Source organism: Actimicrobium antarcticum, from assembly GCF_039536745.1.
Lineage (GTDB): Bacteria > Pseudomonadota > Gammaproteobacteria > Burkholderiales > Burkholderiaceae_D > Actimicrobium > Actimicrobium antarcticum.
Genome location: NZ_BAAAZE010000008.1, coordinates 342,529 through 457,678, shown reverse-complemented (window position 1 = coordinate 457,678; position 115,150 = coordinate 342,529). Strand labels below are relative to the sequence as shown.

114 protein-coding genes, 2 pseudogenes and 1 riboswitch (1 of these 117 cut by a window edge) are annotated in these 115,150 nt (G+C 60.2%); of the genes and pseudogenes, 55 read left to right on the top strand and 61 right to left on the bottom strand.

Annotation, left to right across the window (positions count from 1 at the left end):
* Positions 1-495 precede the first annotated feature (495 nt).
* On the bottom strand, positions 496-1,404 hold the full coding sequence (locus ABD720_RS09955; RefSeq protein WP_344763129.1) for a LytR/AlgR family response regulator transcription factor: 909 nt from the start codon (positions 1,402-1,404) through the stop codon (positions 496-498).
* 182 nt (positions 1,405-1,586) lie between these two features.
* Between ABD720_RS09955 and ABD720_RS09950 the strand changes: the two genes are divergently transcribed.
* From ABD720_RS09950 to ABD720_RS09880, 16 genes and pseudogenes are all read left to right on the top strand, one after another.
* A complete protein-coding gene (locus tag ABD720_RS09950; protein WP_344763128.1) occupies positions 1,587-2,453 on the top strand; it encodes an FAD binding domain-containing protein in 867 nt (288 codons plus the stop codon).
* A 31-nt stretch (positions 2,454-2,484) separates the two neighbouring features.
* A complete protein-coding gene (locus ABD720_RS09945) occupies positions 2,485-3,006 on the top strand; it encodes a (2Fe-2S)-binding protein (protein WP_344763127.1) in 522 nt (173 codons plus the stop codon).
* A 16-nt stretch (positions 3,007-3,022) separates the two neighbouring features.
* Complete coding sequence (locus ABD720_RS09940; RefSeq protein WP_344763126.1) at positions 3,023-5,434, top strand: aerobic carbon-monoxide dehydrogenase large subunit; 2,412 nt, start codon at positions 3,023-3,025, stop codon at positions 5,432-5,434.
* Positions 5,435-5,516: 82 nt separating this feature from the next.
* Entirely contained in the window at positions 5,517-6,083 is a 567-nt protein-coding gene (locus tag ABD720_RS09935; RefSeq protein WP_344763125.1) for an SRPBCC family protein, read from the top strand.
* 14 nt (positions 6,084-6,097) lie between these two features.
* The gene (locus ABD720_RS09930) at positions 6,098-6,991 is read left to right on the top strand and encodes an AAA family ATPase (RefSeq protein WP_344763124.1); all 894 of its coding nucleotides are present in this window, start codon (positions 6,098-6,100) and stop codon (positions 6,989-6,991) included.
* Positions 6,991-8,184 (top strand): vWA domain-containing protein, encoded by a 1,194-nt coding sequence (locus ABD720_RS09925; protein ID WP_344763123.1) that lies wholly within the window; start codon positions 6,991-6,993, stop codon positions 8,182-8,184. The genes ABD720_RS09930 and ABD720_RS09925 overlap by 1 nt, the downstream gene beginning before the upstream one ends.
* A complete protein-coding gene (locus ABD720_RS09920) occupies positions 8,181-9,134 on the top strand; it encodes an XdhC family protein (protein ID WP_344763122.1) in 954 nt (317 codons plus the stop codon). The genes ABD720_RS09925 and ABD720_RS09920 overlap by 4 nt, the downstream gene beginning before the upstream one ends.
* Positions 9,131-9,832: a putative 2OG-Fe(II) oxygenase gene (locus tag ABD720_RS09915; RefSeq protein ID WP_344763121.1), complete on the top strand. Its 702-nt coding sequence runs from the start codon at positions 9,131-9,133 to the stop codon at positions 9,830-9,832. Before ABD720_RS09920 ends, ABD720_RS09915 begins: the two co-directional genes overlap by 4 nt.
* Positions 9,819-10,448, top strand: a complete 630-nt coding sequence (locus ABD720_RS09910; protein ID WP_344763120.1) for a nucleotidyltransferase family protein — start codon at positions 9,819-9,821, stop codon at positions 10,446-10,448. Before ABD720_RS09915 ends, ABD720_RS09910 begins: the two co-directional genes overlap by 14 nt.
* Entirely contained in the window at positions 10,445-11,074 is a 630-nt protein-coding gene (locus ABD720_RS09905; protein ID WP_344763119.1) for a hypothetical protein, read from the top strand. The genes ABD720_RS09910 and ABD720_RS09905 overlap by 4 nt, the downstream gene beginning before the upstream one ends.
* A 1-nt stretch (position 11,075) precedes the next feature.
* Positions 11,076-12,095 carry an XdhC family protein gene (locus tag ABD720_RS09900; protein WP_344763118.1) on the top strand — a complete coding sequence of 340 codons (1,020 nt, stop codon included), beginning with the start codon at positions 11,076-11,078 and terminating at the stop codon, positions 12,093-12,095.
* A 220-nt stretch (positions 12,096-12,315) separates the two neighbouring features.
* A pseudogene (locus ABD720_RS09895) lies at positions 12,316-13,539 on the top strand (esterase-like activity of phytase family protein); the annotation flags it as partial.
* A 102-nt stretch (positions 13,540-13,641) separates the two neighbouring features.
* Positions 13,642-13,758, top strand: a pseudogene (locus tag ABD720_RS19325) (PEPxxWA-CTERM sorting domain-containing protein); the annotation flags it as partial.
* Between the two features lie 262 nt (positions 13,759-14,020).
* Positions 14,021-15,649 (top strand): YncE family protein, encoded by a 1,629-nt coding sequence (locus ABD720_RS09890; protein ID WP_344763116.1) that lies wholly within the window; start codon positions 14,021-14,023, stop codon positions 15,647-15,649.
* A gap of 288 nt (positions 15,650-15,937) precedes the next feature.
* Positions 15,938-16,669, top strand: coding sequence for a 7-cyano-7-deazaguanine synthase QueC (gene queC / locus ABD720_RS09885; RefSeq protein ID WP_344763115.1), 732 nt, complete (start codon positions 15,938-15,940; stop codon positions 16,667-16,669).
* A complete protein-coding gene (locus ABD720_RS09880) occupies positions 16,662-16,997 on the top strand; it encodes an NIPSNAP family protein (RefSeq protein ID WP_344763114.1) in 336 nt (111 codons plus the stop codon). The genes queC and ABD720_RS09880 overlap by 8 nt, the downstream gene beginning before the upstream one ends.
* A gap of 12 nt (positions 16,998-17,009) precedes the next feature.
* Here ABD720_RS09880 and ABD720_RS09875 read toward each other — a convergent pair whose 3' ends face one another.
* The 3 genes from ABD720_RS09875 to hppD form a co-directional block, all read right to left on the bottom strand.
* Complete coding sequence (locus ABD720_RS09875; RefSeq protein WP_344763113.1) at positions 17,010-20,624, bottom strand: indolepyruvate ferredoxin oxidoreductase family protein; 3,615 nt, start codon at positions 20,622-20,624, stop codon at positions 17,010-17,012.
* 175 nt (positions 20,625-20,799) lie between these two features.
* A complete protein-coding gene (gene phhA / locus ABD720_RS09870; RefSeq protein ID WP_344763112.1) occupies positions 20,800-21,684 on the bottom strand; it encodes a phenylalanine 4-monooxygenase in 885 nt (294 codons plus the stop codon).
* A 1-nt stretch (position 21,685) separates the two neighbouring features.
* On the bottom strand, positions 21,686-22,810 hold the full coding sequence (gene hppD, locus ABD720_RS09865; protein ID WP_344763111.1) for a 4-hydroxyphenylpyruvate dioxygenase: 1,125 nt from the start codon (positions 22,808-22,810) through the stop codon (positions 21,686-21,688).
* Between the two features lie 128 nt (positions 22,811-22,938).
* Between hppD and ABD720_RS09860 the strand changes: the two genes are divergently transcribed.
* A complete protein-coding gene (locus ABD720_RS09860; RefSeq protein WP_344763110.1) occupies positions 22,939-23,433 on the top strand; it encodes an Lrp/AsnC family transcriptional regulator in 495 nt (164 codons plus the stop codon).
* A 27-nt stretch (positions 23,434-23,460) separates the two neighbouring features.
* Here ABD720_RS09860 and ABD720_RS09855 read toward each other — a convergent pair whose 3' ends face one another.
* The 5 genes from ABD720_RS09855 to ABD720_RS09835 form a co-directional block, all read right to left on the bottom strand.
* Entirely contained in the window at positions 23,461-24,114 is a 654-nt protein-coding gene (locus ABD720_RS09855; RefSeq protein ID WP_344763670.1) for a GNAT family N-acetyltransferase, read from the bottom strand.
* Between the two features lie 212 nt (positions 24,115-24,326).
* A complete protein-coding gene (locus ABD720_RS09850; RefSeq protein ID WP_344763109.1) occupies positions 24,327-25,580 on the bottom strand; it encodes a multifunctional CCA addition/repair protein in 1,254 nt (417 codons plus the stop codon).
* 20 nt (positions 25,581-25,600) lie between these two features.
* On the bottom strand, positions 25,601-26,326 hold the full coding sequence (locus tag ABD720_RS09845; protein WP_344763108.1) for a glutathione S-transferase family protein: 726 nt from the start codon (positions 26,324-26,326) through the stop codon (positions 25,601-25,603).
* A 36-nt stretch (positions 26,327-26,362) separates the two neighbouring features.
* Positions 26,363-27,331: a complex I NDUFA9 subunit family protein gene (locus ABD720_RS09840; RefSeq protein ID WP_425547974.1), complete on the bottom strand. Its 969-nt coding sequence runs from the start codon at positions 27,329-27,331 to the stop codon at positions 26,363-26,365.
* A 29-nt stretch (positions 27,332-27,360) separates the two neighbouring features.
* A complete protein-coding gene (locus ABD720_RS09835) occupies positions 27,361-29,313 on the bottom strand; it encodes a lytic transglycosylase domain-containing protein (protein WP_344763106.1) in 1,953 nt (650 codons plus the stop codon).
* Positions 29,314-29,346: 33 nt separating this feature from the next.
* Between ABD720_RS09835 and ABD720_RS09830 the strand changes: the two genes are divergently transcribed.
* On the top strand, positions 29,347-29,967 hold the full coding sequence (locus ABD720_RS09830) for a 5-formyltetrahydrofolate cyclo-ligase (protein WP_344763105.1): 621 nt from the start codon (positions 29,347-29,349) through the stop codon (positions 29,965-29,967).
* 42 nt (positions 29,968-30,009) lie between these two features.
* On the opposite strand, the gene metF is transcribed toward ABD720_RS09830, so the two are convergent.
* From metF to metK, 5 genes are all read right to left on the bottom strand, one after another.
* Complete coding sequence (metF, locus tag ABD720_RS09825; RefSeq protein WP_344763104.1) at positions 30,010-30,861, bottom strand: methylenetetrahydrofolate reductase [NAD(P)H]; 852 nt, start codon at positions 30,859-30,861, stop codon at positions 30,010-30,012.
* Entirely contained in the window at positions 30,858-31,202 is a 345-nt protein-coding gene (locus ABD720_RS09820) for a phage holin family protein (RefSeq protein WP_344763103.1), read from the bottom strand. Before ABD720_RS09820 ends, metF begins: the two co-directional genes overlap by 4 nt.
* A gap of 86 nt (positions 31,203-31,288) precedes the next feature.
* Entirely contained in the window at positions 31,289-32,728 is a 1,440-nt protein-coding gene (gene ahcY / locus ABD720_RS09815) for an adenosylhomocysteinase (RefSeq protein WP_344763102.1), read from the bottom strand.
* 26 nt (positions 32,729-32,754) lie between these two features.
* Positions 32,755-32,840, bottom strand: a riboswitch (S-adenosyl-L-homocysteine riboswitch).
* A gap of 41 nt (positions 32,841-32,881) precedes the next feature.
* Entirely contained in the window at positions 32,882-33,862 is a 981-nt protein-coding gene (locus tag ABD720_RS09810) for a M14 family zinc carboxypeptidase (RefSeq protein WP_344763101.1), read from the bottom strand.
* Between the two features lie 25 nt (positions 33,863-33,887).
* A complete protein-coding gene (gene metK / locus ABD720_RS09805; RefSeq protein WP_344763100.1) occupies positions 33,888-35,051 on the bottom strand; it encodes a methionine adenosyltransferase in 1,164 nt (387 codons plus the stop codon).
* A 178-nt stretch (positions 35,052-35,229) separates the two neighbouring features.
* Here metK and ABD720_RS09800 point away from each other — a divergent pair, with 178 nt between their 5' ends.
* The 3 genes from ABD720_RS09800 to dapF all read left to right on the top strand — a co-directional run bounded on the left by ABD720_RS09800 (position 35,230) and on the right by dapF (position 37,926).
* A complete protein-coding gene (locus ABD720_RS09800) occupies positions 35,230-36,093 on the top strand; it encodes a lysophospholipid acyltransferase family protein (protein WP_344763669.1) in 864 nt (287 codons plus the stop codon).
* Entirely contained in the window at positions 36,090-36,989 is a 900-nt protein-coding gene (locus ABD720_RS09795; RefSeq protein ID WP_344763099.1) for an LpxL/LpxP family acyltransferase, read from the top strand. Before ABD720_RS09800 ends, ABD720_RS09795 begins: the two co-directional genes overlap by 4 nt.
* Before the next feature lie 79 nt (positions 36,990-37,068).
* Positions 37,069-37,926 carry a diaminopimelate epimerase gene (gene dapF / locus ABD720_RS09790; protein ID WP_344763097.1) on the top strand — a complete coding sequence of 286 codons (858 nt, stop codon included), beginning with the start codon at positions 37,069-37,071 and terminating at the stop codon, positions 37,924-37,926.
* Between the two features lie 128 nt (positions 37,927-38,054).
* Here dapF and ABD720_RS09785 read toward each other — a convergent pair whose 3' ends face one another.
* Complete coding sequence (locus ABD720_RS09785; RefSeq protein ID WP_344763096.1) at positions 38,055-39,770, bottom strand: tetratricopeptide repeat protein; 1,716 nt, start codon at positions 39,768-39,770, stop codon at positions 38,055-38,057.
* Positions 39,771-40,170: 400 nt separating this feature from the next.
* Between ABD720_RS09785 and ABD720_RS09780 the strand changes: the two genes are divergently transcribed.
* From ABD720_RS09780 to hslU, 7 genes are all read left to right on the top strand, one after another.
* Positions 40,171-40,839 carry a DUF484 family protein gene (locus tag ABD720_RS09780; RefSeq protein ID WP_344763095.1) on the top strand — a complete coding sequence of 223 codons (669 nt, stop codon included), beginning with the start codon at positions 40,171-40,173 and terminating at the stop codon, positions 40,837-40,839.
* Between the two features lie 15 nt (positions 40,840-40,854).
* Complete coding sequence (locus tag ABD720_RS09775) at positions 40,855-41,811, top strand: tyrosine recombinase XerC (RefSeq protein ID WP_344763094.1); 957 nt, start codon at positions 40,855-40,857, stop codon at positions 41,809-41,811.
* 172 nt (positions 41,812-41,983) lie between these two features.
* A complete protein-coding gene (locus ABD720_RS09770; protein WP_344763093.1) occupies positions 41,984-43,027 on the top strand; it encodes a CobW family GTP-binding protein in 1,044 nt (347 codons plus the stop codon).
* Positions 43,028-43,510: 483 nt separating this feature from the next.
* A complete protein-coding gene (gene dksA, locus ABD720_RS09765) occupies positions 43,511-43,915 on the top strand; it encodes an RNA polymerase-binding protein DksA (protein WP_344763668.1) in 405 nt (134 codons plus the stop codon).
* 397 nt (positions 43,916-44,312) lie between these two features.
* Positions 44,313-45,563 carry an STAS domain-containing protein gene (locus ABD720_RS09760; RefSeq protein ID WP_344763092.1) on the top strand — a complete coding sequence of 417 codons (1,251 nt, stop codon included), beginning with the start codon at positions 44,313-44,315 and terminating at the stop codon, positions 45,561-45,563.
* A gap of 112 nt (positions 45,564-45,675) precedes the next feature.
* Entirely contained in the window at positions 45,676-46,212 is a 537-nt protein-coding gene (gene hslV, locus ABD720_RS09755) for an ATP-dependent protease subunit HslV (RefSeq protein ID WP_344763091.1), read from the top strand.
* A 17-nt stretch (positions 46,213-46,229) separates the two neighbouring features.
* On the top strand, positions 46,230-47,576 hold the full coding sequence (gene hslU / locus ABD720_RS09750) for an ATP-dependent protease ATPase subunit HslU (protein WP_344763667.1): 1,347 nt from the start codon (positions 46,230-46,232) through the stop codon (positions 47,574-47,576).
* Between the two features lie 20 nt (positions 47,577-47,596).
* On the opposite strand, the gene ABD720_RS09745 is transcribed toward hslU, so the two are convergent.
* Entirely contained in the window at positions 47,597-48,511 is a 915-nt protein-coding gene (locus tag ABD720_RS09745; RefSeq protein ID WP_344763090.1) for a LysR family transcriptional regulator, read from the bottom strand.
* Positions 48,512-48,615: 104 nt separating this feature from the next.
* Between ABD720_RS09745 and metE the strand changes: the two genes are divergently transcribed.
* Positions 48,616-50,892: a 5-methyltetrahydropteroyltriglutamate--homocysteine S-methyltransferase gene (metE, locus tag ABD720_RS09740; protein ID WP_344763089.1), complete on the top strand. Its 2,277-nt coding sequence runs from the start codon at positions 48,616-48,618 to the stop codon at positions 50,890-50,892.
* A 40-nt stretch (positions 50,893-50,932) separates the two neighbouring features.
* On the opposite strand, the gene ABD720_RS09735 is transcribed toward metE, so the two are convergent.
* The 18 genes from ABD720_RS09735 to ABD720_RS09650 all read right to left on the bottom strand — a co-directional run bounded on the left by ABD720_RS09735 (position 50,933) and on the right by ABD720_RS09650 (position 66,080).
* The gene (locus ABD720_RS09735; RefSeq protein ID WP_344763088.1) at positions 50,933-51,649 is read right to left on the bottom strand and encodes a type II secretion system protein N; all 717 of its coding nucleotides are present in this window, start codon (positions 51,647-51,649) and stop codon (positions 50,933-50,935) included.
* A gap of 94 nt (positions 51,650-51,743) precedes the next feature.
* Positions 51,744-52,964, bottom strand: coding sequence for a type II secretion system inner membrane protein GspF (gspF, locus tag ABD720_RS09730; protein WP_344763087.1), 1,221 nt, complete (start codon positions 52,962-52,964; stop codon positions 51,744-51,746).
* A 3-nt stretch (positions 52,965-52,967) separates the two neighbouring features.
* Positions 52,968-54,392: a type II secretion system ATPase GspE gene (gene gspE, locus ABD720_RS09725; protein WP_344763086.1), complete on the bottom strand. Its 1,425-nt coding sequence runs from the start codon at positions 54,390-54,392 to the stop codon at positions 52,968-52,970.
* Positions 54,393-54,413: 21 nt separating this feature from the next.
* Positions 54,414-56,570, bottom strand: coding sequence for a type II secretion system secretin GspD (gene gspD / locus ABD720_RS09720; protein WP_344763085.1), 2,157 nt, complete (start codon positions 56,568-56,570; stop codon positions 54,414-54,416).
* A gap of 14 nt (positions 56,571-56,584) precedes the next feature.
* Complete coding sequence (locus ABD720_RS09715; protein WP_344763084.1) at positions 56,585-57,379, bottom strand: type II secretion system protein N; 795 nt, start codon at positions 57,377-57,379, stop codon at positions 56,585-56,587.
* Positions 57,372-57,914, bottom strand: coding sequence for a type II secretion system protein GspM (gene gspM / locus ABD720_RS09710; protein WP_344763083.1), 543 nt, complete (start codon positions 57,912-57,914; stop codon positions 57,372-57,374). The genes ABD720_RS09715 and gspM overlap by 8 nt, the downstream gene beginning before the upstream one ends.
* Positions 57,911-59,167 carry a type II secretion system protein GspL gene (gene gspL, locus ABD720_RS09705; RefSeq protein ID WP_344763082.1) on the bottom strand — a complete coding sequence of 419 codons (1,257 nt, stop codon included), beginning with the start codon at positions 59,165-59,167 and terminating at the stop codon, positions 57,911-57,913. Before gspL ends, gspM begins: the two co-directional genes overlap by 4 nt.
* A gap of 17 nt (positions 59,168-59,184) precedes the next feature.
* The gene (gspK, locus tag ABD720_RS09700; RefSeq protein ID WP_344763081.1) at positions 59,185-60,198 is read right to left on the bottom strand and encodes a type II secretion system minor pseudopilin GspK; all 1,014 of its coding nucleotides are present in this window, start codon (positions 60,196-60,198) and stop codon (positions 59,185-59,187) included.
* Positions 60,199-60,206: 8 nt separating this feature from the next.
* Positions 60,207-60,839, bottom strand: coding sequence for a PulJ/GspJ family protein (locus ABD720_RS09695; protein WP_344763080.1), 633 nt, complete (start codon positions 60,837-60,839; stop codon positions 60,207-60,209).
* A complete protein-coding gene (gspI, locus tag ABD720_RS09690) occupies positions 60,832-61,227 on the bottom strand; it encodes a type II secretion system minor pseudopilin GspI (protein WP_425547952.1) in 396 nt (131 codons plus the stop codon). The genes ABD720_RS09695 and gspI overlap by 8 nt, the downstream gene beginning before the upstream one ends.
* Positions 61,224-61,709: a GspH/FimT family pseudopilin gene (locus ABD720_RS09685; protein ID WP_344763078.1), complete on the bottom strand. Its 486-nt coding sequence runs from the start codon at positions 61,707-61,709 to the stop codon at positions 61,224-61,226. Before ABD720_RS09685 ends, gspI begins: the two co-directional genes overlap by 4 nt.
* 15 nt (positions 61,710-61,724) lie before the next feature.
* A complete protein-coding gene (gspG, locus tag ABD720_RS09680) occupies positions 61,725-62,192 on the bottom strand; it encodes a type II secretion system major pseudopilin GspG (RefSeq protein WP_344763077.1) in 468 nt (155 codons plus the stop codon).
* Between the two features lie 348 nt (positions 62,193-62,540).
* The gene (locus ABD720_RS09675) at positions 62,541-63,107 is read right to left on the bottom strand and encodes a PEPxxWA-CTERM sorting domain-containing protein (protein ID WP_344763076.1); all 567 of its coding nucleotides are present in this window, start codon (positions 63,105-63,107) and stop codon (positions 62,541-62,543) included.
* A 132-nt stretch (positions 63,108-63,239) separates the two neighbouring features.
* Entirely contained in the window at positions 63,240-64,247 is a 1,008-nt protein-coding gene (locus ABD720_RS09670) for an NAD(P)H-dependent glycerol-3-phosphate dehydrogenase (RefSeq protein WP_344763075.1), read from the bottom strand.
* Between the two features lie 36 nt (positions 64,248-64,283).
* Positions 64,284-64,733: an SH3 domain-containing protein gene (locus tag ABD720_RS09665; protein WP_344763074.1), complete on the bottom strand. Its 450-nt coding sequence runs from the start codon at positions 64,731-64,733 to the stop codon at positions 64,284-64,286.
* A gap of 99 nt (positions 64,734-64,832) precedes the next feature.
* Entirely contained in the window at positions 64,833-65,321 is a 489-nt protein-coding gene (secB, locus tag ABD720_RS09660; protein WP_344763073.1) for a protein-export chaperone SecB, read from the bottom strand.
* Positions 65,322-65,401: 80 nt separating this feature from the next.
* Complete coding sequence (gene grxC, locus ABD720_RS09655) at positions 65,402-65,665, bottom strand: glutaredoxin 3 (protein ID WP_344763072.1); 264 nt, start codon at positions 65,663-65,665, stop codon at positions 65,402-65,404.
* Between the two features lie 13 nt (positions 65,666-65,678).
* On the bottom strand, positions 65,679-66,080 hold the full coding sequence (locus tag ABD720_RS09650) for a rhodanese-like domain-containing protein (RefSeq protein ID WP_344763666.1): 402 nt from the start codon (positions 66,078-66,080) through the stop codon (positions 65,679-65,681).
* 157 nt (positions 66,081-66,237) lie between these two features.
* Here ABD720_RS09650 and gpmA point away from each other — a divergent pair, with 157 nt between their 5' ends.
* From gpmA to ABD720_RS09610, 8 genes are all read left to right on the top strand, one after another.
* Complete coding sequence (gene gpmA / locus ABD720_RS09645) at positions 66,238-66,984, top strand: 2,3-diphosphoglycerate-dependent phosphoglycerate mutase (RefSeq protein WP_344763071.1); 747 nt, start codon at positions 66,238-66,240, stop codon at positions 66,982-66,984.
* 86 nt (positions 66,985-67,070) lie between these two features.
* Positions 67,071-68,387, top strand: a complete 1,317-nt coding sequence (locus ABD720_RS09640; RefSeq protein WP_344763070.1) for a murein hydrolase activator EnvC family protein — start codon at positions 67,071-67,073, stop codon at positions 68,385-68,387.
* A 3-nt stretch (positions 68,388-68,390) separates the two neighbouring features.
* The gene (locus tag ABD720_RS09635) at positions 68,391-69,872 is read left to right on the top strand and encodes a S41 family peptidase (RefSeq protein ID WP_344763069.1); all 1,482 of its coding nucleotides are present in this window, start codon (positions 68,391-68,393) and stop codon (positions 69,870-69,872) included.
* 114 nt (positions 69,873-69,986) lie between these two features.
* Entirely contained in the window at positions 69,987-70,736 is a 750-nt protein-coding gene (locus tag ABD720_RS09630) for a HesA/MoeB/ThiF family protein (protein WP_344763068.1), read from the top strand.
* Between the two features lie 92 nt (positions 70,737-70,828).
* Entirely contained in the window at positions 70,829-73,552 is a 2,724-nt protein-coding gene (locus tag ABD720_RS09625; RefSeq protein ID WP_344763067.1) for a M16 family metallopeptidase, read from the top strand.
* A 138-nt stretch (positions 73,553-73,690) separates the two neighbouring features.
* Positions 73,691-74,257, top strand: coding sequence for a Spy/CpxP family protein refolding chaperone (locus ABD720_RS09620; protein ID WP_344763066.1), 567 nt, complete (start codon positions 73,691-73,693; stop codon positions 74,255-74,257).
* 30 nt (positions 74,258-74,287) lie between these two features.
* A complete protein-coding gene (locus ABD720_RS09615) occupies positions 74,288-74,992 on the top strand; it encodes a response regulator (protein ID WP_344763065.1) in 705 nt (234 codons plus the stop codon).
* Positions 74,985-76,259: a HAMP domain-containing sensor histidine kinase gene (locus tag ABD720_RS09610; protein ID WP_344763064.1), complete on the top strand. Its 1,275-nt coding sequence runs from the start codon at positions 74,985-74,987 to the stop codon at positions 76,257-76,259. The genes ABD720_RS09615 and ABD720_RS09610 overlap by 8 nt, the downstream gene beginning before the upstream one ends.
* Before the next feature lie 90 nt (positions 76,260-76,349).
* Here the strand turns inward: ABD720_RS09610 and ABD720_RS09605 are convergent, their stop codons facing one another.
* The 7 genes from ABD720_RS09605 to ABD720_RS09575 all read right to left on the bottom strand — a co-directional run bounded on the left by ABD720_RS09605 (position 76,350) and on the right by ABD720_RS09575 (position 83,440).
* Positions 76,350-77,108 (bottom strand): ABC transporter ATP-binding protein, encoded by a 759-nt coding sequence (locus tag ABD720_RS09605; protein ID WP_344763063.1) that lies wholly within the window; start codon positions 77,106-77,108, stop codon positions 76,350-76,352.
* Entirely contained in the window at positions 77,108-78,859 is a 1,752-nt protein-coding gene (locus tag ABD720_RS09600) for a branched-chain amino acid ABC transporter ATP-binding protein/permease (RefSeq protein ID WP_344763062.1), read from the bottom strand. Before ABD720_RS09600 ends, ABD720_RS09605 begins: the two co-directional genes overlap by 1 nt.
* Complete coding sequence (locus ABD720_RS09595) at positions 78,856-79,899, bottom strand: branched-chain amino acid ABC transporter permease (RefSeq protein ID WP_344763061.1); 1,044 nt, start codon at positions 79,897-79,899, stop codon at positions 78,856-78,858. The genes ABD720_RS09600 and ABD720_RS09595 overlap by 4 nt, the downstream gene beginning before the upstream one ends.
* A 281-nt stretch (positions 79,900-80,180) precedes the next feature.
* Positions 80,181-81,314 carry an ABC transporter substrate-binding protein gene (locus tag ABD720_RS09590; protein WP_425547973.1) on the bottom strand — a complete coding sequence of 378 codons (1,134 nt, stop codon included), beginning with the start codon at positions 81,312-81,314 and terminating at the stop codon, positions 80,181-80,183.
* 149 nt (positions 81,315-81,463) lie between these two features.
* Positions 81,464-82,144 carry an anti-sigma factor gene (locus ABD720_RS09585; protein ID WP_344763059.1) on the bottom strand — a complete coding sequence of 227 codons (681 nt, stop codon included), beginning with the start codon at positions 82,142-82,144 and terminating at the stop codon, positions 81,464-81,466.
* On the bottom strand, positions 82,141-82,701 hold the full coding sequence (locus ABD720_RS09580) for a sigma-70 family RNA polymerase sigma factor (protein WP_344763058.1): 561 nt from the start codon (positions 82,699-82,701) through the stop codon (positions 82,141-82,143). Before ABD720_RS09580 ends, ABD720_RS09585 begins: the two co-directional genes overlap by 4 nt.
* 196 nt (positions 82,702-82,897) lie before the next feature.
* On the bottom strand, positions 82,898-83,440 hold the full coding sequence (locus tag ABD720_RS09575) for a DUF3455 domain-containing protein (protein ID WP_344763057.1): 543 nt from the start codon (positions 83,438-83,440) through the stop codon (positions 82,898-82,900).
* Between the two features lie 203 nt (positions 83,441-83,643).
* Between ABD720_RS09575 and ABD720_RS09570 the strand changes: the two genes are divergently transcribed.
* The 3 genes from ABD720_RS09570 to ABD720_RS09560 all read left to right on the top strand — a co-directional run bounded on the left by ABD720_RS09570 (position 83,644) and on the right by ABD720_RS09560 (position 86,697).
* Entirely contained in the window at positions 83,644-84,828 is a 1,185-nt protein-coding gene (locus tag ABD720_RS09570; protein ID WP_344763056.1) for a YbfB/YjiJ family MFS transporter, read from the top strand.
* A complete protein-coding gene (locus ABD720_RS09565) occupies positions 84,825-85,736 on the top strand; it encodes a DMT family transporter (RefSeq protein WP_344763055.1) in 912 nt (303 codons plus the stop codon). Before ABD720_RS09570 ends, ABD720_RS09565 begins: the two co-directional genes overlap by 4 nt.
* Before the next feature lie 94 nt (positions 85,737-85,830).
* Positions 85,831-86,697, top strand: a complete 867-nt coding sequence (locus tag ABD720_RS09560) for a DMT family transporter (RefSeq protein WP_344763054.1) — start codon at positions 85,831-85,833, stop codon at positions 86,695-86,697.
* A 209-nt stretch (positions 86,698-86,906) separates the two neighbouring features.
* Here the strand turns inward: ABD720_RS09560 and ABD720_RS09555 are convergent, their stop codons facing one another.
* The 13 genes from ABD720_RS09555 to ABD720_RS09495 form a co-directional block, all read right to left on the bottom strand.
* The gene (locus ABD720_RS09555; RefSeq protein WP_344763053.1) at positions 86,907-87,407 is read right to left on the bottom strand and encodes a LapA family protein; all 501 of its coding nucleotides are present in this window, start codon (positions 87,405-87,407) and stop codon (positions 86,907-86,909) included.
* A gap of 69 nt (positions 87,408-87,476) precedes the next feature.
* Positions 87,477-88,253, bottom strand: a complete 777-nt coding sequence (ehuA, locus tag ABD720_RS09550; RefSeq protein ID WP_344763052.1) for an ectoine/hydroxyectoine ABC transporter ATP-binding protein EhuA — start codon at positions 88,251-88,253, stop codon at positions 87,477-87,479.
* Between the two features lie 12 nt (positions 88,254-88,265).
* The gene (gene ehuD, locus ABD720_RS09545; protein WP_344763051.1) at positions 88,266-88,931 is read right to left on the bottom strand and encodes an ectoine/hydroxyectoine ABC transporter permease subunit EhuD; all 666 of its coding nucleotides are present in this window, start codon (positions 88,929-88,931) and stop codon (positions 88,266-88,268) included.
* Entirely contained in the window at positions 88,928-89,584 is a 657-nt protein-coding gene (ehuC, locus tag ABD720_RS09540) for an ectoine/hydroxyectoine ABC transporter permease subunit EhuC (RefSeq protein WP_425547950.1), read from the bottom strand. Before ehuC ends, ehuD begins: the two co-directional genes overlap by 4 nt.
* 12 nt (positions 89,585-89,596) lie before the next feature.
* Positions 89,597-90,442, bottom strand: coding sequence for an ectoine/hydroxyectoine ABC transporter substrate-binding protein EhuB (gene ehuB / locus ABD720_RS09535; RefSeq protein WP_344763049.1), 846 nt, complete (start codon positions 90,440-90,442; stop codon positions 89,597-89,599).
* 62 nt (positions 90,443-90,504) lie between these two features.
* Complete coding sequence (gene thpD, locus ABD720_RS09530; protein ID WP_344763048.1) at positions 90,505-91,425, bottom strand: ectoine hydroxylase; 921 nt, start codon at positions 91,423-91,425, stop codon at positions 90,505-90,507.
* A 15-nt stretch (positions 91,426-91,440) separates the two neighbouring features.
* Entirely contained in the window at positions 91,441-91,845 is a 405-nt protein-coding gene (locus ABD720_RS09525; protein WP_344763047.1) for an ectoine synthase, read from the bottom strand.
* Positions 91,842-93,134 (bottom strand): diaminobutyrate--2-oxoglutarate transaminase, encoded by a 1,293-nt coding sequence (ectB, locus tag ABD720_RS09520; RefSeq protein ID WP_344763046.1) that lies wholly within the window; start codon positions 93,132-93,134, stop codon positions 91,842-91,844. The genes ABD720_RS09525 and ectB overlap by 4 nt, the downstream gene beginning before the upstream one ends.
* Before the next feature lie 47 nt (positions 93,135-93,181).
* Positions 93,182-93,712, bottom strand: coding sequence for a diaminobutyrate acetyltransferase (gene ectA / locus ABD720_RS09515; protein ID WP_344763045.1), 531 nt, complete (start codon positions 93,710-93,712; stop codon positions 93,182-93,184).
* A gap of 121 nt (positions 93,713-93,833) precedes the next feature.
* The gene (locus tag ABD720_RS09510; RefSeq protein ID WP_344763044.1) at positions 93,834-94,283 is read right to left on the bottom strand and encodes a MarR family winged helix-turn-helix transcriptional regulator; all 450 of its coding nucleotides are present in this window, start codon (positions 94,281-94,283) and stop codon (positions 93,834-93,836) included.
* 314 nt (positions 94,284-94,597) lie between these two features.
* The gene (locus tag ABD720_RS09505; RefSeq protein ID WP_344763043.1) at positions 94,598-96,451 is read right to left on the bottom strand and encodes a chorismate-binding protein; all 1,854 of its coding nucleotides are present in this window, start codon (positions 96,449-96,451) and stop codon (positions 94,598-94,600) included.
* Positions 96,452-96,493: 42 nt separating this feature from the next.
* Positions 96,494-97,069: a nucleoid occlusion factor SlmA gene (gene slmA, locus ABD720_RS09500; protein WP_344763042.1), complete on the bottom strand. Its 576-nt coding sequence runs from the start codon at positions 97,067-97,069 to the stop codon at positions 96,494-96,496.
* A gap of 54 nt (positions 97,070-97,123) precedes the next feature.
* Positions 97,124-97,828, bottom strand: a complete 705-nt coding sequence (locus ABD720_RS09495; protein ID WP_344763665.1) for a pyrimidine 5'-nucleotidase — start codon at positions 97,826-97,828, stop codon at positions 97,124-97,126.
* Here ABD720_RS09495 and ABD720_RS09490 point away from each other — a divergent pair.
* Positions 97,784-98,806: a TraB/GumN family protein gene (locus ABD720_RS09490; protein WP_344763041.1), complete on the top strand. Its 1,023-nt coding sequence runs from the start codon at positions 97,784-97,786 to the stop codon at positions 98,804-98,806. The genes ABD720_RS09495 and ABD720_RS09490 overlap by 45 nt on opposite strands.
* A gap of 96 nt (positions 98,807-98,902) precedes the next feature.
* On the opposite strand, the gene ABD720_RS09485 is transcribed toward ABD720_RS09490, so the two are convergent.
* Positions 98,903-100,033: a Fic family protein gene (locus ABD720_RS09485; RefSeq protein WP_344763040.1), complete on the bottom strand. Its 1,131-nt coding sequence runs from the start codon at positions 100,031-100,033 to the stop codon at positions 98,903-98,905.
* Positions 100,034-100,342: 309 nt separating this feature from the next.
* Here ABD720_RS09485 and ABD720_RS09480 point away from each other — a divergent pair, with 309 nt between their 5' ends.
* A complete protein-coding gene (locus tag ABD720_RS09480; RefSeq protein ID WP_344763039.1) occupies positions 100,343-100,783 on the top strand; it encodes a thioesterase family protein in 441 nt (146 codons plus the stop codon).
* 44 nt (positions 100,784-100,827) lie between these two features.
* Here ABD720_RS09480 and ABD720_RS09475 read toward each other — a convergent pair whose 3' ends face one another.
* Positions 100,828-101,082 (bottom strand): hypothetical protein, encoded by a 255-nt coding sequence (locus tag ABD720_RS09475; protein WP_344763038.1) that lies wholly within the window; start codon positions 101,080-101,082, stop codon positions 100,828-100,830.
* Positions 101,083-101,209: 127 nt separating this feature from the next.
* On the opposite strand from ABD720_RS09475, the gene ABD720_RS09470 reads away from it, so the two are divergent.
* Together ABD720_RS09470 and ABD720_RS09465 are read left to right on the top strand one after the other, a co-directional pair.
* A complete protein-coding gene (locus ABD720_RS09470; RefSeq protein WP_344763037.1) occupies positions 101,210-101,440 on the top strand; it encodes a DUF1289 domain-containing protein in 231 nt (76 codons plus the stop codon).
* Positions 101,433-102,356, top strand: a complete 924-nt coding sequence (locus tag ABD720_RS09465) for an MBL fold metallo-hydrolase (RefSeq protein ID WP_344763036.1) — start codon at positions 101,433-101,435, stop codon at positions 102,354-102,356. Before ABD720_RS09470 ends, ABD720_RS09465 begins: the two co-directional genes overlap by 8 nt.
* A gap of 26 nt (positions 102,357-102,382) precedes the next feature.
* Here the strand turns inward: ABD720_RS09465 and ABD720_RS09460 are convergent, their stop codons facing one another.
* The 5 genes from ABD720_RS09460 to ABD720_RS09440 all read right to left on the bottom strand — a co-directional run bounded on the left by ABD720_RS09460 (position 102,383) and on the right by ABD720_RS09440 (position 108,289).
* The gene (locus ABD720_RS09460; protein ID WP_344763035.1) at positions 102,383-103,447 is read right to left on the bottom strand and encodes a branched-chain amino acid ABC transporter permease; all 1,065 of its coding nucleotides are present in this window, start codon (positions 103,445-103,447) and stop codon (positions 102,383-102,385) included.
* On the bottom strand, positions 103,444-104,424 hold the full coding sequence (locus ABD720_RS09455) for a branched-chain amino acid ABC transporter permease (RefSeq protein ID WP_344763034.1): 981 nt from the start codon (positions 104,422-104,424) through the stop codon (positions 103,444-103,446). The genes ABD720_RS09460 and ABD720_RS09455 overlap by 4 nt, the downstream gene beginning before the upstream one ends.
* A 1,128-nt stretch (positions 104,425-105,552) precedes the next feature.
* Positions 105,553-106,296: an ABC transporter ATP-binding protein gene (locus ABD720_RS09450; RefSeq protein ID WP_344763033.1), complete on the bottom strand. Its 744-nt coding sequence runs from the start codon at positions 106,294-106,296 to the stop codon at positions 105,553-105,555.
* Complete coding sequence (locus ABD720_RS09445; protein ID WP_344763032.1) at positions 106,293-107,066, bottom strand: ABC transporter ATP-binding protein; 774 nt, start codon at positions 107,064-107,066, stop codon at positions 106,293-106,295. Before ABD720_RS09445 ends, ABD720_RS09450 begins: the two co-directional genes overlap by 4 nt.
* Before the next feature lie 32 nt (positions 107,067-107,098).
* Positions 107,099-108,289: a substrate-binding domain-containing protein gene (locus ABD720_RS09440; protein ID WP_344763031.1), complete on the bottom strand. Its 1,191-nt coding sequence runs from the start codon at positions 108,287-108,289 to the stop codon at positions 107,099-107,101.
* 200 nt (positions 108,290-108,489) lie between these two features.
* On the opposite strand from ABD720_RS09440, the gene ABD720_RS09435 reads away from it, so the two are divergent.
* From ABD720_RS09435 to lipB, 11 genes are all read left to right on the top strand, one after another.
* Positions 108,490-109,335 (top strand): D-amino acid aminotransferase, encoded by an 846-nt coding sequence (locus ABD720_RS09435; RefSeq protein ID WP_344763664.1) that lies wholly within the window; start codon positions 108,490-108,492, stop codon positions 109,333-109,335.
* A gap of 22 nt (positions 109,336-109,357) precedes the next feature.
* Positions 109,358-109,636 (top strand): DUF493 family protein, encoded by a 279-nt coding sequence (locus ABD720_RS09430; protein ID WP_344763030.1) that lies wholly within the window; start codon positions 109,358-109,360, stop codon positions 109,634-109,636.
* Positions 109,637-110,010: 374 nt separating this feature from the next.
* Positions 110,011-110,457, top strand: a complete 447-nt coding sequence (locus ABD720_RS09425) for a PA2169 family four-helix-bundle protein (protein ID WP_344763029.1) — start codon at positions 110,011-110,013, stop codon at positions 110,455-110,457.
* A 128-nt stretch (positions 110,458-110,585) separates the two neighbouring features.
* Complete coding sequence (locus tag ABD720_RS09420) at positions 110,586-112,136, top strand: hybrid sensor histidine kinase/response regulator (RefSeq protein ID WP_344763028.1); 1,551 nt, start codon at positions 110,586-110,588, stop codon at positions 112,134-112,136.
* A 20-nt stretch (positions 112,137-112,156) separates the two neighbouring features.
* The gene (locus tag ABD720_RS09415) at positions 112,157-112,888 is read left to right on the top strand and encodes a sensor histidine kinase (RefSeq protein WP_344763027.1); all 732 of its coding nucleotides are present in this window, start codon (positions 112,157-112,159) and stop codon (positions 112,886-112,888) included.
* A gap of 121 nt (positions 112,889-113,009) precedes the next feature.
* A complete protein-coding gene (locus tag ABD720_RS09410) occupies positions 113,010-113,222 on the top strand; it encodes a hypothetical protein (RefSeq protein WP_344763025.1) in 213 nt (70 codons plus the stop codon).
* Between the two features lie 20 nt (positions 113,223-113,242).
* A complete protein-coding gene (locus tag ABD720_RS09405) occupies positions 113,243-113,803 on the top strand; it encodes a hypothetical protein (RefSeq protein ID WP_344763024.1) in 561 nt (186 codons plus the stop codon).
* Between the two features lie 221 nt (positions 113,804-114,024).
* Entirely contained in the window at positions 114,025-114,261 is a 237-nt protein-coding gene (locus ABD720_RS09400) for a hypothetical protein (RefSeq protein WP_344763023.1), read from the top strand.
* Between the two features lie 92 nt (positions 114,262-114,353).
* Complete coding sequence (locus ABD720_RS09395) at positions 114,354-114,548, top strand: hypothetical protein (RefSeq protein WP_344763022.1); 195 nt, start codon at positions 114,354-114,356, stop codon at positions 114,546-114,548.
* A 44-nt stretch (positions 114,549-114,592) separates the two neighbouring features.
* Positions 114,593-114,973, top strand: coding sequence for a hypothetical protein (locus ABD720_RS09390; RefSeq protein WP_344763021.1), 381 nt, complete (start codon positions 114,593-114,595; stop codon positions 114,971-114,973).
* A gap of 105 nt (positions 114,974-115,078) precedes the next feature.
* On the top strand, positions 115,079-115,150 hold the 5' end (the start) of the coding sequence (gene lipB, locus ABD720_RS09385; protein WP_344763020.1) for a lipoyl(octanoyl) transferase LipB. It continues 588 nt past the right edge of the window; 72 of the gene's 660 nt are visible here — the first part of the coding sequence; the start codon lies at positions 115,079-115,081; the stop codon falls past the right edge of the window.

The window sequence follows — 115,150 nt, the reverse complement described above, 5'->3', positions numbered from 1 at the left end:
ACCCGTTTTAGCTACCGCAGACCGCAGCCCGCAACCCCCGCGTCGCCGCGACCCGCAAAGCAACCTGACGCATGTTGGGCTTCGCAGCCCAACCTACGACCCAAAGCCGCAACGCCGCCGCGCAAAGAACCGGCTGCCGGACCGCACCCGGCTTGCCTCCACGGAGCGCAACCCGTTTTAGCTACCGCAGCCCGCAGCCCGCAGCCCGCGCATCGCGGCAAATAGCTCTGCACATAGCAGCGGCCCTCCCGGCCGATATACCGACCAAGGACATGGACATCGCGTCGCGCTGTCATTTCTCCTGCTTCCTGTTCCGGGCATGGATGACAAGACAGCAGTGGCATACATACAGCCGACCGCATCGAAGATCAGGCGTTACCTATCTTTTTCCCGTTCGGCGTGCGCGCACACGAGTTGTTCTTTCCGAACGAATGGTGAGATTTCGTACGGCCAACCGTAACAGGTTGTTGAAACCGTGTAGCTGGCGAAGACGACCTAACCCGCCGCCACCGACGCCAGCCCCGGCCCGGTCTTTTTCTCGGCGGCGGTTTTCGGCGTCAGCAACGCCATCCCCAGCAGCTCCTTGAGCTGCGCCGTATTGGGCCGGCTCACCGGCACCACCGTATTGTCACGGTCGGCCATGACGACGCTGACCGTATCGTCCCCCAGTACCAGTTCGACCGCATTCGCCAGGCTGACGATGTGGCTGCGGTGCGTGCGGAAATAGGTGCTGCCATCGAGGCGTGCCTCCAGGTCGGCCAGCGACAGGTTCGACAGGTATTGATCGTCGCGGGTCACGATGGTCGTGTAGTGCCCATCGGCCTGAAAGCGCACGATGTCCTTCAGGTCGATCAGGATGACGCGGTTCTTGCGATACACCGGAATCTTGAACAGGCGACGCGGCGCGACTTCGGTGTGCGCAGGCAGCGCTCCCGGGGCGACCGTGGTGATGTCGGTCAGGTCGTAAAAAATCATGCAGGTGCCACAGATGCCGGTCGCCCCGGTCATCTTCGAGACTTTGACCACCAGCACGCGGTCCGGAATATTGATCATCATTGCTACCGGCGGTGGCGACTTCATCGGACAGCCACCAGCGCTGCCGGCCTGCAGCAACAGGCGCAACTTGTCGCGGCTTTTGTCGGGATGCATCTGTAGCACATCGATGCCGAGCAGCGTGTCCGGATCGACGCCCAGCGAATGCTCGGCCGCCGGCCCGAGGATGGTGAGCGCGGTGTCATTCATGGCGAGCACATGGTTGTCGGCGTCGAGCCAGACCATGCCAGGGTCGAACTGTTCCAGCTTGTGCTGGAAGGTTTCATGGCGATGCGGCTGTGCGGGCGCCATCACTGCACGCTCTTCGGACTGGTCATGCTGGTCTCCTGTCGGCCATTTTTGGCTCGTCACTGATTGTCGTCTATTTCTGGTAGCGATGCCTCCCGGCATTCATGGGCGTATTCCGGCGCTTCGTGCCGTGATCTCCGCAGCTCGTGCATTCACGCTGGAATGGCGTTAGTCGACGTGCAACTATCGACCACGGAACTGCGCCGTCTGGCAGGCATACCGACCATAAAAAAAAGGAGACAAGCGTGATCCCACGCCCGTTCGAATACCACGCCCCGACCACGCTGCCTGACGCCATCGCGCTGCTCAGCCAGTATGGCGACGAAGCCAAATTGCTGGCCGGTGGCCACAGCATGCTGCCGATGATGAAACTGCGTTTTGCCGAACCGGGGCACCTGATCGACTTGCGCAAGATCCCCGCACTCAAGGGTATCCGCGAAGTCGGCAATGAAATCCGCATCGGTGCCATGGCGACCGAAAACGAGCTGATCTGGTCGCCCCTGCTGCAGCAAAAATGTCCGTTGCTGGTCGAAGGCGCAGGCCTGATCTCCGACCCGCAAGTGCGCTACATGGGCACCATCGGCGGCGATATTTCGCATGCCGATCCGGCCAACGACCATCCGGCGCTGATGCTGGCGCTGAATGCCTCGTTCGTGCTCAACGGCCCCGCTGGCGAACGGGTCGTGCCAGCCGACGGCTACTTTCTCGGCATCTACTGGACCCAGCTCGAAGCCGGCGAAATCATGACCGAAATCCGCATCCCGACGCCCGCACCGGGCAGCGGTTCCTGTTACGCCAAGCTCAAGCGCAAGACCGGCGACTACGCCACTGCCGCCACGGCCGTTGTGCTGCGCATGCAGGGTGGCGTGGTGGCCGATGTGACGATCGCCCTGACCAACATGGGCGAAACCGCGCTGCGCGCAACCGCCGCCGAAGACTTTTTACGTGGCAAGGCGCTCGATGATCAGTCGATCAGCAGCGCGGCGGCACTGGCCATGCAAATTTGCAATCCGGTCGAAGACCTGCGCGGCGACGTCGCCTACAAAGTCGCGATGGCCGGCGAAATGACGCAGCGCGCCTTGCGTACTGCGCTGTCGCGCTGCACAGCCTGAATCACGATCACCTGGCCACATGGAGAAGACTATGAGTAAAAAAATGATGGTGACGTTCACACTGAACGGCAAGGAAACCGACGTCGTGGTGGAACCGCGCGAACTGCTGATCCACACCCTGCGTGAAAAATGCCTGCATACCGGGCCGCACATCGGTTGTGATTCGTCCCACTGCGGCGCCTGCACGGTCGATATCGACGGCATGTCGGTGAAGTCCTGCACGATGCTGACGGTGCAAGCCGATGGTGCCGAGATGCTGACCATCGAAGGCTTCGCCAAAGACGGCGAACTGCATGCGCTGCAGGAAGGCTTCATGCAGGAACACGGCCTGCAATGCGGCTTCTGCACGCCCGGCATGATCACCCGTGCCTACCGCCTGCTGAAAGAAAATCCGAATCCCTCCGAAGAAGACATCCGCTACTGGATGGCCGGCAACCTGTGCCGTTGCACCGGCTACCAGAACATCGTCAAGGCGATCCAGTACGCCGCCAAAAAACTGCGCGGCGAACCGGTGCAAACCTCGTATCCGCTGATGGAAACCGCTACGCACTGAGTGCCAGGAGAATCGCATGGAAACAATTCCTACCAATGAAGAACGCCTGGCCAAGCTCGAAGGCATGGGCTGTTCCCGCAAGCGTTACGAAGACCCGCGCTTCATCCAGGGCAAGGGTAATTACGTCGATGACGTGAAGATGCCCGGCATGCTGGTCGGCGTGATGGTGCGTAGCCCGTATGCCCACGCCCGCATCAAGAGCATCGATACCAGCCGCGCGCTGGCCCATCCCGGCGTGTATGCGGTACTGACCGCCGAAGACCTGAAGCCCTTGAAACTGCACTGGATGCCAACGCTGGCCGGTGACGTGCAGGCGGTGCTGGCCGATGGCAAGGTGTCGTTCCAGAATCAGGAAGTCGCGTTCGTGGTGGCCGAAGACCGCTACATCGCCGCCGATGCCGCCGAGCTGGTCGAGGTCGAGTACGACGAACTGCCGGCCGTGGTCGATCCGATGAAAGCGCTGTTCCCGGATGCACCGATCATCCGTGAAGATATCCAGGACAGCAAAGTCGGCGCGCATGGCGTACGCACGCATCCGAACCATATCTTTACCTGGGATATCGGCGACAAGGACAAGACCGACCGCGCCTTCGACAATGCCGAGATCACCGTCAAGCAGGACATGATTTACCAACGCGTGCATCCGTGCCCGCTGGAGACCTGCGGTTGCGTCGCGTCGTACGACAAGATTCGCGGCGACCTGACCGTCTACATCACGTCGCAGGCGCCGCATGTAGTGCGCACCGTGGTCGGCATGCTGTCGTCGATCCCGGAATCGAAAATCCGCATCATTTCACCGGACATCGGTGGCGGCTTCGGCAACAAGGTCGGGATTTATCCGGGCTATGTCTGCGCCATCGTCGCCTCGATCGTGCTGGGCCGTCCGGTCAAATGGATCGAATCGCGCACCGAAAACCTGACCACCACCGCCTTCGCCCGCGACTATCACATGACCGGTGAACTGGCCGCCGACAAGGATGGCAAGATCAAGGCGTTGCGCGTGCATGTCACCGCCGACCATGGCGCGTTCGATGCCTGCGCCGATCCGAGCAAGTGGCCGGCCGGGATGTTCCATGTCGTCACCGGCTCGTATGACATTCCGAATGCGTTCGTCTCGGTCGACGGGATCTATACCAACAAGTGTCCGGGTGGCGTGTCGTATCGCTGTTCGTTCCGCGTCACCGAAGCGGTGTATCTGATCGAACGGATGGTCGACGTGCTGGCGCAAAAGCTGGGCATCGACAAGGCCGAAATCCGCTTCCGTAATTTCCTGCGCAAAGACCAGTTCCCGTACCAGAGCGCGCTCGGGCTGGAGTTCGATTCCGGCGATTACGAACCGGCCCTGCGCAAGGGACTGGCCGCGATCGACTATCCGGCGATGCGCGCCGAACAGGCCGCCATGCGTGCCGATCCGACCTCAGAAACCCTGATGGGCATCGGCATTTGCACCTTCACCGAAATCGTCGGTGCGGGTCCCTCGAAGTCGTGCGACATCCTGGGCATCGGCATGTTCGATTCCTGTGAAATCCGGGTCCATCCGGATGGTTCGGCGATCGCCCGCATGGGCACCATTAGCCAGGGCCAGGGCCACCAGACCACGTATGCGCAGATCATCGCGTCGGAAGCCGGCATCCCGGCCTCGCTGATCAAGGTGGAAGAAGGCGATACCTCGACCGCGCCGTACGGACTCGGCACCTATGGTTCGCGCTCGACACCGGTGGCCGGCGCGGCGATTGCACGGGCCTCGCACAAGATCCGGGAAAAAGCCCGCAAGATCGCGGCGCACTTGCTCGAAGTCAGCCCGGACGACCTGGAATTCGACCTCGACCGTTTCGTCGTCAAGGGCGCACCGGACCAGGCCAAAACCATGAAGGAAGTCGCCTGGGCCGCGTACAACAATGTGCCGGAAGGCATGGAGATGGGACTCGAAGCGGTCGACTATTACGACCCGCCGAACTTCACGTATCCGTTTGGCGCTTACCTGTGCGTCCTCGACGTCAACCGCTTTTCGGGCGAGACGAAAGTCCGGCGCTTCTATGCGCTGGATGACTGCGGCACGCGGATCAACCCGATGATCATCGAAGGCCAGATCCATGGCGGCCTGACCGAAGGGTTTGCCGTGGCAATGGGCCAGCAACTGACCTACGACGAAGCCGGCAACGTGCTGGGTGGCACGCTGATGGATTACTTCCTGCCGACCAGCATGGAAACTCCGCACTGGGAAACCGACTTCACCGTGACGCCATCGCCGCATCATCCGATCGGCGCCAAGGGTGTCGCCGAATCGCCGCACGTGGGATCGATCCCGTGCTTTACGGCAGCGATGGTCGATGCGTTTGCCCACCTGGGCGTAACGCACATGAACATGCCGCACAACAGCTTCCGGGTCTGGCAACAGAGCCACGCGCTGGGCATCGACCAACGCTAACACCGCAGGTTGAAACGCCGACACCTCAGCAGGTGTCGGCACCCTGCCACCCCAGTACAGCACCAACATCAAGGATGGACGCATGAAAGTTGAAATCGAAAAAGTATTCCCGATGCCTTGCAATGCAACTACCGCATGGACGTTTTTACAGAACATAGAAAGTGTCGGCAATTGCATGCCGGGCGCGAAGATCACCGAGCGCATCGACGAGAACAATTATCGCGGCACGGTCAGCATCAAGGTCGGCCCGGCGTCGATGTCATTCAAGGGCACGATCGAGGTCAAGCAGGTCGATGAGGCCAACCGCATGTTGCGCCTGATTGGCAAGGGTTCCGACACCACCGGTACGTCCGGTGCATCGATGGACCTGGAAGCGACCGTAAAAGCCACCGGCGACACCTGCGAACTGGTCGGCAAGAGCGAAGTGGCCATGACCGGCAAGGCCGCCGCATTCGGCGGTCGCATGATGAACACGGTGGCCGAACAAATCCTCAAGCAGTTCGCGGCCAACTTTGCGCTGCAGGTCGCTGCGCTGCAATCGGAACAGGTCGCGCCCGTGCCGGTCGACACCTCGCTCAATGGACTGGCACTCGGCTGGGCCATCGTGCGCGACTGGTTCCGCGGATTGTTTTCCGCCAAGTCGGCCTGAGGCGGAACAAGACCGTGTCGACTGACCGCATGCACGATGTCACCGCACTGCAAAAGCGCCTGCAGCAGCAGGGCTATATTGCCGAGCAAAGCCTGAGTGCGACCTTGCTGCTGATGACCGAAATGGGTCGCCCGCTGTTGCTGGAAGGCGAAGCCGGTGTCGGCAAAACCGAGATCGCCAAAGTGCTCGCGCGGGTCCACGACACCCGCCTGATCCGCCTGCAATGCTACGAAGGACTGGACGCGCATTCGGCGCTGTACGAATGGAATTACCAGCGCCAGTTACTCGCCATCAAACTGCTGGAGAACGACACGCGGCCGATGGCCGACAAGGAACAGGACATTTTTTCGGAGCGCTATTTGCTCAAGCGGCCACTGCTCGATGCGATCACCAGCAGCACCGCGCCGGTCCTGCTGATCGATGAAATCGACCGTGCCGACGAAGCGTTCGAAGCCTATCTGATGGAGTTGTTGTCGGATTTCCAGATCTCGATTCCGGAGCTCGGCACCATCACTGCGCTGGCCCGGCCGATCGTAATCCTGACCTCGAATGGCACCCGCGAATTGTCGGACGCGTTGCGCCGGCGCTGCCTGTATCAGTACGTCGATTACCCGAACTTCGACAAGGAATTGCTGATCGTCGAAACGCGGATGCCGGACGCACCGGCGCGCTTGGCGCGGCAGGTAGTCGAATTCGTGCAGTCGCTGCGACAGATGGATTTGCAGAAAAAACCCGGCATCGCCGAAACGCTGGACTGGGCCGCTGCGCTGTTGCGCCTGGGCGTGAGCAGTTTCGATGACGATGGCATTGCGCGGATCATGGATTCGCTGTCGGCGCTGGTCAAAACCCGCGAAGACCGCGCCAGCCTGACGCGCTCCGTGGTCGAAAAAATCGCGGCGGCTTGCTGATGTCGGTCGCCACCGAAGCGCGTGTCGACTACATCGATCTGGAGGCCGCGCTGGCCGCACGCTATGTCGGCTTCGTCGGTTTCCTGCGTGAAAATGGCCTGCGCGTGGCCAGTGTCGACGGGGCCGATGCGATGAATATTGCCGACCGCATGGGTCAGTTCAGCGGCCCGCTGTTGCGCTGGTCTCTGCGCGCGCTGCTGTGTTCGCGGGCGGAAGACTGGGCCCGTTTCGATGGCTTGTTCGCGACCTATTTCCTGCCGCCGAACCGGCAGGCGCTGGTCGAAACCCACGCCGGTGGTGCCGGCCAGCTGGACCTGCGTGATGAGGCTGGCGGCTTGCGCGACAGCAGCGAAGGCAACGCGGTCGCAGGTGGCGCGGGCAACGACAGTGCCGAGGCCGATGGCGGTGCCGCGCAACACGGCGCGAGTGGCGATGAAGCGCTGGCCCGGGCTGATTTCCAGCACCTGAATCAGCCGGACGAAGTGCGTGCGCTGGATGCACTGATCCGGCGTTTTGCGCAGCGCCTGCGGCTGATTGCGCTGCGGCGCGAACAGGCCGCGAACAGCGGTTTGCGGATCGACCTGGCGCGCACGATCCGGCGCAGCGTTGCGCATGGCGGCTTGCCGCTGGACCTGGCGTGGCGGCAAAAACGGCGCGTGCGTCCGCGCCTGATCCTGCTGCTGGATGTCAGCCGATCGATGAGTCTGTACAGCTTTTTTTACCTGCGGCTGGCACGGGCGCTGTCGTCGCAGCTGACCGATGTGCACTGCTTTTTGTACCACACGCAACTGGTCGGCATCGGCGAAGCCTTGCGCGATCCGGACCCGTGGCGCTCGCAGGAACGGCTGCAACTGTTGTCGGCCGGCTGGGCTGGCGGCACCCGCATCGGCGACTGCCTGAGCGAATTCAATCAGCGCCACGGCCGCACTCTGCTGCATGCGCGCAGCGCCGTCATCATCGTCAGCGATGGCTACAATACCGGCCCGCCGGACAAGCTGGTGAGTGCATTGACGGCACTGCGCCGGCGCGCCCGCCGCCTGGTCTGGCTGAACCCGCTGGCCAGCCGGCCAGGCTACACACCATCGAGTGCCGGCATGCAGGCAGCACTGCCCTGCCTCGATCTGTTTGCCCCCGGTAGCGACCTGGCCAGCATCGAACGTGTACTGCCCCAACTGCTACGGACACTGCAATGATGACTGAACCCTCGGTGTTGCCACTGGCAGCACAATACCTCGCGCAGGACACGCCGTTTGTCGTCGTCACGGTGATCCGTGCCGCGTCGCCCACCTCGGCATATGTCGGTGCGCAAGCGCTGGTCGATGGCGCTGGCACGCTGCACGGCTGGGTCGGCGGCGGCTGCGCGCAAGGCGTCGTGATTACGGCAGCATTGCAGGTGCTGCAGAGCGGCGAAGCCCGGCTCATACGCATCAGTAATGACGGTAGCCTGAGTCCGGCCGATGTCGAACAACATGCGATGCCCTGTGCCAGCAATGGCTCGCTGGAATTGTTCCTGCAGTCGATGGCGACTGCGCCATTGCTGGTGGTCCTCGGCACCACGCCGGCGGCGCAGGAATGTCGCGTGCTCGGGCAGCGCATGGGATTGCGCGTGGCGGGTGACGGGCTCGATCTCGCCACCTTGAACACGCTGCAACCACGCTACGTGCTGGTGGCGACACAAGGCGATGGCGACGAGGCCGCACTCGACGCCGCATTGCGCAGTAGCGCCGTGTCGGTGCTGATGATCGCCAGCGCACGCAAGGCCAACCAGTTGCGCCAGGCCATGCAGGTGCGCGGCATTCCGGCCGCGCGGATTGCGGCCTTGCACGCGCCTGCCGGGCCGGATATTCATGCCCATACGCCGGTCGAAATTGCGCTGGCTGCGATTGCGGCCGTGGTTACGCTACGGCGCGCAGGTGCACCTGTCTCCGCCTTTGATGTACAGCCACTGCCAGCACTGCCGGCCAACCTCTACATCAACCCGGTCTGCGGCAAGGTGATCGATCAGGCCACCGCAAAACACGTCATCGAACTCGGTGGCATGACCCACTATTTTTGCTGTGACGGTTGCAAGGTCAAGTTCGATCTGGCGCCCGACAAGTACCTTGCCATTGCGCGCACAACCTCCACCGGTGTCACCGCATGAGCACGCCCCTCGATCTGAAATCACTCTGGGGCATCCCGCTGGCGAGCGCCCGTTTTGCCCGGGCCGACAACGTCAATCCCGAATTGCTGCGCGCCTTTAAAGCGATGCGCCTGCTCGATCCGCGCCCGCCCGGTCCGCATGCTGCCAGCTTTTATGCCAGTAACGACGACTTGCTGCAGCGCTGCCAGATGCCCGAAATGGAAGCGCTGTTCGGCTTCATTGCAGGCCAGCTCGGCGAAACCGTCAGCGCGCTGAACCGGCAGGCCTGGCAGGACAACGGCATCGGCGGCGCCCGCATCGTGATGGCCGGCAGCTGGTTTCAGATGCAGAACGACGGCGCGTTCCATGATGTGCATACGCATGGCAATGCGTCATGGTCGGGCGTGTATTACCTCGATATCGATCCGGCCGAACTGCGCGCCGCGCATCCGGTCTATGGCGTACGCAATGGCGTGTTGCGCTTTTATGGTCCGTGGTGGGATCAGCTGGCCGGTGCGCACATCGATGCCGGCAATGCGTATCTGATGGACGCGCATCTGGATATCGTCCCGGAGCCGGGCCTGCTGGTGCTGTTTCCATCGCACCTCAAGCACCAGGCGTTTCCGTACAGCGGCACGCGTGATCGCGTCGTGATTTCGTTCAATGCGCGGGTCGAGGCCAAGGGTGGCGCGGCGTTCCGGTCGTATGACTTTTCCTGAGCCATCGACGAACAGTTTTGCCGCCGTCGTGCTGGCGGCGGGTAACTCGTCGCGGATGGCTGGCCGGCACAAACTGCTGTTGCCGGTAGGCGATGAGCCGGCGCTGCGGCGTACGGTGCGCGCGTTGCTGGACGCCGGTCCTGCCGAAGTCGTGGTGGTGACCGGATTCAATGCAGCCGCCGTGAGCGCTGCGTTGCATGGCCTGCCGGTCCGATTCACCCACAATCCGCGCTGGCAGGAAGGACAGATGACATCGGTCGCCAGCGGTATTGCTGCGCTGCAGGTACCATGTTCGACGATCATGGTGTGTCTGGCAGACCAGATCCTGCTGGCGGCGGACGATTACACCGTGCTGGCACGGGCATTTGCCGCACGCGCCAGCGGCTCGATCATGGTGCCGCAGTTCGCCGGACAGCGTGGCAACCCGGTGCTGTTTGCCGCGAGCCATGCCGACAGCATCGTCGCCGGCGAGCGCAATCTCGGTTGCCGCAAGCTGATCGACGACAACCCGGATCAGGTCGTGGCGTTCACTGCAAACCATGACCGCTACACGACCGACATGGATACACCGCAGGATTACGAACGGCTGCTGGCGCGTCTCGGGCTGACGCCATGAAACGGGCTGCATGGCTCGCGGCGGCGGTGATGCTGACGCTGGTCGGCGTCGCGCAATCTTCGTGGCAGGCGCTCGCGATGCTGCTCAGCGGCCTCGCGATACTGGCAGGTTTTCGGGTGCTGGGACGATTGCATCCCGGCAGCCACGGCATGACCGCACCCCAGACGATGCTGGTGCTCGGCATGCTGGGGATGCTGGCGGGATTGCTGCTGGATGCGCAGGGACCGGGGCTGGCGATGCTGACGGCGCTGTGCAGTTCTGGCAGCGCGATGAATGTGCCGACGATGCTGAGCTTGCACTGGCAGTGGCTGCCGGCGATGCATGTCGGCATGCTCGCCGGCGGTCTGGCGACCATGCCGTGGTTGCGGCTGACAAGGCAGCATTGCCGCCGCCAGTTGTGCGCACGCGTTGCGCAAAACATCGGTTGTTTTGCGTGGATGCTGGCAGGCATGAGCATCAGCGTGCTGGTGTTTCAGCCGGCCAGCGCGTCCGCGATGCTCGCCGGGATGTTTGCCGGGATGGTCTGGGGCATGGTGGCGGGTGTGGCGATGATCCGGCTATATTTCAAGATGACAGCGCAGAGTACGAAAACGGCCAGCATGACTGGCGAACAGGAAGGTGTGTGATATGGACAGTACGGATCTCTCGGTATTAAAAACCTGCATCACCTGGCTGGAAGCCGGGCATCGCGTCGTGCTGGCCACGGTGGTGCAAACCTGGGGCTCGGCGCCGCGTCCGGTGGGTGCCTGGCTGGCCATCCGCGACGACGGACAGGTGGTGGGTTCGGTCTCGGGTGGCTGTGTCGAAGATGACCTGATCGTGCGCGTGCGCACCGACCTGCTCGACACCGCCCTGCCGCAAGTGGTGCGGTACGGCGTCTCGCGCGATGAAGCAGCGCGCTTTGGCTTGCCCTGTGGCGGGACCTTGCGCCTGGTGGTGGAACCGCATCCGGAACTGGCGCTGTTGCGAACACTCCTGGCACGCACCACCGCAAAACGGCTGACCGCACGGGTGCTGGACATGGCAACCGGCAAGGCCACGTTAGTCGATGCGGACCGCACCGAGGTGCTCGATTTTGATGAGTACACGCTGCGCACGATGTTCGGTCCGCGCTGGCGTCTGGTGCTGATCGGCGCCGGCCAGTTGTCGCGCTATGTCGCCCAGATTGCGCTGGGTGCCGACTACGACGTGGTGGTGATCGATCCGCGCGACGAGTTTGCCGATGGCTTCGGCATGCCGGAAGTCACGTTCTCGCGTGGCATGCCGGACGACGTGATCGTCGAGCTGGTGATGGATACCCACACCGCCATCGTCGCGCTGACCCATGATCCGAAACTCGATGACCTCGCGCTGATGGAAGGCCTGAAATCAGCCGCGTTTTATATCGGCGCACTGGGCAGTCGCGCCAACACCGCCAAGCGCAAGGAACGCCTGCTGGAATTCGACCTGACCGCCACCGAAATCGACCGCTTGCACGGCCCAGCGGGCTTGTACCTCGGCTCGTCCAGTCCGGCTGAAATGGCCATCTCGATCCTGGCAGAAATCACGGCGGCGAAGTACCGCGTGCCTATCCTGCAAAAGCGCCTGATTCCGACCGGACAGCTGGTCGAACGGGCGCTGACGATGGAAGGTTTGCACAGCACGTAAGTCCTTGCCCTGCAATTCATGCGGCTAGCCCAGACAGCCGGGCCGGGCCGCCCCGATCCGCCGGCGTAGTCACACGGCGCGATCGCCCTGGTGTGATCGATGCGCTCCTTGGTGGCATGTTGTCATCGTCACGTAGCAATACGTTGATAACTTGCGTTGCTCAACAGGCAACTGTTCGCAAGAAAACATACGACTCTCCCCACCATCCAGGACCCCCATCATGATCCATCGAAAACTTCTCCCCCTGTTACTGGCCGCCCTGTTTTCCGCGCCCGCCGCGCACGCCAGTATCAACCTGCTCGCCATCGGCAGCCTGAGCGGCAGCTTTAGTGACCTGTCGAGCCAGACGGCAGGCATGCTGGAAAACGGGATCGCCGGCAACGTCCTGGGTGGCCTCGGTTCAGGACTGGCTTATGCCGGTAACAATACTTTCATCGCAACGCCGGATCGCGGCCCGAATGCGACGCCCTACAACACCCTGGTCGATGATACGAGCTCGTATATCGCGCGCTTCCAGACCATCAGGATGGGTCTGAGCGCCAACACCTCGGGCACCGGACTGGCCTTCAACCTGACACCGACGCTGGTCGCCACCACGCTGCTGTCGAGCCCGACGGCGCTGACCTACGGCAGCGGCGCCGGGCTCAATCTGGGCACTGGTGCACCGGCTCTCAATGCACTGAACGGCACGAATTACTTCACCGGACGCTCGGACAATTTCAACCCGGCGCTGACGTCGGCCAACACCGCCAATGCGCGCTTCGACCCCGAAGGCGTGCGCGTCTCGGCGGATGGCAAAAGCGTTTTTATCTCCGATGAATACGGTCCGTATGTGTATCAATTCGACCGCGCTACCGGTGCCCGCATCAAGGCGTTCGCCCTGCCCGCGAACCTGGCCGTGACTACTCTCAGCGCGCAAGGCGCTGTGGAAATCAATGGCAACACCGTCGGTCGCGTTGCCAACAAGGGCATGGAAGGCCTGGCCATTTCGCCGGATGGCAAGACGCTGGTCGGCATCATGCAGGCACCGCTGGAGCAGGATACAAAGAAAAATGTGCGCATCGTCACCATCGACATTGCGTCGGGTGCCACGCACGAATACGCCTACAAGCTGACTACCGGTTCCGGCGTCAGTGAAATCGTCGCCCTTAACGATCATCAATTCCTGGTCGACGAACGCGATGGCAAGGGACTCGGTGATGGCACCTCCGCGGTGATCAAGCAACTCTACAAAATCGACCTGACCGGCGCGACCGATGTCTCCGGCATGAAGGGCGATCTGTCTGCCAGCGCCATCAGCAAGACCCTGTTCCTCGACGTGGTCGGCGTGCTCAATGCCAACGGCATCACTGCTGACAAGATTCCGGCCAAGATCGAAGGACTGGCCTTCGGCAGCGACGTGACCGTCAATGGCGTCCTGACCCACACGCTGTATGTGGCGAACGACAACGACTTCGTCGCTGGCGTGGCCGGTGACAACAAGTTTTATGTGTTTGGCGTCACCGATGCCGATTTGCTGAATGCCGGTGTCAGCTACACCGCCCAGTCGATCTCGCCGGTACCTGAACCACAAACCTGGGCCTTGATGCTGACGGGTCTGGGCTTGATGGGTTTCAGCGCACGTCGTCGCCGGTCCGGCGCGACCATCTGGTCGGCAAAGTAAGTCATTGCACAGGCCGGCGGACGAGGTCTCGTCCTGCCGGCAGTTTTCGGCGCGCGCACAGTGCAGTCGTCCCGATAGTTCCCCATTTTCATTGATACCGCGCCTCAAGCAGATTGGAGTCTGCGCGATATCAAGGTAGTACCCCCAACGCAGTCGACAATCACCGGAGAAATCCGGCTGACCACCTGTGAGCGACATTCGAGAAACAAGGCCTGCCATGCCGGATTTCTTTCGATCGCATTTCTCTACAGGAGGTTATTTGATGAATACCCAGGCAACCCAACTTGCGCACGGTGGCGTGCGGCAGCCGACCGGACGCACTCGCTGCGTGATACTCGATCAGCTAATGCGGTTCCGGTTCATGGCCGCGCTGCTGACGCTGCTTTCCTCCGCGGCATTTGCTGCACCGTTCGTCTATGTCGGCAACAGCTCGACCAACGAATTCAGTGTCACGGATATGGCCAACTTCAAGACCCGCGTGCTGTTTCCGCTCGGTGGCACGACCCGTATCGTCGCCAACGAAGCCTCCGAAAAAGTATTCATCAATACCAGTACCGGCATCACGATTCTGGATGCGAACAATGACAAGGTCCTCGGCAAAATTGCCATTCCGACGCCCGTCACCGACCTGGTCGCCGATGCAACGGGCAACCGCCTGTATGCAATCAGTGGCGCAGTGGTACGGGTCATCGATGTCGTCAAGCTGAAAATCATCGCCATCCTGACACTGCCGGCGGCAACGCTGGCGCTGGTGGCTGACGAGGATGGCGTCAACGCCTACGCATTGACGCCCGGCAAAGTCAACGTGATCCGCGCACGTAACGGTGCACCTTGGACCACGATCCCGGTCAACCAGTCGGCGACCACACTGGCCATCGATCAGCACGGCGAGAAACTCTATGTGGCCAGCAGCGGACCGACCAGCGCCAACGGCAACCTGGGCACAGCAGCGGTTACCGTCATCAACACCGGCAATTTCAAGGCTGAAAAAATCATTCCCACCGCCGGTCTCGCCGCCGACGTGCATCCGAATGCGCTGCAGCTCAGCCCGAAAGGCGACAAGGTGTATGTGTTCGGCGGCGGTTCCACCACGACGTCGGTCAAGTATCTGGTACTGGACACGGTATCCGGCGTGGCTCGCGCAGTGGTAGTACCGATTACCAAATCACCGCAGTTCAACCTGACCGTGTACAGCGGCCCGACGCTGCTCAGCCCGGATGGAAAAAAACTCTACGTCGGCGGCGGATCGAGTCCGAACAGCAGTCAGATTGCCGAAATCGATACCGCCACCGCGACCAATACACGGGTACTGAACATGCCGTCCAACGGCTCGGAATATCACTATCTGACGGGCCTTTCTAGTAGTTACACGAATCGTCGGCTGGTGCTGATCGGCTTTATTTTCGAGCATCGCATCCACAGTGCCGGCGAACCGCACAGCGTCGGTTTTGTGGATGTCGATAGTGGAACAACGCTCGCCAATGTCACGTTCCAGCAAAGTGCAACAAGTTCGAGGTTGTATGGCGACGTGCTCGACCCGGTCGATCAGCGTGAGCACTCCACGACAACCGTGGTGGAGGGAGCGGGATCGGTGCCCCTGAACGACACCCTGACCTTGGTCGCCAGGGTCAGAGGCGTTGCACCGACCGGCCGTGTCGTGTTCCGGTTCGTGGATGACACGGACCTGACCAACGACCAGATAGTGCGGGTACGCGTCAAAATGAACGGCGACAGCGCGACGCTGACGCTGCCGGGCTGCAACCAGCCCTGGGACGACGCCGCCCTGAAAAAAATCGCCTGCACCTCACGCTTCCTGGTCAGCGCCCGCTATCGCGGCGATGACGATAACCTCAGAAGCACTTCGCAGGACGTGGTGGGGTTCCGGTTCTGATATCGATGCATAGGCGACCCGTCGGGCGCGCTGAACGCCACTGAAGCTTGGCGCGTGGGCTGACTACCGGCCCACGCCCTGGCGGCCTCGATCATTCTCCGGTCTGGCTGCCCGCAGCACTACCCGCATCACTACCCGATAACGCCGGAACGGCTTGCACCGGTCCGTTCGTCACCTGATTTCTTCGCCCGATCGGCCATCGGGCCGGACTATCCATCGGACGTTTTATAATCCCGCCACACGCCGGCAATCGCCGCGCTCCATTCAGCTCGCACCAAGGATCACGCAATGACTACCCCTACTTCCGGCGCCCTCGTCCTGTTCAGCGGCGGCCAGGACTCCACCACGTGTGTCGCGTGGGCACTGCAGCGTTATGAACGGGTCGAAACCATCGGCTTCGACTACGGCCAGCGGCACGCAATCGAAATGACCGTGCGACCTGCCGTGCTGGCCCAAATTCGTGCGCAATCTGCCGACTGGGCACGCAAGCTCGGTGAAGATCACGTGATCGATCTGTCGCTGATCGGTAAGATTTCGGATACGGCGCTGACCAGCAACGTCGAAATTGCGATGCTGGAAAATGGCTTGCCGAACACCTTCGTACCAGGTCGCAATTTGCTGTTCATGATGGTGGCCGCGACGCTGGCGTACCGGCGCGGGCTGGATGTGCTGGTGGGCGGGATGTGCGAGACCGATTTTTCCGGTTATCCGGATTGCCGCGACGATACGATGAAGGCGCTGCAGGTCACGCTGAACCTCGGCATGGCCACCCGCCTGAAAGTCGAGACGCCGCTGATGTGGATCGACAAGGCCGATAGCTGGGCACTGGCCGAGTCGCTCGGTGGCAGTGCGCTGGTCGACCTGATCCGCACCGGCACCCATACCTGCTATCTGGGCGAGCGCGGCGCGCTGCATGACTGGGGATATGGCTGCGGCACTTGTCCGGCATGCGCGTTACGGGCAAACGGCTATGCACAGTACCGACAGCGAAAGATCAGCGGCGTCACGAACGATGCGTAAATTCATCGAAATCCGTTCGTACAGTATCGAACCCGGCACCCGCAATGAATTCGATCTGCGCCTGCGCGAACAGATGCTGCCGTTGCTGGCGCAGCGCGGCATCGATGTCGTGGCCTGCCGAGCGTCCTTGCACGATGAAACCAGTTACTACCTGATTCGCGCCTATGACAGCCTGGCCCATCGCGCGCAAAGCCAGGAGTCGATGTTCGACCACCCAGAATGGAAAGAAGGACCGCGCGAGGCGATCCTTTCTCTGGTCGACAGTTATACCTCGGTGGTCATCGAGATGGACGAGGTGACGATACAGGCGTTGCGGCAGGATGCCTGAACATCACCCGATTCAGGCCACCTGCCGATCCCGCGACAACGCCGTGATGGTGGTCGATGCCGGTGCCGAAAAACTCGCCAGCAGCGCGGCTTCCTTCAGTTTCGCCGCCTGCAGATGCCGTTCCTTGACATGCCCGTAGCCCCGGATATCTTCAGGAATACGCGCAATCGCCACCGCTGTCGCGAGGTTCTCGGGCGTCAACGCTGACAGCAGCGCAGAGATGGTCTGGCGATACGCGACGATCAGGCCGCGTTCCATCTTGCGTTCGTCGGTGTAACCGAAGATATCCAACGCCGTCCCGCGCAATCCCTTGAACCTGGCCAGCACGCTGAAGGCTTTCATCATCCACGGACCGAATTCCTGCTTGACCAGATGGCCTTGCGCATCTTTCTTCGCCAGCAATGGCGGTGCCAGATGGAACTTGATCTTGTAGTCGCCTTCGAACATGCCGGCAATTTTGCTGGCGAAGACGTCGTTGGTGTAGAGCCGCGCGACTTCGTACTCGTCCTTGTAGGCCATCAGTTTGAACAGGTAGGTGGCGACCGCTTCGGTCAGGCGCAACGGCTTGACGGCATCGGCCACCCGGATTTCGGCGGCCCGCACCTGCGCCACGAAATCGACATACTGCTGCGCATACGCGGCGTTCTGGTAGGCGCTCAGGAAAGCGACACGGGTGGCGATGACCTCGTCAAGCAGCGGCGCACGCTTGAACGCGATCACCTGGGACGGCGCGTCGTTGACACGTGACAGCTTTTCGACTGCCGCCAGATCGTGTGCGGCGCGGCGGCCCCAGACGAAGGACTGCTTGTTGAAATCGACCGAGACGCCATTAAGCACGATGGCTTGCATCAGGGCATCTTCGGTCAATGGCACCTGCCCTTTTTGCCACGCATACCCCAGCATGAACATGTTGGTGGCGATGTTGTCGCCCATCAGCGCGGTGGCGATCTTGCCGGCATCCACAAAATCAACCCGCTCATTGCCACATGCCACACGCAGGTCGGCTTCCGCCGCTGCGCCCGGATATTGCCAGTCCGGATTCTTGACGAAGGCAGCGGTCGGTGTGCTGGTGGAATTGACTGCCGCATACGTGCGACCTTCGCCCATGCGCGACAGTGCATCGCGACTGGCGGCGACGATGACGTCGCAACCAATCACCAGATCGCAGGCGCCGGTGCCTACCCGGGTCGAATGGATATCGTCAGGATGGTCGGCCAGCCGCACATGCGACATCACCGGTCCGCCCTTTTGCGCCAGGCCGCTCATGTCGAGCACCGAACAGCCCTTGCCTTCGATGTGCGCTGCCATCGCCAGGATCTGGCCGACTGTCACCACACCGGTGCCACCGATACCGGCGACCAGAATGCCGTACGGCGTGACCGTGGTCGGCAACACCGGTTGCGGCAATAGCATGACCGGCGCCGCGACTGCGGCAGGATTGCCGGCATCGGCGACGGCGATTTTTTTCGGCTTCTTCAGCTTGCCGCCTTCGACCGTCACGAAGCTCGGGCAGAACCCGGTCACGCACGAAAAATCCTTGTTGCACGACGACTGGTTGATCTGGCGCTTGCGACCGAATTCGGTTTCCAGCGGTTCGACCGACAGGCAGTTCGATTGCACGCTGCAGTCGCCGCAGCCCTCGCAGACCGCGTCATTGATGACGGCACGCTTGGCCGGGTCCGGATACTCGTTACGCTTCCGGCGGCGACGCTTTTCCGACGCGCAGGTCTGGTCATAGATCATCGCCGAGATGCCCTTGCATTCGCGCAGTTCGCGTTGCACCGCATCAAGTTCGCTGCGATGGCGGATCGTGACGCCCTCGGCCCAGGCGTAGCCGGCCGGGTATTTGTCGGGTTCATCGGTGACGACAATGATCGGGCCCACGCCTTCGGCGGCGATCTGGCGCGAGATCATGCCGGGATCGATCGGGCCGTCGACCGTCTGGCCGCCAGTCATCGCGACCGCATCGTTATACAGAATCTTGTAGGTCATGTTGACCTTGGCAGCCACCGACGCACGGATCGCCAGCAGGCCGGAATGGAAGTAGGTACCGTCGCCAAGGTTGGTAAATACATGCTGTTCGCTGGTGAACGGGGCCTGGCCGATCCAGGTCGTGCCTTCGGCGCCCATGTGCGTGAAGGTCGCCGTTTCGCGGTCCATCCACAGCACCATGTAATGGCAACCGATGCCGGCCAGCGCGCGGCTGCCTTCGGGCACTTTGGTCGAGGTGTTGTGCGGGCAACCGGAACAGAAGTGCGGAATCCGGTCCTTGGCAGGATCGGGTTTGGTGCTCACTTTCAGCACCGCTTCCTTGGCTTCCAGATAGGCAATGCGCTCTTTCACGCGCTGTTCGACCGGATGACCGGCGAAGTACTTGCTGATGCGGGTGGCGATGGCGCGGGCGATCTGTGCCGGATTCAATTCATAGGTGGCCGGCAGCAACCAGTCGCCGTGGCCCATGCCGGGCGTGTTGCTCCATTCGCCGGTGTCGTCGAACTTGCCGACCACGCGCGGACGCACGTCGTCGCGCCAGTTGTACAGTTCTTCCTTGACCTGATATTCGAGAATCTGGCGTTTTTCTTCCACCACCAGGATTTCTTCCAGCCCCTGCGCGAACTCGCGCACGCCTTGCGCTTCGAGCGGCCAGGTCATGCCGACCTTGAACAACCGGATGCCGATATCGCGTGCGACCGCTTCATCGATACCGAGATCGGCCAGCGCCTGGCGGGTGTCCAGATACGATTTGCCGGCAGTGATGATGCCGATGCGGGCACGCGGACTGTCCCAGATAATCTTGTTGAGCTTGTTGACACGCGCATAGGCCAGCGCCGCGTACCACTTGAAATTGTTCATCCGCGCTTCCTGATCCAGGACGGCATCGGGCCAGCGGATGTTGAGGCCATCGGCCGGTAGCGCCAGGTCGCTCGGCAGCACGATTTGTACGCGGTCCGGATCGAGGTCGACCGAAGCGCCCGACTCGACGATGTCGGTCACGCACTTCATCGATACCCACAGCCCGGTAAAACGGCTCATGGCCCAGCCATGCAAACCGTAATCAAGGTATTCCTGCACCGACGACGGATACAACACCGGAATGCCGCATGCTTTCAGGATGTGTTCACTCTGATGCGCCGTGGTCGAGGACTTGGCCGCATGGTCATCGCCGGCCAGCACCAGCACGCCGCCGTGCTTCGACGTCCCGGCCATGTTGGCATGCTTGAAGACATCGCCGCAGCGGTCCACGCCCGGCCCTTTGCCGTACCACAAGCCGAACACGCCATCGTACTGCGCGCCCGGAAACAAGTTGACCTGCTGGGTACCCCAGACACTGGTGGCGGCCAGGTCTTCGTTCATGCCGGGATGGAATTTGATGTGGTTCGCGTCGAGGTATTTTTTGGCTTTGGCAGCGGTCATGTCGACGCTGCCCAGTGGCGAACCGCGATAGCCGGTGATGAAGCCGGCGGTATTGAGTCCGGCGCGTACATCGCGCTGGCGCTGCAGCATCGGCAGCCGGATCATTGCCTGCGTACCGGTGATAAAAGCCCGGCCACGCTCCAGCGTGTATTTGTCGTCCAGCGAAATCGGCTCTGGTGCGAGCGACTGCCCTGGTTTCAGGGGTGCATTCATTAATTGTCTCCGTACCAAAAATTATGTTCTTGGATGCGATCGTGTCGCGCTCTGACTGATTCCGGTCTTGTGGACCTTCAGTTTTTTATATTCTACACGGGTGAAGCGGTCTGGCTGGTCATAGTGTGGCTGGAGCGTAATGGCGCCCCGGGCAGCTGCCAGCCAGACTTCCTGATCAGATTTTCTGGTCGATCTCCCCGGTCAATAAGGTATTCGCTGGCAATACGTCCATGTCGCGCAAACGGGCGTAGATCGGCGTGAAATCCGGTGCGGTATCGATGAACAGTTGCTCGAAACTGTCGATGACGAAATAGGTTTCCTGGTACGAATCGATCTTGTAGCTCGTACGCATGACGCGCTCGACATCGAAGGCGATCCGGCGCGGTTGCGGGCTGGACAGGCAATGGTCGATTTCGCCGGAGGAGGACAGAATGCCGGCGCCGAACGCGCGCAAGCCCTGCGGCGTACGAATCAGACCGAACTCAACCGTGTACCAGTACAACCGGCCCAAATTGGTCAGACCATCGAGCGGCATCGCCTTCAGGCCACCCTTGCCGTATTCCTGCAAATGGTCGGCAAACACCGGATTGAACAGCAGCGGCACGTGGCCAAAAAAATCGTGGAAGACATCCGGTTCGGCGATGTAATCGAACTCCTCCGGCTCGCGCAGCCAGACCGTCACCGGAAACCGGCGGTTCGCCAGATGCTCGAAAAACGTGAAGTCCGGTACCAGTCCCGGCACCGCGACCAGGGTCCAGCCGGTGGCCTGCATCAACTGGCGGGAGATGGCATCAAAGTCGGGAATGCCATCGGCGACATCCATGCTTTTGAGGCTGTCGATGAAGACATCACAGGCGCGCCCTGGCAACAAGCGGGCCTGGCGGTCGTACAGCCGACGCCATAACTCATGCTGGGCTTCGGTGTACAGGTCGCGGTTCTGGGTGACCACATATTGCGCATCGGCGTGCGTGTAATCGCCGCGCAGGGTACCGCCATCGGATTTGTCTTCCATGGTCTTGAAGAATTCGGCCTGGCCGATTGCAGTATCGATAGCACCCATGTCAGCTCCCCACGCTTTCGTCTTTCAATACACCACGGCGAATCTGGTCGAGCTCGATCGACTCGAACAGCGCACGGAAGTTGCCTTCGCCGAAACCCTGGTCGCCCTTGCGCTGGATGATTTCAAAGAAGATCGGACCGATCACGGTCTGCGTGAAGATTTGCAGCAGCAATTCGCGCTCGGTGGCACTGCTGGTGCCATCGACCAGAATATTGAGACGGCGCAATTCATCGACATTTTCGCCATGACCCGGCAAGCGCCGTTCGATCAGATCGTAGTAAGTCGCGATGGTTTTCTGGAACTGTACGTCCTGTGCTTCCATCTGCTCGACCGTGCGATAGATGTCGTCGGTGCCCAGCGCAATATGCTGAATCCCCTCGCCACGGTACAGGTCGAGATACTCGGCGATTTGCGATTTGTCATCCGATGATTCATTGATCGGGATACGGATCTTGCCGCATGGCGAGGTCATTGCTTTCGACTTCAGGCCGGTCAGTTTGCCTTCGATATCGAAGTAACGGACTTCCCGGAAACCGAACAGGTTTTCATAAAATTCCGCCCACTCTTTCATGCGCCCGCGATGGACGTTGTGGGTCAGGTGATCGATGTAGGTCAGGCCGTTGCCGATTGGATTGGCGACCGCACCGGGGATCGCCACGAAGTCGACATCGTAAATGCTGATGTCGCCGATGGCGCCAGGCGGCAGTCCCTTGGCAGCACTCTTGCCGCGCCAGCGGTCGACAAAATAAATCAGCGAGTCGCCGATACCCTTGATGGCAGGAATGTTCAGTTCCATCGGGCCGGTCCTGTTGTCGAAACCCCAGGCGCCCAGTTCGAGCGCGCGCTTGTAGGCAAAGGCGGCGTCATCGACCCGGAAAGCGATCGCGCAAATAGACGGACCGTGCTGGCGCGCAAAGCGCTGCGCAAACGAATCCTGCTCGCCATTGATGATGAAGTTGATGTCGCCCTGACGGTACAGCGTCACATCCTTGTGGCGGTGGCGTGCGATCGCACTGAAACCCATTTGTTCGAACAGGGCGCCGAGCGCCTTCGGGTCCGGTGCAGCGTACTCGATGAATTCAAAGCCATCGGTGCCCATCGGGTTATCCCAGGGTTGAAATTGCATGCTTGTCTCCGAATAGTAATTATGCGTCCAGTATAGACGTGCGCTAGCGGCAGAAAATTGCAAAGAAATTCACCAATCGATCAGGCATGGCAATAAAATTGCGCGATTACCAGCGATCGAGGTGAATCATGGCGCGCGTTCCATTGGATAAAACAGACCGGAAGATTCTCGCGATCCTGCAGACGGATGGCCGACTATCGAATCAGGAGGTGGCCGAGCGTGTCAGTCTGTCGCCCTCGCCGTGCCTGCGGCGCATCAAACGGCTCGAAGAAAGTGGCGTGATTCGCCAGTATGTAGCGTTGCTGGCGCCGGAACGGATTGGTCTGGGCTTGCTGGCCTACGTGAACGTGCGCCTCGAAAAGCACAGCGACGCCGCGGGCGCAGCCGGCTCCAGGTCACCGCGCGGGGACTTCGCTGCCTCCGTCGATCACTGGCCGGAGGTGGTGGCCTGCTATGCGATGACGGGGGAAATGGATTACCTGTTGCGCGTCCATGTCGAAGACATGGAGCATTTTTCGCGCTTCATGATGGAAACGCTATTGCGTCACGCTGCCGTACTGGATGTGAAATCAAGCTTTGCGTTGCAGCGGGTGAAGGACACGACGGCCTTGCCGCTGGTTTGATTCCGGATTGACTTCGGCATGCCTGGTTTATTTAACACCGCGCAAGCTATTGAGCCATTTGACGGCAGCGCGGGTATTGGCTTTGAGCGTGTAATCGAATTGGGCCACTTGCTCTTCCACCGCTTCCTGCATCACGCTCGATGGATTGGCAGGCACCAGCTTCAGATAGGCATCGGCTTCGCCATGCGAACGATGAATTTGCATGCCAGCCTTGCGGGCAATGCGGATCATGGTATGGTTCGAGGCCAGGCAATGCATGTACAGCGTATCGACGTCGCCATTGCGGCAATGGATCGCAGCGCGCTCGAATAACTTCGTGCCGATGCCCATGCTGCGGGCCGACGCGGAGACTGACAAACCGAATTCGGCAACAAGCTCCTTGGTAGTGGCCTCTGCAAACAACGGCATCGCATCGCGCGGAGCAAAGGCAAGGTGACCGACGCCGATCAGTTCGAGCTTGCTGTTGTAGACGCCAAACAGGGTGTCGCGCGCGAAATCGAGTTTTTGAACATAGCGGGTGACCAGCTCGTCCGGCAGAACGGTTCCGAAACGCAGCAGACGGTCGCTGTCGACCAGCGCGAGGAAGTGCATCAGCATGCGTCGGCGGTCGCGCTCCGAGAGCTCTTTGACGCGAACAGCGGTGTGGGGCCCGGCAGGTTCGCCGGATGGCGGCGAACCCATGCTCAAGAGCGGTTCAGGGGATACTGTAGCGGGTGAATTCATCGGGATTCCTATGAAAAAATGTGCGCCGTTGTGCAGTGCAGCACTGCATTGTAGGCCATCTAAACGAGGCTTGCTCGATAAATCCCATCTTGTTTATTGCATTGCAACGAATGCTGTCAGAAGCGCATCACCAGGCTGACCGGGAGTCACGCCGATAGCAAACGATGTGGTTACGAAGCGGGGTCGGTGCGACCGGACTTGTGCGTGGATGCACGCAAAAACTGCTCAACTGCCGCAATCCGCGCGTTGCGTACGGCGACCGGGATGTGTACCGGATCGGCTTGCAGACGCAGTGCAATCTCGCCGGCATTGACCGCGCGCGCCGCCGCCAGTGCCGCTGCGAGATAGCTCTCCTGCGGAAACGGCCTGTCTTCGTAGCCGGGCCGACCGTGGTAATCGCACGACGCTGCCTGCAGCATTTCCAGAAACCGTTGTGGTTTGCGCAGTCCATCGCAGCGCTCGACTAATGCCACGATGGTGGCCGCCCGTAATTCCAGCGCCCGGCCGACATTGCCATGGTCACGTGCTGTCATGACGGCGAGGTCGCGGCACTCATTCGGCATCTTCAGGCGCTCGGCAACCTGCTCGACCAGTTTGACACCGAGCCCTTCATGCCCGTGGTGCGATGGCCACTCTGCCGCTGGTGTGGCGCCCTTGCCGAGATCGTGGAACAGCGCCGCGACCCGCACCGGCAATGTCACTTGCTGACGGGCTGCATGGTCGATGACCAGCATGACATGCACGCCAGTATCGATTTCAGGATGGTATTTGGCGGGTTGCGGGACGCCCCATAAACGATCCAGCTCGGGTAGTAGTCGCGCCAGCGCGCCGCAATCGCGCAACACCGCGAACATGCGCGAGGGTTGCTGCTCCATCAAACCGCGGGCCAGCTCCTGCCAGACCCGCTCGGGCACCAGCGCATCGACTTCACCGGCGGCCACCATGCGCTGCATCAGCGCGTTGGTCTCGAGAGCGACGGCAAATCCGGCAAAGCGTGCGGCAAACCGCGCCACGCGCAGAATGCGTACCGGGTCTTCGGCGAAGGCGTCGGAGACATGCCGGAATACCTTGTGGTCGAGATCGCGACGACCACCGAACGGGTCCACCAGTACACCGTCATCGCCCCGCGCGATGGCATTGATGGTCAGGTCGCGCCGGGCCAGATCCTGCTCAAGCGTGACGTCGGCATCGGTATGAAACACGAAGCCCTTGTAGCCCGGCGCGGTTTTGCGCTCTGTCCGTGCGAGGGCATATTCTTCATGCGTGACCGGATGCAAAAATACCGGAAAATCCTTGCCGACCGGCGTGAACCCGCGCGCCAGCATGGCGTCCGGCGTCGCACCGACGACCACGTAATCACGATCCTTGACGGGCAGGCCGAGCAACGCATCGCGCACGGCGCCGCCGACGGTGTAGATATGCATGCGCGGTTGATCCGTGAGCGTCAGCGTCCTGGCTGATCGGGATGACTATCGTATTTTTCTATCCGCTCGACTTCGGCCAGCGCTTCGCTAATCCAGTGCGCGACCGCCGGATGGGCAGTGACCCGATCGACATACGCCTGCAGCGCTGGCGCCATCGATACGCCGTAGGCATTAAAGCGCATCACGACCGGGGCGAAGTACGCATCGGCAATCGAAAACTCACCGAACAGGAACTGGTGATGACCGGAATGCGACAGACAGGTTTCCCAGATTTCGCTGATCCGGCCGATATCGGACATGGCCTCGGCGGAGTTGCCCTTGCCGCGGAAATCGGCGCCGATGTTCATCCACATCGCCGAACGCAGGCCGGTAAAACCGGAGTGCATTTCGGCGCAGATGCAGCGCGCCAGTGCACGCGATGCGACATCGGTCGGCCACATTGCCTTTTCCGGGAATTGCTCGGCCAGGTATTCGCAGATCGCCAGCGAATCCCATACCGCGATCTCGCCCGCCTGCAACACCGGCACCCGCCCGGCAGCCGAGTAATGGGAGATATCCAGCGCGGTGTCGGGACGCCCGAGTCCGATACGGACTTCTTCGAAGGCGATACCGAAGGCTTTGAGCACCAGCCAGGGACGCATCGACCAGCTCGAATAGCGTTTGTTGGCAATGACCAGTTTGAGCGGCATTTTTCCCGCAGTTTCGAGAGTTTGCGACAGGGTTGGATCGAGTTCGGTAGCTTGCATGCGACGTCCGTTACAGTAAAAGTTGAAGGAGGCGAATCAGCGCTTGGCCCGGATGCGGTACTGATCGAAGTGACTGCGACCAGCCGCCTCACCGAGGTAACGCGAGGCAATCGCTTCGAGCGCTTCCGGCTTGATGCCAAGCTCGGGCGCGATCGGGCCATGCGCAACGTTATCGACTTTCATCGAATCAAGGTTGTCGCGACTCATCACCGGCCCGCCCGGCACCCATTCCAGCATGAACGCCTGCAAGCGCGCCAGCGCCGGTGGTAACGCCAATACCGGACGCGGATGACCGCTGTAACGGCCCGCCAGCTGCACCAGCTCACGCAAGGTATAGATAGTCGGTCCGGCCAGCTCGTAGACCTTGCCGAAGGTATGCGGATTATCGAGCGCGTTGACGAACGCCTGCACCACGTCACCGACGTAGATCGGCTGGAAACGGGCATCAGCCCCGCCCAGTGGAAACACCGGAAAGACGCTTTGCAATTTGGCAAACATATTCAGGAATGCATCGTCTTCGCCGAACACGACCGACGGCCGGAACACGGTCGTGGCAACCGCCGGATGCGACAGCGCCGCATCTTCGCCTGCAGCTTTCGAGCGCAGGTACATCGATGGGGCAGTCCGGTTGGCGCCCAGCGCACTCATGTGCAGCGAACGCTTGACCCCGGCCACGCCACACGCCGCCACCACCCGGATCGGCAGTTCGACGTGCGCCTTGGCAAAGTCAGGACCATAGCTGGCGGTGCCGACACCGGGCCGCGAGTGCAGGATGCCGACCAGATTGATGACGGCATCGGCGCGGCGCATCAGTGCGGCCAGCGCTGCGTCCTGATTGATGTCGGCGACCACGATCTCGACCGTCGGCAGGACAGCGAGGTGGCGTGCCCGCACGGCGCGGCGCGTTGGTACGATCACATGCCGGCCCTGCGCCGCGAGCTGGGCAATCAGATGGGAACCAATGAAGCCGGTGCCACCAAGGACGAGGATATTCGAGTAAGGCAGGGACATGAACAGGTATCCGGTAAGGTCGATCAAGGCAATTCGGTCGGGGCAAATCCTTTCGGTGCGACGTTACCGAGTCGCGCTTTCAGGGATTGCGGTTTGCCCTCGAACAAGGCGGCGTAGTAGGTTGCGTTGGACAGCACGTTCTTGACGTAACCACGGGTTTCGGCGAACGGAATCGACTCGGCGAAGATGGCGCCCTCGACCGTACGCGGGAGCGTGGCGCGCCAGCTGCGCGGTCGCCCCGGGCCGGCGTTGTAGGCGGCAGTGGCCAATGCCTGCGAGCCATCGAGGTCACGCAGCACCATGTTCAGGTAATTGGTACCGAGCTGGATATTGGTACTGACGTCATTGACCTGACCTGGCGTGAAGCCGGACATGCCGATCTTGTTGGCCACATACCGCGCGGTCGACGGCATCAGCTGCATCAGGCCGGAGGCACCGACATGCGAGCGGGCATTCATGATGAAGCGTGATTCCTGCCGGATCAGTCCGTATACCCAGGCCATGTCGAGTCCCAGCGCACTGGTGCTGGTGACCATGAAATCACGGAAGGGCGACGGAAAGCGCTGGGTAAAATCGCGTTCGGATTTGGTCCGGTCGGAGGTATTCACCATGCGGTCGAGAATGTTGCTCTGGCGCGCGAATTCGGCGGCAGCGAGATGGTCGCGTTCGCTCATCTTGCGCAGTTCCCAGTTCCATTCGCGCACGGCCTCGAAGCGCAGGTTCATGTCGAAAAACTTGAGCGCGCGGCGAAATCCCGGGTTGGCGGCAACCCGCGCAATTTCCGCTGCAGTCAGGGGTTCGCCGGCCAGCGGAATACTGATTTTCTGGCCCAGGTCTTCCAGTGCCAGCTGGCCATAAAAATTGGTTTGCTCGGCAATCGACTGGAACAGTTTCTGCGCCTCGTCACGCTCACCGAGCGAGCGCAGCGCACGTGCGCGCCAGTAGACCCAGGCGGCGTCGTCGCGCAGATCGGCCGGCATCGCGTCGATGGCCTGGCGCACCAGTGCCCAGTCACCGCTACGCAAGGCCATCCGCACGCGCCACTGGTAGCCTTCGCCTGACAGGGCGGCACCGCTAGTGCGGCTCCAGTACGCCGTGGTGGTTTCGGGCAGCAATTTCAGCGAAGCTTGCAACGCAATCTGGGACCAGCCCAGTGCGCGCTCGTCGGGCAGCAGGCGCGATTCGACATTCATCAGCGCACTGGCGGCCTGATCCGGGCTGGTTCGGGCCACGCGACCCAGCGCAACGATGAACAACTGATGCGTCACGCGGGAATTGCCGGGGCCTTGCGCCATCACGAGTGGTGCTTTTTCGATGGCCTGGATGATCTGGCTATCGGTGGCCTCGATTAACGGTGCGAGGCGACGTGCGGCCACGACCTGGCTGGTTTCCGCAGCCAACCGGAATTGCGCCCACACATCGTCGTTCGTAAACTGGCCGGCCTGCGCCAGCGTGGCGATCAGGGTCGAACAGGCGTCGCCGTAATCCTTCGGCGACACCAGCAGTGCGCGCGCCTGCACCGCAACCTGTTCGCCTTTGGCTGCGCGCGACAGCAGTGCGTAACATTTCAGCTGCAGGTCATCATCGAGTGCGAACAACGGATACTGCTCGTCAAAGACCGCGAAATTACGCTGGCGACCCAAATCGAGCAACCAGTCATTGCGCAACCGGTCGGCAATGGCACTGCCATCGTAGCGCCGCAGGTAGTCGCGGATTTCGAGAGATGAAGCGAGCCGCAGCCGTGGTTTCAGGCGGTAATAATCGACATAGGACGGGATGGCATAATTGGGCAGACGGCTGGCCAGATCGGCAGCAGCGACCGCATCATCGCGCCGCGCTGCGTCGCGCAGCGCCAGAAATACGTCGTCGTCGTTGACAAACGTGCCGGCTTTTTTTTGCGCCTGGGCGGGCGGCAACAGGAGTACCGTTGAGGCGAAGGCCAGCAACGCGCCGGCGATCCATTTCATCTGAAACATGAGTCCACAACCTTTTTCACAAATTTGACAGCGATGACACCAACCGAACCAAGGATAGCATGTGAATCTGCCCATTCCGCGGCACTGGAACAGCACAAGAGCGTATTGCGCAAGCACCTGCTGGCAACGCGTCAGTCGATGACTGCGGTGCACCGTTCTGCGGCCTGTGTTGCGATCGGTGAGTACTTGCTGTCGTGGCAAGCGAGCACTGGCGTTGACGCACTGGCGGTGTACTGGCCAATCCGGGGCGAGCCCGACCTGATGCCTGCCTATCTGCAGCTAGCGCAACGTGGGGTGCGACTTGCCTTGCCCGTGGTCTGTGGCCCGAATGCGCCGCTGGATTTTGCAGCATGGCTGCCGGGGCAAGCGATGGCGCAGGATGCGTTTGGCGTGGCGATTCCGGCCCAACCGCGCCACACCGTCGTGCCCGAGGCATTCCTGATCCCCTGTGTCGGCATCAATGCGCAGCAGTTCCGGCTGGGCTATGGCGGCGGCATGTACGACCGCACTTTGGCATTGTTGCCGGCGGCGACGACCGTCGGCATCGCCTTCGATAGCGCCCGCAGCGAGTTCGGGGTCGCCCCGCATGACATCGGATTGCAGGTGCTGATTACCGAAAGCGGCGTTGAGCGACACCGACCAGACGTGCCGTGACCGGCAATCGCCGAGCGTCGCGCCGCCCACCAGCTTGCAGCACTAGGCGCCTGTCGCCTTCAAGCGCTCGCAAATGGCGATCGTTGGTCCCGACTGGTTCAACGAATAGAAGTGCAGGCCCGGCGCGCCGCCAGCCAGCAAGCGCTCGCACATCGTGGTCACGACATCGAGCCCGAAAGCGCGAATGGAGTCGCTGTCATCCCCAAAACTGGCCAGCTTCAGACGTACCCAGCGCGGAATTTCTGCACCGCACATTTCCGAAAAACGCATCAGTTGCATGTAGTTTGTAATCGGCATCACGCCTGCCACGATAGGCACTTGCACGCCATGCCGGTGCGCTTCGTCGACAAACCGGAAATACGCGTCGGCATTGTAGAAATACTGGGTAATGGCTGCATTTGCACCGGCCTGAACCTTGCGTGCGAAGGACTGCATGTCGTCTTGGGGCGACTTGGCCTGTGGATGCATTTCCGGGTACGCGGCAACTTCGATATGAAACCAGTCACCGGATTCGGCGCGAATGAACTCGACGAGCTCATTGGCATAGCGAAACTCACCAGACGAAAAATCGACGGCGCCATAGCCACTCGGCAAATCGCCGCGTAACGCAACCAGTCGGCGAATGCCGTGGTCGCGGTACTCGGTCAGGATGTCGCGCAAGCGCGCGCGCGAGCTGCCCAGACAGGAAATATGCGGCGCGGCCTCATGGCCTTCGCTGCGGATGTCCAGTACGGTATCCAGCGTTCCTTGCTGGGTGCTGCCACCCGCGCCAAACGTGACAGAAAAATATTTCGGATCAAGCACCGCCAGCCGGGCGCGCGTGGCGCGCAACTTGTCGGCGCCCTCGGGCGTTTTGGGCGGAAAAAATTCGATACTGAAGTCGGGAGTAGTCATTTGTTATCGAGAATCAGAGAAGACAGTACCCACGAAATGATGCTGTAAATCACGGCAGCGAGAATCGCAGACCAGAATCCGGCAACATGAAAGCCACCAATGAGTTGCGCAACACCCCAGAACATCAGGCCGTTGATGACGAAAATGAACAAGCCGAGCGTCAGGAAGGTCACCGGCAGTGTCAGCAATAGCAACAGTGGCCGAATGAGCGTGTTCACCAGTCCCAGCACCAGCGCAGCAATCAGCGCGGTCCCGAACCCATCGACGGTGACGGAATGCATCAGATACGGCAACGCCAGCAGTGCGAAGGCGTTGATGATCCAGGTAATGATCAGGCGCATGAAAAAATCCGTTGTGAAGTGAAAAAACCGCTTCAGTACTGCCGTCTGGCGATACTGAAGCGGCAATTGGCGCAGTGCACGTACCGTTAGTAGCGGTACTGCTCCGGCTTGTACGGACCCGATTGCTGCACGCCAATGTAGCTGGCTTGCTCGGCGGTCAGCTCGGTCAGCTGGGCGTTCAGGGTACGCAACTGCAAGCGCGCGACCTTTTCATCCAGATGCTTCGGCAGGGTGTAGACGCCGACCGGGTACTTGTCGGTATTGCAGAACAACTCGATCTGCGCAATCGTCTGGTTGGCAAACGACGAACTCATGACGTACGACGGATGGCCGGTGCCGCAACCAAGATTGACCAGGCGGCCTTCTGCCAGCAAGATAATGCGCTTGCCGTCAGGGAAAATCACATGGTCGACTTGCGGCTTGATGTTTTCCCAGGCGTACTGCTTCAATGCGTCGATTTCGATTTCATTGTCGAAGTGACCGATGTTGCAGACGATCGCTTGGTCTTTCATCTTGGTCATGTGAGCGAGCGTGATCACATGGTAGTTGCCGGTCGCGGTCACGAAAATGTCGGCATGTTCCGCCGCATAATCCATCGTCACGACGCGATAGCCTTCCATCGCTGCCTGCAATGCACAAATCGGATCGATTTCCGTCACCCAGACCTGGGCGGACAACGCGCGCAGTGCTTGCGCCGAGCCCTTGCCCACATCGCCGTAACCAGCCACGACCGCGACTTTTCCGGCAATCATGACATCGGTGGCACGCTTGATGCCGTCGACCAACGACTCGCGGCAACCGTACAGGTTATCGAACTTGGATTTGGTGACCGAATCATTGACGTTGATGGCAGGGAAAGCAAGTTTGCCGTCCTTGAACATCTGATAGAGACGATGCACACCCGTGGTGGTTTCTTCGGTGACGCCCTTGACCTGTGCCAGACGAGTCGAATACCAGCCCGGCTGTGATGCAAGACGCTTCTTGATCGAGTCGTAGAGGCAGATTTCTTCTTCGGATGTTGGATTGTCCAGCAGCGACGCGTCTTGCTCTGCGCGGGTGCCGAGGTGCAATAACAGCGTTGCATCGCCACCATCATCGAGAATCATGTTCGCGTATTGCTCGCCGTCTGCCGTGGCAGGCCACTCGAAAATGCGGTGGGTAAATTCCCAGTAGTCATCGAGCGATTCGCCCTTAAAGGCAAACACCGGTGTACCGTCAGCAGCAATGGCGGCAGCGGCATGATCCTGAGTTGAATAGATGTTGCACGATGCCCAACGTACCTGCGCACCCAAGGCTTCGAGTGTGTGTATCAGCACGGCGGTCTGGATGGTCATGTGGATCGATCCGGTGATGCGCGCGCCCTTGAGAGGCTGTGCAGCAGCGAATTCCTGACGGATTGCCATCAGGCCAGGCATTTCGGTTTCGGCAATTTTGATTTCTTTACGGCCCCAGTCAGCGAGACTGAGATCAGCAACGTGGAAATCCTTGAATGCGGCGACCGGTGAGTTTGAGATTACGGCGTTCATCACGCCCTCCTTTCGTTAGAAAAAAAGAAACGTGAGCGCAGTTGCGGGGGAAATTGCCTCCAAGCCTGGCCGATTTAACTGGGTAAATCCGGCTGCAACGCTCCTTGGAGGGCAAATTATAACGTAGTTCGGAAATAATGCAGTTTCCAAAAATCAATGTTTGTTGGTTCCCGACACGGGGTTCGTAGCGACGCGAATGGCGGCCTTGCGATCTGGCGACACGTCTTGTTGACGGCGAACATTTAACTTGATCCAGCCCAACATATCTTGCCAGATCCGCTCAACCTCACGCGCAGGCGGCATCGCCTGGGCGTTGGGCAATTCGATCGTGATGACAGGGATATTCCGATGCAAGCCGCTGTAATTTCCGAGCGAGCCGGGGTACACCCCGACGCGGTTGAATTGCAGTCGGCCAAAGCGTTCTGGTGCCGGTGCCGGACCATCGAAATCGAGGACGCCATACGGTGCATGGACAGAAATGATGACGTTGGGCTTGAAGCGATCGATTTCGGCATTCAGCCAGCGTGTTTCCGGCTCGGAGAGCGGACCGGTACCGGGGAAGCGTCGTGGATCACTGGCAGTCGCTTTGGCCCAGTATTGCGGCGCTTCCTGTTTCCAGCCCGGCGTCGGAAAGTTGCGGTTCAGATCCACTCCCCGCGCATTCACCCGACTTGGCCTGTCCGCAAGCAACCCGTCAGGATTCACCACAGGCACCACACTCCAGGCAAATTCGCGGGCGAGCGGGTGCTGCATTTGCTGCAGCCACTTGAAAACGACCGACGACGCCGTTAACTCATCACCGTGGATTCCTCCCAGCAGCAACACCCGCAATGGCTTGTGCCCATCGCGATCAGGCGCGCTGATCTGTCTGTACAGAATCGGAAAGCCTTTGGAAGACAGACCACCGGAGAGAGCCAGATTACTGGACTGGCACGACGCGGCAGTCACCTCCGGCAAACGCAACGACAAGCGCTTGCACCAGTTGGTCTGAGCGGATGGCTTTGCCGGCGCCGCGTGCGCTGTGATCGCAACGCAGCCGGCTATCAGCGCCATCGCTATGCCTGGCTTGAGCACTCGCTTGGAAAAAATGATCTCACACACATCTTTTATGTTCCACCGCAAGCCAGGCTGCATCGATAAAATCTTTCGTGTAAATGGTTTATACGCCCGCACTGGCACGCAGTGTCGCGGCACGGTCGGTCCGCTCCCAGCTGAATTCTGGCTCTTCCCGGCCAAAATGACCATAGGCAGCGGTCTTCAGGTAGATCGGACGCAACAGATCCAGCATTTGCACGATGCCCTTCGGACGCAAGTCAAAATGTTCCTTGACCAGTTCGGCCAGTTTTTCATCGCTGATTTTGCCTGTGCCGAAGGTCGTCACCATCACCGATGTCGGCTTGGCGATACCAATGGCATAGGACACCTGAATCTGGCAGCGTGATGCCAACCCGGCAGCGACAATGTTCTTTGCCACATAGCGTCCGGCGTACGCGGCAGAACGATCAACCTTGGAAGGATCCTTGCCGGAGAACGCACCGCCGCCATGGGGCGCAGCACCGCCGTACGTATCGACAATGATCTTGCGGCCGGTCAACCCGCAATCGCCTTGCGGGCCACCGATGACAAAACGCCCGGTCGGATTGACCAGGTAACGGGTATCGTTGAGCCATTCCTTCGGCACTACCGGTTTGATGATCATCTCAATGACGGCTTCTTCAATATCCTTGTGCAGCATTTCCGGTGCATGCTGTGTCGACAACACGATGGTATCGATACCGACCGGCTTGCCATCGACATAGCGCAAAGTGACCTGAGATTTTGCATCGGGACGCAACCATGGCAAACGACCGTCCTTACGCAGTTGTGACTGGCGCTCGACAATGCGATGGGCATAGTAGATCGCGGCAGGCATCAGTTCCGGTGTTTCATCGCAAGCGTAGCCAAACATCAGCCCCTGATCGCCAGCGCCCTGATCGAGATCGGTACCAGTGCCCTCATCGACGCCTTGTTTGATGTCCAGAGATTGTTTGTCATAGCAAACCATGACCGCACAGCTTTTGTAGTCGATACCATAGTCGGCGTTGTCATAGCCGATGCGCTTCAGGGTTTCGCGCGCGACGTCGATGTAGTTGATGTTGGCGTTGGTCGTTATCTCGCCGGCGAGGACTACCAGCCCCGTGTTGCACAGGGTTTCTGCAGCAACGCGGGATTGCGGGTCTTGCGCCAGGATGGCATCAAGGATGGCATCGGAAATTTGATCGGCGACTTTGTCGGGGTGGCCTTCTGAAACGGATTCGGAAGTAAAGAGGTATTCATGTGCCATGGCAGGCTCCTGTAGTTGCAGTCGGTGACCATGTCGCGGCCAATCGAATGAGCCTGCGACGCTTTAGCGAAATTTATATACCGCCTCGCAAGTTGTCTGTTAACTCGGCGGGTACTACGTTCGTGATATTTTACGCCTCCTGACACCATTCAGCAAAATCACGGGACTTTCCTCTTTGATACTCGTCACATTTTTCCGCCTGCTATCCCATTTGCCGCTGTCGCTGCTTCACGCACTGGGAGCGCTCGTTGGCCGCCTGGTTTATCGCTACTCGGCAGGCTACCGGCAACGCTTGCACGACAATATCGGGCGGGCGGGATACAGCGCGGATTTACCGGCAGCCATCCGTGAATCTGGCAAAAATATCGTTGAACTGCCGTTCATCTGGTGCGCTGCGCCAGCACGGGTGCTGGCCACCGCGCGCGTAGAAAACTGGGAGGCGGCCCAGGCAGTCATCGACCAGGGGCGCGGGGTAATTTTCCTGACACCGCATCTGGGGTGTTTTGAAATCATTGCGCAGGTCATTGCCGCGCGCCTGCCACTGACCGCGTTGTACCGCCCGCCGCGCAAAGACATGCTCAAGCCATTAATCGAAGGCGCACGGCAGCGCCACAATCTGATTCTGGCACCAGCCAATCTACGGGGTGTTCGCACGCTGCTCAAAGCCCTGAAAGCGGGTGGTGCGATCGGCTTGTTGCCGGATCAGGTGCCGCAGGACGGCGAAGGCGTGTGGGCGGATTTTTTTGGCAAAAAGGCGTACACCATGACGTTGCCAGCCAAGCTGCATCGGATGACCGGCGCGCCGCTGCTGCTGTCGTACGCAGAACGCTTGCCCGAGGGTGGCGGTTACGTGATTCGTTTCGCCGCATTCGACGGAGACTTGAACGACGATCCGCGCCAGCAGGCGCGTGCGATCAACGCGGCAATGGAGCGCTTGATTGCACATTGTCCCGCGCAATATTTTTGGAGCTACAACCGCTACAAGACACCGTCCGGCGTCGCTCCTGCCGCAACCACCGAACCAGACGCGTCCAGCCTGTGAGGTTGCTCCTTGGTTTGATGTGGTTGTTGCACTGGCTTCCGCTGCCGGTACTGGGTCGGCTGGGCGCCGCCATTGGCAGCCTGCTGTTCGTCACGGTGCGCAAACGTCGCCGCATCACGCTCATCAATCTGCGACTGTGCCTGCCTGAATTATCGGAGCAGGAACGGCATCGCATCGCACGCCAGCATTTTCAAGGGTATGCCCGCGCCGTGCTGGAACGCAGCCTGCTGTGGTGGGCCTCCGAAGCCAGACTGAGGCGGCTCATTGTGGTCGAGCCACGCGTACCGCTGGAACAGATCCAGGCGGGGCCGACGATTTTACTTTGCCCACATTTCGTCTGTCTCGATGTCGCTGGCGTCGCCGTACTGCTGGAATCGTCTCTATGCTCAATCTATACGCGCCAGCAAAATCAGGTTTTTGACGATGCCCTGCGCAGGGGTCGCTCGCGCTTTCGGCCAATCCGACTTTTTTCTCGTGGCGAAGGAGTGAAACCAATTTTGCGCGCGATGCGGGAGCACCTGCCTTTTTTCATGTTGCCTGATATGGATTTTGGTGCGCGGGATGCCGAGTTTGTACCGTTCTTCGGTACGCTTGCGGCCACCCTGTCGGCACCAGCACGGATTGCCGCATCGACCGGCGCCCAGGTGATTCCGGTCGTTGCCACCTTTCTGCCCAATTACCGCGGATGGAAAGTGACTTTTTATCCGGCGTGGGAAAATTATCCCGGCGATGACATGATCGCGGCAACGCGACACATGAACGCCTTTATCGAGGAACGCATTCGTGAAGCACCCAGTGAGTATTTCTGGACGCACAAGCGCTTCAAGACCCGACCGCCAGGCGCGCCAGATGTGTATGCCGCCGGCACTGTAACGCATGCGGTCGGGAACGACTAGTCAGCGAATCCGGCGCAAGCGGCCGCAATCATTCCGGGCAAGGCGGCTAATGCGAACCAGCCGAGACTACAATAATCCAATGAAAATAAAATTCACCAAAATGCATGGCGCCGGCAACGATTTCATCGTGATCGATGCAGTCAACCAGCACATCGATTTATCGACAGCGCAGTGGAAGTATCTTGCGGACCGTCGATTCGGCATAGGCGCTGATCAGATACTGGTCGTCGAGCAATCCGACGATGCCGACATCGATTTTCGCTATCGTATTTTTAACGCCGACGGCGGCGAAGTCGAGCAATGTGGCAATGGCGCACGCGCCTTCGTTCGCTTTGTCACCGACAAGAAAATGACACACAAAACGGCACTTAAGGTCTCGACCATGAGCGGCGTGATCGCACCGAGGCTGGAAGCTGATGGCAGCATTACCGTGGATATGGGAGCTCCTGTGTTTGCAAGCTCGCTGATCCCGTTTGATCCGCAAGGACTCCATGCGACAACCGTAGCGAATGATCAGGTGTGGCCGCTGCATATCCGCGGCCACACCATCGCGATGTCAGTGGTTTCGATGGGCAATCCGCATGCCGTTCAGATCGTTGACTCCGTTGAGTCCGCCGATGTATTGCTGGATGGCCCAGCGATCGAAAACCACGTTCGCTTCCCCAAACGCGTGAATGCCGGATTCATGCAAATCATCGATCGACATGCAATTGTGCTGCGAGTCTACGAGCGCGGCGCGGGTGAAACACTAGCTTGCGGTACGGGCGCCTGTGCTGCAGCGGTTGCCGGAATCCGGCGCGGCCTGCTCGATTCGCCGGTGCAGGTCACCACCCGTGGCGGACAACTCTCGATAGCCTGGCAGGGCGACGCGTCACCTGTCATGTTGACAGGACCGGCAGTGACGGTCTTCGAGGGTGAAATCGTCTTGCCTGATTAACCGACGCGGTGCTGGTTCATCTCCTGAAAAAACAGGCGGCAGTACCGGCACCAATCGCACGCAACCAACGAAAAATTCGGACCAATCGCGCCTCCCCGGATCAATTCAGCAATCTCTGCGCGACGCGATTACTCCGCACTCAGCATCCGTAGCCGGTACAAGCGCTGACGGTAATTTCCTTCCGGACCTTGCAACCCACAATCGACATCTTCGAACAAACGAACGATCCTGCTGAGTACCAGACGCTGCTCGTTGGTGTGTACCAGTGTCAATCGTCGTTTGCTGCGGGGATGCACGTCACGAATATCAATCAACAGGCAATGTCCGCAATCTGCGGTGCTCACATTCAATAACAAAGCTTCTGCGCGGGAGAGTCCGAACATCACGGCCAGTTCAAGGCGTGCCGCCAGAAATGGGAATGCGTTGTTTTGATCACGTGTCAAGGAGAGCCGCGCTTCCGCCGCCCAATCGGCCGGCACGGTTAGATCCGTTATTTTCAGGATCATGCGCGCCGCCTCTTCGTTGCCCTGCGATGCTGCTTTTTGAAGCCAGTATGCAGATTCCACGTCCTTGGACTGGTCGTTACGACGATTTCGCCATGCGGAGATTCCGAGCTCAAGTTGCGCTAACGCATGGCCACCCTCCGCAGCTTTTTGCACGTAATAATGAGAGTCTGACAAGTTGCGTTGCGAAAATTCCGGCTTCAGGTAAATACGTGAAGTTGCGTACCAAGCCTCTGCCATTCCCTGCTCGCCGGCCAGAATCAGCCAGCGCAAAGCTTTCTTGTAGTTTGCCAGTCCACGCACACCGACCAGTCGAACACCCATGCGGTCCATACGTCCGTACCACAACCCCAGTGACAGACAGGATTGCTTGTCACCACCATTGGCGGCGACTTCCAGAAAACGTTCGAGCTCAGCGGTATCAAAATCACCTCGCGCCATCAATTTTTCAGCGCAACGCGCCAACAGTGACGTGTCGTCCGGCGCCGGATTGTCCAGCACATCAACAGGCAGGCGCGACTGCCTTCTCAACACTGCCTGGCGTGCCAATGGCACCGCCCAATGCAAGAATTGCTCATGATCTCCAGCTTGCCAGGCATGTTCTGCCAGTGCATGCTGTGCACGCGTCACGCCACCATCGGCAGCACGCGTGGTCCATTCCATGACTGTTTGCTGCGTCCCGCCTGCCGAAGACAAAGTCAGGTTTGGAGAAAGAAATGCATGCGCCGACATCTGACCAGCCCCGACTTCGTTGACTGCCGTCGACTGCCCGATCAATTGCGCCATCATCCACTGTGCTTCGCCAACACCGGCATGCGCCACTGCCTCGAGTGCCATCCATGCTTTTCTACGCAACGTGTCGGTCGTGCAGCTTGCGGTTTGGGCCAGCACCAGTTTTGCCAGAACCAAACCAGCTTCGAGGACTCCCGAGTCGAACGCACGCTCGTACCAGACACACAGGGTCGCAGGTTGCGCCGCGCGTGCCGCCGCCTCGAACGGAACGTGGCTGCCGATTAATATCCAGGCTTCGACCTGATTCTGGTGGGCCGCTCGATCAAGCCAGTACAGCGCAGTCGTGACGCTTTTTGGCAGACCCGCGCCGCCAAACAAATACCGCTTGCCTAACGCAAGCTGGGCGGTCGCTTCGCCTGCACGTGCGGCGCGAATAACAAGTAGTTCTTCCCGGTTGGCCATTTTTTTACTTTGGTTGTGATGAATTTTGTAGGACTTGCTGCGAGGATTCATCACGAACGAAAGGCGAGCCATGATCAAAATCAATGTTGTCGGAAATACCATTATTTTTTTACAAACCAACCACATAAATGTGGCTTTTTTGACCAAAATATTTGACCTCCCGTAGAAAACTTTGCGCCCTCACCATGATTCCGACACCCCACCCATGAACAGATTCTCAAAGTCGGCACATCGACATAGCGGCACGGCGGAGAGTTGCGTTGATTTGATTTACGCTTCAAATCCTGTCCTTCTGTGCGCTGGCGCGAGTGTGCTCTTTGCTGTTGCTTGAAGTACTCGCCAGTTCCGTTGGAATGTCACTGCGGTGTAAGGTTGCCCGTGGCACTGAACTGCCTTGCTCTTGGTCATAATCCTTCTTGACAGGGGACCGCAAACAACCTCGCTCCGACGCCTGAATTCGCGGCACAATTGTCGGTTACACTCCTGCCAATTGCACAAAGACGCTGCGCAATCCGACGACCTGGCCCACTTTTGAGAACGCTATCCCATGACCTATCAACCGGACTCCGACTCCGTCGCCAAATTTCTTGAACAGACACCTGAATTTTTCCAGGAGCACGCTGAGCTTTTGGGCAGGGTCAAACTGAGCAGTCCGCTCGGTGGCCGCACCCTGTCGCTACAGGAGCGCCAGATGGACGTAATGCGGCAAAAGGTGAAGTTGATGGAAATGCGACTGGCCGATCTGATGCGACTGGCAGAAGAAAACCACGCCATCTCCGACAAGATTCAGCACTGGACGCGCAGTTTGCTGCTAGCGCGGAACGATGTCGACCTGCCACATGTTCTGGTCGAGGGCTTGAAGACCACGTTCTCGGTTCCCCAGGCCACATTGCGCATCTGGACTGTCGCACCCGATTTTTCCCATACCTGGTTCGCCGCGCCGGTCTCGGAAGATGCCCGATTGTTTGCCGGTAGTCTGCATGCGCCGTTCTGCGGCAGAAACGACGACTACGAAGCCGCCTCGTGGCTCGATGAAGCGTCATCCGTGCAATCCATTGCGATGCTGCCGCTGCGTGTCGGCGCAGCACCGGAAGTCTTCGGCATTCTGGTGCTGGGATCGGCAGATCCGCTGCGGTTTGCCTCTGGCATGGGGACCGACTTCCTGACCAGGATAGGCGAGACATCCAGTGCAGCACTGACCTGCTTGCTGGATTAAACCGGGATCACCCAGATGCGCCGCGACCTTGAACTCCATCAAATCGATGCCTATCTGGACTCCCTGAAAAATCTGCGCCATCTGGCCGCACTGAGCATCCGTAGTTATCGGCGGGATCTGGTAGACCTGACGGATCTGGCGGAAAAACTCGATACCGCACCGGCGCTGGCCGACCTGACCCAACTGCAAGTGCGTCGATTGGCCGCGCAACTCCACGCGCGCGATCTGAATCCCCGATCCATTGCCCGAAAATTATCCGCCTGGCGTGGGTTTTTTCGCTGGCTGGCCGAACAGGGCTGCATCAAGGCGAATCCTGCTGACGGCGTCAAAGCACCCAGACGCAGCAAGCCGCTGCCGAAAGCTCTCTCTGCCGATGATGCGGTGCGATTGGTGTCACGCAGCAACGACCAAGACAACGACTATCCCGAGCAGCGTGCATGCGACCATGCGATGTTCGAGTTGCTGTACTCCAGTGGCTTGCGTGTCTCCGAGCTAACCGGCCTGGATGTACGTTACGCAAAAACTGCGACGCATCACTCTGCCGGCTGGATAGACTTTGCTGCAGGGGAAGTGACGGTAACTGGAAAAGGTAACAAACTGCGAACAGTGCCCGTTGGCCGTGCGGCGCTCGACGCGCTACGAGGCTGGCTGGATGTCCGGCCGGTGGCAACCGGGGCGGACCCGCATGCACTGTTCATCAATACGCGCGGCAAGCGAGTTTCGGCCCGGTTGGTACAACTGAGGTTAAAAGCCCATGCGATCAAGACTGGCATTCCGGCCAATGTGCATCCGCATGTATTGCGTCACTCGTTTGCTTCGCATGTGCTGCAATCGTCCGGCGACCTGCGGGCCGTACAGGAAATGCTGGGGCATGCTTCCATTGCATCGACGCAAGTCTATACGGCGCTGGACTTTCAGCGGCTGGCACAGGTGTACGACGCGGCCCACCCACGTGCGAAAAAGTCCACCTGATCGGCAAATCGGAAAACGGGTATCGCTTCTGTATCTCATCAGGTAAGCCAGATGACGTGGATGGCGTCAAATTTATTACCAGCCGTCTTCCTCCTGTCTATTGGAATATCCGGAATCGCCTCCACTTCTGCCACATCGCAAATTCAACCCATGCATGTCTTGACCTGAACCCATGGCACTCATCCCGACCACTATCCTGACCGGCTTTCTCGGCTCCGGCAAAACGACCTTACTCAACCGCATATTGCAGGAGCCGCACGGCTTTCGGATTGCCGTCATCGAAAACGAATTCGGCCCTGAAAACATCGACAACGAAATCCTGGTCCAGGACAGTTCCGAGCAAATTATCGAAATGAACAACGGGTGCATTTGTTGCACAGTGCGGGGCGACCTGATTGTCGCTCTGTCGGCATTGGCCGACCGCCGTGCAGCAGGCGAGCTGCATTTCGACAGGCTCGTCATCGAAACGACGGGACTGGCAAATCCCGGTCCGGTAGCGCAAACGTTTTTTGTGGATGACGCAGTGGCAAGCCAGTACATGCTCGACGCTATTATTACCGTCGTCGATGCCAGACACGGCATGCAGCAGCTCGACGATCACGAAGAGGCGCAACGTCAGGTGGGCTTCGCAGACCGACTGCTGATATCGAAAACAGACCTGGTATCTGCCGAAGAGCTTGCGCAACTGACAGCGCGCATCAAAAGGATTAATCCGCGCGCAGCCATCGGCAAGTCGGCATTCGGCGACACGCCGATTGCCGAGATCCTCGACATACGAGGCTTCAACCTCAACGACAAGCTGGATATCGACCCTGATTTCCTGAGTGCCGATGAAGAAACTGGTCATGAACATACGGACGACTGCGCAGGCCATGAAGGACACGACCATCATCACGATCACCATCATTCCGGTCACACCGACGATATCAAGGCATTTGTCTTCAAGAGCCTGCGGCCATTCGACACGGCGCGACTCGATGACTTCCTCGGCAGCATTGTTCAGGTGTACGGCCCACGCATGTTGCGCTACAAAGGCGTACTCGTGATGGACGGTGCCGACCGCAAGGTGTTGTTTCAAGGCGTACATCAAATCATGGGCAGCGATATCGGCGCACGCTGGGGTGAGTCGGAAACGCGTCAGAGCAAGCTGGTTTTTATCGGCAAAAATTTACCGGAAGACATTTTTATTCGCGGACTCGAACAGTGTTTGGTATAAACTCCGAAAAGATCGCTAACACAGGATTTATCATCCGTCTTAAAACCTGAAAAGTAGATCGTAAAAGTTGATGTGGTGCATGGTGTAACGGTCCCATCAAGGATAGCGTCCATTAGCGCCACACTTGTAAGATCGGTCATTGCCAATACGACCGAAACTGCAAGTAGCACCAAAGTCGTATCCGAATGCAGCGTCACGCTTGTCGAACGCTGGCAGGGCAATCGGCAGGCAGTAAAACCCGTACACGAATGAAAATGAATACGATGTCGCCAACCCGACTCAGCGTTCGATAGCGACGACGGCACCGACAATGCGCTCCCGAGCGTCGACAGGACCACAGCACCCCAATCCGAAGCACCTCTGAGCATCAACAATGCCAGTGATGGATTTGAGGATAAAATTCAACGAATTGCAGTCTTGAAAGTAATCGAAGTGGCAACCAAAACATCCAAAACAAATTCTCCTGGAACCGCCGAAGGCGCGTTGCTGACAGAAGCGCAACTGATCAAGATGGGTGAAAAAGAGTACATGAACGAAGCGCAACTGGCTTTTTTCAAGACTCGCCTTCAGCAACTTGAAAAAGACCTGCTCAAGAACGCCGGTGAAACCACTGAGCACTTGCGGGAAACGGTGCTGGTTCCCGATCCGGCAGATCGTGCGACGATCGAAGAAGAGCATGCACTGGAATTGCGTACACGCGACCGCGAGCGCAAGTTGCTGAAAAAAGTACAGCAGTCGATTGCAAGCATCGATGGTGGCGAATACGGCTGGTGTGAAGAGACCGGCGAACCGATCGGCATTCCGCGCTTGCTGGCACGTCCGACGGCGACGTTATCGCTCGAAGCGCAACAACGTCGTGAACTGAAGCAGAAACTGTACGGTGATTGATATTGCTGTACGACGATATCGCAATCAACCGTCCCGATAAATAGCAGGTTTGACGTGCTGGCATCGGCAATTGCCAAAGCCGCACGAGATGACCTGACAAGAATATATTGGCCGTCATGATTGAACGGTGCTAGTACAGGCCGCTCCAAGACATTGCACGGGCATTACTCGGCTTATTTATCCCTGGCCAAACCGGGGACACATCGTCAGGCGAATCTTGGGGATTTTTTCTTTTTTGAGTAAAAAAGATCGACGGGAGCCATCGCCGCTCTCGGAAATTGACTCGCCCCGTCAGCGCCGCCGCGAAAACTTCCAAGTACAGAATACGCCTGCCAATAATACTGATCGACATGCTGCCACGCAGGTCGATCAACGCAACGCCGCACGCAAGACCGCATTGAAAATCGATGCCATCGAATTCGAAATGTCGTCGGAATTGACACGCCTGCCAGCCGCTCCGCAATCGGTCAATGGACATCTCAAACCCACTCGCCAGCCCCCCGGTAACGCACCTTCGACGGCAGTATTGCAAGCATCTGGCACATTACCGCTTGCAACGAACAGTCACCTGACCGAGGCCGCCTCGTTGCAGGAAATACCCGACGACTTTTTGCTCGGAGGGAATAACGGCATGCAGAAACTAGCGCTTGCAACATCGGAAGCAGCGCAAGCCATCGAAGAAGCCGCGATCTTATTTGCCAATGAGCAAAATTCGCTTGTCGAGAGCATGCTCACGGAGGCAATCGATACCACTGCGCCTCAAGAATCGACGCCAACGGCATGGGGCATGCTATTTGATTTGTACCAGGTCACAGACCGGCAAATAGCGTTCGAGAATTTGTCGATCAAGTATGCAAGCCGGTTTGAAACGTCGCCACCACCGTGGATTGCGCGGACAGGCATTCGGACCGTTACATCGACCGTGCCTGCGCGCACCCGGGCGTCGGTCGCGTTATCCGGAAAGCTGGATGGGACATTTCAAAAGCAACTGGACCGGATCCAGAAGCTGGGCGAGAGCAATTCGTTGCTCCAGCTCGACCTGACGCAAGTCGCCGCAGTCAATTTCGAAGGCTGCGCACTATTGCTGGCTACCCTGGAAAAGTTGCGCGAGATGACGTGTGGCGTCTCGCTGGTCAATGCCACTGAGTTTGCACAAAAAATTCGCAGTACCGTCGAAGTAGGCCGGCGCGACGACAGCGAGGCACCATGGTTGCTCTTGCTGGAAATACTCCAGCTACAGGGACGCCAGCAAGATTTCGAAGACACGAGTATCGATTATTGTGTGACCTTCGAAGTCTCTCCACCCGCATTTATTCCTTCTGGTACAAACTTGGCCGACCACGAGGCCACTGCAATCTCTGCCAGCGTGCCAGTCAATGTGTTCCGGATGCCGGCACTGATCCTTGGCAAAACCGACGTGGTTGGTACCATCCTCCAGTTTGCGCGCCAGCACAATCACGCAATTTTTGATTGCAGCGATCTGGTGCGTGTCGACTTCAGTGCGGCTGGCCAGCTTCTCACCGGCCTTACCCCGTTGGCCCGCGACGACCGCATTATCGAAATGCGCAACCTCAACCAGCTCGTCATCGCCCTCTTCAACGTCATGGGATTGCAGGCAATTGTCCGCATTCTGCCCCGCAAAGAATAACCAGCACGTTGCCCGCCTTCTTGTAATTGACAGGCCGGACCCCATTTTCAGAATACACGGTGTGATGGAGGCAATCGATGCCGTCACTGCGCGAGACATCTGAAAGGTAGGCATGGAACAATTTCACGGCACAACAATCCTGTCAGTAAGACGCGGCAATCTGGTCGCACTGGGCGGAGACGGCCAGGTGACACTTGGCAATATCGTCATGAAGGGCACCGCACGCAAAGTGCGCAAACTCTACAACGGCAAGGTACTGGCAGGGTTTGCAGGCGGCACGGCAGATGCATTCACGTTAATCGAGCTATTTGAAGCCAAGCTCGAAAAATATCAGGGCAACCTGATGCGTGCCTCGGTAGAGCTCGCCAAAAACTGGCGTACTGACCGCATGCTGCGACGCCTCGAAGCCATGCTTCTGGTAGCGGACCGCGAAACCACGCTCATCATCACCGGCAATGGCGATGTACTGGAACCGGAAGACGGTATCGGCGCCATCGGCTCGGGCGGCACATTCGCGCAATCCGCCGCCAAAGCGCTGCAGGAAAACACCGATTTATCGCCGGCTGAGGTGGTTAAAAAGTCGCTGACGATTGCCGGCGAACTCTGCATTTACACCAATTTCTCCCACACGATCGAGACACTGGAATGAGCCTGCCCCGAAACGACATGAACATGACGCCACAGGAAATCGTGGCCGAACTCGACAAACACGTGGTCGGACAAGCCAACGCCAAGCGTGCTGTGGCGATTGCCCTGCGTAACCGCTGGCGCCGCCAGCAGGTTGCTGAGCCGTTGCGCCATGAAATCACGCCCAAGAATATCCTGATGATCGGTCCCACGGGTGTCGGCAAGACCGAGATTGCGCGTCGCCTGGCACGGCTGGCCGATGCGCCGTTCATCAAGATCGAAGCGACAAAATTTACCGAGGTAGGCTATGTCGGCCGCGACGTCGATACCATCATTCGCGACCTGATCGACATCGGCATCAAGCAAACCCGCGAAACCGAAATGCGCAAGGTGCGCGCCCGTGCCGTCGATGCTGCCGAAGACCGCATCATCGACATCCTGGTACCACCGGCACGGGATTTCGGGTTCAATGCAACGCCGAGCGCCGCTGACACCGACGTGGCCAGCGGTAACACCACGCGTCAAACCTTTCGCAAGCGCCTGCGCGAGGGTGCGCTGGATGACCGCATCATCGACATCGAACTCAACGAAGCCACGCCACAAATGGAAATTATGGCGCCGCCCGGCATGGAAGAAATGACCGAGCAGATCAAGTCCATGTTCTCGGGCGCAGGCGGCAGTCGCAAGAAGTCGCGCAAGGTCAAGATCAGCGAGGCACTGAAACTACTGATCGACGACGAAGCCGGCAAGCTGCTCAATGAAGACGAGCTAAAGCTGCTGGCGATCCACAATGTCGAGCAAAACGGTATCGTATTCCTCGATGAAATCGACAAGATCGCGACCCGCTCCGAAACCGGCAATGCCGATGTCTCGCGCGCTGGCGTGCAGCGCGACCTGCTGCCGCTGGTCGAAGGCACGACCGTCAACACCAAGTACGGCCGCATCCGCACCGACCACATTCTGTTCATCGCCTCTGGTGCATTCCATCTGGCCAAACCATCGGACCTGATCCCGGAACTGCAGGGACGCTTCCCGATCCGGGTCGAGCTCGAATCACTGTCGATTGCCGATTTCGAACGCATCCTCACGGGCACCGATGCCTGCCTGACCAAGCAATACCAGGCGCTGCTGGCGACCGAAAACCTGACCATCGAATTTACTGCAGACGGTATTCGGCGGCTCGCCGAGATCGCTTTTTCCGTCAACGAAAAAAACGAAAATATCGGTGCTCGCCGGTTGTACACCGTGATGGAAAAACTGCTGGAAGAGATGTCATTCAATGCCACCGAACGCAGCGGCAATACCGTCGAAATTACGGCAGCGTATGTCGATGAGCGACTGGGCGCACTAGCGGTGAACGAGGATTTGTCGCGTTACGTGCTGTGAGCCAGCAGACGCGCAGTTATTCAGCGGCGCTGATCAGCTGCGCCGGTGGGTTGCCCTGCCTGGCGGGCAAGTGCGACGAATGCCTCCAGATAATCGATCGGTGCATCCGTCTCACGTACGCCAAAAAATAGCTGTTTCGGGATACCGTTGCGGCCCAGGCGCACCGGCGTAATCGCCACTTTGTCCGCATATTCGGCGACCAGCCAACCCGGTAAGGCCGCCACGCCCCGGCCCGCCGCCACCATCTGCAACATGATGTCGGTGGTCTCGATCACCTTGTGTTTTCTGGGCGCATAGCCGGCCGGCAGCAAAAACTGGTTGTAAATATCCAGCCGCTCGATCTCCACCGGATAGGTGATGAGCGTTTCAGTGGACAGCTGCTTGGGCACGACATAAGCATGGTGCGCCAGAGGATGCTGCTGTCCGACGACCAGTACCTGCTCATAGTCAAAGACGGGCTCAAAGCGCAGCCCAGGCTTGTACAACGGATCGGGCGTGACAAGAATATCGATGTCATAACCGAACAAGGCACCAAGACCGCCGAACTGGAATTTTTGTTTGACGTCCACATCGACGTCCGGCCAGTTCGCCAGATAAGGCGAGACGACTTTCAGCAACCACTGATAGCAGGGATGGCATTCCATGCCGATGCGCAGCGTCCCGCGTTGCCCCTCGGCGTATTGATGCATGCGCTGTTCCGCATGGTCCAGTTGCGGCAGCAGACGATGCGCCAGCGCCAGTAAATACTGCCCTGCTTGCGTCAGCCGCAGGGTGCGCCCCTCTCTGGTCCAGATGGCGGTACCTAATTGCAGCTCGATTTTCTTGATGGTGTGGCTCAAGGCCGATTGCGTCACGAACAACGCGGCTGCCGCAGCGGTCAGGGAACCCTGACGCTCGACTTCGCGGATGATGGTCAGATGAATGCGTTCCAGCATAGTCGACCCATGAATATAAATAATGTATTAATTAAATAATACCATTATTTTTCATGGAAGCCAGACGCTAAGATGAGCCTGGTTCAATAACTGGAGCAGCCATCATGGTGACAACGCACAATCTCGGATTTCCTCGCATCGGTGCCAAACGCGAACTTAAATTCGCGCTGGAAAATTATTGGCAAGGACTGTCTTCGCAGAGCGAGTTGTCCACGGCAGGAGCGCTATTGCGTCAGCGCCACTGGGAAAACCAATCCGCCATGGATCTAGTTCCTGTGGGCGATTTTTCTTTCTATGATCAGATGCTGGACATGAGCTTCACGCTCGGAAATATTCCAGCGCGTGTACGTGATCTTGCAGGCAGTCCTCTGGACAATTACTTCCGTGTCGCACGCGGTCGCTCGGCCAATGAATCCGCCTGCAGCTGTGTACATGCCGGCGAAATGACAAAATGGTTCGACACCAATTATCACTATATCGTCCCGGAATTTAGCGCCGACACCACCTTCTCGCTGGATGCTTCGCGGCTGCTGGATCAGCTGACGCAAGCGCAGCAACTCGATGTAAGAGCCAAGCCCGTCATCATCGGACCAGTGACGTATTTGTGGCTGGGCAAGGCCAAAGACGATTCGGACAAACTTGCCTTGCTGCCGCGTCTGTTGCCGGTCTATGTCGCGCTGCTCGATCAGTTGGCGGCACGCGGTATCGAGTGGGTGCAGATCGACGAACCGGTGCTGGTGACAGAACTCAATGCCGAATGGCAGCAGGCATTCGATACGGCCTATGCAGTATTAAAAACCAGCCAGGTCAAATTGCTGGTGGCCACCTATTTCGGCCAATTGCAAGACAACCTGGCGTTGGCATGCCGGCTGCCGGTACACGGCCTGCACGTCGACGCCATCAATGCCCGCGACGAGGTCGCGCAACTCGTTGCACAATTGCCGGCCGATAAAGTGCTGTCATTGGGTGTGATCAATGGCCGCAATATCTGGAAAACGGATTTGCATGCGACGCTGGAATGGCTGGAACCCGTTCATCGTGTCTTGCAAGACCGGTTGTGGATCGCGCCGTCCTGTTCCCTGTTGCATGTGCCGGTTGATCTCGATAGCGAACAGAAGCTGGATCGCGACATGCATTCCTGGTTAGCGTTCGCGCTGCAAAAACTCGATGAGTTGCACACACTGGCCAAGGCCTTGAACAAAGGGCGCGTATCGGTACAGGAGGCGTTGATCGCCAACCATGTCGCGGTCGAGACGCGACGGACGTCTGCGCGCGTACACGTACCAGCGGTGAAAGAGGCCATCGCCAGGATCGACGCCACACTGGGCAAGCGTGCCAGCGGCTATGCGCAACGCGCAGCAAAGCAATCCGCATTGCTCAAGTTGCCCGCCTACCCCACCACCACCATTGGTTCCTTTCCGCAAACAGCGGAGATCCGTCAGGCCAGAAATCAGTTTCGTCAGGGTGTATTGAACGAAGCCGCCTACAACACGCTGATGCAGCGCGAAATCGCCCACTGCGTGCGGGAACAGGAAGCATTGGGTCTGGACGTGCTGGTGCATGGCGAGGCAGAACGCAACGATATGGTCGAATACTTTGGCGAACAACTCGACGGCTACGCGTTCAGCCAGTTCGGGTGGGTGCAATCCTACGGATCGCGCTGCGTGAAGCCGCCAATTCTGTTTGGCGACATTCGCCGTCCGAAGGCCATGACCGTCGCCTGGACAACGTATGCGCAGTCGCTCACCGACAAGCCGATGAAAGGCATGTTGACCGGACCGGTCACCATCCTCAACTGGTCATTTGTTCGCGATGATCAGCCGCGGTCGGTGTCATGCCATCAGTTGGCATTGGCGATCCGGGAAGAAGTGCTGGACCTGGAAAAAGCCGGCGTACGCATCATCCAGATCGACGAAGCGGCATTGCGTGAAGGCCTGCCGCTGCGCCAATCGCAGTGGAACGATTACCTGCAGTGGGCGGTAGAGTCCTTCCGCATCACGGCCAACGGCGTGCAGGACGAGACCCAGATCCATACGCACATGTGCTATTCCGAATTCAATGACATCATCGCGGCGATCGCCGAAATGGATGCGGACGTGATCACGATAGAGACATCGCGTTCCGACATGGAATTGCTGGCTGCCTTTGACCACTTCAATTATCCGAATGAAATCGGTCCGGGTGTCTACGACATCCATACGCCGAACATCCCAAGTCAGGAGCACATGGTGCAATTGATACGCAAGGCGGAAGAGCGCATTCCGGCCTCACGCTTATGGATCAATCCGGATTGCGGATTAAAAACGCGCAACTGGAAGGAAGTGATTCCGGCGTTAAAAAACATGGTCGAGGCAGCAAGAACGCTGCGCCGCGCAGCCTGAATCAGCTCAACCGGGGCGCCATCAAATAAAAGCGCTGACCTTAATTTGCTCTGCCGCCCTGCTGTGACGTACCAAACCCACCTTGCATCTGGGTACCGCCCTGCGGACTCTGTTGTGCGCCGGGCGGTTGCATCGGGTCCTGTGCCGGTGTGACTGCGCTCATGCCCGGAGCAGCTTGACCCTGGTCGGGGACGACCATTGGCGCCTGCGGTGACGGCTCGGGAGATGACTGTGGCGGTTGCTGTTGCGGGACCAAGGTGCGTTGCGGCGGCACCGCAGTCGGCAACACCATCGCCGGTTGCGGGATCATCTGCTGCAACGCGGGCTGTACCGGCGACTGAAACTGCATCGACGATTTCGGGCTTTCCTGCAATTCGACACGTTTTACCACTCCGCCTTCGGACAGCAACACGTATTGGGAATGGACTTCCTTGACCGTGACACCGGGCACTACTTCGACATCCACGCGGATGGCCTGCGGCGGTTTGCCATCGGCGACCAGAATCGCCACGCTTTCGCGTCCGTTGCCTGCCACCACTACTCCCTTGAGCAGGAAGTTACTGGCCACGGCGACCTTGGCAGCACGGCCACCGAACAGGCCGGCGGCGAGTTCCAGCGAGGTATCGGTGCGCACATTCTGGGCGATCGGTGCCATCGGGCGTTGCTGCGGCTTCATGAATTGCAGCGTCCAGTAGGTTGCCGACGCACACAGTGCGATGAACAACACAAAACTCACGATCATCGGCAAGCGCTTCATACCATTCCTTGTTGAGACGGCCTGATGCCGGTTCGGTTATTTCTGCGATTGTTTTTGAGATTGTTTCTGCGGCTACGGTTGCAATAATCCATCGTTACCTCACCAGCTGGTTGATTTCAATAATCGGCATCAACACGGCCAGCACGATCAACAGCACCACCACGCCCATCGCCAGGATCAGTGCCGGTTCCAGCAAGCCGGCCATGGTCAGCGCACGTCGCTCCAGGTCCTGTTCCTGCGCATTCGAGGCGCGTTCCAGCATGGCCGGCAACTCGCCGGTAATTTCGCCGGCCCGGATCATGTGGATCAGCATCGGCGGGAAGTGCTTGTGCGCCGATAGCGCGCGCGCCAGGCCGACGCCTTCCCGCACACTGTTGGCCGCTTCTTCGACCTGCTGGCGCATCGCCACGTTCGACAGCGTGTCGCGGCTGGTCTGCAACGCCCGCAGGATGGGCACGCCGGACCCGGTGGTGATGGCGAGCGTGCTGGCGAAACGCGCGGTATTGAGGCTGCGCTCGAACTTGCCATACAACGGTGCCGTTAGCAGCCAGGTATGCCAGCGCAACTTGATGTCGGGATTTTTCAGGGCACCGCGCCAGGCGAACCCGAAGGCAATCACGACCACCAGCACCATCCAGCCGTAGTTGCGGACAAAGTCCGATACCGCCAGCATCATCACCGTCAGCAGCGGCAACTTTTGCTTGGTATTGGCAAACACCGACACGATTTGCGGCACCACATAGGTCAGCAAAAAGATCACGATCGCGAAGGCCACCACGGTGACGATGGCGGGATACGTGAACGCCAGCTTGACCTTTTGCACCAGCGCATTGCGCCGCTCGATATAGTCGGCCAGCCGCGACAGCACTTTGGCGAGCTGGCCGATCTGTTCGCCCGACGACACCAGCGCCCGGTAAATATCGGCGAAGTCACGCGGGTGATGCGACAACGCATCCGACAACGACGCGCCCCCCATGACTTCGGAACGGATCGAGGCAATCAGGTCGCGCAGATAGGTCCGTTCGGCCTGCTCCAGCAAGGCAGACAGGGCCTGTTCCAGCGGCAGGCTGGCTTCCAGCAGGCTGGCGAGCTGGCGCGTGAACAGCGCGAGTTCGGTAGTGGATAATTTGTCGCCAAAGCTGCGCGCCCGGGTTTGCCCGGCATCATCGACCTGCGAGGCAATTGCCCCAACCGTGATCGGTGTCAGCCCCTGACTGCGCAGGTCGGCCCTGGCCGCACGCGCGCTGTCGGCGTTGACGACGCCCTTCTTGGTTTTACCGCCGTCGTCGACGGCTTCATAACGGAATGCCGGCACGCGTTAATCCTTGGTGACGCGCAGCAGTTCTGCCTGCGTGGTGACGCCGTTGTCGAGCCAGCGCTCGCCGTCTTCGCGCATGGTACGCATGCCATCGTGCTGGGCCGCGTTGCGGATCTCGGCTTCGGACGCCCGGTTGTGAATCTGGGCACGGATCGCTTCGGTGGTACGCAACAGTTCATAGACGCCCACCCGGCCCTGATAGCCGGTCTGGCCGCACTGATCGCAACCGACGGCCTGCCAGTACGTGCCGTCGAAAGTACGGCAATGCGTACACAGCTTGCGCACCAGTCGCTGCGCGACCACGCCCAGCAACGACGATGACAACAGGAACGGTTCGATCCCCATGTCCAGCAAACGCGTGACGGCCGCCGCCGAGTCGTTGGTGTGCAAGGTGGCCAGCACCAGATGGCCGGTCAATGATGCTTGCACCGCAATTTGTGCCGTTTCGAGGTCGCGGATTTCGCCGATCATGATGACGTCCGGGTCCTGCCGCAGGATCGCCCGCAAGGCCTTGGCAAAGGTCATGTCGATGCGCTGGTTGACCTGGGTCTGGCCGACGCCGGCCAGTTCATATTCGATCGGATCTTCCACCGTCAGGATGTTGGTGGTCGAGACATTGAGCATCGACAGCGCGGCATACAGCGTGGTGGTCTTGCCGGAACCGGTCGGGCCGGTCACCAGCACGATGCCGTGCGGCTGGCCGATCAGCTCATCGAACTGCGGCATGACGGCTTCGCTCATGCCCAAGTGTTCCAGGTCGAGTCGGCCGGCTTCCTTGTCGAGCAGACGCAGCACGGCGCGCTCGCCATGGCCGGTCGGCAGTGTCGAGACGCGCACGTCGACCGGCTTGCCACCGACGCGCAGCGTGATGCGGCCATCCTGCGGCAGGCGCTTTTCGGCAATGTCGAGCTGCGCCATGATCTTGATACGTGAAATCAGCGATGCATGGATGGCTTTCTTGGGGCGCACCACGTCGCGCAAGGTGCCGTCGATGCGAAAGCGCACCACCGAAATCTGTTCGAACGGTTCGATGTGGATATCCGACGCGCCTTCGCGCAGGGACTGCGTCAGCAGCGCATTGATCATCCGGATCACCGGCGCATCGTCGGCCGATTCCAGCAGGTCTTCGACAGCTGGCATGTCCAGCATCAGCTTGTTGAGGTCGAGATCCGACTCGTATTCATCGATGACCTGGGCCGCATCGCCACCGGAACCGGCATAGGCTTTTGCAATCGCCGCTTCCAGCTCGACCCGCGGCATCGAACGCAACTTGATGCGGCCGAAGCGGCGGCTGACTTCTGCCACGGCGGTCGGTTGCGTGGCATCGGACACCCACACCTCGACTGCGCTGTCAGGCGTCAGGCGATGGGCCAGCAACGCGAAGTCACGGGCAAAAGCGTAAGGCAGAAGTCGTGCATCAATCATGAGGGCTCGTGGACGGTGGAATTAGTTGGTGAACGGTGCCGGCACCGGCGAGACTTTCGGCGGCATTCCCTGCGCTGGTGCCACCGGACGCACCATGGCACCACCGATCGGCTGGCCGTTGTCGAGCGCCGGTAAGGTAGGCGCGATCATGTTCGGCAGTACCGCTGTTTCACGTGGCTGGGATTGCTGTTCGATCTTGCGCATGTAGTCATACCGGTCACCCGACACGCTCAGGCTCTGTTCGTTGCTGCGGATGATGGTCGGACGCAGGAACACCATCAGGTTGGTCTTGGTCCGGTTGCGCTTCTGGTACTTGAACAGATTGCCGACAACCGGCAGGTCGCCCAGACCCGGCACCCGTTCATTGCCATCTTCCATCGTATCTTCGATCAGCCCGCCCAGCACCACGATCTGGCCGTCATCGACCAGCACGTTGGTGTCGATCGAGCGTTTGCTGGTGATGATACCGGCGGTGTTGGTGGTGCTCTGGACGGCCGAGGTTTCCTGATAGATCGCCATCTTGACGGTGCCGCCCTCGGAAATCTGCGGCCGCACGCGCAGCGACAAGCCGACATCCTTGCGCTCGACCGTCTGGAACGGGTTGACACCACTACCACCGCCGGATGCTTGCGTGGTGTACTGGCCGGTAATGAACGGTACGTTCTGGCCAACGATGATGCGTGCCTCTTCGTTATCGAGCGTGATCAGGTTCGGCATCGACAGAATGTTGGTGCCGTCATCCGATTCCAGCGCACGCGCCAGTGCGCCGAGACCGAGCGCGCCATTAATCTGGCGGAACACGCCCAGCGTCAGGCCGGCTCCAACCGTCGGTACGCCAGTGCCGTTCTTGGCAGCAGCAGCCAAAGCGGCGATATTGTCAGTCGAAAAGGTACTGGCACCGCCCACCCGGTAGTTACTGGTCGAGTTGCCGCTCAAGCCGAGCCACTGGATACCGAACTCGGCAGCCTTCTTGGCAGACACTTCGACGATCAGCGACTCGATATACACCTGCGCACGACGCACATCCAGTTGATCGATGACCACGCGCAGGTTGCGGTAGACCGCTTCGCTGGCGGTGATGATCAGCGTGTTGGTGGTGGCATCGGCCTGAATGAAGCCACCCGCACCGCCGGTGGCGCCGGAGTTTTGCTGGTTGCCTGACGAACTGGTTTGTTGCAGCGGCTGCAGGCTCGTGCCGCCCGCCGCGCCACCTTGTGGTTGCTGTTGTGATTGCTGTTGCTGGGCTTGCTGCGGCGCCGGCGACGAGGTGTCGTTCGTCATCACCGAACGCAGTGTTTGCGCCAGCTTGGTCGCGTCGGCGTTACGCAGATAGACCACATGCACATTGCCCGGCTGCGCCGTAGGCTGATCCAGCCGCGCGATCAATGACTTGGCCAGGTTGGCGCGCGCCAGTGACGGTGCACGAATGATCAGGGAATTGGTGCGACTGTCGGCTAGCACGCTGACCCGGCCAGGGTCGGCCGCACCGGCGGCAGTCCCCTGCTCCAGCAGGCGGCCCACTACCTGTGCCAGATCGTTGGCGATGGCGTAGCGGATCGGCACGATGTCGACATCGCTGCTGGCGGGTGCATCCAGCGCGGCGACGATCTTGCTCAGACGTCGCAAATTGTCGGCGTAATCGGTGATCACCAGCGAGTTGTTGCCGGGGTTGGCATTGATCGTATTGTTGGGCGAAATCAGCGGCCGCAACACCGTGACCAGATTGGCCGCCGACTCATAATTCAGCCGGAAAATCTGCGTGGCGATCTGGTCACCCTTGATGTTGGCACCACCGGTCGGACCGGCTTGCAGTTTGGCATCAGCTTCGGGTACCACCTTGGCAAAGTTTTCACCCATCACGACCGCGTAGCCCTGCAGCCGCAGCGCCGACGTCAGCAGGCTGAAGGCCTGCGCCTTGGTCACCGGTTTTTCGGACACCAGACTGATCGTGCCCTTGACGCGCGGGTCGATGATGAAGGTCATGTTGGTGTATTGACCCACTGCCTTGATGACCGATTCGATGTCGGCACCGACAAAATTCATGACGGCGGATCCAGCTGGCGGTTCGACGGCCAGCGATGGTTGCGGCAGTCCAGCCATTGCGCACAAAACCAGAACCGCGGCGCTGATGCGACGCCATGCGGGCTGGGTGGAGGGAGCGGAGAAATGTGTATGCACGAAGTAATTTTCCATTATTTGAACTCTAACGCGATAACGGTCTTGTCGCCGTCAGGACGGCGCTGACCCAGCAGATTCAGCAAATTCGCCAGCTTGTCTTCCTGGCCGGCTTCGGCTTCGGCCTTGCCAGAAAACTGCAGCCGGCCATTGGTGAGGGAACCGCTGCCAGAGAGCAGCATCGGTCCGCGATTGGTATTCAGTTGCACGCTCGCCTGGGTGCCACGCCAGTCCATCAGGACCACATAACTGCCCAGCGGGCGCACCGGCGACATGCGCGAGGCCACGTCGCGCAACGCCAGCTGCATGCTGCCCAGCAGGTCGACGCCCGGCCCGTTGCGGCTAATCTGCAGTGGCCCCCACGACAGTTGCATCACGCCGGACGGTTGCACCGTATTCAATGGCGCCCCCAGACCGGCCAGACGTTCTGCCGGCAAGGTCAGCGCCGCAGCACTCACTTGCCATGCGCTCCAGCTGCCGGTGACCTGCACGGTGCCGGTCAGCGCCGCAGGATTGTCCAGCGACAGATCAACCCGTCCAAACAGCACCAGCGGCGACAGCCGCCAGGTAAAGCGTCCCGGCAGCAATGGCGTGACCGGATCATTGCCACCGGCCGCGCCGCCAATGAAGGCCGAGCCGCGCCATAACGAACCCTGCGCATCACCCAATGTCAGCCGGCCCTGCGTTTGCTTTTCCAGCAACAAGCCCATCCAGCTGGCCGGACAAAAAGCCAGTACGGTCAGTGCCACGCTCAGCAAGCCAGCGGCCAGCCATAGTACGACACCCGGCCAGCGCCGCGGGCGATCACTCACTCCTGGTCCCGCTCTTTTGCTGGCGCAAGGTCAGGGTTGCATTGACCATGTCGCTGGCCGTCAACGCCGTGATGGTGGTGTCGATGACCGACAGGCGCATGGTTTTTTGTACTTCATCGAGCCAGCCGATCAGTGCCGCAAAGGATGCCGACGTCAATTGGAGTCGAATCACTTCGTCGGTGACCACCACGCTTTGCGGCTTCAGGCCACGCGCTGCCAATGAGGCTTCCATACTTTCCTTGGTGATCACTGGCGGTGGTGGCGCGGGGTTGGCGGCCAGGGCGACGGCATCGCGCGACAGTTGCTGTATCTCGGCCGCTTTCTGGCGCAGCTCCGGCAGGCTCTTGCGTAACTGTGCCCTGCCAGACAAGGCGGGATCGATCAGCAACAAATAAATCAGCGCGGCCAGAATGACGCTGCCGATGATCAATAGTTGCTTGCGTTCTTTGGTACTGCGGTCGTTCCAGAACGCGGCAGCCGCATCGCGCAAACGGTTGAGGTTGGCACTGAAGTTAGCATTGGCCGACGTGCTCATCGGGTACTCCGTATCTGCCAGACACCGGCATTCTGTTGGGACAAGCTGAGCTGCTGCTGGGCCAGCGCGGCCTTGATCTGGTCCAGCGGTGGCGCTGCGTCGGGCTTGAGTTTGATGAGCAGGCCACGGTCGTGATATTCGATACCGGCAATCATCAGCGACTGACCACCCTGCATCACGCTGCTCCAGGCGGTAGTGAAGGCGATCAGCATGCTGCTGAAATCATCCGGCGCCGCTTGCCCCGACGCACGCTGGCCGACGGCGATTTTCTGGCGCATCTGGACGATCGGATCGATGATGGCGGTCTCTTTCGGGAACGCGGTCTTGTAGACCAGGATCATGCCCGTTTGCAGCGCATTGGCTTCACGTTTCATGCGCAGCCAGTCGACATTGAGTGCGACCACATTGAGCAGCAGCGCCACCACGCCCAGACCGATGGCCCAGCGCCAAGGCCGCCAGTTCAGTCCGCCGCCGGCAGCGACGCCCAATCCGTTCATCAGATTAAGCGTGACCTCGCGGGCACTGGTAATCCAGCGCAGCCAGTTGTCGGCAAACAGGCTGATCCGTTCATGCAGCACCGCGCTGTCGAGCACTGCCTGATAAGCGGCCATGCTGGACGGCGCGACATACAGGGCAATCGGTGCTTGTGGCACGACCGCACACAGGGTTTGCACCGCCTCCTGGACCGCGCTTTCAGCCTGGTCTGGCAGGATGGCAATACCGATCCCCTCGTCCGCACCGAGGCGAATCACCAGGTCGAGGTCGGTACTGCGCTCGGCGATGGCAGCAGTGACCACGCCGTCCTGGTGTGCCACGCAGAGCTGGGTCGGCAAGGCCTTGATGTTGCGGGCGCCCAGCCGGCTCAGTGAACCCACCAGTTGTTCCAGCCAGGCACGCTGCACCACGGCGACGGAACGCAGGCCATCGGCACCCGCCGGGCCGGCGACAATGGCGCAATCGACGGGGTCCGACATCAGTTTTTCTTCCAGCAAATTGGGCAGGGCTGCCCGCAAACGGGACGACGACAGCGGCGGCACGCGGATGCGTAACAGCGTCACATCGCTGGCCGCCAGCAACATCGTCACCTGCTGGGCTTGCCCGATGACGGGACCCAGATCGTCCAGCGCCGCATCGCCTTCGCGGACAATCGCGCCGCCGTCCGTGACCAGGGCAAATGCACAGACCAGCTGGCCGATGTCGTCAAGACGCTCGGCGGCGGCCCTGGATAGCAGGCGAATGTACAGTGTGCTCAAGTGGTTCCGTTCGCTAGTTAGGTTTCTCTGGTCCAGACTACTTTGACCACCGGTCCGCGGCGCTCGACCAGTGACTGGATTTCCAGTACCGCATTATTCAGCTTCACTTTGCCATTGACAAGGAAGTAGTCGGTTTTCACGTCAAGAGGGACTACTGTGGGAGGTTTGGTGGCATCGTTGACAGGCAACCGGCTATTGAAATCGGCCGCATCCTTGAAATAGGCACGCTCACGCCCTGCCACGAGCGTCGTTGCATCCGACAGCGACAGCCCGGATATCACTGCCGATAGCACTTCGGCCGAGGCGGTATTGACATTGATACTGGTAGTAGCTTCCGGCAAGACGATCACGAAGTTCTTGATCTTCTGCAGCACTTCTTCGGTAAATCCGGGCACGGCGAGCAAATCGTCGAATTGGGTCAGCTTCATCATGCGCGGACCTGATTGTGGCGTTGGCGCGGCCGTTGTCGTCGGGGGTGGCGGCGTGGCGGGCGGCGGCGAACCCGTTGGCGGCGGCGCGACCGGCGTGGTCGGCTGGCGCGCGGCAAGCAGGTAGGTGACCGTCGCCGTGGTCAGCGAGGTGGCCGCCGGAATCCCCAGATTGGTCAGCAATTTTGCAAACGCCGTCACGTCAGCCTGGCTGGCGGTACCTCCGCGCAGCATGCCATTGACATTGAAACGCCCCTGCGCATCGAGGATATAGCCGGACAAGGTTGCGCTGCTGGCATCGGCGTCCTGCTTGCCGTTTTCCACGAACTCGTCCAGACGCACTTCCTCCAGCGGAATGGCCCATGGATCGCCCAGATAATCGACCTGGTTGGTATCCGACCGCAGGATCAGGCGCGACCAGTCCAGAGCGCCGCGCAGGATCCATTGCTTCTGCAATTGGGTGCGCTGGTTTTCAATCGAGCGCACCTGCACTTGCTGCTGCCAGAACAGGCTGGCAACGATCGTGACGGCCAGTGTCGTGAGCAGCAAGGCGGTAATCACGGCCACGCCACGTTGGCGGCGCGGCCATCGCACGCGATGCATGGTCGCTCTCATACGGCCCCCAACAAGAAGGATTTCACCAGTAGCGCCTGCTGTTCGTGTAACTGCAACGTCACTTTCAGCCCCCTCTGGACTGGCGCAGGTGCGCCAGTCGACGTCGCTGGTGCAACCACACTCCAGCCGGTGCCGTCCCATGCCATCACGGTCATGGCATCGACACCGGTCTTGAGCGTGACGCTGCTGCTATTGGTATTGGCCATTTCTGCCTGCCAGAATTGATCGAGCTGGTCGAGATTGCGGGTCGCCGCCGACTCACTGCGCACCAGTGCGCCCTGCCTGAGCCGATACGAAACGACCTGCAGGCGCGTCGGCTGACTTTCTGCATATACCTTGCGAACAATCAAAAGTCGCCCTTGATCGGAGAGCAGATTGGCGCGATCGCCCAGCACGCTGGCATCGGCTATCAGTCCGCAATCGCTCTGCATCTGCGCAAACGCCAGTTGCATGCCGCGAGTCTGTTCGAGATCGGAGGTCAGCGCAACGCGTGCGCGCACGATGCTGTCGAGTCCACGCCAGCCCAGTACGGCGATCACTCCGAGTATGGTGATGGCCACCAGCAGCTCGACCAGTGTGAAGCCGCGTCGGGAACCGGAATGGCGGCGGCGGACGCTGCGCTTAGACACTGACCAGCTGATTCAATTTGATGATGCGCCGGTTCGGCGCACGGACATCGAAGACACTGACTTCGACACGGCGAAAATTGACGTTGGGCGTCGTCAGCACTTCCTGCTCGCAAACCAGTTGCATCTCGGCTTGCGGACATTCGAACGAGGTTTTTCCCAGCGGCGGATAACTGCGCGCCAGTCGGATTTCGGTCAGGCGATTTTCGGCCGACCAGGTCGCCATCATCGAGGCCCGCAAATCGTTGCTGTTCTGGGTCAGGCTACCGACCGCGCGCAGGCTCGCGCCCAGCGCGGTACCGACGATGACCAGTGCCACCAGTACTTCCAGCAGGGTAAAGCCGGCCGACCGGGCGGGAACGGGAGAGAAGCCTCTGTGCATGTTGTTCATTCGACGACAAAGTGGCCAATGCCATCGGCGCGGATATCGACCCGTGCGTCATCGGTTGCCAGCGTCAGCACGAAGGGCTTGTCGACCGGCTCGCGACCGAAGACGATGCGCAATGGTCCGCTGCCCGGCCCCGGCGGCGGATCGAGTAACAGCGTCAGCGGTGCGCGCTGGAAACCGCGTTCGCGCAGCAGGTCGTCCTTTTCGATGGCGTTCCAGACGCTATTGGTGCGCACCAGAAATCGGTACCGCTCCGCGTCCGCTTCGAACGCGACCGGCGTATTGCGCACGATGGCTTCGTCACGCGCCAGTTGCAGCAGTAACGCGATGCGACGGGCATCGTTTTCCAGCACCTGGCGTCCACTGGGCATGGCATTGAACGACACCACGCCCAGCATCACGCCAGCGATCACCATGACCACCAGTAGCTCCAGCAGCGTAAAACCGCGCTGCCGGTGGCCGATCAACGTATCGAAGCGACGCATCTGTATCAGCCCTGGCTACAGGTCCCAGGAACCGATATCGGCATCATTGCCCGTGCCGCCACTCTGGCCATCGGCGCCAAACGAGAAGACGTCGACCTCGCCCTTGATACCGGGAGACAGGTATTGGTACGGATTACCCCAGGGGTCTTTTGGCAGCTTGTCGATGTAACCGCCGGATTTCCAGCCGCGCGCCTCCGGGCCGGTAGTCGGCTTGGCAACCAGGGATGCAAGCCCCTGCTCGGTAGTGGGGTAGCGTTGATTGTCGAGTTTGTAGAGTTTCAGTGCCTGCATCACGGTGGCAATGTCCTGCCGTGCGGCAGTGACGCGAGCGTCGTCGGTGCGACCCATCAGCTTGGGCACCACCAAAGCGGCGAGGATGCCCATGATGACGACGACAACCATGATTTCAATCAGCGTGAAACCACGCGCGGCAGCGGAACGGATCGGTCGGAAGCAGTTTCTTGCAGATAAAGCAGTGTGCATAGGAGTCATCTGGTGAAATTGAGGAATTCATGCCGAGTATAAGGGAAGCGCACACGGTATGCGTCAAAAGCGACGGCCTTTGCCAGGCTGTCGCAACCAGGGCGCTGCGATTTGCAGACTCGGCGCGGAAAAAGTTCGGAAAGCGCCACGCAGTTTGTGTCGCAGTGCAAGCGCCAGACTACCAGCCGGACAGGGGCGTCTCGCTCACCTCGTTGTTACAAAAAGTGGGTACGCATGCCGAAGCTGCACTCATGTAATCCGCTGGGGGCATTTGCGCATTGTTGACACGGGCGAAAAAAAACCCCGATCACCGTCGAGGTTCTTTTTGCTCTGCCGCGCTGGCGACATTCAACCCTGCTGACGGCGGCGCATCGCGTAACCGATCAGGCCCAGACCGAGCAACATCATCGCGTAGGTCTGTGGTTCCGGTACGGCACTGACCGACATGGAGACGTTATCGAAGTGCACGAAACTATCATTGCTTTCGGCACCCAGACTAAAACTCGTCAAGCCGCCCAGGCCTTGTACGCGCACCGATTGCGGCGTGAACAGGCCCAGATCGAAATTGCTCAGGTCAAAAACGGCCACATTATTCAATGTCACCAGTGCGTGATTTGTTGCTACCGGGTTTAATAGTGCGCCACGCAGGGTGAAATTGAGATCGTAGTAGGTACCCAGCGTCGTGTTGATCGACTGCGTCAGAAAACTCGTTTCACCGATCGTGCCGCCCGAGTAAAAGTGATTGGAACCGGTGTCGTTTGACTCTATAGACACAAAATCCTGATTTGCCAGGCTCACTGCAGACTTCGACCAACCGGTGAAGCCACTTTCAAAATCGCCGTTCGTGACGAGATTTTGTGCTTGCGCGACCAGGCAGGTAAGTGCCAGTGCGAACCCGAAAAATAATTTTTTCATGGAAACTTTTCCTTAACAATAAAACATGCAATGAGCATACCGTGCATTTGCAAAAATGAAAGCGACAGACCGCACATTGCAGAAAATTTTACGTAAGTTCACTTTTGACAAGAAAAAGTTGCCGCAGAGACTCTAGATGCCTTCGCTGCGCGCGTCGCGGGAGAGCAATCGCGTCACCATCTCGTCCGGCAGCATGTCGTCGAACAACACGCCCGCCACTGCCTCGCTGATAGGCATTTCGACTCCCAGCGTTGCTGCCAGCCTGATGACGACCCGGGCGCAGCGTACGCCTTCGGCGACGTGACCGAGCTCGTGCACGATCGTATCGAGTTTTTTCCCGTGGGCGAGGCCGAGGCCGACCTGCCTATTCCGGGACAGATCACCAGTGCAGGTCAGGATCAGGTCGCCCATGCCGGCCAGTCCCATGAAGGTTTCGGTGCGACCGCCCAGCGCCACACCAAGCCGGGTGATTTCTGCCAAGCCCCGGGTGATCAGCGCCGCGCGGGCATTGAGTCCCAGACCGAGGCCGTCGATGACGCCGGTGGCAATCGCCAGGATATTTTTGACGGCACCGCCGACCTCGACGCCGATCACATCATCGGTGGCATAGACCCGAAGTCGCCGGCCGTGCATTGCCTGGACAGTCGCTTCGCGCAGCACTGCGCTATCCGATGCGACTACCAGTGCCCCCGGCAAACCGCGCGCCACTTCCAGCGCAAACGAGGGGCCGGACAAGGCGCCGATCGCCACGTCATCGCCGAGCACCTCGCGGATGATCTGGTGCGGCAACAAGCCAGTTCCTTCTTCAAAACCTTTGCATAGCCAGACGATATTGGGAATCGAACGCCCGACCAGTTGCTGCGCAATCGGGCGCAAGCCGGCCACCGAGGAGGCCACCACCAGCAGCGCACGGGCATCCGTACGCGGCGCGCAATGGGCGATGGCAGCGTCGAGGTCAGCGCTCAACAGCAGAGCGTCGGGCAACACGATCCCCGGCAAGTAAGCGCTGTTGACGCGTGCAGCCGCCATGTCACGCATCGCGTCGACGTTACGCCCCCACAACATCACCGAATGATGGTCTGCGACGGCGACCGCCAGCGCGGTACCCCAGGCACCGGCGCCGAGAATGGCAATGTTCATGGTGTGCTCAGCGGATCAGGAAGGTACGGAAAAGCGTCATTCGCCCCATACCTCACCTACCTTGATAAAGCCGGCCTGGCCATCGCGATGACGCACTTTGACCCAGCCAGCAGCAGCAGGCTCCGCCAGCTCAAGAAGCACGCCTTTTTCAGCAGTAAACACGGTGCCGGCAGCCTCGTCGGCAGCAGAGCGCACGCGCGCGCCGGCAGTTTTTACCAGCACATGACGTTTCGGCGTCAATGACTTCGACTCAACCCACGACAGGTCGCCGCCAGCATCGCGGACCTTGGTCCATTCACCGTAAGTCAGGATCACTTCAACCGGCATGTTGCGCGGCGCGACGAACACCTTTTTGCCACGGGCAGAGGGCGCGTCGTAGAGCACCGCAGGAGCGGCGCCGATGGATTTGTAATCGAGGGCCTGGGCGCTACCGATGGCCGACAGAGACAGCACTGCGACGACGCAGTGCAGACGATCGAATTTCATTCTGCAACTCCTGGCGATAACGCGAAGACGGCACAGTAACAGCGCCCCGACATCCCGAAGACATGCCGGGGTGCGCCGGGGTGCACATCCCTGCGTGAATCAATGCGTGACAGCGGCGCCGTCAGGCATGGCCAGATTGGCAGCATTCTGCTGGTCGGCAATGGCTTGCAAACGCTGCTGGTAGAACACTTCGAAATTGATTTCGGCCAGATGCACGGGCGGGAAACCGGCGCGGGTGATGGCATCAGCGATGTTGGCACGCAGGTACGGATACACGATGTTCGGGCAGCCGATACCAAGCAGCGGATCGAGCTGTTCCTGCGGAATATTGCGCGCTTCAAAAATGCCTGCCTGCTTGCCTTCGACCAGAAACGCTACCTTGTCACCAATTTTGGCGGTGACCGTGATGGTCACGGTTGATTCGAAGATGCCATCGGCGAGTGGCTCGGCGCCGACATCGACGGCAACTTCCATCGTCGGGGCTTCCTGCTCCAGGAAAATTGCCGGGGAATTCGGTTGCTCCAGGGACAGGTCTTTGAGGTAGACGCGCTGGATCTGGAATACGGGTTGCAGGATTTCGTCAGCCATGAAGTACTTTCAGTAAAAGTATGGGAAAGACAGCGACCGGAGGGAACAACACACCGACGCCGTCGCACAGGTTAAAAAAGTCAGGCGCCCTGCAGCAATGCATCGAGCTTGCCGAGACGCTCCAGAGCGTTCAGGTCATCGAAACCGCCGACATGGGTATCACCGATGTAAATCTGCGGCACCGTGCGCCGACCGGTTTTCTGCATCATCGCATCACGCTGTTGCGGATCGAGGTCGATGCGGATTTTTTCGATGTCGTCGACACCTTTGGATTTCAACAGCCGTTCGGCCATCGTGCAATACGGGCAAACACCCGAGCTATACATCAGAACGTGCGCAGTCATAGTCGTCTCCAGGTTACTTTACGGTTGGCAAACCCTGAGTCTGCCATGCCGCCATACCACCACTCAGACTGTGTACGTCGTTGAAGCCGGCCTTCTTCAGGATTGCCGTGGCCTTGGATGACTTGACCCCGGTCGGGTCGACCACAACGACAGTCTTCGGTTTGAACTTCTCGATCTCGACGAGCCGGGTTGCCAGATCCTTGAGCGGAATGTTCTTCGCATCCCGCGCATGGCCCTTGGCAAATTCGGCCGCATCACTGACATCGAGAAGCAGCGTTTTTCCCTGGTTGATCAGTTGGGTGGCTTGCAGCACCGAGACCTTGGCGCCGCTGCGCTGAAGCAAGGGAACCAGTAACGAGCCACCGGAAATAACCACCAGCAGAATAAGGAAAATGTTATCGATCAAGAATTTCACAAGGGTCCAATGGTTTAAAACAATCGCAGCATTATAAAATAGAAGCCGCATGACGATTCCGAATCGTTGCAGCACCCCGCCAATTTCGCTTACATCTACGTATCCATTCACGTATTCATTCACTTAATTTACTGACGCAATCACCTGCTCACCATCCATGTACAAAATCGTATTGATGCGCCACGGCGAATCCACCTGGAACCTCGACAACCGCTTTACCGGGTGGACCGATGTCGACCTGACCGAAAAAGGCTGCGCCGAAGCCGCACAAGCCGGCAAGTTGCTGCGTGAAGCCGGCTTTACCTTCGACCTGGCCTATACATCGGTACTCAAACGCGCGATCCGCACGCTCTGGTTGACACTCGACGAGATGGATCTGATGTGGATCCCGATCCAACACGACTGGCGTCTGAACGAGCGTCATTACGGCGCACTGCAAGGCATGAACAAAGCCGAAACAGCAGCGCAATACGGTGACGAGCAAGTGCTGGTCTGGCGCCGCAGCTACGACACGCCGCCGAACCCGCTGAGTGCAGATGACCCGCGCGCATCGTATCAGGATCCGCGCTATGCAGGGCTGGCGCGTCAGCAGATTCCATTGACCGAATGTCTGAAAGACACCGTCGAGCGCGTGATGCCGGCTTGGGATGACACGATTGCACCGGCCATCCGGGCCGGCAAGCAGATCCTGATTTCGGCGCATGGCAACAGCCTGCGCGCGCTAATCAAGTCGCTCGATGGCATTAGCGACAGTGACATCGTCGGCCTGAATGTACCGAACGGCCAGCCACTGGTGTATGAACTCGACGCCGACCTGAAGCCGATCCGTAGTTACTACCTCGGCGACGCCGCCGCGATCGCCGCGGCACAACAGGCCGTTGCAAGCCAGGGCAAATCGCGCTGAAACACCTGTCGATCCGGCTCTGGCGCGCGCTGCTGGCGGCGACCCTGATTGTTGGCGTTGGCCTCGGTCCCGCCAGCGCGGCGAAAGTGAGCGAACGCAGCAAGCAAAAGGAAGCCGCCGAAGCCGAGCGGGCAGCGCTGCAGCGTCGTCTCGGCGCGCTGCAGGGCAGCATCACCGAAACCGCCGCGGCGACCGACAAGGCGACCGAAGCGCTGGGCAAATCGGCACTGGCCATCTCGCAGGCGAACCGTGCGCTGCATGAACTCGATGCCGAGCAGGCGCAGACCGAACGCAAGCGGGCACAACTGTCGGAGCAGCAAACCAGGCTGACCGGCCTGGTCACGCAGCAGCAAACCCAGCTCTCCAGATTACTGCGCGAGCAATACGTCGCCGGCAACGAAGATCGCATGAAGTTGCTGTTGTCGGGCGATAACCCGAACCGCATCAACCGCGACTTGCAATACTTCGGCTATGTCTCGCAAGCTCAGGCAAAACTGATCGGTGCCTTGCGCGACAACCTGCAAGCCATCGAACACAACAAGGCCGACGCCGACGAAGCGAGTGCCGCACTGGCAGAAATCGCCGCCGAAGCGCGCGAACAACGTACTGCCCTCGAAAACGAAAAGGCAGGCCGCGCCAGATTACTGGCATCGCTCTCCAGCAAGCTGGCCACCCAGCGCAAGCAGGTCGGCGACCTGCAACGCGACGACCAGCGCCTGAGCGGACTGGTCGGCAAGCTCGAACAATTGATCGAAGAACAACGCGTGGCCGAGGCCGCAGCGGCAGAACAGCGCCGCCAGAAGCAACTCGCCGACGCCAGCGCCGAACTGGCACGCAAAAAAGCCTTGCAGGAAAAAAAGCGTACCGCCAGCGGCGCTGTCAAACCTGCACCGAAGGCGCGTGGCAGCAACCCGGACGCCATCGATGACGACGAACCACCCAAAAAACTTGCCCTGCGCAATGAACTCAATCCGGAAACGGGAGTCGAAAGTGGCGCGTCCGGCAGTGGACTGAGTTCACTGCGTGGCCAGCTGCGCCTTCCGGTAAAGGGCGACATCGTGACGCGCTTTGGCGCCGCACGCGCCGACGGACCAAGCTCGAAAGGCTTGTTCATCCGTGCCTCCGAAGGCGCGGAAATCCGTGCCGTGGCCCAGGGGCGGGTCGTCTTTGCCGACTGGCTGCGCGGTTTCGGCAATCTGATCATCGTCGACCACGGCGCCCAGTATCTGACTATTTATGGCAACAATCAGTCGGTCCTGAAACGGGCCGGCGATGTGGTGAAAAGTGGTGACACGATTGCGACAGCAGGCAACAGCGGCGGCAATGAACAATCAGGCTTATACTTTGAAATGCGGCATCAAGGCCGTGCGTTCGACCCACTAGGATGGGTAACTACCAGGTGAAACATGAGCATTAAACTCAAGAATATCGGCTTGATCGGATTGGGCGTGATCGCCGGCATCGCAGGCTCGATGCAGTTCGACGCCATGGCGCAAAAAAATGTCGGCGCGCCGCTACCGATCGACGAGTTACGCCAGCTGGCGGATGTCTTTGGCCTGATCAAATCGGATTATGTCGAAAGCGTCGAAGACAAGAAACTGCTGACTGAAGCGATTTCCGGCATGGTCGCATCGCTCGATCCGCATTCTGCCTATCTGGACAAGAAAGCCTTCAAGGAATTGCGTGAAGGTACTCAGGGCAAGTTTGTCGGACTCGGCATCGAAGTCGGCATCGAAGACGGTTTCGTCAAGGTCATCTCACCCATCGAAGATTCACCGGCCTACCGCGCCGGCCTGAAAGCAGGCGATCTGATCACCCGGCTCGACAGCACACCGACCAAAGGTCTGACGCTCGACGAAGCCGTCAAAAAAATGCGTGGCGAACCGAACAGCAAGATCACGCTGACGATTGCCCGCAAGGATGAAGACAAACCGATCATCGTCACCATCATTCGTCAGGAAATCCGCGTCCAGAGCGTGAAGTCGAAAATTGTCGAACCCGGTTACGCCTGGGTGCGCGTGGCGCAATTCCAGGAACCGACGGTCGACGACATGGCCAAAAAAATTACCGCACTCTATGCACAGGACCCCAACATAAAGGGCCTGGTGCTCGACCTGCGCAACGATCCGGGTGGCGTGCTGCCGGGAGCGATTGGCGTCTCGGCGGCGTTCCTGCCGAAGGACGCAGTGATCGTTTCGACCAATGGCCAGCTGGCTGATTCCAAACAGACCTTCTATGCCCGTCGCGAATTCTATGGCGCGCGTGGCATCGGCGATCCGCTGGCAAAGCTGCCGGAGGCGCTCAAAAAAGTACCGATGGTGGTGTTGATCAACGCCGGCTCGGCATCGGCATCCGAGATCGTCGCTGGCGCGCTGCAGGACTACAAGCGCGCCACGATCATGGGTACGCAAAGTTTTGGCAAAGGCTCGGTCCAGACCATCCGCCAGCTGTCGGCCGACACCGCCGTGAAGCTGACCACGGCACGGTATTACACACCAAACGGTCGCTCGATCCAGGCCAAGGGTATCGTGCCGGACATGATGGTGGATGAATACGCCGATGGCGATGGGTTGAACAGTTTCCGTCTGCATGAATCGGACCTGCAAAAGCACCTGACCAACGACAAGGAAAAAGCCGCTGTCGAAGCCGCCAAACCGGCCTTCGATGAAGTCGAAGAAGCGCGTCGCATCGCTGCCGCCGAAAAGAAACGCAAGCCGCTGGAATTTGGCAGCAAGGAAGACTTCCAGCTGGCGCAAGCCCTGAACCAGCTCAAGGGCTTGCCGGTGCAGTTGTCGAAAGTCAAACCGGAAGTGCGCAAGGAGTCCGACAGCATCGACAGCAAGAAGGATGATAAAAAAGAAGAGAAAAAAGACAGCACCAAGAAATAACGGTTGCTGCGAAACACGAGGCCGCAGCGATGCGGCCTTTTTCTTTGCGGGATCAACTCTGACAAGATTAACCCTCACATTGAGCGCGGACTTCAGGCGCGACCCAACCGACCGATGAACGACAACCAGCTGCTGCGCTACTCCCGTCACATCCTGCTCGATGAAATCGATATCACCGGCCAGGAAAAAATCGCTGCCGCGCATGCGCTGGTGATTGGCGCGGGCGGACTCGGTTCGCCGGCGGCGCTCTATCTGGCCTCGGCCGGTACCGGCAAGATCACGCTGGCCGATCACGACACCGTCGACCTGACCAATCTGCAGCGGCAAATTCTGCACACCACCGAACGCATCGGACTATCCAAGGTGAGCTCGGGCAAACAGACGCTGGCCGCAATCAATCCGGACATCGAGATCGTCGCACTCGACGAACGGCTCGATGACACGCGGTTGCATGCGCTGATGCAGACTGCCACCGTGGTGCTCGACTGCACCGACAACTTCGCCACCCGCCATGCCATCAACCGCGCCTGCGTCGCGCACGGGGTACCGCTGGTGTCGGGCGCGGCGATTCGCTTCGATGGCCAGATCAGCGTGTTCGATCCGCGCGACGCCGCCTCGCCCTGTTACGCCTGCCTGTTCCCACCCGACCAGTCCTTCGAGGAAATCCGCTGCGCGACGATGGGCGTGTTTGCGCCGCTGGTAGGCATCATCGGCAGCATGCAGGCTGCCGAGGCACTGAAACTGATGATGGGTATCGGTACCTCGCTGGCAGGCAAGCTGCAGATGCTGGACGCGCTGTCGATGGAATGGACCACCATCAAGATCCGGCGTGACGCTGCATGCCACGTCTGCGGCGCACACTGAAGTCGATTACAGTATGGCCACCGTACTCATGCCACTTCTCCGGCGTAATCACCACGCAATCACCACCGATTCATCACACTGAGGCAATCATCATGCTGCAACGCTGGCACCGATTCACTGGCGCGCTTTTCCTGCTGACGCTGTTGTCGCAAGGCGCGCTTGCACAGGCTCTACCGAACGGCGTGACGCGCGTCACGAGCATCGAAGGCATCACCGAATACCGCCTGAAAAACGGCTTGAAAGTACTGCTGTTTCCCGATGTCACCAAGCCGACGATTACCGTCAACGTGACCTATCTGGTCGGCTCGCGGCATGAGAATTACGGCGAAACCGGGATGGCACATCTACTCGAACACATGATGTTCAAGGGCGCGCCCAAGAACCCGAGCGTGGTCCGGCAATTCAACCAGCGCGGCATGCAAATGAACGGCACCACCTCGCTCGATCGCACCAACTACTACGAATTTTTTCAGGCCAGCGACGACAACCTGAAATGGGCGCTGGAGATGGAAGCCGACCGCATGGTGCATTCGTTCGTCGCCAAAAAAGACCTCGATTCCGAAATGACCGTGGTCCGCAACGAATTCGAAAGCGGCGAGAATTCGCCTTTCGGCGTGCTACTCAAACGCATGCAAAGTATCGCGTTCGACTGGCACAATTATGGTAATTCCACCATCGGCAATCGCAGTGATATCGAGAACGTCAAGATCGAGAATCTGCAGGCGTTCTATCGCACTTACTACCAGCCCGACAATGCCGTGCTGCTGGTGGCCGGCAAGTTCGATCCGGCCACGACCCTGAACTGGATCAGCAAATCCTTCGGCGCGATTCCGAAACCCAGCCGCACGCTGCCGGTGTTCTGGACCGTCGAACCGACTCAGGACGGCGAGCGCAACTACGCGGTGCGTCGCAAAGGCGATATCCAGATTGTCGGCGTCGGCTACAAAATACCCGCGTCGCTGCATCCCGACAGCGATGCGCTGTCCTTCGCGGCCGACATCCTGACCGATACACCGAACGGCCGTTTGCACAAATTGCTGGTCGACACCGGCAAGGCCTCGCAGGTCTTCAATACCTCCGTCAATGGCGTGGCGCCCGGGCTGCAGATCCTCGGTGCGGTGGTCAAACTGGGCGACCCGATCGAGCCGGTACGCGATGCGCTGACCGCGGCGATCGAAGACTTCCGCAACCATCCACCGACCGAGGAAGAGATGGCCCGGGTCAAGCGCGACAATGCCAATCAGATCGAAAAAATGCTCAATGACCATCAGAAAGTCGGCGTCGGTCTGTCCGAAGCGATTGCGCTGGGCGACTGGCGTTTGCTGTTCCAGAGTCGCGACCAGCTGGCCAAAGTCACCAGCGCCGACGTCGCTGCAGCAGCCGGCCGTTACTTCAAGCGTGACAACCGCACCACCGGCCTGTTCATCCCGGAAGACGCGCCGCAACGCGCCGAGATCCCGACCGCGCCTACGCCGGACAAGGTCATGCAGGGCTATGTGGCGAAAGCCGACAGCGCTGCCGGCGAGGCATTCGAGCCGAGCCAGGACAACATCGGCAAGCGCACCACGCTGTCGCAACTTGGCGGCATCAAGCTGGCCCTGCTGCCGAAAAAAACCCGTGGCGCGACGGTTGCGACGTCGATCAACCTGCATTGGGGCGATGAACAAACCCTGTTCGGTCAGCAAACCGTGGCCAGCATGACCAGCAACATGCTCTTGCGCGGCACCAGCAAATACAGCCGCGAACAATTGGCCGACGAATTCGACAAACTCAAATTCAGCGGCAACCTGTTCAATTTCCAGACCACGCGCGAGAACCTGCCGGCCGTCCTCAAACTGGTGGCGCATGTGCTGAAGGAACCGAGCTTTCCGGCCAACGAGTTCGCGCAATTGCGCAGCCAGAGCCTGGTCGGCATCGATGCCCGCCGCAACGAACCGCAAGTGCTGGCAGCGCAAGTCGTGCAGCAGCATTTCAACCAGTATCCGAAAGGCGACTGGCGCGCATTCCAGAGCACCGACGACCAAATCGCCGCGCTCAAGGCGCTCACGCTGGAGCAGGTCAAGGCGTATCACAAGAAGTTCTATGGCATCTCGCAAGCCGAAATCTCGGTCGTGGGCGATTTCGATGCACCGGAGATCAGCAAAGTCATCAGCGACGAATTCGGCAACTGGCCGAGTGGCGCACCCTACACGCGCCTGACGCAGCGCAATTTCGCGGTCACGCCGCTGCGCCAAAATGTCGATTCGCCGGACAAGGAAAACGGCTTTTACAGCGCGCGCATGAATCTCGATCTGCGCGATGACGATGCCGATTATCCGGCGCTGGCGGTGGCCGATTATCTGTTCGGTGGTGGCGCCGGACTCAATTCGCGCCTGATGGAGCGGCTGCGTCAAAAAGAAGGCTTGTCGTATGGCGGCGGCTCGTCGCTGAGTGCCGGTTCGATCGATCGGGTCGGCAGTTTCAGCATCAGCGCGATCGCTGCGCCGCAGAATCTGGCCAAGGTCGACGCCGCCGTGCGGGATGAACTGGCGCGCGTGATCAAGCAAGGTTTCACGGACGCCGAAATCGCCCGCGCCAAATCGGGCCTGATGCAGCAGCGCGTGCAAACCCGCGCGCAGGACGGCAGCGTCGCGGCCGGCTGGACCACGTACATGTACCTGGGTCGTACCTACGAATGGAGCAAGCAATTCGAAGCGAAAATCGCCGCGCTCACCACCGCACAGGTCAGCGCAGCTTTCCGCAAGGCGATCGATCCGGCGCAACTGACGATCGTGACCGCGGGCGACCAGGCCAAGATCAAGGCGGCAGCAAAGTAATCGCCCTGAAAAAGCGGCCAGGCTGGCCGCTTTACATAACTTTACCTTGCGCACACGCCGGCGCTACATCGGCTGGCTACAGTGTGTTCATGCAAACCGAATACGTGTTTGCACTCACCACACTGGAAGGAATCCATCATGACCAAGCTTCACAACGCCACCTCCCTCGGCCGTCGCTGGACTATCGCCGCCACCATCGCCACAACGGCAATGGTAATCGGTGCCGCGTCCTGGGCCGGCATCAGCCAGGCCAGCGAAGGTCCCGGACAAGACCACGGCCGCAGCGGCCACCACCGCATGCATGGCGACATGACGCCGGAGATGTCGGCCAAGCGCATCGACAAGATGGTCGAGCGCATGCTGTCGGACGGCACGCCGGAACAAAAAGCCAAGGTCAGCGCGATTGCCAAGGCAGCCGCCAGCGACCTGATGCCATTGCGCAAGCAAGGTCGTGAAGCCCATCAGCAAGGCATGAAATTACTGAGTCAGCCAACCATCGATCGCGCTGCGCTGGAAAAAGTCCGCAGCACCGAAGTCCAGCTCGATGACCAGCGCTCGAAACGCATGACGACGGCACTGGCCGATATCTCGGAGGTGCTGACACCGGCACAGCGCGTGCGGATCGCCGCGCATTTCGCCAGCCATCAAGCCCGGATGGGCATGGGCGGCATGGATCACAAACGCCCGATGGGCGACAAGCAGTAATGGCCACCCGCTGCACCGGAGCAGCCTGAGATGGCGCAGCGGCTTCTGATGATCGACGACGACCACCGCCTCGGGGCGATGGTCGTTACCTATTTGCAGCAGAACGGTTACGCCGTCGAGCACGTCGAAACCGCGCTGGAGGGCATGGCCAGATTACGTGATGACCCTGATTTTTCTGCGGTACTGCTCGACCTGATGCTGCCGGATGCCGACGGCCTCGACGTCTGCCGCCAAATCCGCAACCAGCCTGCGCCAGTGGGCACCCTGCCGATCCTGATGCTGACCGCCAAGGGCGATCCGATGGATCGCGTGGTCGGCCTCGAACTGGGCGCTGACGACTATTTACCGAAACCGTTCGAGCCGCGTGAACTGCTGGCACGCCTGCGCGCCATCCTGCGCCGGCCACCGCTGGCGTCGAGCGCCAACGTGCTGCAATTCGGCCGTCTCGCCATCGATCTGGATGCCCGCACCGTGCGGCGCGATGGCCAGGATTGCGTGCTGACCGCCTACCAGTTCGACTTGCTGGCAGCACTGGCCACCCGGGCTGGCCGGGTACTGTCGCGCGAGCAATTGATGGATGCCGTCACCGGCGCTCCGCTCGATGCGTTCGACCGCTCCATCGATGTCCATATCGGCCGCTTGCGACAGGCCATCGAGGATGATCCGAAGCTGCCCAGACGTATCCTGACCGTGCGCGGCAGCGGTTACCTGTTTGCACGGGCGCAGGATGTTTAGCTTTACCCGCCATCTGTATGTGCGGATTTACCTGGCGCTGCTGCTGGCGCTGGGCGTGACCGCGCTGCTGTTTGCCGCCGCCTGGCATCTGAGTCCCGAGAACGCCCGTACCGGCGCCAACCTGGACGCCTTCGCCGAAATCGCCGCCGAAGCCCTGCCGCCCGCCACCGCCAGCGCTGCCGAACAACAGGAAGGCCTGATCCGCTGGCGCCCGCGCATGCGGGCCGATCTGGCGCTGTATTCGGCCGCCGGGATCAAACTGGCGGAAGTCGGCCGGCCGTTGCCTGCGCTCGATCCGGCCCAAAGCACCAGCGGCTGGCTGGGTGGGCGGCCGCCGGTATTTGCCCTGCAGCTGCCGGACGGACGCTGGCTGGTCGGCGCCCGCAAGCACCAGCCACGGCCCGGGCACATCCCGATGCCGGGCCTGCTGGCCGCACTGGCACTGATTGCCCTCGCCGTGGGGATCGCCGCATTGCCGATCGTGCGCCGCCTGACCCGCCGTCTGGAGCGCCTGCAACTGAGCGTCGACGCGCTCGGTGCGGGCGAGTTATCAACCCGTGTTGCGGTGGAAGGCAATGATGAAGTGGCGCGTCTGGCCAGCAGTTTCAATCGCTCGGCGGCCCACATCGAAACGCTGGTCCTGGCCCAGCGCAGCCTGCTGGCGCATGCGTCACATGAATTGCGTTCGCCGCTGGCACGACTACGGATGGCGGTGGAATTGCTGCCCGCCGATGCTGCCCCGGCGCTGCGCAGCGAGATGACGCACAACATCACCGAACTCGACCAGCTGATCGGCGAAATCCTGCTGGCCAGCCGGCTCGACACCACCACCGACAATGCCACCCAGTTTCGGGCGGTGGACCTGACGGCGCTGGTGGCCGACGAATCCGCCCGCGCCGGCGCGCAGCTGGCCAGCACCAACATCACGCTGCCGGGCGACCCGACCCTGCTGCGCCGGATGGTCCGCAACCTGATCGAAAATGCCGTGCGCCATGGCGGCGGCAGCCCGGTCGATGTCACCTTGCGCCACATCGATCGGCGCATCCATCTGAGTGTTTGCGATCGCGGCTCCGGCGTTCCCGAGTCCGAACGCGACAAGATTTTTGCACCCTTCTACCGCTTGCCGGGCGGGCGCGAACGCGATGGGGGCGTCGGTCTGGGTCTGGCGCTGGTGCGGCAGATTGCGCAGCGCCATGGTGGCGATGTGGTCTGCCTGCCGCGTGCAGGCGGAGGTAGTTGCTTTACGGTGACGCTGCCACCGGCCTGACTAGCAAGCGCATCGCGCGCAACGACGGCACCGCATCGGTCGCGCCTGACAATCAGGGAGCGACGAATGCTGACTGCCACCTGGCCAGAATCAGCCGTGCTTTTTCGCCAGCCCCAGATACGTCTCGACCACCTTCGGATCATGCGCCAGTTCGGCGGCCGGCCCCTGCAACACGATCTCGCCAGTCTCCAGCACATAGGCATGATCGGCCACCTGCAGCGCCGCACGCGCATTCTGCTCGACCAGCAAAATAGCCACGCCGGTCTGCTTCAGGCGCACGATGATGTGGAAGATTTCCTTGACGATCAGCGGCGCCAGGCCAAGGCTGGGTTCGTCCAGCATCAGCAATTGCGGCTTGGCCATCAGCGCCCGGCCCAGCGCCAGCATCTGCCGTTCGCCGCCGGACAGCGTACCGGCTTCCTGCCGGCGTCGTTCCCGCAGGCGCGGGAACAGGTCGAACACCACCGGCATCTGGTCGGCATGGTTTTTTTCACCGGCACGGTAACGCCGGTAACTTCCCAATAACAAGTTGTCCTCGACGCTCATGGTGGCGAACAGTTCGCGCTTTTCGGGCACCAGACACATGCCGCGTGCGACGCGCGCTTCGATCGCCACACCGTGCAAATCCTCGCCCAGAAAACACACCTGGCCGTGCTGGTTGCCACCGCCCGGCAAGGCACCGGCCAGCGCATTGAGCAAGGTCGATTTGCCGGCACCGTTGGGCCCGATCACGGTCACGATCTGGCCCGCATCGACACGCAGGGTAGCGCCGTGCAGCGCCTCGACCTTGCCGTAACCGGCATGCAATCCGGCCACGTCCAATACCGCAGTACTTGTCGGCTCGCGCATCAGTCTATCCCTCCCAGATACGCTTCCAGCACGGCCGGATTGTTTTGTACTTCCGACGGCAAACCCTCGGCGATACGGGTACCGAACTCCATCACCACCAGCCGGTCGGTCAGGTTCATCACAAAATCCATGTCATGTTCGACCAGCAAAATGCTGAGTCCTTCGGCTTTCAGTGTGCGCAGCAGATCGGCCAGCGCAAGTTTTTCCTGATAACGCAAACCAGCTGCGGGTTCATCGAGCAACAGCAGCGTCGGATCGCAGCACAGCGCGCGCGCGATTTCGAGGATGCGCTGCTGACCCAGCGCCAGGCTGCCGGCCTCTTCCTGCGCCAGATGCGCCAGGCCGACGCGGTCGAGCTGGCGGGCCGCATCGAACAGCAAGCGCTGTTCTTCCTTGCGATCGGTGCGCAGAATGCTGGCGGCCACGCCGGCGCTGCCGCGCAGATGCGCGCCGATCGCGACGTTTTCCAGCACCGACATGGTCGGCAGCAAACGCACATGCTGGAAGGTGCGACCAATACCGCGCCGCACGATCTCGCGCGACGGCAACGTGTCGATGCGTTCGCCCTGGAACAGGATTTGTCCGGACGTCAGCGGCAAGACACCCGTGACGAGATTGAACATGGTCGATTTACCGGCACCGTTGGGACCGATCAGACCAAGGATTTCGCCAGCGTGCACCACAAATTCCATGTCGTTGACCGCCACCAGCCCGCCGAACTCCTTGCGTGCCAGCCGGACTTGCAGGGCCACCGAACCCACTGCCGGACGGTCACGTCGTGGCAGTGCCGCGGCGGTGGCCGGTGCCTGCACCCCGACCTGCTGCGGCAACCAGCCACGCAGCACCGGCCACAAGCCGGTACGCGCACGCTGCAACAGCAGCACCATCATCAGGCCGAACACGATCATCTCGAAATTACCATTGCTGCCCAGCAGTTTCGGCAAAAGCGATTGCAGCTGATCTTTCAGGATGGTCAGCAAGGCCGATCCGAGCAGTGCGCCCCAGACATAACCGGCGCCGCCCACCACGGCCATGAACAGGTATTCGATACCAGCGTTCAGGCCGAATGGCGTCGGGTTCACTGCACGCTGCATGTGCGCGTACAGCCAGCCCGAGATGCACGCCAGCAGCGCCGCAATCACGAAACAGACGATCTTCATCCACGTCGTATTCACGCCCATCGCCTCGGCCATCAGACCGCTGCCATTCAGAGCGCGGATCGCACGACCGGAGCGCGAGTTCAACAGGTTCTGCAACGCGACCACGGCGACGATGACAACCGCCCAGATCAGATAAAACATCGCCCGTCCCGACTGCAACGTCAGCCCGAAAAAATCGACCGGCGGTATGCCATTGAGTCCATCGTACTTGCCCAGAAATTCCAGGTTCCCGAACAGGAAGAACAGCGACAACCCCCACGCGATCGTGCCCAGCGGCAGGTAATGTCCGGACAGCCGCATCGTGATCGCGCCCAGCGCAAAGGCCGCTGCGGCGGTGATGGCCAGTCCGGCCAGCAAACCGATCCATGGCGACCAGCCAAAATGCGTCGTCAGATACGCGGTGGCATAGGCGCCCAGCCCGACGAAGGCGGCCTGGCCGAACGAGGTCATGCCGCCCACGCCGGTCAGCAGCACCAGCCCGAGTGCGACGATGGCGTACAGGCCGATGTAATTGCCCAGCGTGATCCAGAATTCCGGCGTCGGCAGGATCGGCAACAGCGCGAGCAGAACAACAAACAGGAGGCGGATCATTGCTCGCCCTCGTCCACATGCTTGCTGCGCAGCGAGCGCCACAGCAGTACCGGAATGATCAGCGTGAAGACGATCACCTCCTTGAACGCGCTGGCCCAGAACGACGAATACGCTTCCAGCAATCCCACCAGCACCGCGCCTGCTGCGGCAATCGGATAACTGCCCAGCCCGCCGATGATGGCGCCGACGAAGCCCTTCAGCCCGATCAGAAAACCACTGTCGTAATACACCGTCGTCAACGGCGCGATCAGCACGCCGCACAGTGCACCCAGCCCGGCCGCCAGCGTGAACGCCAGCCGCCCGGCCTGCGTGGTACCGATGCCGACCAGTTGTGCCCCGAGCCGGTTGACGGCGGTGGCGCGCAAGGCCTTGCCGGATAGCGTGCGTTCAAAATACAGATACAGCGCACCGATCAGGACCGCCGACACCACCAGAATGACCATGCTCTGACCGCTCATCTGCACCGCGCCGAACTCGACGCGCGCCTCCGAGAACGGCGTGGTGCGCGACCCCTCCGCGCCGAACATCACCAGCCCGGCGCCGAGCAGTGCAAAGTGCACGCTGACCGAGACGATCAGCAGCACCAGCGTACTGGCCTCGGCCAGCGGCTGGAATGCCAGCCGGTAAATCATCGGCCCCATCGGAATTACCAATGCCAGCGTCAGCGCGACTTGCAGCGCCATCGGCAAGCGGGCATTGCCGCACCAGCGCGTGAGGCCGTACAGCGCGAGTGGCAGCACGATGAATTTCACGAACGCCATCGGCAAGCTGCGACGTCGCTCGGGCGACTTGAACGACGCCGTCAGCTCCTGCACGAAGACTGCCACGCCGAGTCCGGCCAGCAGCGTCGCCGAATGCGGAAACTTGTCCGACTGCAGCGCCGCCAGGGTCAATGCGCCGTACGCCACGAACTCGCCTTGCGGAATGAAGATGACGCGGGTAACTGAAAACACCAGCACCAGCGCCAGCGCCAGCAACGCGTAAATTGCGCCGCTGGTAATGCCATCCTGCGCCAGGATGGCGGCGATTGATAAATCCATGGGTACCTGTTTTCCTTCAATTGAATTCTGTGTATCAGTACCGTACTTGCAACCCGCTATTGCCAGCTTTGCTGGCTTTTACCAGCTGGCGGAAACCACAGCATGGGCTTTGCTTTTACCAGCCTTCGCAAACCACATGAGCAGCAACCAGGGTCAGAGTTTTTTTTCGCAGCGCTTCACCGCGAAAATGTCTCTGACCCTGCTTGCGGATTCCGAAGCACACAGTTCGCGATCTCAGCTGCCGGTGCGCAACGCTACCAACGCCGGCAAATCAAATCACCCTACTCAACCAGCTTCCACTTCCCATCCACAATCTTCACCATCACCCGCGCCCGCTGGTCAAATCCCAGATGATCCTTCGGCCCCATATTAAAAATGCCATGCGCACCAGCCAGGTTCCTGATGTTCTCGATCCCGTCACGCAAGCCCTTGCGGAATTCCTTGGTCCCCGGCTGACCCTGCTTCAATGCCTCCGGCACCGCCGCCGCCATCAGCAAACCCGCATCCCACGCATGTCCGCCAAAGGTCGAGACGGTGCCTGCGCCATAGGCTTTTTCGTAGGCGACCTTGTAGGCCAATGCCGATTTCTTGACAGGATTGCTGTCGGCCAGTTGCTCTGCCACCAGCAATGGACCGGATGGCAGCCAGGTGCCTTCGCAATCCTTGCCGCACACGCGCAGGAAGTCGTTATTGGCCACGCCATGCGTTTGATAAATCACGCCCTTGTAGCCGCGTTCCTTCAAGGTCTTCTGCGGCAGTGCTGCCGGCGTTCCAGCGCCAGCGATCAGTACCGCATCCGGATTGGTGGCGAGGATTTTCAGGATCTGGCCGGTCACCGAGGTGTCGGCGCGGGCGAAGCGTTCATTTGCGGTGACCTTGATATGACGCAGCTCGGCCAGCTTGGCGAACTCGCGATACCAGCCTTCGCCATACGCATCGCTGAAACCGATGAACGCAACCGACTTGATACCGGCATTGGCCATGTGGGCCGTGATGGCGGTGGACATGTGTGAATCGTTTTGCGGCGTCTTGAAGACCCAGCGGCGCTTGCCTTCCACCGGCTCGATGATCGAGGCCGAGGCGGCCATCGAAATCATCGGGGTTTCAGCGTCGCCCACCAGTTCGATCATCGCCAGTGAGTTCGGCGTGGTGGTCGAGCCGATGATCAGGTCGACCTTGTCTTCGGTTAGCAGTTTGCGGGTGTTCTTGACGGCGGTGGTGGTGTCGGTGGCGTCATCGAGGACGATGTATTCGACGGTTTTTCCGGCGATGGTTTTTGGCAGGAGCGCGAAGGTATTTTTTTCAGGAATGCCGAGCGAGGCGGCCGGGCCGGTGGCCGATACCGTGACGCCGATCTTGATCTGGGCCGATGCGCTGCCGGCAAATGCCAGCGCGATCAGGGAGGGAACAAGCAGTCTGTTCAAGGTGATGCTCATGGGGGGGGTCTCCGGTTTTAGTTATGTTGCTGGTCCGAACCACAGACCGCAGCGCCAGAGTGTAGCGGTTCGGTCAGGGCGGGACAAGCAAACGGAACGATCCTCCTGCTCAGAGCACGTCAAAACGGTCAAAGCCGAACGGCTCGCCCGACCGCCAGAATCGGTCCGGTCGGACGACCGATTGGCGAACCCGCCTGCGGTTCCAGCGTGACTTCGAACAGCTGGTTCGGGCTCATGCCGGGCAACTGGCTCAGGGCGATCTCGGTTGGCTGATCGGTACGCACCAGACCCAGCGAGGTGGGCCCCGCAGCGCCGACCGGCTTGGTCCAGAACTGCACCGACTTGCCGGCGGCCACCGTAGTGGGCGACAGGGGGCGCAAGCGAACCCGGCGGTCATCGACTTCGACCAACCAGTTCACACCATCGGCAGGTGCCTGCAGCACGGCCAGGAATTGCGGTCCGATGGTGTCCGGCACCGCCGTGACCAAGCGCAACGCCAGCAGCGCAGACGCCGCCAGGCCGGCAGCACCGCTGAAGCGCCAGAACGCTAGGCTGTTCCAGATGCCGCCGGTGCTGGCACGTCCGGGCAAACTGCGTTCGATGCGCGCCCACAGACTGGCAGCCGGATCGATCGGTGCCGGAGCCGGTGCCATCTCCAGCAGGCGATCGCGCCACGCGCCCACGGCCACCGTCAAGGCGCGGTTGCGCGTCAGCTCCTGCTCGACGGCGGCGCGATCGGCAGCAGACATCACGCCGAGCACGTATTCGCCGGCCAGCACATTCAATTCGTCGGGGTCCTGGAAATTCATGAAAGGCATTCCTTTAAAGCCAGCAAGCCGCGCCGGGTCCAGGCCTTGATGGTACCCAGCGGCCGTGCCAGCGCACTGGCGATCTGGGTTTGTGAAAAGCCATCGACATACGCCAGCAGGATGCAGGCGCGCTTGTCGTCGTCCAGATGTTGCAGGCAATGATGCAGCGCGCTGCTGTCCTGCGCGCGCGAGAGGCTCTCGGGCGGTCCGTCTGCCTCATCCGCCAGATCGTCGAGCACCATCTCTGTGTCGCCCGGCAGCGCCGGTTCACGCCGGTGCTGTCGCACCAGATCCAGTGCCCGGTTACGCACCACGCTGTAGATCCAGCCACGCGCAGAACCCAGCGCCGGACTGTAGCTGCCGGACTTTTGCCAGATGCGCAGGAAGGCGTCATGCAGCACTTCGTCGGCCAGTTCGCGGCGCTGCACGATCCGCAGCGCCACGCCCAGCAACCAGCGCGCTTCGCGGTCGTACAGCTGACGCAACGCCAGCTGCTCGCCGCGCGCGCATGCAAACAGCCGGGCTTCGTAATCAAACTCGGTGTCCGGCGTCAGCACGGTACAACCTGACGACGGTCAATATCGGAAAATTTCAATTGCGTGAAAATCGTTTGCACGGGAGCGACCTGCAACGTTAAAAAAGATGGCAACAATATAGTTGATTCCCGCTCCTTTTCACCGCCCAGGCCGTCCTTTTTTCCATCCGAGGTACCCGTCGTCGCGCCAGAAATGGGGCGACGACGATCCCAGCCAATTACATCGCGGCCTTGTAAAAATAATAGTCAGCCTGGTACTTCACCAGCTTCTTGCTACCGACTGCCGCCTCGTTGCAGACATCGGCTGGGGCCACGCCACCGACGGTGTTCAGGCGCTGGATGTAGGTCACGCCGGTCATCGCGCCGCTACCCATGGCCGGTGCCGCCTGGACCAGTTGCAGCGGGATCGCGCCGGTGGTGCCCGGAGCGACGGCCAGCTGTTTGCCGGTGACCTTGCTGCCGTCATTCGATTCCCAGGTTGGGCCACCGTAGTATTTGCCGACGGTGGCGTTGTTCTTGTCCAGCAGCAGTGCATTCGGACCGGCAAAGACCCATTCGAAAGTACCCGGCATGGCGGCCTTGACGCGGCATTCGTAGGTCAGATCACCAGCGCCGACCGCCATCATGGCGACCTTGTTGCCGGCCGGGGCGGTCACGGCAGCTGGCGCTGCGGGCGTTGCCATCATGGGTCCCATGGTCGAGCAGGCGGACAGCAAACCGGTGATGGCGATGGCGGCGATGGTGGTGAATGGATGGGACATGTGATTCTCCTGTAGCGGTTGATTGGAAGGGGCACGCGCTGTGCCTTACCTGTGACTACGACCGGCTTTTCGGATCGGATGCAGCCAGAAAAAAATAAATTCATTGATTTTTTTGGCCCTGCGTCCAAGTCTGCCTCACATTCCCCATGGCACCAAAAAGCCATTACACTCGCCCCTCCCCCTTTTCTCTTTGCGCTGCCCCAATGTCTACCCGCCTTGCCCACACCCATCCGCTGGCGATTGCCTTTGCACTCTCGCTGGGAGCCGCCATTTCGCTGGGCATGTCGCGTTTTTCGTATGCGCTGCTGTTACCGCCGATGCGTGCCGACCTGGGCTGGTCCTACCTGCTGGCCGGCGCGATGAATACAGCCAATGCACTCGGCTACCTGATCGGCGCGCTGGCCACGCCGGCCCTGTTACGCCGCTACGGCGGCCAGAAATTATTGATCGGTGGTGCGCTGATGACTGCCCTGTTCCTGCTGCTGTCGGGTCTGGTGACCGATGCCGGCATCCTGCTGTTGCAACGCCTGTTGGCAGGCATCGCCAGCGCACTGATCTTCGTGGCCGGTGGCGTGCTGGCAGCGCGACTGGGGTCGTTGCACCCGCCACGCGCCGGTCTGCTGATCGGCGTGTATTACGGTGGCACCGGACTCGGCATCGTGCTGTCGGCGTTGCTGGTACCGGCCACCGACGCGCTGGCGCACGGCACCGCGCACGCCTGGCAATGGGCCTGGCTGGCGCTTGGCGCGACCTGTCTGCTGGGCACTGCCGTGATGGCATGGCCGATTCAGAGCATCGACGGCAAAGCGCCGCCGGCCAGTGCGCAGGATCACTTCGACTGGCACCCGTTTCGCTTCGGCCTCGGTGGCTACTTCCTGTTCGGTGTCGGCTACATCGGCTACATGACATTCGTCGTCGCCCTGCTGCGCGAACAGGGCATGTCGGCCGGTCTGATCACGCTGTTCTACAGCGGACTCGGACTGGCGGTATTTGCCTCGTCGCGTATCTGGGCGCGCCTGCTGGATCGCTGTCATGGTGGCGAGGCGATGGCGCTGCTCAATGGCTTGCTGGCGGTGGCCACGCTGGTGCCGGCGCTGACGGCGCAACCGGTGCTGGTGTTTGCATCGGGCCTGCTGTTTGGCGGCGTCTTCCTGTCGGTGGTGGCGTCGTCGACTGCGCTGGTGCGGCACAACCTCCCGTCGGCGGCGTGGTCGGGTGGCATCGGTGCCTTCACGTCGGCATTCGCCTTCGGCCAGATCGTCGGGCCGGGCTTCGTCGGCTGGATCGCCGATGGTCCGGGTGGCTTGCAGCGCGGTTTGCTGTATTCGGCACTGGCGCTGCTGGCCGGTGCGGCGCTGGCGTCGCGCCAACGCAAGCTGGCGGCATGATGGCGCCGCTCGATCTGTTCAAGCTGATTTTTCTGGCGGCCATCTGGGGTGGCTCGTTCATTTTCCTGCGCGTGGCAGTGCCTGAAATCGGCCCGGTGATGACCGCCATGCTGCGGGTCTCGATGGCCGCCGTGGTGCTGCTGGTGTATGCAAAACTGATCGGCGTGCAGCTGCACTGGCGGCGCCACCTGCAACCGTTTGCGCTGGTGGCGGTATTCGCAGCGGTGATTCCGTTTTCGTGTTTTTCGTTTGCGTCGCTGTATTTGCCGGCGGCATATTCGGCAGTGCTGAACTCCACTGCACCGCTGTTCGGTGCGCTGTTTTCGGTGCTCTGGCTGGCTGAGCGGATGTCGCTGCAAAAGTTGACCGGACTGGCGCTCGGTGTCGGTGGCGTGGCCGTGCTGGTTGGTGCCGGCGCGCTGGTGCTCAACGTACAGGTGCTGCTCGCTGCTGCGGCGTGCCTGTTCGCGGCGGCCTGCTACGCGGTCTCCAGCATCATCGTCAAAAAGACCGGCCACAGCGACGACGGCCAGCATATCCATCCGATTGCCATGGCCACCGGGTCGATGGTGCTGGGCGCGCTGATCATGTTGCCGCTGCTGCCGTGGGTGATGCCGGCAACGATGCCATCGACCCGTGCCCTGCTGTGCGTGACGGCGTTATCGATGCTCTCGTCGGGCGTCGCGCAAGCCCTGTTCATCCCGCTGATTGTGCGCATCGGTCCGACCCGCGCGATGTCGGTGTCGTTCCTGATCCCGCTGTTCAGCATGTTGTGGGGTTACCTGTTCCTCGGTGAAGCGGTGCGCCTGGCCACGCTCGGCGGCGCCGGGATCGTTTTGCTGGCGATGGGACTGGTGCTGTCGGCATCGCATCCCGAGCCCGAAGATGCGCTGACCGTCGAGACCTGATCACGGCTGTCTGACCGTGCTGGATGGCCGAATCTGGCCAGCATCGCAGCCGGCTTTGGATTATTCTGCGCGCTGTCCATTTACCGAACCTGCCATGCGCCCTGTCGACCTGATCCGCCTGATTTCCCTCGCCGCCATCTGGGGTGCCTCCTTCCTGTTCATGCGCGTGATCGCGCCGGTGCTGGGACCGTTATGGACTGCCGAACTGCGCGTGGGCATCGCCGGCATCGTGATGCTGGTCTTCATGCTGGCGACTCGGCAGGCGATGCAGTTTCGCGCCAACTGGCAGCAATACCTGATCATCGGTGGCTTCAATTCGGCACTGCCGGCGGCGCTGTATGCGTATGCGGCACTCACCCTGCCCGCCGGTTATTCGGCCATCGTGAATGCCACGACGCCGCTGTGGGGCGCACTGGTCGGGATGGCCGTGCTGGGCGAACGGATGACGGTGCGCAAAGCGCTCGGATTACTCATAGGCGTCTCGGGTGTCGCGCTGCTGGTGCGACTGGGGCCGGTTGCCTTCACGCCGCAAGTCTTGCTGGCAGCACTTGCCTGCGGGCTGGCGGCGATCTGCTACGCCGGGTCAGGGGCGTACTCGAAACTGCGTTCATCCGGCATCCCGCCCGCGCTGATGGCCACCGGCTCGCAGCTTGGAGCAGCACTGGTACTGCTGCCGGTGGTACCGCTGTCGCCAATGCGGGGCACGCCGACGCTGCAAATTCTGTTGCTGGTGGTTGTGCTGGCGGTGCTGTGCAGCGCGGTGGCGTACTTCCTGTACTTCCGGCTGCTGGCCGATATCGGGCCGACACGGAGCATGACGGTGACGTTTTTGATTCCGTTGTTTGCGCTGGTGTGGGGGGCGGTGTTTTTGGGGGAGGTGATTGATCTGACGACGTTGTGCGGGTGCGGGTTGGTGGTGTTGGCGACGTGGTTGGTGACGTTTGGGGGGAGGCGGGGTTGAGGGGGTGGGCAGGGTGGGCTGCGATGCCCGTTGTTTGGGGCGGTTGCGGTTGCGGTTGCGGTTGCGGTTGCGGTTGCGGTAGCGGTTGCCGGTTGCCGTGGCGACCCACAAGGCAACTTGACGCATGTTGGGCTTCGCAGCCCAACCTACAAAACCAACGTCACCGGTAAGGTGGGCACGGGGTTTCCGTGCCCACGCGGATGCACTGGTCAGTTTGCGTTTTCGATAATTACGCCACCAGCGTTCCGGTTGAGGCGATCATCAAGTTCGCCGATGCTGGCGCTGAGCGTCAGTTCGGTCTGCTCCAGCGAGACTTTCCAGGATTTATCGAGCTGGTCCATACGTGCCAGCAAGGCGGTACGCGAAGCGAGGTCAGCGTCCGACTGCTGCTTCAGCCCCGCGTCAATGACACCACGTAACTCCGTAAAACGCGACGCCTCGGCCTGGTCGGCCAGCTCGCGGTTGCTGCGCAATTCGCGCGCGTGGTGACGCGTGTCGAACAGGACTGAGGTCTGCAAGTACAACACGAAGATCAGGAAAAACACGATCAGCGCACTCATCAATCCCAGCATCACGATGCCGAGCGGTGCCTGGATATCGGCCACGCCCAGCGACAGCGTCGTCGGTGCCATGAACGCATTCCAGTTGAGTGCGGCAAAACCGGCAATCGCGGCTAGCACGATCAGCAAAATCAGGGTGCGTGCTTTCATGATCCAACTCCTTTTCAAAAAAGCCGATTGTACGGTCGAACTACCAGGCTTCTGTGCGACCTGCGTCGCTTATGCCGCATCCATCACGGCACTGAGGAAGGCCTGCGTGCGCTCATGCTTTGGCGAACCGAAAATTTCTTCGGAGGTGCCCTGCTCGGCGATTTTTCCTTCTGAAAAAAAGCAGACCCGGTCGGCGAACTCGCGGGCGAAGCCCATCTGGTGCGTCACCATCAGCATGGTCAGGTCGTGCTTGTCGCTAAGGCGGCGAATCACGTTGAGCACTTCGCTGCACAGCTCGGGATCGAGCGCCGAGGTAACTTCATCGAACAGCATGACTTGCGGCCGCATGGCCAGTGCACGGGCAATCGCGACACGCTGCTGCTGGCCACCCGAGAGTTGCGACGGATAGTGATCAAGCTTGTCGGACAGCCCCACCATGTCGAGCAATTCGACGCCGCGCTCGGTGGCCGCCTGCTTGGTCAGGCCCAGCGTTTTGCGCGGCGCTTCGATGGCATTTTCCAGCGCCGTCATGTGCGGGAACAAATTGAAGTTCTGGAACACCATGCCGATGTTGCGACGACCGTTGCGCTTGTAGCTCTCGCTGGCCGGCACCAGCGTGCCATTGCGGTCCATGTGCGTGAGCGGTTCACCGCCGACTTCGATGACGCCATCGTCGATGTTTTCGAGCATCATCAGTACCCGCAACAAGGTCGATTTGCCGGACCCGCTGGGACCGATGATGGCGACTTTTTCATTGCGTTCGACATCAAGGTCCAGATTGTCGAGTACGGTCAGCGGGCCATACCGTTTTGTTACGCCGCGAAAGCGGATCAGGGGAGATGTCATTTCAGGTGTCCTTTATGGCATGCGCAATTGCGCTTCGAGTCGGCGTACCAGCATCGCGACCACCAGGCTGATGAGCAGAAAGAAAATACCAGTCAGCGTGATCGGCTCGATGTAGCGAAACGATTGCGAACCGATATTCTTGGCTTGCAACATGAGTTCAACCACCGTGATGGCCGATAGTACCGGCGTGTCCTTGAACATCGCAATCAGGTAGTTGCCCAGCGCCGGAACGATGGGACGGATGGCTTGCGGCAGGACGATGCTGCGATACACGTTCCACGGACCGAGGCTCATCGCCTTGGCCGCTTCCCACTGACCGCGCGGTACGCTGTCCAGACCGGCCCGGTACACCTCGGCGACGTAGCACGCGTAATGCAGCGCCAGTCCCACCATGCCGGCCGTCAGTGCCGACATCGTCAGGCCGTAGTCGGGCAGTACGTAGAACAGAAAATAGAGCTGGATCAGCAACGGCGTACTGCGGATGAATTCAATGACGGCGGTGGCGGGCCACGAAACCAGACGCAGCCGGGAACGTCGCATCATGGCCAGCACCAGGCCGAGCACCAGCGCCAGTGCGAAGGCCACCAGCGTGATGCCGATGGTCGTCAGCGATGCATGCAGCAGGTCAGGCAATATCTGCCAGGCAAATTGCCAGTCAAACAGGGTGTCGTTATTCATGCATGCCCCCTGACAATGCCGCGTGTCAGCCGACGCTCAAGCAGACGCATCAGCAAGTTGATCACCTGCGCAATCACAAAATAAATCACCAGTGCAATCGTGAAAATCTCCGTGGTCCTGAAAGTCGCTTCGACCAGCTGGTTGGCGCGGAAAGTCAGATCGGCCAGGGTAATGAGCGAGACCAGCGACGTGCCTTTGAGCAGTTCGATCAGCAGGTTGGTCGACGGCGGAATCGCGTTGGCCAGTGCCTGCGGCAGCACGATGTTAAAGAAGCGGTGAAACGGCGAGATGTTCAGCGCCACCGCCGCTTCGATTTGTCCGCGCGGGACCGAGCTCAATGCACCCCGCATGACCTCGGCACCATAGGCACCGATATTGAGCCCCAGGCCAAGTACCGCGACCGAGAACGGTGTTAACCGCACATCGAACGGTGGCAGCGGCAGCACGAAGAACAACCAGAACAGCTGCACCAGCAGCGAGGTCCCGCGAAACACTTCGATATAGGCATTGGCCAGCCAGCGCAAACCGCGCCATGGCGACAACTTGGCCACGGCAGCGAGCAGCGCCAGTGCCGTCGCCAGCACTGCGGCCAATGCAGTAATGCGCAACGTGACTAGCGTTCCCTGAAGCAGAAGAGGCATCAGGGTCGTCAATGTGTCACGCACTTATTGCGCCGCGATCTCGGCGACCGTTTTCTTGGTCAGGTTGCTGCTGTCGAAACCGAACGGCGCGACGGTGGCCAAATGCTCGGGGCTGCCTAGCCATTCCTGCAACGCGCCATTGACGGCGTCGCGCAGTGTCTGGTCGCTCTGGCGAAACGCCAGTGCGCCGTAACCGATATGCGATGGATCATCGGCAAAGTCGGTGGTGGCAGCGACACGCGCGCCCCCTTTGACAGCCAGCGCTTTCATGGTTAGCGCGGTCCCGACGGCAACATCAGCGCGACGGGTACGCACTGCCTGCAATTGCGCCGTCGTGGTCGGCACCTGCATGATGCGGCTTTCCGGTATGCCGGCAGAAATGGCGTACGCATACTGGGCAGTACCTGCCATCACCGCCAGCCGGACCTTGCCATTGGCGGCGATATCGGCATAACTGCGCAACTTGCGCGGATTGCCTTTCGCCACCAGCAGCGTGTCGGCCAGCTGGTAATGCGGATCAGTGAACAAAACTTGCTTGATGCGTTCCGGCGTGACATACATGCCGGCTGCGATGACATCGAAACGCCCCGCCATCAGACCCGGAATCAGGCTGCCCCACTCCACCAGCACAGGCTTGACGTTGGGCACCCCGAGCTTGGCAAAAATGATCTTGGCGATTTCCGGTGATTCGCCGGTGACCTTGCCGTTGGCGAGCGTGTAGGCGAATGGGGCCTCGTTGGCATACGCGACGCGGACTTCACCGGTGCGCTGTATGCGCTCCAGTGTGGTTTCGGCGCTGGCGGGCAAGCTCAGGGTCAGTGCGGCAACGGCAAACAGGGCAAGAGCGGGGAGTTGAATAGGGGTTTTCATGACAATGCCTTTCGATGTTGAAGGACGGACCGCACCGTGCGGGACGATGCGGAAGGCTGCTGTCAGGCCATGACAAATGGCTCGGGCTCCAGTGCGTTGACATCATCGCGTACGGCGATATACCCGGGACGTGGTGCCAGACCGTCGGTCGGTGCCTGCAGCTGGTTCTCGACACTGTTATAGACAAAGAACAGATTGCTGCGCGGGTACGGCGTGATATTGCCGTTCGAGCCATGCATCGTGTTGCAGTCAAAAAAGACCACCGACCCGGCCTTGCCGGTACAGGACTTGATGCCGCCCAGATCCGACAGGTAGCGCAACAGGAAATCGTCGGGCACGCCGGCCTCCTGCTTTTTCAGGGATTTCTTGTAGTTGTCTTCAGGGGTCTCGCCAAGGCACGAAATGAAGTGCCGGTGCGAACCCGGAATCAGCATCAACGGGCCATTGAGGTCGCTATTGTCGGTCAGCAGGATAGAGCAGCTCAGCGCACGCATTGCCGGCATGCCGTCTTCGGTGTGCCAGGTTTCGAAGTCCGAATGCCAGTAGAACTCCTTGCCGGTAAACCCCGGTTTGTAATTGATGCGCGACTGGTGGATGTAGACCTCGCTGCCGAGAATTTCACGGGCAACGTTGAGCACGCGCGGGTCGCGCACGAGGTTGGCAAACAGCGCATTGAGCTTGTGGACATCGAAGATCGAGCGCACTTCACCACTGCCCGGCTCGGCGATGACTTCGGCGCGGCCGGTGGCAGTAAAGTCGCCGCGCATCTGCTGCATTTCGTCGTACAGGCCGGTGACTTCGTCGGCTGAAAACAGGTCGGGCAACATCAGAAAACCGTTCTCGCGGTAGACATCGCGCTGCGCCGTGTTCAGTGCCGGGGCGCTGCTGGTCATGAGCTCGTCGTAGACGACCGGTTCATTGCGTTTCAGGATGGCCGCCGTGCTCTGCGCACGGCTTTTGTAAGCGTCTTGGGATAACAGCATGGGGAATCCTTTCTCTTATCGGGCGACGGTATCTGCGGCGACGGCATACACGCCGTCGGCATCGTGGACTTCCGTACCGACCAGTGGTGGATTGAAGGAACAGACGACACGCATGTCGCCACCGGCATCGGCACGCAGCCAATGCTGGTCATTCTTGTTGAGGGCGTACATCGTGCCGGGTTCGATGCGGAAGACTTCTCCGGAAGGAATCAGCTCGACTTCGCCGGAGCCTTCGACGCAGTACACGGCCTCGAAGTGATTTTTGTACCAGATGTGGGTCTGGGTGCCAGCGAAAATGGTGGTCTCGTGCATCGAGAATCCCATCCCGTCTTCGCTCAGCAGCAGGCGACGGCTGGCCCAGGTGTCGGTGACGATGTCGCGCTCGGTATGGAGGATATCTTGCAGGCGGCGCACTATCATGCGGTCACCTCGCTTTCTTCGGCATCGGTGGTACTGAGCAGATTGACGGTGTCGGCCAGCGCTTGCTCGAGAATGTCCAGCCCTGCCAGCAGGTTCTCCGGTTCGATCGTCAGTGGCACCAGGAACTTGATGACTTCGCTATTGCCGCCGGAGGTCTCGATGATCAGACCGTTCTGGAAGGCCAGCGTGGTGATGCGGTCAGCCAGCTCGGGATCCTTGAAAGCCAGTCCCTGCATCAGGCCACGACCGCGACGGGTCATTTCGGCTGCCGGATAGTTCTTGACCAGCTTGTCGAGGTAAGTCGTCATGGTCTGGCTTTTCTTTTCGATCGAGGTCTGGAACTTGCTGTCGCTCCAGTAGTGATCGAGTGCGGCTGCCGCAGTGACGAACGCCATGTTGTTACCGCGGAAGGTACCGTTGTGCTGACCTGGCTTCCAGATATCGAATTCGGGCTTGAGCAGCACCATCGAAAACGGCAGGCCATAGCCGGACAACGATTTCGAGAGCGTGATGATGTCCGGAGAAATGCCGGCCGGCTCGAAACTGAAGAAGGTACCGGTGCGACCGCAACCGGCCTGGATATCGTCGACGATGAGCAGGATGTCATGGCGGCGGCAAAGTTTTTCCAGCTTTTTGAGCCAGTTCAGGCCAGCGACATTCAGACCGCCCTCGCCTTGCACGGATTCGACAATGACGGCGGCAGGATGATCGACGCCGCTACTCGGATCGGCAATGAGTTTGTCGAGCATGGCAATCGTGTCGACCTCCGGTCCGAAGTAGCCGGCGTACGGTGCGTGGTGCACATTGGATAGGGTAACGCCGGATGCTTCGCGGTATTTCTGGTTACCCGTCAGTGACAACGAACCCAGGCTGACGCCGTGGAAGCCGTTGGTAAATGAGATCACGTTCTGGCGCTTGGTCACGTTGCGGGCCAGCTTGATGGCGGCTTCCACGGCGTTCGTGCCGGTCGGGCCGGTGAACTGCAATTTGTACTGCATCTTGCGCGGCTTGAGGATGCGGTCTTCGAAGGTGTGCAGGAATTGTTTCTTGGCGGTAGTCGCCATGTCGAGGCCGTGCACGACGCCGTCTGTATCCAGATAATCGATCAAGGCTTTCTTGATGACCGGATTATTGTGGCCATAGTTCAGGCTCCCGGCGCCGGCAAGAAAGTCGATGTACTCCTGGCCGCTCTCGTCGGTCAGTACAGCATTCCGGGCTTTAGTAAAAATAGTTGGAAAGGAACGGATGTAACCGCGAACCTCTGATTCCAGTCGGTTAAATATACGCATCAGGCTTCTCCTTACGGATGGGATGGATGGTGAAGAACGTCGTTGAGTCAGTCTTTGCGGTCCAGGGGACCGATCTTGTAGAGACGCTCTTCTTCGTGACCACTTTCACCGAAATCTCCGGCGGCAAACAAAGTGGTTATTACGCAGCCCGCATCGTGCTGCAATGCAAAACTGGTAAATAACTGGTGGGACGGCGCGTTATCGGGACTGATGGTGGTTTCAATCCAGCGCGTCAGATGGCGGGGTCGAACGGCTTGCAGCAAATGGTCGAGCAGGCGCTTGCCGAGTCGCTGCCCACGGCTTGCCGGGGCGACGGCGACTTGCCACACGAACAAGGTATCGGGCTGGTCCGGCGGCAGGTAGGCCGTCACGGCACCAACAATGATGCCATCCTGTTCCGCGACGACACTGGTCTGTGCGTGATGGTGACAAAGCAGCAGGTAGGCGTAGCGGGAATTGAGATCCAACGGCGGGCAGGCAGCGATCAAGTCGTGCAGTGCCGCACCATCGTTTTTTCTTACCAGGCGTATCGCTGGCGGGTGATTCTCTGACTGTTTTTCAATAATTTTTTCATTCATGGGCTGTCCTTTCGTCGGATAACACATTTGGCGGATAAATTTAAACCGGCGTAAAAGAGTAAAGATTGGTACTTTTCCGACCGTGCAAAAGGTCGGTCATCTGGTCATCCCATTGGTGACATCACACTTCCAGCAGTGCTGCGAATTTCTCCAGCATCGCCATTAGCGCCAACCGGTCTTCTTCGGGCATCGCGTGCAGCGCACTGACGAAGCCGGGCGGCATTGCCGACGGCGCGTCGTCGGCAAGCAGCTGGCCTTCGACGGTCAATGCAACAAACACGTTGCGGCGGTCAAGTGCGTCGCGGGTCCGGATGGCCAATTTTTTTTCTTCTAGCCGGTCAACGATGCCCACCACAGTGCTTGGGCTCAAATGGATCGCCAGGCCAATCGATTTCAGGGTGCTTGGCCCGAGTTGCGCAATGGCTAGCAAGGCAATCAGTTGCGGCGACGTAATGTCGTGAGTCGTATTGAGATGCTTGGAATGCTGCTCAACGCGCTGTGCGATCCGCCGCATGCTTTGCAAAATACGGAGGGAATCACTTTTGGCAACGAAACTTGGAGCATCGCTCATGGCAACCACCCGATTGTTTTCCTGATCTTGTTTTTTATGGCGCTGCCGGAAATAACTTCGCTTTTGTGGGCAACGTCTTTTGCAATGCGTTCAACATACGCCTTTAAATTTTTATGTCAACCAGAATCAATGTATATCAAATGATTCGTACTGAATTTATTAAATCGTGTTTCCGCAGCTTGGCCCGGTGTGACGCACCCTGCGCGCGAACGTTACGTGGGCAAGGCCTCATCGTGCCCACCTACAATTCGGCAACGGAACGCTAGCCGAACAATGAATGCCCCCTGATTCAAACACAGCACCGCCAGCCGCAGTCACACGGCAGCCGGACTGGCAGCCACCAGCTCCGCCGGCAGCACCCCCCGCAAGGCATTACACAACACCAGCTTCTCAGCCCGCCGCACATCCTCCAGCGTCAGCGTCCGTTCGCTCGCACACCACGCCGGATCCTCCAGCAAACTCCCCCGCATGACACCCGGCAGCACGCCAGCTGACAATGGCGGCGTGTACCAGCGCCCGTCGAGCAACACGAACAGCGTGGTACGCCCACCCTCGGTGACTTCGCCACGCTCATTACAAAACAGCATATCGAACGCACCCTGCGCTTCCGCCGCCCGCCAGGCCTGGTCGTACAAAGCGCGCATGGTGGTTTTATGCCGCAGGAACAGGTCAGTCGAGTCGGTTGATTGCGGCGCGATCAGCAACCGCACCGTGCCCGCCAGCGGGTGCAGCAGGCCGGTCTGCAACGTGCACTGGCCATGCTGATCCAGCGCCAGCCGGAGCCGGTACGTCGCGTCATCCGGCAGTGCCGCGCAGGCAGCCGATACCGTCTGGCGCAGCGCCACGTCCTCCATCGCAAAATGAAAATACGCAGCCGACGCCGCCAGCCGCCGCAGATGCCGCTCCAGCAGAGCGCAACCACCGCGCGTGACCGCCATCGTTTCGAACAGCGCAAAGTCGTTCGGCATGCCGGTCAAAAATCCAGCCTTCAACGCACATTCGGCGTATTCGTCCGCGGCGACGCTGTCGTGCACGATACCGGCGCCGACGCCCATTTCGCCACGCCGGATTCCTGCCGCATCGGGTGCCTGCAGCAGCAGCGTGCGGATCGGCACCGACAGGCAGAAGTCGCCCACCTGCCCCGCCGTGGCCGGCGCGGCCGGTGCGGCAGGTGCATCAAACCAGCCAATGGCACCGGTGTAGATGCCGCGCGGATCGGGTTCCAGTTCACGGATGATCTGCATGGTGCGATGCTTGGGCGCACCCGTGATCGAGCCGCAGGGATACAGCGCGTCGACCACCCCGGCCAGAGTGGCATCGGGTCGCAAGCGGGCCGTGATCGTGGAGGTCATTTGCAGCACGTCGGAGAACCGGGTTACCTCGAACAGGCGCGGCACGGTTACCGAACCCAGTACCGCGATGCGGCTGAGGTCGTTACGCAGCAGGTCGACGATCATCAGGTTTTCGGCACGGTTCTTGGGGTCGGCGGCAAGCTGCGCGGCGCTCAACGCATCCTGCACCGCATCGCCGGTAGCTGGTGCGGTACCTTTCATCGGACGCGCCAGCAACGTGCTATCCACATGCCGGACAAACAGTTCCGGCGACAGCGACATGACGGCCGTGCCATCCGGCAGCGCGATCAGCGCGCCATACGGCACCGGCTGACGCGTGCGCAAGCGCAGGTAGAGCGACGCCAGCGCACCGAAGGCGTCAAAGCGCACCCGGTAGGTGTAATTGACCTGATACGTATCCCCGGCGGCGATGTAACTGCGGATGCGGTCGATGGCATCACTGAAGGTGGCCTGGTCGACGCTGTCGCGGACGTTGGCGATACCGGCCGGGGCGCTGTCGGCGCGTGCCTGCAGCCAGGCGCTGACCGCCTGCGCGGACAAGCGCTCGCACCGTGCGAACAACAGCACCTGCGCCAACGCTGGTGCGCTCGGATGCGGCGCGACCTGATGCATGGCAGCACCGAGTTCATAGGTCATCAGGACGACTGCGTGCTGGCCCGGCTGCTGGAGTTGTTCCAGCATTGCCGGCAAGGCGTCGAGCGTGTCGCACGAGAGCGAGCGCAGCCAGCCGGTATAGAGCCGCGAACAGGGCTCGGCTGCGCCGGACGTCGCATCATCGAGCAGCGCAAAGCAGTCAGTACATTCAGGAGCAGACATCAATTGGACACAAGGCATCAAGGGGAACGAAATTGTAGGGCATCACCCGAGTATCAGCACGATCTGCGCCGGCGCATCGTCCAGTGGACTATGACGAAATCCCGACTTGGCAAACCGCTGCCAGCGCCCGAGCACCATGCTGGTCAGCAGGTTAGCGCGCAATGCCACTTCGGCATCGCTGGCCTGCCCTTGCGTGACCGCCAGCTGCAGCGCCTGGCGGATGGCCAGTTCGATGCGGTCGATGAACTGGTTCATGCGCGCCTGCAGCCGGACGTTTTCATGGACCAGTGCATCGCCGGTGAGGACACGCGTCATGCCCGGATTGCGCGCGGCAAATTCGAGCAGCATGGCGCCGATCGCCTGCGCCTGGGACAGGCCGTTTTCCTGTTGCATGGTGATCTGGTTGATGAGGCCGAACACGGTCGATTCAATGAAGTCGATCAGGCCCTCGAACATCTGCGCCTTGCTGGCGAAATGCCGGTACAGCGCGGCTTCGGAGACATCGATGCGGGCCGCCAGCGCCGCCGTCGTGATTTTTTCTGCGGTGGGTTGTTCCAGCATCGCCGCCAGCGTTTGCAGGATGTGCAATTTGCGTTCGCCCGGTTTGGTGCGGCCCATGGTGATCCCGTTGGTGACAGTGCCTATGCTGCAAACGCCGGCAGCCCTGTCGGGCTAGCGCAGCCGGTGCAGCTTGCCGGATAGTTGCTTCACGGATTTTACTTTGACATCGACGAAAACGGGACGCTTGATGAAGCCGGACGGCAACGGATTCGGTCCGCCCGGCAAATACTGCGTGACCCAGACCGTACGCATGCCGATCTGGCGTGCCGCTTTCAGGTTTACGGCGGTGTCTTCGACCAGCACGCAGCGACTGGCATGCAGGCCTTCGCGCGCCAGCAGTGCGCGCAGCATCTGGCGCGATGGCTTGGGCCGCAGCTTGCCATGCACCCGCATCGATTCGATCGAGATATGGCGGGCAAAATGGCGCTGCAGGCCGAGGTGGCGCATCACGTCTTTCGAGTACCGCTGCGGCGCATTCGTCAGCAGGATCTTGCGGCCGGGCAGGCGCCTGAGCAGACCGGCCAGTCCGCGTTCGGCGCGGATCATGGCCGGCAAGTCATCGAACCGATGGGCCTCGCGCAGGAAGTCGTCCTGGCATACCTGATGATGCTTTACCATGCCCAGCAACGTGGCACCGTAACGCTGCCAGTAACCCACCCGTGCCGTCTCGACATCGGCGTTGCTGGCCGGCGCACCGGCCTCGGTCAGCACTTGCGCAATGTAGCGACTCATGTTGGCGCTGATCGCCGGGAAGATCGCATGCGAGGCATCATGCAACGTGTTGTCGAGATCGAAGAGCCAGGTCAGCACAGTGATTTTTTTCTGAAAGAGTTCATGCGTCGCACCTTGATGGTTATTACGATGATTACGTTATTTCTGTTCGGCTGGTGGCAGGTTCCGGCCCTGGCCGAACCGGCTGTAGCGGTCATCACCGCAGCGCAGTCAGCGGCACAGCCTATCCCCCGGCGCGGCACGCTGTATCGCATCACACAGCCAAAACAGCACGGGCGACCAGGCCACACCGCCTGGCTGTTCGGCACGGTGCATGTCGGCAATGCGTCATTCTATCCGCTCGAGCCCACCGTCATGCAGGCACTCGCCCGGGCCGGCACGCTGGTACTCGAACTCGATCCTGCAGACCAGCCGGCGCTGCAGGCGGCCTTCGCCAGACATGGCCTGCTGCCCGCACCGCAGACCATCGACCGGGTCGTGTCGCCGTCCACCTTCGCGCAATTGCAACCGGTACTGACCCGGCTGGGCGTACCTCTCAATACCGTCACCAGCATGAAACCCTGGGCCATCGCCAACGTCCTGCTGGCCGTCGCACTCGAGCAGGCCGGCTATGCGCGCGAGCTGGGTATCGAAGTACACCTGCTGGCAAAGGCGGCCGGCAAACCGGTACTGGCGCTCGAAAGCGCGGACTACCAGCTAGGCCTTTTTGACACGCTCGACGCCAGCCAGCAAGAGCAGTATCTGCGTGAATGCCTGGAATCGATCACCAGCGGAAAAATGCAGCAACAGGCCCGCGCCATGATGAACGCCTGGGGTCGTGCCGATGGTGCGATGCTAGAGCATCTGCTGCGCGACGAACTGGCCGAGACGACCGTCACGGCGGATTTCGCGCGGCGGATTTTGCTGGGGCAGCGCAATCCTGTGATGGCACAGGTGATCGGGCAATTGATGGCGCGGGAAGCGTCGAGTTTTGTGGCGATAGGATTGCTGCATCTGGTGGGCGAAGATGGCGTGCCGGCGTTGCTGGCGCGGCGCGGGTATCGGGTGGAGAAGGTGTATTGAATGACACCGTCATCGGGCGCAATGCTCAGGCCGCGGATGGCTGGATAGTCTGACTCAGCCGCCCGCCGAAATCTTCGTGTTCGGGCTGGTCTTCGGTCATGCCAATTGCTCGATGTAGGCCTGATAACTGTAGCAACGATTTTTCTTCTGCCCGGTCAGTTCGGAGACGATGCCTAACTCCTGCAACACCTTGACGGCGGCGTTGGCCGTCGGGAAGCTGGTGTCGAGCGCGAGTCGCACCCGCTCAATGGAAAAGCGCGGCATCATCGGCAACATCTCGAACAGGCGATAACTCGCCGGTGTGCTTTTGGGTTCGGCCAGCAGGCGGCGGCGATCCGCAGCGATCAGACTGGCAATCGCGACGATATTGCGCTCGGCGTCCGTCGCCGCGACGACCACTCCTTCCAGAAAAAAAGACACCCACCTCTCCCAGTCACCCGCATTGCGAATACGGGAAAGTCGCCGGTAATACTCGGCCTGATGTTGCTTTAGATAGCCGCTGAGATAGACCAGGGGCTCCCGCAGGAGCTCCCAGTGCTCCATCAGCGCAGCAATCAGCAAGCGACCGATACGGCCATTGCCATCCAAAAACGGGTGGATGGTTTCGAACTGGGCATGTACCAGTGCAATGCGAACCAGTGGCGGCAGCGATGTCGGTGACTGGGGTGCATGAATGAACCGTTCCATATCAGCCAGCAAGTCGGCCACCCGTTCGGCCGGTGGCGGAACAAAGACCGCATTGCCGGGTCGGGTGCCACCAATCCAGTTCTGCGAACGGCGCAATTCGCCGGGCTGCTTGCCGCCGCCTCTCGCCCCATCGAGCAACAGTCGATGCGCCTCGCACAGCAGGCGTACGCTGATCGGCAAACCGGCGGGATCGCGCAAGTTGTCCTGTACTTTGCGGAAGGCGCGCAGGTAATTGGTGACCTCTTCCACATCATCGGTGTTACTGATGGCAAAGCCGGCCTCTTCATCAAAAAGGTCAGTGAGCGTGGCTTGCGTCCCCTCGATCTGGGAAGTGAGCAAGGCTTCCTTGCGGATGGCGCTGTAGAGCAGCCACTCCACCGACGGCACCAGCCCGGACACGCCAGCCAAGCGCGCCAGGGCGAATTCAGCCGCTTGATTGCGTGACGCAAAAGACCGCACATCCAGGTCCGGATTCGCCGGAGGCAAGGGATGCGGCACAAAAGCCTGAACGGATTCCCCCAGGGCGGTAGAGGTGATCATGGTGCCGACGCTGCGCACATGCGAAAGCTTTCTTTAATGGCCAATCTTCATATTAAAGCATTCTTTAATACCGCCACAATCAATTAAAGCGGGCTTTAACACGCTCAGCCACTGCTTCGGTTACTGCGTCTGCCTCAGGCGGGCGCAGTTGGCCGGAGATCAGGCCTTGGAGATGGGTGTCGCGGAGGGTGTTGAAGGTTTGGGCTTGTACTGAGTTGTGGAGCAGCCGTGCGACATACGTGTCCGTGAGTCAGGACGGCCCACAACCGCGCATACTGCCGCAACACCAATTCAACCAAGAGACCTCCCATGCACCCCGACCTGAAACCCGGCCTGACCTTCACCTGGTCCGCCATCGTCCCCGACCGCGCGACGGTACCGAACCTGTACCACGACGTTGATTTTTGCCGCGAGATGCCGGATGTGCTGGCGACCGGCTACATGGTGGGGTTGATGGAGCTGGCTTGCCTGCAAGGGATCATTCCGTACCTCGATTGGCCGCGCGAACAAAGTCTGGGGACGATGGTCAGTTTCAACCATCTCGCTGCGACGCCGCCGGGGATGACGCTGACCATGAAAGGCGAGGTCACCGGCGTCGATGGACGGCGTATCAGCTTTCGGGTGGAAGGCTGGGATGAACAGGACAAGATCACCGAAGGCACGCATGAGCGCGTGGTGATTACGCCAGATAAATTCAACGCAAAGCTGGCAACAAAAATCGCTGCCGCCGGATCACGCAGCCAGGCGTGATCTGCGTTGCGACATCGATCGCCATGCAGGCAGCGCGGACCAGCTCAGGTCGGCGTCGTTCCCGGCTGACTGCTTTTTTCAAGCATCGACAAACCGATGCCGCGTGCTTCGGCTTCGGCCGAGGCGGCATCCGGGAAGACGGTATCAACGGCGACGCGCTGTTCGGCAAAGGTCGTATTCTGATGCATCGGATTGGCCGATGGTCCGTGGATGGTCAGGTGGGCGGCCCAGCCGTCGGTGCCGGGTAGTGCAACGCCGGTAAATTCGATCTCGTACTCGCCTATCGTTTCGGTAGTCATTGTGGTCTCCTGTACATGAACAAGCACGGTCCAGCCTAACACGGACGCTGCGCGTGTCCTGCACATGGTCCGCATACTTCCCGGCAACCGGGCATAATCACCATCCCGCAACGCCGCCGCAGACACCATGAGCCCACCCGCATCGCCGCCCACTATCCGGTTCGATCCCGTCGCGACAACCGGGCCTGCGCCCTCGCCGTGCATCAGCGTCTGCCAGATGGATACCAGCACCGACCTGTGCATCGGTTGCCAGCGCACCATCCCCGAAATCATGGCCTGGGGCAGCGCGACCGAAGGCACCCGGCGCGCGATCTGGCGCGCCATCAATGCGCGCCGTAACGCGACGCCGCATGGTTGACCAGCGCCACCCTTTGCCGCCATCGATGCGCGTCTTCGAACGCGGCTGGCTCTCGTCCAACAACATCCTGTTTTCCGGCGATCAGCAGACCGCGCTGGTCGATAGCGGTTACCTGACCCATGCGCCGCAAACACTGGCGCTGGTCGCGCATGCGTTGCAGGGCCGACCACTCGACCTGCTGGTCAATACCCATCTCCATTCGGATCATTGCGGTGGCAACGCTGCCTTGCAAAAACACTACGGCTGCCGCACCGTGATCCCGGCCAGCGAAGCCGACAAGGTGCGCGACTGGGACGAAGAGGCGCTGAGCTTTGCGGCCACCGGCCAGCAATGCGATCGCTTCGGTTTCGATGCCACGCTGGCGCCGGATGACGTGATCCGGCTCGGTGATCTCGACTGGCAGGCGCTGGGTGCGCCGGGGCACGATCCGCATTCGCTGATCCTGTATTGCGCCGAAGAGCGCATCCTGATTTCTGCCGATGCGCTGTGGGAGAACGGCTTTGGCGTGATCTTTCCGGAGCTCGATGGCGCGTCCGGATTTCCCGAAGCGCGGGCCACGCTGGAACTGATCGCCGGGCTCGATGTACGGCTGGTGATTCCGGGTCATGGCGCGCCGTTTTCAGACGTTGGCAAGGCGCTCGCCACCGCCTTCTCGCGACTCGACTACCTGGCCGCGGACCCGGTGCGCAATGCGCAGAATGCGATCAAGGTACTGTTGAAATTCCTGCTGCTGGAACGCCAGCAGATCGTGCTGACCGAGGTGCCGGTGCTGCTGGGCGCAATGCCGCTCGTGCAGCAATCGAACCGGCGTTTTTTGCAGCAGCCGATGGATGCACTGGCCAGCTGGGCGGTGGCGCAGCTGGTGCGTGTGGGTGCGGCTAGCGTGAACGGGCCGATGCTGTCGAATCAGGGTTGACGGGTTGAAAAACGCGCGGCCGCCATTCAGCTGCCGCGCCAGCTACGCAATTTGCCGACGATGCCAGTCGGGAAAAAATACACCGACAGAATAAACAGCACCCCCAGCCACAGCAGCCAGCGGTCCGGCGACAGCAGGGCCGACAGCAGCGGCACGCTCTCGGTGGCGCGCGCGGCCAGCCCCATCAGGTCCTGCAGATAGCTTTGCGCGAGGATGAATAGCGTGGCCCCGCACACCGCGCCGTACAGCGTGCCCATGCCGCCGATGACGACGATGAGCAGAATGTCGATCATGATCTCGAACGACAGCGAGGTATCGGCGCCGTTGTAGCGCAACCAGATCGCCAGCAAGGCGCCGGCCAGGGTGGCAAACAATGCGGCCAGCACGTTCGACAGCGTACGGAAAACCACCGTGCGATAGCCGATCGCTTCGGCCCGAAAATCATTTTCGCGGATCGCCTGCAGGACCCGGCCGAATGGCGAATTGACGATCCGCAGCAGCATCAGGAACAGCACCACGGTGGTGGCAAAGAGCAGGTAATACGTGATCAGCCGGCCATCGGGCGTGACGCCGAACAGCGTCGATTCGCTCAGGCGAAAGGCCGGTGTCAGCATCTCGGGCAGCTTGAAACTGAGGCCGTCTTCACCACCCGTGAGCTCGGACAATTGCGAGGCCAGCGTCTGGAAGGCCGCCGCCACCGCCAGCGTGATCATGGCGTAAAAGATCGCCCGCACCCGTAACGAAAACAGCCCGATCAGCAGCGACAGCACCAGCGACAGGCATAGTGCCACGGCCACCCCCGCCAGCAATGCCAGCCAGCCCGGCCCCATGCGCGTGCTGGCAATCGCCACGCCATAGGCGCCGATGCCGAAGAACATCGTGTGCGCAAACGAGACGATGCCGGTGTAGCCGAGCAGCAGGTCGTAGCTGGCGACCAGCACGATGAAAATGAGGATTTTTGCGGCGACGTTGAGTGCCTTCGCTCCCGGAAAAACAAACGGCGCGAACGCCAGTCCGAGCACGATCAGCAACAGCAGCGCGGTCAGTACGCGGCTGCGCGGCAGGTCATGTGAGAGCAGTCGGGCGATCATCGCGAGGTCACCGGAAAAAGTCCCTGCGGGCGCCACAGCAGGATCGCGCCCATCAGCAGGATGTTGGAAAACAGCGCCACTTTCGGCACCAGGAAGCCGGTGTAATTGGCCAGCAATCCGACCAGCAGCGCGCCCAGAAAACAGCCGCCGGTCGAGCCCAATCCGCCGATGATGATGACAATGAAAATCAGCACATTGACCTGCGCACCCATCTGCGGAATCACGTTTTGCTGGTACAGCCCCCACATCACGCCGCCCAGCCCGGCCAGCGCCGAACCGGCCACGAAGACGCCGATGAAGAGCTGGCGTATCCGGTAGCCAAGGCTCTCGACCATCTCGCGATCCTGCACGCCGGCGCGGATCAGCAGGCCGAGCTTGGTGCGGTTCAGCACCAGCATCATGCTGGCGAAGACCAGCAGGCCGACCACCATGGCCAGCACGCGGTATTTTTCGATGGCGGCGTCGCCCAGCACCAGCGCACCGCGCAAGGCGGCCGGCAACGGCAGCGCAATTTGCTGCGCGCCCCAGATGACCTTGATCAGTTCTTCACCGACCACCATGCCGCCCATCGTGATCAGGATCTGCTTGAGATGCTGACCATAGACGCGCCGCACGATCACACGCTCGAACAGAAAACCCACTGCACCAGCGACCACCATGGCGGCGACCATCGCCAGGCCGAGTGCCATCAGGTTGCGCGGCAGATTGTCGGCATTGACCCAGTCCGGCATCAGGCCCAGCACCGACACGGCCACGAACGCACCGAGTGCGATGAAGACGCCATGACCGAAATTGAGCACATCCATCAGGCCAAAAATCAGGGTCAGGCCAGAGGCGATGATGAAGATGATCATGCCCATCGCCAGCCCGGCGGCAGTTAGCGTGATCCAGGTAGGCACCGAGCCGACCAGCGGCAAGGCGGCCAGTATCAGTACGGGCACCAGCAAGAGTGGTATCAGGGCGGGGCGATCTGTCATGGTGGTCCTGGTGAATGCCGATTGATGTCTATCGTGTTAGGTTGGGTATTGCTTGTTGCGTCATGATGCCGCGCCGATGGAACGTAGTCCGACGCTGACTCGTCACTCGCATTCAGGGAAACTTCCCTCGTGCCGTATTCCCTTCGCGGAAAACCGCTTTTACCGATCGCCGCAAACCACACCAGCAGCAATACACTTTTGCCAACCGCCGCAAACCACACCAGCAGCAAGCAGGGTCAGAGTTTTTTTCGCAATGCTTCATCGCGAAAATGTCTCTGACCCTGCTTGCGAGTTACGGAGCACGCTGACCGCGACCGCAGCTGCCGGTGCGCGACGCTTTGCACTCCGCATTCCGTTTGCGGGGTCAGAGTAATTTTCGCGATACGGCCTGCGAAAAAAAACTCTGACCCCGGAAACTGGCTTCTTCGGCCCGCCACTTCTGCAACGACCGCACCACCCGTTTTTGCCAACCGCCTCAAGTCACAGCGACAGCAATCCGCTTTTGCCAACCGCCGCAAACCACACCAGCAGCAACCAGGGTCAGAGTTTTTTTTCGCGATGCCTTTCCGCGAAAATTAATCTGACCCTGCTTGCGAGTCACGGAGCACGCTGACCGCGACCGCAGCTGCCGGTGCGCGACGCTTTGCACTCCGCACTCCGTTTGCGGGGTCAGAGTAATTTTCGCGATACGGCCTGCGAAAAAAAACTCTGACCCCGGAAACTGGCTTCTTCGGCCCGCCACTTCCGAAAAGATCACACCATCGGTTTTTGCCAACCGCCGCAAGTCACAGCGACAGCGATCCGCTTCTACCAAACGCCGCAAACCACAGCGACAGCAACCCGCTTTTGCCAACCGTCGCAAACCACACCAGCAGCAACCAGGGTCAGAGTTTTTTTTCGCAATGCTTCACCGCGAAAATTACTCTGACCCTGCTTGCGAATTACGGAGCACGCTGACCGCGACCGCAGCTGCAGGTGCGCCACGACTGCACTCCGCAATCCGTTTGCGGGGTCAGAGTAATTTTCGCGATACGGCCTGCGAAAAAAAACTCTGACCCCGGAAACTCGCTTCTTCGGTGCGCCACTTTCGCAAAAGCCACACCACCCGATTTTGCCAACCACCTCAACTCACAGCGACAACCCCAGCAACCGCGCCTGCATCCCCGCATCCTCGGCCAGCTCCGCCATCGCACCGCGATGCACGATGCGCCCGTTGTCCATCACCGCCACCGAGTCCCCAAGCTGCTTCGCAAAATTGAAATTCTGTTCGACCAGCAAAATGGTGGTGTCGGTCTGCTTGAGTTCGCGAAAGGCCGAAATCATGTTGGCGATCATGGCCGGTGCCAGCCCTTTGCTCGGCTCATCGATCAGGATCAGGCGACGCGGCTCGACGATGGCACGGGCTACGGCCAGCATCTGCTTTTGCCCGCCCGAGAGTTTGCCGGCGGGATGCAGCCAGAATTTTTCGAGCGCCGGGAACAGTCCGAATATCCATGCCAGCCGTTTGCCGTCGATGGCATCGGCATTAGGTGCATTGCGTGCCGCCAGCAGCATGTTGTCGCGTACGCTCAGGTCGCCAAAGATGCCCATGTTCTCGGGCACGTAGGCAATCCCGCAGCGCGCAATATCGGGCGTGGCCAGCGCCGTGATCGGCTGGCCGTCGAAGCTGATGCGGCCCTGCGAGGCCTGCCACAAACCCATGATGGTGCGCAGCGTGGTGGTCTTGCCGGCGCCATTGCGACCCAGCAGCATGGTCAGCTGGCCGCGCGGGATCGCCAGGTCGACGCCGTGCAGGATGTGGTACGCGCCGATGTGGGTGTGGACATCGTCGAGCTGCAGCAGGATGTCGGACTGGTCGTTCGTCGCGTTCACGTCGCCTCCTCGACCGGTGCCAGCCCGAGATACGCCTGCTGCACCACCGGCGAGGCGATCACCGCTTCCGGTTCGCCATCGGCCACCAGCGCGCCGTTGTGCAGCACGATGATGCGGTCGGCCAGTTCGCGCACCACGTCCATCTTGTGTTCGACCAGCAGGATGGTTTTGTCGGCCTGTAGCCGCAGCCGGCGGATCAGGTCGAGGATCACCGGTACTTCATCGACGCTCATGCCGGCGGTCGGTTCATCGAACAGGTACACCGCCGGGTCGAGCGCCATCAGCATGCCGACTTCGAGCTTGCGCTGGTCGCCATGCGGCAGCGCCGCGGCAGGCTGGTCGCGCCGGGCCGTCAGGGCGACGCTTTCCAGCACCTGTTCGGCGCGTTCGGTGAGTGCCTTGTGATGCGACCAGACATGCCACAGGTCGAGCCCGAGATGGCGCCGCGACTGCAACGCGAGACGGATATTTTCCAGCACGCTCAGGTTGGGGAACAGGCTGGTGAGCTGGAAGGCGCGCCCGAGTCCGGCGTGCGTGCGGGCCGGTGCCGACAGGTGCGACAAGTCGCGACCATGCAGCAGCACTTGTCCGGCCGACGGTTTGAGCTGGCCGGAAATCAGGTTGAAGTAGGTGGTCTTGCCGGCGCCGTTCGGGCCGACGATTGCTGTCAGCGTGCCGGGCCCGAACGCGCACGACACCGCATTGACCGCCACGTGACCACCGAAACGGATGGTCAGGTCGCGGGTTTCCAGGGAGATGCCGGAACTCATGGCTGGTAAGTCAGTCTGTACGCAGCGACTGGTCAGCGCTTGTTTCGGATCGGCAGTTTCATCTCGTCGATGCCAATCTCGCGCACCAGTTCCGGCACACCCCACGGGAAGGCCGGATCAACCTTGATCTTGAAGTGATACATCGATTGCAGCGCCTGATGGTCTTCCTTGCGGAAAGTCATCTTGCCTTTGGGGGTCTCGAAGCTCATTCCTTCCATGGTCGAGATCAGCTTTTCGGTATTGGTATCGCCACCGGTTTTTTTGAGCGCTTCGACCAGCGCAATACCGGCCGCCATGCCACCTGCCGTGAAGAAGTCCGGCGGGCTCTTGAAACGTTTGTAGTGTTCGGTCACCAGCCAGTTATTGACCGGATTTTTGGGAATGCCGAAGTAGTAATAGGTCGCGCCTTCCATGCCGGGGAAGTTCTTGTAGGCGGCCATCGCCGGCAGAATATTGCCACCGGTCGCGATCTCGATACCGTAGCGTTTCGGGTCAAGGTCAGCGATCTTGTACGGATTGCCGGCACCCGCCCAGATCACGAAAATGATCTTGCGGCCCGGCTTGTCTTTCAGGGAATCGAACAAGCGCTGTGCGCCGGCAGTGAAGTCGGTGGTGCTGGTGGGCAGGTATTCCTCGTGCACGATCTTGGCGTTCTTCAGCGTTTCGCGGAAGGCTTTGACGCCATCGCGACCGAACGCGTAATCCTGCGCCAGCGTGGCGATGGTGACGCCGGGCTTGTCGAGCGCGACCGCATTCGAGATCGCATCCTGCGACGAATTGCGCCCGGTGCGGAAGATATAGCGATTCCATTTGTCGCCGGTGATGGCATCGGCCACGGCCGGTTCGACCAGCAGGATTTTTTTGTATTCCTCGGCGACCGGCAGCATGGCCAGGGCGACGCCGGACCCGGTCGGTCCGACCGCGATGTCGGCCTTGTCATCGGCGTAGGCGGCAGCGAGCTGGGACTTGGCGACGTCGGGCTTGCCTTGCGTGTCTTTTTCGATCAGCACGAGCTTGTTGCCATTGACGGTCATGGTGCCGCCGGTGGCGTAGTCGAGTCCCATCTGCAGGCCGACCTGGGTTTGCTTGGCGTAGGCTTCGAGCGGGCCGGTCTTGTCGTAGACGTGGGCGATACGGATGTCTTTGGCAGCGACCGGGACGAGCGCGGCGCAGAGCAGCAGTGCGGTGGCAGCGAGCAGGCTGTGTGGAGTGTTGTGTCTCATGTTTTCAATCCTCTGATGGGTGAATGCGGTGAAGATTACGCGAGGTTGACGTTTTATTACAGGTAGTAAAACTACTATCAGCAAGGCTGCTGCAGCGCCGCATTTCCATGCCTATTTTGCATAGGTCGGGCGTACCTGATGTGCAAGAATGAAGCCCTACCAATTGCCACCGAAAGCCTGCAATGAATGCCATGGCCACCATGACTGACCCCATCGTCTATTTGAATGGCACGCTCACGCCGTTGTCCGAAGCAAAAATCCCGGTACTCGACCGTGGCTTCATTTTTGGTGACGGCATCTACGAAGTCATTCCGATCTATGGCCGCAAGCTGTTTCGCGCCGAGCAGCACATGGCGCGCCTGTTCCGCAGCCTGGCGGCGATCGGCATCACCAATCCGCACACCAGAGCCGAATGGATGGCGCTGATCGAGCAGGTCGTGCGGGAACATCCGGCCGATGACCAGATGGTGTATCTGCACATCACCCGCGGGGTTGCCAAGCGCGCCCATGCCTTCCCAAAAGAGTCGACGCCGACCGTCTTCATCATGACCAATCCGATCGTGCTGCCGTCTGCTGCAGCGCGGCAGAGCGGCGTGCAGTGCGTTTCGATGGAAGACAAACGCTGGCTGCACTGCGAAATCAAATCGATTTCCTTGCTAGGGAATGTGCTGGCAGCGCAGAACGCGGCCGAGCACGATGCGGTCGAATCGATCCAGTTCCGCGATGGCTTTCTGACCGAAGGATCGTCCTCGAATGTCTGGATCGTCAAGGATGGCCAGTTGTTCGGCCCGCCAAAAGACAACCTGATTCTCGAAGGTATCCGCTACGGCCTGATCGAGGAACTGTGCGCCGCCTGCGGGATCACATTCAGTGCCTGCCGCATCACGCACGCCGAAGTCTTCGACGCCGATGAGGTGCTACTGACCTCGGCCACCAAGGAAGTGCTGCCGGTATCGAGTATCGATGGCAAGCCGGTTGGAAAAGGCGTACCCGGCCCCATCTACGATAAACTTTACGCTGCCTATCAGGAGGCCAAGGCCGCCTGATCCATTGATCGGAAACCACATCATGACAACACCCCCGGAAGATCCCCCCAGCCTGATCGAGTACCCGAGCGATTTCCCGATCAAGGTGATGGGTGCGATGCACGACAGCTTTGTCGCGACCATCGTCGAGGTGGTCATGCGCTTCGATCCCGAATTCGGCCACCATAAACTGGAAACACGGCCGTCGTCCAAAGGCAATTACCTCGCCTTGACCGTGACGGTGCGCGCCACCAGTCGCACGCAACTTGATGACCTGTACCGGGCCCTGAGTTCGCATCCCATGGTGAAGATGGTTCTTTAACTGTCTTGCAGTCCGGGGGCGGTGCCGCGCTGTTCCCGCAATGACTTCCCCTGCGTTCTTCTCTTGTTTTCCTACAGCAGTATCAGTAGCTGTCTTATAGGTGGTCATCAGGGCCGCTGCTAATCTTCGACACATTGCCCGACCGTCGGGCGCGTACTGGAGAAAATCATGGGCAAATATCTACTCGGCTGGTTACTCGGCGTTCCTGCAATCGTGTTGGTGGTGGTTTACCTGTTCATGCATTGAATGCTCTTCGTCACATGCATGCATAAATTGCATACATTCAGAGCACACCGCAAGCCCACGCACGCCACGCAGGAGATGACATGGATACGGATCGGATCAGCGCTGAGCCCATTTATCTGAGAGAACGCATGGACGAACAGGCCCTGCTGGCCATGCTGCACGACTTGATTGAAACCAGCAGGGATGGCGAAGCGGGTTTTCGCAGTTGCTCCGAAGAGGCGATGGGCCTGCAGCTGAAATCGGCATTCACGTGCCGCTCGCAGCGCTGTGCGGCAGCAGCACGTGAACTGACGGCGCTGCTGCATACACTGGGCGATGACAGCGCGGCCAACGGCACCTGTACGTTACACCGTCGATGGATCGACATCCGCTCCATCATCCTTAACAAAGACAACAGTGTGGTGCTGATCCAGTGCGAACGTGGTGAAGCAATGGCGCTGAACAGTTACAGAAATGCGCTGGACGCCGAGCTGCCAGCTGCGGTACGCAAAGTACTTGAGAGGCAGTATCAGGATGTCCTGCAGCACGACGGGCAAATCAAGTTCCTGCGTGACCAGATGCGATCGTACGGATAGCATGATGCGAAGTATCGAGTACGTCGGGTATTGGCGCTGCCGGATTTTGCCTCAGCAAGATGTATTGACCGGCGTGGACTTGCCTGGCTCGCAGACTGCAAGTACGGATGCAAAGTGGTGGCACTAACATGGCCACCCACAACGGTGCAGTCCACTCTGCGGTATTACGGGCAAGCTCTGCGTTAGCGCTGTTCGAGGCATTGCCCGACCCGGTGGTCGTAATCAGAGGGAATTCGAGCGTCGTTGATCTGAATCCGGCTGCCGAGATTTTTTTTGGTTACCAGCGTAGCGAACTCACTGCCACGACGACGCTGGAATCGTTGTGCAATGTGTGTTCACTGTATGACGAGATCAATTCAGCACTGAAGGATGGCAATGAATGGCAGGGCGAGCTGCGTGTAGGCACCCGGCATCGTGGCCTCCGCACGGTCAATGCCACGTTGCGACGGGTCTTCCTTCCTAGCCACCATGACGTCGCGCTGACACTGGCGGTCTGCCACGACATCACGTACCGCAAGGAGCTCGAAAAGGCGTTGTTGCATCAGTCCGAGGAACGCATCATTACCGACCGGCGCAAGAACGAATTCGTGGCGATCCTGTCGCACGAGCTGCGCAATCCGCTGGCGCCGATTACCAATTCGCTGGCGTTGATGCGCACTACGGGTTTCAGCGACCCCTTGCTCGCCAGCAGTCACGCCATCATCGAACGCCAGGTGGCGCACTTGCGCCAGATGGTCAATAGTCTGGTCGATATTGCGCGCCTTAACACCGGCAAGGTGGCGATGACGATGGCGCCGCTGGTATGGCAACACGTGATCGAGCAGGCGCTCGAAATCACGGCACCAAAAATTCGCGCTGCCGGACACCAGCTGACCCTATCAATTGCGCCTTCCGCGATCCGGATCAACGGCGACCTGACGCGACTGGTCCAGGCACTGGCAAATGTCTTGAACAATGCCGCGAAATTCACGCCGGGTGGCGGTATGATCGCGGTGACCTGCGGCCAGATTGATGGCCATGCTTTTGTTGTGGTGCGTGACAGCGGCAACGGCATTAGCGCGCCGTTCAAGCCACGGCTGTTCGAACTGTTTGCTCAAGCCGACGAGTCACTGGCGCGCAGCGATGGCGGGCTTGGCGTAGGACTGGCAATCACCCGCGAAATCATGACGCAGCACGACGGTAGCATCAGCGTACACAGTGACGGCGTCGGCTGCGGTAGCGCATTTACACTGCAATTGCCTCTCGCCCGCGAGGGGCCAATATCACCAACCAGGGAGACGAGTATCGGATCAGACAACACCACAGCAGAGGGCTTCCGTATCTTGCTCATCGACGACAACGACGATGCCAACGAATCGATGGCGGCGTTGCTCGACATGATGGGCTATGTGGTCAGCACCGCACGGGACGGCACTAGCGCACTGACCATGGCGACCCAGTTCAAACCACAATTGATCCTGTCGGACATCGGCCTGCCTGGCATGGACGGATACCAGCTTGCACCAGCGCTGCGTACTGCATGCGGTGACCGCAAATTGATCCTGGTTGCGGCAACCGGATATGGCAACGCCAACGACCGGCAGCGCTCGCAGGCAGCGGGCTTTGACCATCATCTGGTCAAACCTCTGGATGCAGACGTGCTGCTGGATTTTCTGGCCCTGCAAGCTGCCGAATACTGAATTCCTGAATGCCGATCACCATGAGCACAGACGATATCGCTGCCCTCAACGCCGCCCTGCTGCAGCAGGTCGCCGATCTGCACGCGCTGATTGGCTGGCTCGATGTCGGCCATCAGCAGATGAAAGATGTCGTGGCCGCCGAGTTGCATGAGCAGTTGGGCTCGCCACTGACGGCACTGGCGATGCGGCTGGCACTGATCACACGTCACGGCGGTTCCGAGCCGAAGCTGGCCGAACACTGGACCAAAGCCCATGCACTAATAGGCAATCTCACGCAGACCACACGCCGGCTGCAGCATCAGCTACGTCCGGTGGCACTGGATGCACTCAATGCGCTGGGGCTTTCGGCAGCGCTGGCAGAGTATCTGGAGCAATTTGGCCAGCGCACCGGCATCGCCTGTACATTGACCATCGAGGGGAGCGAAGTGCCGCTGTCACTGGCGACTAACCAGGCCCTGTTTCGCATCCTGTCCGGCGCCGTCGACAATATCGGACAACATGCCGGCGCACGCTCCATGCAAGTACTGCTGGGCTACGATGCCATGACTTGCCACATGACCGTCTCGGACGACGGATGCGGCATCGATCTGAGCCGGCTCGACTGGCAACGCAGCTACGGCCTGCGACTGATGCGCGAACGCGCAACGATATTGAAAGCGACTTTCGAGATCATCAGCCTGCCGGGCCAAGGGTGTCGGGTCACGCTGAGGTTGCCATTGCCGTTGCCGTTGCCGTTGCCGTTGCCGCAATAATTTCCGTGTATACCCAGCGGTCGGCGCAGTCAGGCTGGCGGGTTTTCCTACATGACTTTACGTGCCTGTCCGATAACAAACTTGCGTTGCGCGACCTAAACTTGACCCAAAGGATCGGTCCGTGCGCGACGACAGCGCCCATCGAACCAGAATCGCTGACTTGAGCGACGGCCGCTCAGCCAACTCATTACAGGTCTACTGGAGTCTCATCATGCGACTGCGCGACATAGGCTGGTTGATCGGCGTTCCACTGATCGTCACGGCAGCGGCACTGTTCCTTTGTACCGAAAACTTTCTACCCACCCCGCATTATTACTGGGCGCTATTTCGATAGCCCGTAAGAAAGGAAATCCGATGTCTTTGACCAACGAGCAAAATCCGGCACATCACGCCGAGCAGCATCCACGTATCGTCACCGGCCTGTTTCACGACCGCGACAGCGCCGAACAAGCCTACCGGACCGCCACCGATCTCGGTTATCACCGCGACGATGTGAACCTGGTGATGTCCGACGAAACGCGCCAGCGCCATTTCCCGCAAGATGAAGAAGTCATCACGGAACTCGGTACCAAGGCCGCCGAAGGTGCCGGCATCGGTGGCGCCATCGGCGGCACGATCGGTGCGATCGCCGCCGCCATCGCGGCCGTCGGAACGACGCTGGTCCTGCCCGGCCTGGGACTGGTGATCGCCGGTCCGCTGGCCGCCGCGATTGCCGGCGCCGGCGCTGGTAGTGTCACCGGGGGACTGGTCGGTGCACTGATCGGCTGGGGCATACCGGAAGAGCGCGTCAAGCATTATGAATCCGGCATCCGCGAAGGCGGCATCCTGCTGGGTGTCAAAACTCGCAATGAAGAAGACGCCCGTCGCATAGAAGAAGACTGGAAGGCAAAACACGGCGCACTCGTCCATCCTTGACCAACGAAATCATCAGCGCCACAGGTCGTTGCACCTGAACCTGATACGCCGCTTTTTGTGCGAGGGATAAGCAAGCCTTCTGTAGGTTAATACGCCCGAAGATTATCAATGTCGCATTTTCCTACAGAACAATCAGGTGCTGTCCTATAGGTTGCGACACATGTTCTCAGTAGGATGGGCAATAGGTTTCGGCTGGACAACGACATCAGGTCGTTCAGCATATGGAACTGCAACCGTTTTACCTGAAGGATGTGACGATCATGAACCTGCACCAGGCCAGCGGCATCAAGAATCTTCTTGTCGGGATTATTCTCGAAGGACTGGGTCGACTGATCGCCAACAACCACCTGCAACAGAGCGGGTTTGCCCTGCAGATGCGCGGCCGATCGCAAAGTGCGATCGGCGATGCACAAAACATCATCAAGGGGTGCGTCAAGCGAAACGGGTTGGTGAGCTGAAGTTCAAGATCGGTGAAAGCCGCGCCTGTACCATCCACCGCCCCGGAGTCCCGAGTCGCATACCGTTCAGATCATGCAAGTATGGAGGAAACATGATTTCAAACCGAAAGCTGGCATTGGCATTGAGTCTGGCCGGTTGGGCACTGACCTACGTCGTGGCCAAGTCCCGCAAAGACGCAGTACGTACCGAACACAAGCTCCACAAGAAGCAAATGACAACCTGGGAAGGCGAAGGTGGCAACCTGCCGCCACGGGATAGCACAGCCAGCCAGCCCGGCTTGCAGTGACCCCCGACATCAGCCTGACCTCACTTCCAAAGGAAACTACTATCATGCATTCCGAAAATATCAATAACACCATCGCTGCCAACGGCGCAGTTGCCGACAAAAAAGTCGACCAGGCTGGCGCTTCCGCGCAAGATGCCATCACATCGGCACAAGATACCCTCACCAAGCTGTCCGGTGCCGCGCGTCCTGCGGTCGAACGCTTCACCGCCGGTGCCCATCAGGCTGTCGAAAAACTGATGAGTGTTGCCAACACCACCGCTGACACCGTCGCGCTGAAAAGCGAGCAGCTGATGGACGCGCAAGAACGTTTGGTCGAAGACTGCCGCACCTATGTGCGCCAGAAACCGGTGACCTCGGTTGCCATCGCGGTCGGCATCGGTTACCTGCTGAGTCGCCTGCTGACGGGTCGCAACGCGAACGACTGATCGCGCCGGCACTAGCCGTTGCGAACCGAGCGCCGCCGGAGCAATCCGGCGGCGCTTTTGCTTGTGGGTCATCGACACCGGCCAGCTTTCGGTACACTGGCAGGCATGCAACCACTCCAGATCATCCAGCGCGGCCACGAAGACTACGACACCACGCTGCGCGCAATGCGCGACTAC

Bases quoted from the DNA above. Each gene is read 5' to 3' on its own strand.
- ABD720_RS09900 (WP_344763118.1), top strand. From the start codon at position 11,076: ATGGACAGTACGGATCTCTCGGTATTAAAAACCTGCATCACCTGGCTG.
- ABD720_RS09445 (WP_344763032.1), bottom strand. From the start codon at position 107,066: ATGAGTTCCGGCATCTCCCTGGAAACCCGCGACCTGACCATCCGTTTC.
- ABD720_RS09595 (WP_344763061.1), bottom strand. From the start codon at position 79,899: ATGGATTTATCAATCGCCGCCATCCTGGCGCAGGATGGCATTACCAGC.
- ABD720_RS09510 (WP_344763044.1), bottom strand. From the start codon at position 94,283: ATGAGCGATGCTCCAAGTTTCGTTGCCAAAAGTGATTCCCTCCGTATT.
- ABD720_RS09430 (WP_344763030.1), top strand. From the start codon at position 109,358: ATGACAACACCCCCGGAAGATCCCCCCAGCCTGATCGAGTACCCGAGC.
- ABD720_RS09560 (WP_344763054.1), top strand. From the start codon at position 85,831: ATGCGCCCTGTCGACCTGATCCGCCTGATTTCCCTCGCCGCCATCTGG.
- ABD720_RS09855 (WP_344763670.1), bottom strand. From the start codon at position 24,114: ATGGGTTCGCCGCCATCCGGCGAACCTGCCGGGCCCCACACCGCTGTT.
- ABD720_RS09775 (WP_344763094.1), top strand. From the start codon at position 40,855: ATGCGCCGCGACCTTGAACTCCATCAAATCGATGCCTATCTGGACTCC.
- ABD720_RS09935 (WP_344763125.1), top strand. From the start codon at position 5,517: ATGAAAGTTGAAATCGAAAAAGTATTCCCGATGCCTTGCAATGCAACT.
- metK (WP_344763100.1), bottom strand. From the start codon at position 35,051: ATGGCACATGAATACCTCTTTACTTCCGAATCCGTTTCAGAAGGCCAC.
- ABD720_RS09395 (WP_344763022.1), top strand. From the start codon at position 114,354: ATGATTTCAAACCGAAAGCTGGCATTGGCATTGAGTCTGGCCGGTTGG.
- ABD720_RS09625 (WP_344763067.1), top strand. From the start codon at position 70,829: ATGCTGCAACGCTGGCACCGATTCACTGGCGCGCTTTTCCTGCTGACG.
- gspK (WP_344763081.1), bottom strand. From the start codon at position 60,198: ATGCATCGCGTGCGATGGCCGCGCCGCCAACGTGGCGTGGCCGTGATT.
- ABD720_RS09575 (WP_344763057.1), bottom strand. From the start codon at position 83,440: ATGTCCCATCCATTCACCACCATCGCCGCCATCGCCATCACCGGTTTG.
- ABD720_RS09505 (WP_344763043.1), bottom strand. From the start codon at position 96,451: ATGTCTGCTCCTGAATGTACTGACTGCTTTGCGCTGCTCGATGATGCG.
- ABD720_RS09630 (WP_344763068.1), top strand. From the start codon at position 69,987: ATGAACGACAACCAGCTGCTGCGCTACTCCCGTCACATCCTGCTCGAT.
- ABD720_RS09485 (WP_344763040.1), bottom strand. From the start codon at position 100,033: ATGATCACCTCTACCGCCCTGGGGGAATCCGTTCAGGCTTTTGTGCCG.
- ABD720_RS09820 (WP_344763103.1), bottom strand. From the start codon at position 31,202: ATGCGCCTGATCATTACCTGGATCATCAACGCCTTCGCACTGCTGGCG.
- ABD720_RS09835 (WP_344763106.1), bottom strand. From the start codon at position 29,313: ATGTTTCAGATGAAATGGATCGCCGGCGCGTTGCTGGCCTTCGCCTCA.
- ehuB (WP_344763049.1), bottom strand. From the start codon at position 90,442: ATGAAAACCCCTATTCAACTCCCCGCTCTTGCCCTGTTTGCCGTTGCC.
- ABD720_RS09615 (WP_344763065.1), top strand. From the start codon at position 74,288: ATGGCGCAGCGGCTTCTGATGATCGACGACGACCACCGCCTCGGGGCG.
- ABD720_RS09390 (WP_344763021.1), top strand. From the start codon at position 114,593: ATGCATTCCGAAAATATCAATAACACCATCGCTGCCAACGGCGCAGTT.
- ABD720_RS09435 (WP_344763664.1), top strand. From the start codon at position 108,490: ATGACTGACCCCATCGTCTATTTGAATGGCACGCTCACGCCGTTGTCC.
- ABD720_RS09470 (WP_344763037.1), top strand. From the start codon at position 101,210: ATGAGCCCACCCGCATCGCCGCCCACTATCCGGTTCGATCCCGTCGCG.
- ABD720_RS09525 (WP_344763047.1), bottom strand. From the start codon at position 91,845: ATGATAGTGCGCCGCCTGCAAGATATCCTCCATACCGAGCGCGACATC.
- ABD720_RS09780 (WP_344763095.1), top strand. From the start codon at position 40,171: ATGACCTATCAACCGGACTCCGACTCCGTCGCCAAATTTCTTGAACAG.
- ABD720_RS09940 (WP_344763126.1), top strand. From the start codon at position 3,023: ATGGAAACAATTCCTACCAATGAAGAACGCCTGGCCAAGCTCGAAGGC.
- ABD720_RS09925 (WP_344763123.1), top strand. From the start codon at position 6,991: ATGTCGGTCGCCACCGAAGCGCGTGTCGACTACATCGATCTGGAGGCC.
- metE (WP_344763089.1), top strand. From the start codon at position 48,616: ATGGTGACAACGCACAATCTCGGATTTCCTCGCATCGGTGCCAAACGC.
- ABD720_RS09880 (WP_344763114.1), top strand. From the start codon at position 16,662: ATGCGTAAATTCATCGAAATCCGTTCGTACAGTATCGAACCCGGCACC.
- ABD720_RS09920 (WP_344763122.1), top strand. From the start codon at position 8,181: ATGATGACTGAACCCTCGGTGTTGCCACTGGCAGCACAATACCTCGCG.
- ABD720_RS09905 (WP_344763119.1), top strand. From the start codon at position 10,445: ATGAAACGGGCTGCATGGCTCGCGGCGGCGGTGATGCTGACGCTGGTC.
- ABD720_RS09610 (WP_344763064.1), top strand. From the start codon at position 74,985: ATGTTTAGCTTTACCCGCCATCTGTATGTGCGGATTTACCTGGCGCTG.
- ABD720_RS09635 (WP_344763069.1), top strand. From the start codon at position 68,391: ATGAGCATTAAACTCAAGAATATCGGCTTGATCGGATTGGGCGTGATC.
- thpD (WP_344763048.1), bottom strand. From the start codon at position 91,425: ATGCTGTTATCCCAAGACGCTTACAAAAGCCGTGCGCAGAGCACGGCG.
- secB (WP_344763073.1), bottom strand. From the start codon at position 65,321: ATGGCTGACGAAATCCTGCAACCCGTATTCCAGATCCAGCGCGTCTAC.
- grxC (WP_344763072.1), bottom strand. From the start codon at position 65,665: ATGACTGCGCACGTTCTGATGTATAGCTCGGGTGTTTGCCCGTATTGC.
- gspE (WP_344763086.1), bottom strand. From the start codon at position 54,392: ATGATTGATGCACGACTTCTGCCTTACGCTTTTGCCCGTGACTTCGCG.
- ABD720_RS09480 (WP_344763039.1), top strand. From the start codon at position 100,343: ATGCACCCCGACCTGAAACCCGGCCTGACCTTCACCTGGTCCGCCATC.
- slmA (WP_344763042.1), bottom strand. From the start codon at position 97,069: ATGGGCCGCACCAAACCGGGCGAACGCAAATTGCACATCCTGCAAACG.
- ABD720_RS09850 (WP_344763109.1), bottom strand. From the start codon at position 25,580: ATGCATATCTACACCGTCGGCGGCGCCGTGCGCGATGCGTTGCTCGGC.
- ABD720_RS09420 (WP_344763028.1), top strand. From the start codon at position 110,586: ATGGCCACCCACAACGGTGCAGTCCACTCTGCGGTATTACGGGCAAGC.
- ABD720_RS09830 (WP_344763105.1), top strand. From the start codon at position 29,347: ATGACACCAACCGAACCAAGGATAGCATGTGAATCTGCCCATTCCGCG.
- queC (WP_344763115.1), top strand. From the start codon at position 15,938: ATGACTACCCCTACTTCCGGCGCCCTCGTCCTGTTCAGCGGCGGCCAG.
- ABD720_RS09425 (WP_344763029.1), top strand. From the start codon at position 110,011: ATGGACGAACAGGCCCTGCTGGCCATGCTGCACGACTTGATTGAAACC.
- gpmA (WP_344763071.1), top strand. From the start codon at position 66,238: ATGTACAAAATCGTATTGATGCGCCACGGCGAATCCACCTGGAACCTC.
- ABD720_RS09405 (WP_344763024.1), top strand. From the start codon at position 113,243: ATGTCTTTGACCAACGAGCAAAATCCGGCACATCACGCCGAGCAGCAT.
- ABD720_RS09620 (WP_344763066.1), top strand. From the start codon at position 73,691: ATGACCAAGCTTCACAACGCCACCTCCCTCGGCCGTCGCTGGACTATC.
- ABD720_RS09600 (WP_344763062.1), bottom strand. From the start codon at position 78,859: ATGATCCGCCTCCTGTTTGTTGTTCTGCTCGCGCTGTTGCCGATCCTG.
- ABD720_RS09685 (WP_344763078.1), bottom strand. From the start codon at position 61,709: ATGCGTCGCTTCGATACGTTGATCGGCCACCGGCAGCGCGGTTTTACG.
- ABD720_RS09490 (WP_344763041.1), top strand. From the start codon at position 97,784: ATGCAACGTGTTGTCGAGATCGAAGAGCCAGGTCAGCACAGTGATTTT.
- metF (WP_344763104.1), bottom strand. From the start codon at position 30,861: ATGACTACTCCCGACTTCAGTATCGAATTTTTTCCGCCCAAAACGCCC.
- ABD720_RS09675 (WP_344763076.1), bottom strand. From the start codon at position 63,107: ATGAAAAAATTATTTTTCGGGTTCGCACTGGCACTTACCTGCCTGGTC.
- ectA (WP_344763045.1), bottom strand. From the start codon at position 93,712: ATGAATGAAAAAATTATTGAAAAACAGTCAGAGAATCACCCGCCAGCG.
- ehuD (WP_344763051.1), bottom strand. From the start codon at position 88,931: ATGAATAACGACACCCTGTTTGACTGGCAATTTGCCTGGCAGATATTG.
- ABD720_RS09945 (WP_344763127.1), top strand. From the start codon at position 2,485: ATGAGTAAAAAAATGATGGTGACGTTCACACTGAACGGCAAGGAAACC.
- dapF (WP_344763097.1), top strand. From the start codon at position 37,069: ATGAAAATAAAATTCACCAAAATGCATGGCGCCGGCAACGATTTCATC.
- hppD (WP_344763111.1), bottom strand. From the start codon at position 22,810: ATGCAATTTCAACCCTGGGATAACCCGATGGGCACCGATGGCTTTGAA.
- ABD720_RS09810 (WP_344763101.1), bottom strand. From the start codon at position 33,862: ATGCAGCCTGGCTTGCGGTGGAACATAAAAGATGTGTGTGAGATCATT.
- ABD720_RS09555 (WP_344763053.1), bottom strand. From the start codon at position 87,407: ATGAAAGCACGCACCCTGATTTTGCTGATCGTGCTAGCCGCGATTGCC.
- ABD720_RS09475 (WP_344763038.1), bottom strand. From the start codon at position 101,082: ATGACTACCGAAACGATAGGCGAGTACGAGATCGAATTTACCGGCGTT.
- ABD720_RS09875 (WP_344763113.1), bottom strand. From the start codon at position 20,624: ATGAATGCACCCCTGAAACCAGGGCAGTCGCTCGCACCAGAGCCGATT.
- ABD720_RS09735 (WP_344763088.1), bottom strand. From the start codon at position 51,649: ATGAAGCGCTTGCCGATGATCGTGAGTTTTGTGTTGTTCATCGCACTG.
- ABD720_RS09455 (WP_344763034.1), bottom strand. From the start codon at position 104,424: ATGACAGATCGCCCCGCCCTGATACCACTCTTGCTGGTGCCCGTACTG.
- ABD720_RS09570 (WP_344763056.1), top strand. From the start codon at position 83,644: ATGTCTACCCGCCTTGCCCACACCCATCCGCTGGCGATTGCCTTTGCA.
- hslV (WP_344763091.1), top strand. From the start codon at position 45,676: ATGGAACAATTTCACGGCACAACAATCCTGTCAGTAAGACGCGGCAAT.
- ABD720_RS09910 (WP_344763120.1), top strand. From the start codon at position 9,819: ATGACTTTTCCTGAGCCATCGACGAACAGTTTTGCCGCCGTCGTGCTG.
- ABD720_RS09860 (WP_344763110.1), top strand. From the start codon at position 22,939: ATGGCGCGCGTTCCATTGGATAAAACAGACCGGAAGATTCTCGCGATC.
- ABD720_RS09565 (WP_344763055.1), top strand. From the start codon at position 84,825: ATGATGGCGCCGCTCGATCTGTTCAAGCTGATTTTTCTGGCGGCCATC.
- ABD720_RS09670 (WP_344763075.1), bottom strand. From the start codon at position 64,247: ATGAACATTGCCATTCTCGGCGCCGGTGCCTGGGGTACCGCGCTGGCG.
- ABD720_RS09745 (WP_344763090.1), bottom strand. From the start codon at position 48,511: ATGCTGGAACGCATTCATCTGACCATCATCCGCGAAGTCGAGCGTCAG.
- ABD720_RS09665 (WP_344763074.1), bottom strand. From the start codon at position 64,733: ATGAAATTCGATCGTCTGCACTGCGTCGTCGCAGTGCTGTCTCTGTCG.
- ABD720_RS09845 (WP_344763108.1), bottom strand. From the start codon at position 26,326: ATGCAAGCTACCGAACTCGATCCAACCCTGTCGCAAACTCTCGAAACT.
- ABD720_RS09400 (WP_344763023.1), top strand. From the start codon at position 114,025: ATGGAACTGCAACCGTTTTACCTGAAGGATGTGACGATCATGAACCTG.
- hslU (WP_344763667.1), top strand. From the start codon at position 46,230: ATGAACATGACGCCACAGGAAATCGTGGCCGAACTCGACAAACACGTG.
- ABD720_RS09440 (WP_344763031.1), bottom strand. From the start codon at position 108,289: ATGAGACACAACACTCCACACAGCCTGCTCGCTGCCACCGCACTGCTG.
- ectB (WP_344763046.1), bottom strand. From the start codon at position 93,134: ATGCGTATATTTAACCGACTGGAATCAGAGGTTCGCGGTTACATCCGT.
- gspM (WP_344763083.1), bottom strand. From the start codon at position 57,914: ATGAGCACGTCGGCCAATGCTAACTTCAGTGCCAACCTCAACCGTTTG.
- ABD720_RS09915 (WP_344763121.1), top strand. From the start codon at position 9,131: ATGAGCACGCCCCTCGATCTGAAATCACTCTGGGGCATCCCGCTGGCG.
- ABD720_RS09460 (WP_344763035.1), bottom strand. From the start codon at position 103,447: ATGATCGCCCGACTGCTCTCACATGACCTGCCGCGCAGCCGCGTACTG.
- phhA (WP_344763112.1), bottom strand. From the start codon at position 21,684: ATGGGTGCTATCGATACTGCAATCGGCCAGGCCGAATTCTTCAAGACC.
- ABD720_RS09890 (WP_344763116.1), top strand. From the start codon at position 14,021: ATGAATACCCAGGCAACCCAACTTGCGCACGGTGGCGTGCGGCAGCCG.
- gspI (WP_425547952.1), bottom strand. From the start codon at position 61,227: ATGAACAACATGCACAGAGGCTTCTCTCCCGTTCCCGCCCGGTCGGCC.
- ABD720_RS09605 (WP_344763063.1), bottom strand. From the start codon at position 77,108: ATGCGCGAGCCGACAAGTACTGCGGTATTGGACGTGGCCGGATTGCAT.
- ahcY (WP_344763102.1), bottom strand. From the start codon at position 32,728: ATGAACGCCGTAATCTCAAACTCACCGGTCGCCGCATTCAAGGATTTC.
- ABD720_RS09415 (WP_344763027.1), top strand. From the start codon at position 112,157: ATGAGCACAGACGATATCGCTGCCCTCAACGCCGCCCTGCTGCAGCAG.
- ABD720_RS09585 (WP_344763059.1), bottom strand. From the start codon at position 82,144: ATGAATTTCCAGGACCCCGACGAATTGAATGTGCTGGCCGGCGAATAC.
- ABD720_RS09465 (WP_344763036.1), top strand. From the start codon at position 101,433: ATGGTTGACCAGCGCCACCCTTTGCCGCCATCGATGCGCGTCTTCGAA.
- gspG (WP_344763077.1), bottom strand. From the start codon at position 62,192: ATGCACACTGCTTTATCTGCAAGAAACTGCTTCCGACCGATCCGTTCC.
- ABD720_RS09770 (WP_344763093.1), top strand. From the start codon at position 41,984: ATGGCACTCATCCCGACCACTATCCTGACCGGCTTTCTCGGCTCCGGC.
- ehuA (WP_344763052.1), bottom strand. From the start codon at position 88,253: ATGACATCTCCCCTGATCCGCTTTCGCGGCGTAACAAAACGGTATGGC.